A 109,485-nucleotide genomic window follows, 5' to 3' on the forward strand; every position below is an offset into this window, starting at 1 on the left:
AGCTGATCGGCGCCGCCTCGCTCGCCGCCGATGTGGAAACCGCCTTGCTGGCGGCGGAAGCGGTGGCGAAGCTCGGCGTGAAGAATCTCTCGCTCGATATCACCCAGCCCTTGCTGGCGCCGGCGATCACCGCCGCCCATGGCCTCGATGAGCGCAAGGCCAAGGCCGCGCGCCGGGCGCTGGACCGCAAGGACGCAGCGGAACTCAAGGCTGTTGGCGGTGCTGCGGCTCCCGATCTGCTGAAGCTGCTGCCGCTGGCCGGCCCCGCCGATGCGGCGATCAAGGGCCTGAAAGCCATGAAGCTGCCGGAAGCGGCGGCTGCCATTGTCGCCGATCTCGATAAACTGGTGGCGGAAGTCTCAGGCGCTGCGCCGGACCTGCTGCTGACGCTGGATCCCGGCGAATTCCGCGGTTTTGAGTATCACAGCGGCATCAGCTACACGCTGTTCGCGCGCAATGTGCGCGGCGAACTCGGCCGTGGCGGCCGCTATGTCACGCCGGGCGGCGAAACCGCCACCGGCTTCACGCTGTATCTCGACAGCGTGATGCGCGGCCTGCCGCCGATGCCGCCGAAGCAGATGGTGTATCTGCCGCATGGCACGGCGCATGCCGTCTCGGCGCGGCTCCGCGCTGAAGGCCACAGCACCTGGGCGGCGCTGGAACCGGAAGGCGACAACGGCGCCAAGGCGGCGAAGTCGGCCAATTGCAGTCATTGGTGGGACGGCAAGACCGTCCGCGCTGTTTAAAAAGTTTCAAGCCTAAGGAATCGCGCGATGAGCAACGTGGTGGTGGTCGGTGCCCAGTGGGGCGACGAGGGTAAGGGCAAGATCGTCGACTGGCTGTCGCTTCGCGCCGATGCGGTGGTGCGTTTCCAGGGCGGCCATAATGCCGGCCACACCCTGGTGATCGATGGCGTCACCTACAAGCTGTCGCTGCTGCCGTCCGGCATCGTGCGGCCGGGCAAGCTGTCGGTGATCGGCAGTGGCGTAGTGGTGGATCCCTGGGCCTTGCTCGCTGAAATCGAGAAGCTGCGCGGCCAGGGCGTCGCGGTCAGCCCGGCAACGCTGAAGCTCGCCGACAATGCCACGCTGATCCTGCCGCTGCACCGCGAACTCGACGGTCTGCGGGAAGATGCCGCCGAGGGCGTGAAGATCGGCACCACGCGGCGCGGCATCGGCCCGGCCTATGAAGACAAGATTGGTCGCCGCGCCATCCGCGTCTGCGACCTCGCCGATGGCGTCGCGCTGGAGCGCAAGGTGGATGGTCTGCTGGCGCACCACAATGCGCTGCGCAAGGGCATGGGTGCGCCGCTGGTGGACCGCGCCGAACTGATGCGCCAGCTTGCCGAGATCGCGCCTGCCGTGCTGGCCTATGCCGTGCCGGCCTGGGCGGAACTTGACGAGATGCGCCGCGCTGGCAAGCGCATCCTGTTCGAAGGCGCGCAAGGCTCGCTGCTCGATGTCGATCACGGCACCTATCCCTTCGTCACCTCGTCGAACACGCTGGCCGGCCAGGCCTCGGCGGGTTCCGGCCTCGGGCCGGGCGCGCTGAATTATGTGCTCGGCATCGTGAAGGCCTATACCACGCGCGTCGGCGAAGGCCCGTTCCCGAGCGAACTCACCGACGAGATCGGGCAATGGCTGGGCGAGAAGGGCCATGAATTTGGCGTCGTAACCGGACGCAAGCGCCGCTGCGGCTGGTTCGATGCCGTGCTGGTGCGCCAGACCGTGAAGCTGAACGGCATCCATGGCATCGCGCTGACCAAGCTCGATGTGCTCGACGGCCTGAAAGAAGTGAAGCTCTGCGTCGGCTATGAGCTGAACGGCAAGACGCTCGATTACTTCCCCTCCAGCATGGCCGATCAGGCGGCGGCGAAGCCGGTTTACGAGACCATGGAAGGCTGGCAGGATTCGACGCGCGGCGCGCGGTCGTGGACGCAGTTGCCCGGTGAAGCGGTGAAGTATGTGCGCCGCATCGAGGAACTGATCGGCGCGCCGGTGGCGCTGCTGTCCACCAGTCCGGAGCGCGACGACACCATCCTGATGAAGGATCCCTTCGAGAACTAAGTGCTGCGAGAATTAAGCCGCGGTTGGGCGGCTGGATTCGGGCGCAGGAACTACGCCATTCGGGCGCGGTAGAAATCCGAATACGGCGTTTCTCGCGCATATTCCGTCGCATTGCTATTCGATGCAGAACGCTGCGCGTGTCATACGCGCGGCAATTGCCGGCGTTAGCTGAAAATAACTCTCTATAATCAGAAGCTAATTTCTGTTTCCGACTAATGGGCTTAAATTGTGCCGCAACAACACCGCCTTTCGAAGGAAGTTGTAGCAATGCTCCGCACCCAGCAAGCCCAGTCCGATCAGACCCGTTTCGACGATATCGACGGCATCTGTGAAGCCATCTGTCTCGATGCCGTGGAAGTCGCCAAGGCGACCCGCGTCGGCATCTGGTTGTTCGACGAAGACGGCGCGATGATCTGCCAGCGCCAGCTTGATGGCCGCGATGGCAGTTTCAGCCAGGGCAAGGTGGTACCGCGCGACGAAGCCGAGGTCTATATCAAAGCGGCGTCCGGCGGTGTGAGTGCCGCGATCAATACCGAGGACGCGCCGCAGCTCAATCAGCCGGCACTCGATCCGGATGGGCAGCAGGCCGGCGGATTGCAGGACCGTCTCGATCTGCTGCTGGTCGATAGCCGCAACCAGCCGACTGCAATGTTCTGCTGCGAACGCCTGGATCAGTCGGGCAATTGGCGCGAACGCGATATCTATGTGCTGCGCAAGCTGGCGCAGGCACTCTCGGGTGCGATCCGCGATTTCGGCAGCGCACCGCCGCTGATGCCCAAGGCCGAGGAATTCGACGAGGTCGACCTTTTCCAGCGCCGCGAGGAAGAGCGCCAGTGGCTTCACTGATCCTTTCTGGCACCGCCTGAAACGACAATGGCCCGCCTGACGGCGGGCCATTTGCTTATGAGTGCTTTTGCGGGCGGCGGCTTACAGCGCGGTGATGCCATCGCGGATGGCGGCTTCGCGCACCGCTTTCTGCACCTTCTCGAAGGCGCGCACCTCGATCTGACGCACGCGCTCGCGGCTGATGTTGTAGCGCGCCGAAAGGTCTTCCAGCGTCGCCGGCTCGTCCACCAGGCGGCGCTGGACCAGGATGTCGCGCTCGCGCTCGTTCAGGCTGCCCATGGCGTCGATCAGCAGCTTGTGGCGCAGGCCGCTTTCCTGGCCCTCGGCCAGGCGGGTTTCCTGGCTCGGGGTTTCATCCACCAGCCAGTCCTGCCACTGGGCATCGCCCTCCTCATCGCCGCGCAGCGGCGCGTTGAGGCTGCTATCCGGGGCCGCCAGGCGGCGATCCATGGCGATCACATCCTCGCGCGCCACGTCGAGCTGCTTGGCGATGGTTTCCACCTGCTCAGGCGTGAGCTGGCCGCCATCAATGGCCTTGAGCTGGCCACGCATGCGGCGCAGGTTGAAGAACAGCTTCTTCTGGGCGGCGGTGGTGCCGATCTTCACCAGCGACCAGGAACGCAGGATGTATTCCTGCATCGAGGCGCGGATCCACCACATGGCATAGGTGGAGAGGCGGAAGCCGCGGTCGGGATCGTAGCGCTTCACCGCCTGCATCATGCCGATATTGCCCTCGGCGATCAGTTCGCCTAAGGGGAGGCCATAGCCGCGATAGCCCATGGCGATCTTCGCCACCAGGCGCAGATGGCTGGTCACCAGCTTATGGGCGGCTTCCACGTCGCCACGCTCTTTCCAGGACTTGGCGAGCATGAACTCCTCTTCCTGTTCCAGCATTGGGAAACGCCGGATTTCGGAAAGGTAACGGGACAGGCCGCCATCGGCGGAAATGGAAGGTACAGTCAGACTACGAGACATGGTGCTATCAACTCCCCCGGCCGGGTTCGCCCCGGACGTTAGCGAAGATGTGGTATCTGGATCGCTCATGTTCAATATCTGACGGGCCGATTGCGGCGGAAATGGGGCCGCAACTGGAAACATTGTAAATGGAGTATTTACCGGATTTCCGGCAAATACCTATCAATCTCCCAGGGGCCGAAGGCAATCGCGACCATGATCATGGTCACAATCCCGCCAGCCCCCAGCGGCAGCAGCAATCCCTCCATGTCGTAGAATCGGCCGTCATAGAATTCCCGCCGCTGCACCCGGCGCGGCACCGCTCCCTGAACCAGGGCGGCATAGCTCGCCTTGAGCTGCTCAGCGAATTCCTGGCCCGGGTAATCCTCCAGGTAACGCCCTGTCAGATCGCGCCCGGCATGTTCCACCACATGCACGCCAACCAGCCGGAAGCGGAAGCGATGGCCGTCGCCGCCAGGGTCGCTTTCCACATCCACCAGCACGATGGAGCCGAGCATATAGCGGAAATCCAGCGGGTCGAGATCGACGCGCTGCGGCATCGCCCGCTCGCCGCGCCGCTCGCACCAATAGGCCAGCAGGCGGCACAAGTCGGGGTTGACCAGGCCCAGGGCTTCGGCAGTCACGCTCATGCCGGAACCCTAGCCCAATGAGGGATGTGGCGTCGCATTATTTTACGCTAGGCTGGGTTGCATGTAATGCAGGGGAGGGGGCTAAGATGCTGCGGCTACTGGTTACAGGTTTCATATTTGTCATATTGCTCCCGCCTTTCGCGCAGGCCCAGCCGCAGCGCGAGGTGCTGAGCTTCCAGTCGCCCTCGCGCAACGGGCCGGTCACGGTCACGGCCGAGTTGTTCCTGCCGCCGGGGGCTGTTGATGCCAAGCTGCCGGCGATGCTGCTGCATCATGGCAGCGGCGGCGTCACCGATACGCGCGAATACGCCTATGCGCGGGAATTCACCGCCATGGGCGTGGCCTCGATCATCCCGGATTCCTTCACCCCGCGCGGCGTCAAATCCACCATGGCCGATCAGGGCACGGTCAGCACCAACGACATGCTGGCCGATGCCTTCGGCGCGCTGAAGGCGGCGGCAGCGCATCCGCGCATTGATCCGACGCGCATCGGCATCGCCGGTTTTTCCAAGGGCGGCGCCGTGGCCTTGCGTGCCGCCTTGCAGGCGATTGCCGACCGCTACGCGCCCAATGGCCCGCGCTTCGCGCTGCATGTGCCGTTCTATCCCGCCTGCGAAACCCATTACCGCGATACCCGCACCACCGGGGCGCCGATCCTGATGCTGCTCGGCGCCGCCGATACCTATGTCGGCACCGAAAGCTGCCGCATCGTCGCCGACAGCCTGAAAGCCGGCGGCGCCAGGCTCGACATGGTGATCTATCCCAATGCGCAGCATGGCTGGGATGGCACCGGCGCAGCCTGGTCGCAGCCCAACGGCGAGAACTGGAGCAAATGCTTTTTCGTGCAGCAGGCGGATTTGGGCTGGGTGGAACAGCTCAGCGGCATCCGCACCGCCGGGCCCGATGGCCGGCCCAATGCCGATGCGCCCAAGGCGCTGGCGGTGTGCCGCACGCGCGGCGTCAGCGGCGGCCCTGATGCGGCGACCAAGGCGGCATCGCTTGGCGCGCTGAAGCAGGCAATGCGCGAGACGTTTAAACTGAACTGAGGCCAGCTTAACTGAGGGCTGCCAGCAACGCGGCGAAATCCTCGGGCAGCGGCGCCTCGAAATGCAGTACCTCGCCGCCCACCGGATGGCGAAAGCCGAGTATGGTGGCATGCAATGCCTGGCGGCGGAAACCGCGCAAAGCCGCTTCCGCCTCGGCGCGCAGCTTCAGGGGCTTCAGCGACCGCATGCGGCCATAGACCGGATCGCCGATCAGTGCATGGCCCTTGGCAGTCAAGTGCACGCGGATCTGATGCGTGCGGCCGGTTTCAAGCTGGCAGCGCACCAGGGCGGCGAAGGCATGGCCCTGGCCGTCGAGCAATTGCCGCTCGACGGCATAATGCGTGATGGCCGATTTTCCCTTGTTGCTGTCATTGTCGCCGCGTACCGCCATGCGCTTGCGGTCGCGCGGGTCGCGGCCGATGGCGCCGGTGATGGTGCCGCGCAGTGGATTGGGCAGGCCCCAGACGATGGCCTGGTATTCGCGCTCGATATCGTGGCCCGCGAACAACTCGGCGAGGCCGTGATGCGCCACTTCGGTCTTGGCCGCCACCAGCAGGCCTGAGGTCTCCTTGTCGATGCGGTGCACGATGCCGGGCCGTTTCACGCCGCCGATGCCGGCCAGGCTGTCGCCGCAATGATGCAGCAACGCGTTCACCAGGGTGTGGTCCGGGTTGCCGGGGGCGGGATGCACCACCAGCCCGGCGGGCTTGTTCACCACGATGAGATGCGCGTCCTCATAAACCACATCCAGCGGCAATTCCTGCGCCTGCGGTTCCGCCGCTGCCGCTGCTGGCGGCGCGACGGCATAGATTTCGCCCGGTTTGATCTTGCGCGAGGGGTCGGTTATGGTCTCGCCGCCGAGCCGCACATGGCCTTCCTCGATCAGCGCCTTGAGCCGCGAGCGGGAGAAATCCAGCGCTTCGGCGAGATAGCGGTCGAGCCTGACGCCGGCGCGATCCTCAGGCACCGGCGGTGCGCCAGTTTCAGCAACGCCGGTTTCGGAATACTCAGGCATTGGGGTGCGGGCTTATCATCATGGCGGACCAGGACACGGACCCGAGACTACGCTGGCTGAAGCCGCTCGTCATCGGTTTGAGCGTGGTGTTCGTGGCGCTGATCATGGCGCTGATCGTCGGCCTGATCACCGGCGTGCCGCAGCGCCGTGCCGAGGCGGCGAAAGCCGCGTCTGCGTCCGCGCTGCCTTCCACAGCCCTGCCTTCCGCCGTCATGGCCGAGCAGGTGCTGAACCTGCCACGCAACAGCCGCGTGGCGGATGTATTCGCCAGCGGCGAGCGCATCATCGTCCGCGTGCGCCTGGCCGATGGCACTGAGCGTCTGTTCGCGCTGCATGGCCAGACCCTGGCCCCGATCGGCCAGCTCACCATCCAGGTGGAAAAGTGATCACCCTGCCGCGCGCGCTGGCGGATCAGTTGCTGGCGCTGGCGGAAGCCGCCTATCCTCATGAAGCCTGCGCGTTGCTGGTGGGCGAGGGCGAAGCGATCACCCGCATCGTGCCGGCGGAGAATGTGGCGCCGGATCCGCGGCGCCATTTCGAGATCGATCCGGCCACCCAGATCCGCCTGCGCCGCGCCTTGCGCGAAGCGGCGGGTCCGGAAGCGCTTCTCGGCCATTGGCACAGCCATCCCGATGGCCGCGCCGAACCTTCCGCCACCGATGCGGCCGCAGCCTATGAACCGGATCTGGTCTGGCTGATTTCCTCCGTCACGGCAGGCAAGGCATTGCCGCCGGCGGCTTTCGCCTTTCAATCCGGCGGCTTCGCGCCGCTCCCGCTGAAGATCACTTGAGGCCCACCGCGATGGATTTCCGTTCCGACAATATTGCCGGCGCCGCGCCGGAGATTTTTGCCGCACTCCAGAAGGCCAATGAAGGCAATGCGGCCAGCTATGGTGCCGATGAGATCAGCCGCGATCTTGATCGCCGCTTCTCCAGTCTGTTCGGTACCGACTGCCGCGTCTTTCCGGTCGCCACCGGCACGGCGGCGAATGCCCTGGCGCTGGCGGCGATCTGCCCGTCACATGGTGCGATCTACTGCCATGAGGAAAGCCATATCCAGGTGGATGAATGCAACGCGCCGGAAGCCTTCACCGGCGGCGCCAAGATGCTCGGCCTGGCAGGTAGCGATGGCAAGCTGACGCCGGAAGTGCTGGCGCGCGCGCTCAGCCTCGGCTGGCGCGGTTCGCAGCATAACCCGCAGCCGAGTGCGCTGAGCCTGACGCAAGCGACGGAAGCCGGCACGATCTATTCGCCGGCTGAAATCACTGCCCTGGCCATGATTGCCCATGACGGCGGCCTGCATGTGCATATGGATGGTGCGCGCTTCGCCAATGCGGTGGTGGCGGGTAATGCCTCCGCCGCCGATCTAACCTGGAAGGCCGGCGTCGATGTGCTGAGCTTCGGCGCCACTAAAAACGGTGCGCTGGCAGCAGAGGCGGTGGTGTTCTTCAAGCCGGAGCTGGCGGAAAGCTTCCTGTTCCGGCGCAAGCGCGCCGGCCACCTGTTTTCCAAGATGCGTTTCCTCTCGGCGCAGCTCGCGGCGATGCTGGAAAATGATCTGTGGCTGCGCCTGGCGCGCAATGCCAATGCCCGCGCACGCCAGCTTGCCGATGGCTTTGCCACGATTCCCGGTGTGCGCATAGCCTATCCGGTGCAGGCCAACGAAGTGTTTGCCTTGCTGCCTGAGAAGATTCGCGCCGGCATGGCCGCCGATGGTGCGCTGTTCCATCCCTGGAGCGATGATGGCAATGGCGCGGTCTATCGCTTCGTCTGTGCCTTCGACAAGACCGAGGCCGATATCGCTGCTTTGCTCAGGTCAGCTTCCAGGGCGGCGGGCTGAAACGCTCGGCGAGGAAATCGACGAAGGCCCGCACCTTCGCCGCCAGATGCTTGCGCGCCGGATAGACGGCATGGATCGGCCAGATCTGCGGCGCGGTATAATCCTGCAGCAGCGGCACCAGGTGGCCATCGCGGATCGCCTCATGGATCAGGAAGTCGGCGGTATAGGCTATGCCCATGCCGGCCAGAACCATGCGGAACAAGGCGTCGCCGCTATCGGATGATACCACGCCCGGCAGCGTCACCATCTGCACGCTGCCATCGGGCTGGCGCAACGGCCACGCATTGATCAGCGGCACGTTGGTGCTGAGCACGGCGCGATGGCCTTCGAGTTCGGCCGGCGTCATCGGCGTGCCGTGGCGTGCGAGATAGGCCGGCGCGGCGCAGATCATGCGCGTATGCTCGCCCAGGCGCCGTGCGATCAGGCCCTCGTCGCGCACGCGGCCCAGGCGGATACCGACATCATCGCCCTCCGCCATCAGGTCGACGATACGGTCGGCGAAATTCAACTGCACTTCGATCTGCGGATGCCGTTCGCAGAAGGCCGGGATCAGCGGCACGATCTGCGCCATGCCGAAGCCATGCGCCACATTGACCCGCAGCAACCCGCGCGCCACCCGCTCGGCGCCGCCCACATTGGCCTCCATGGTCTCGATATCGGCCAGGATTTCGCGCGCCTGTTCATAATAGGCGCGGCCCTCGGTGGTGAGGCTGACGCGCCGTGTCGTCCGCTGCAGCAGGCGTGCCCCCAGCCGGTCCTCCAGCCGGGCAATCTGCTTCGAGACACCGGACGGGGTCAGCCCCAGGCTGGCGGCAGCGGCGGCGAAGCCGGCATTGTCCACCACGCGCAGGAAACAGGTCATTTCCGCCAGCTTGTCCATGATTATGTCCTGTATGTCATCAATTGATGAAAATATGCGGTATTATTGAAATTGCTGCAATGCAGTAGATTTTCTCCTGCCAACCCCAGACAGGAGGCTCAAATGCCCCGGATGACGCTTGATACCTATGGTTTCTACCGTGCCCGCGCGCATCAGCTCCGCGCCGAGGCGATCCGCGATGTCCATGCGGCCATCGGCCAGTTCTTCACCGGTTTTGCGCGCCGGCTGTTCGCCCGTACCCAGGACGTGGCGAATCCGACTCTCGGCTTCCGCAGCGCCAAGATCCTGGTTGCCGAGTAAGTTTTAGGCCTCCCCGGGCCGTTTTCCCCGACCCAGCCTGACCGGTTCTAGAGCCCGTCAGGCTGGGCATGGCCCCTGTTTCATCTGAAACATAAAGCGAATATCGCTTTTTGAGACCGGTTACTCGCTGGTGGCCAGGTTACTCGGGCGGTGGCTTGCCGGTTTTTCGCCGTCGCGCTAGCTGAATGGCAGATTCCTTCTGCGCGAGCCCCCGCAATGTCCTCCCTGCCCACCCTGTTCATCAGCCACGGCGCCCCCACCACGGTGCTGAGCGGCACGCCGGCGCATCATTTCATGAAGACTTTGCATGATCTGGTGCCGGCGGCGGGCATCCGCGCCATTCTGGCGGTTTCGGCCCATTGGGAGACCGACCAGCCGATGCTGGGGGCCGCCGCGCGGCCCGAAACCATCCACGATTTCTACGGCTTCCCGCAGCCGCTTTATGAATTGCGCTATCCCGCTCCCGGCGATCCGACCCTGGCCGCTGACATCGCCGATCTGTTGAACGCCGCCGGCTTCAAGGCCTCCACCGATCCGCGCCAGGGCCTCGACCATGGCGCCTGGACACCGCTGCTGCTCGGTTTCCCCGAGGCCAATATCCCGGTGCTGCAATTATCCGTGCAGCCGCACCACGACCCGGCGCATCATTACGCGCTCGGCCAGGCGCTGCGGCCGCTGCGCGAGCAGGGCGTGCTGGTGCTGGCATCCGGCTCGCTGACCCATAACCTGCGGGAACTCGACCGCCGTGGCCCGCAGGCGCCGGTGTTGCCCTGGGCCAGCGCCTTCGCCGACTGGGTCAATGCGGCGCTGACCGAGCGGCGCGACGAGGACATGGTGGCCTATCGCGCCAAGGCGCCGGAAGCGCGCCGGAACCACCCGACCGACGAGCATTTCCTGCCGCTCTTCGTGGCGCTTGGCGCCGCCACCCCGGGCCTGCCGGCCGAGGCTTTGCACCGCTCGATGGAGTTCGGCTCGCTCTCGATGGACAGCTACCGCTTCGCTTAAGTGGACGGCCAGCGCGGCAGCTAGACTCTTTCGCCGTTTCGCCGCCTCTGCCATAAGCGTGGCATGAGCCTTTACCGCGCCATTGCCACGGTCGGCGGCCTCACCATGGTGAGCCGGGTCTTCGGCTTTGCCCGCGACCTGATGATCGCGCGCTATCTTGGCGCCGGCATCCAGGCCGATGCCTTCTTCGTCGCCCTGCGGCTGCCGAATTTCTTCCGCTCGCTGTTCGCCGAGGGCGCCTTCACCGCCGGTTTCCTGCCGCTCTACAGCGAGACGCTGAACAAGGGTGGCAAGGAGGCGGCGAAAGCCTTCGCTGAAAGCGCACTGGCCTGGCTGCTGGTGGCGTTGCTGCTGTTCACGCTTGCCGCGCAGATATTCATGCCGCTGGTGATGCTGGGCCTGGCGCCAGGCTTCCAGGACGAGCCGCAGCGTTTCGCGCTGGCGGTGGAATACACCCGGATCACCTTTCCCTACCTGCTGTTTATCAGCATCGCCGCGCTTTATGGCGCGGTGCTGAATGGCCTCGGCCGTTTCGCGGCTTTTGCGGCGACACCGATCCTGCTCAACCTCACCATGCTGCTGGCCTTGCCGCTGTTCACGCCGTTGCTCGGCTCGGCCGGCTCGGCGCTGGCCTGGGGCACGCTGGCCGCCGGTCTGGTGCAGTTCCTCTGGCTTGCCTTCTGGTCCGGCCGTGCCGGCTTTTCGCTCCGGCTGCGCTGGCCGCGCCGTTCAGGCTTGACCTTGCGGCTGTTCCGCCTGGTGCTGCCGGCGGCTATCGGCGCTGGCGCCACCCAAGTCAATCTGGTCATCGGCGTGATCCTAGCCTCGCTGCTGCCGGCTGGCGCGGTGTCGTACCTGTTCTATGCCGACCGCCTCAACCAGCTCACCGTCGGCGTCGTCGGCGTGGCGATCTCCACCGCCTTGCTGCCGCTGCTCTCGCGCCATATTGCGCGCGGCGAGCAGGCTGAGGCGATGTCGCAGCAGAACCGGGCGCAGGAATTCGCGCTGCTGCTGGCTTTGCCGGCGATGGTGGCGCTGCTGGTGGTGCCCTATCCGATCATCTCCGTGCTATTCGAACGCGGTGCCTTCGATGCCGTCACGGCCCGCGCCACGGCGGAAGCCTTGTTCGCCTACGCCATCGGCCTGCCGGCCTATATCCTCAGCCGCACGCTGACGCCGGGTTTCCATGCGCGGCAGGATACCGCCACACCGGTGCGCATCGCCGTTGCCATCATCATTTTCAACCTCGCCGTCTCGGTGGCGCTGATGCCCGTGCTCGGCCATGTCGGACTGGCGCTGGCCACCGCGCTGGCCGCCTGGCTCAACACCGGCTTGCTCGGCTGGCTGCTGCTGCGGCGCGGCCATTGGCACGCCGATGCGCGGCTTAAAAGCCGGGCCTGGCGCATCCTGGTAGCAGCGTTGGCCATGGGCCTGGCGCTCTGGGGGCTCAACCGTGGGCTCTCCCCTTGGTATGGCTGGGGCGAAGCCTGGCGCATCGCGGCGCTTGGCCTGCTGGTGACGGGCGGCTTCTGCGTTTACCTCGGCGCCGCCCTGGCGCTCGGCGCCACGCGGCCGGCCGAATGGCGCAGCCTGGCGCGGCGCAAGGTCATACAGAGCCAGGATTGACGCCGGCCATTTAAGCGGCGATAACCCGGCGTCTTTTCCCCCATCCAGGCGCTGTTCCACCGGCGCCGCATCACCAGGGATCACCATGGCCTTCCAACGGCGCATCTTTTCCGGCATCCAGCCCACCGGCAACCTGCATCTCGGCAACTATCTCGGCGCGGTACGCAACTGGGTGAAGCTGCAGAATGAATTCGAGTGCATCTTCTGCATGGTCGACATGCATGCCATCACCGTGTGGCAGGACCCGGCCGAGCTGGTCCGCTCCACCCGCGAACTGGCCTGCGCCATGATCGCGTCGGGCATCGACCCGGAAAAGAACGTGCTGTTCAATCAGAGCCAGAACCCGGACCACGCCACCCTGGCCTGGGTGTTCAACTGCGTCGCGCGCATGGGCTGGATGAGTCGCATGACCCAGTTCAAGGAGAAGGCGGGCAAGGACCGCGAGAATGTCTCGCTCGGCCTGTTTGCCTATCCGGCGCTGATGGCCGCCGACATCCTGGCCTACAAGGCGACGCATGTGCCGGTCGGCGAGGACCAGAAGCAGCATCTCGAACTGGCACGCGACATCGCGCAGAAGTTCAACCACGATTACAGCCGCGAAGTCTTCCCGCTCACCGAGCCGCAGATTTTCGGCACCGCCACCCGCGTCATGAGCCTGCGCGACGGCAGTAAGAAAATGTCGAAGTCGGATGCGTCCGATCAGTCGCGCATCAACCTCACCGATACGGCGGAAGCCATCGCCGACAAGATCAAGCGCGCCAAGACCGATCCGCTGCCGCTGCCGAGCAGCGCCGAGGAACTGAAGGACCGGCCCGAGGCCGATAACCTGCTCGGCATCTATGCAGCGCTGAAGGGCGTCGGCCTGGACGACGCCATCGCCGAATTCGCGGGCAAGGGTTTCGCCGATTTCAAGCGGGCGTTGACCGAGGTAGCGGTGGATCACCTGGGCCCGATCACGGCGGAGATGCGCCGCCTGATGGCCGATCTGGGCTATGTCGATGGCATCCTGCGCCAGGGTGGCGAGCGGGCGCGGGAAATGTCCGCCCCGGTGATCCAGGAAGTCTACGATGTGGTAGGGTTCTTGCGCCCGTAACTTCGGGTCCCCACATAAGGAGGCGGCCCCCCCACATAAGTGGACTCACCATCTGGCGCTAGGACGTTCCGACATGCAGATCACCCCCCGGCAATGGATCATCGGCGGCTTCATCGCCGCGGTGGCGGTGTTCGGCCTGTATTACCCGGTCGGCATGCTGCTGACGCACAAGATCGACGACCGGCTTGAATACGAGGCGCCGGAGTCTTTCCTGCCGCCAGGCGGCAGCCGTGCCGTGGCGATTGCCGCCGCCCTGGTCGAGCGCGAGGTGGAGCAGAATGGCTGGGTCGCCAACGACCCGTTCTTCCAGCCCGGCTCTATGCTCGACAACATGCCGAATTTCCAGCTTGGCATCATACACGCCCTCGGCCGCTTCGGCTTTGAACTGGTCGACCAGCTCGGCCGCGCGCGCGGCTCCAGCCAGACCGACAGCGACCTGCAGGAAGCCGCTGGCCTGCTGCAATATTCCGGCACCAAGTGGATTTTCGATTTCTCCACTTCGCTGCTGCCGACCGCGAAATCGGAAAGCCAGTACCTCAAGGCACGTGACGCCCTGCGCAGCTACAACAGCCGCCTCAGCCAGGGCAAGGCCATCTTCGAGCGCCGCGCCGACAACCTGCTCTCGACCATGGACCGTATCGCCACCGATCTCGGCTCGTCCTCGGCGGCGCTCGACCGCCGTATCATCGATGGCTCCAACATGTGGATCGATGGCGAGTCCGACGACCTGTTCTATTCGGTGAAGGGGCAGGCTTATGCCTATTACCTGATACTGCGCGAGCTGAAAAAGGATTATGCCAATATCGTGCGCGACAAGGAGCTGGGCGGCACCTGGGACCAGATGATGGAATCCTTCGCCGCCGCTGCCGTGTTGAAGCCGCTGGTGGTGATCAACGGCAGGACCGATGGCCTGCTGCTGCCCAACCATCTGGCCTCGATGGGTTTCCATATCCTGCGCGCCCGGGCGCAGATCCGCGAGATTTCCAATATTCTGTTGAAGTAAGCAGGGCTTGCTTAACGCCCGCCGGCAATGCCAAGCTTAAGCCTATGAGCGAAATACCCGCGAGCAATGCGCCGCAGACGCGGCGGCAGAAATTCCTTGTCGTGGTCGATGACACGCCGGAAGCCCGCGTGGCGTTGCGCTATGCCACGCGTCGCGCCCGCAATGTGCAGAGCGGCGTGGTGCTGCTGCGCGTGATCGAGCCGGTGGACTTCAATCAATGGGCCGGTGTCGCCGAGATCATGCGCCAGGAAGCCTACGAGGCGGCGGAAAGCCTGCTGCGCAAACTGGCCGAGCAGGTGAATCTGGAATCCGGCCTGTTGCCCGAAGTCTCGATCCGCGAGGGCAGCACCACGGATCAACTGCTCCGGCTGGTGGAGGAGGATCCTGCCATCCGGATGCTGGTGCTGGCCGCAGCTCCCGGCAACGAGCCTGGCCCGCTGGTGACGGCGCTCGCCGGCCAGATGGCCGGCAACTTGAGCTTCCCGATCACCATCGTGCCTGGCAACCTCACCGACGAACAGATCGACCGGATTACGTAGCTGTTCTTTGTCATCCCCGCGAAAGTCGGCATGACAAACATCAATCTCGTCATGCGCGCCCGGGCCCTTCGGGCCTGTGCGCCCACGAACGCTTTTAGCGTTCGCGCGTTTACAGTGACCCGGGCATCTCTTTCAGATCGGCCTGAGATCCTCGGGTCAAGCCCGAGGATGACGGCGTTTGTATAACTGCCCGGCCATGGGCGCATGACGTGGCTTATTATTTCTCTTCCGGCTTTTGCTCTGATGTCGCCGTCGTTTGACCGCAAATCAGCTTGTCCGCCGGCACGCCATGCAGTTCCTGCGGCCGCTTGACGCCGCGCAGCACATGGAAGCCGAGCGATTCCAGGCCGGCATTGGGCAGCGCCTGGGCGAAGGTGGCCGAGGTGACGATCGGGCGGCTGAGAATCTTGGTCGAGGTTTCGACGCGCGCCACTTCATTCACGGCGCGGCCGATCACGGTGAAGTCGAGCCGGTCGGTGGCGCCGATATTGCCGAACACCACCTTGCCGAGATGCAGCCCGATGCCGGCGCGCAGGGCCGACTGCCCGGCCTCGGCGCGCTTGAGGTTCAGCGCGTCGAGCTGGCCGAAGGCGCCGCAGGCGGCCTGCAATGCCCGGCGGCAGGCCGCTTCGCGCGGGTCTTCGCCGGGCTTGGCCAGTTCTGGATCGACGCGGAAGATGGCAAGCAGGCCGTCGCCGATGAATTTCAGCACCTCGCCCTCGTTTTCCTGCACCGGGCGGGCCATGGCCTCGAAATAATCGTCCAGCGTGGCGATCATTTCCTGGTTCCCGACCCGGTCTGAGAGCGCCGTGAAGCCGCGCAGGTCGGAGAGCCAGATCGCCGCTTCCACCTCAAAGCCCCGGCCACGGTGGAAATTGCCCTTCAGTACCCGCTTGGCCGGGGCGCGGCCGAGATAGGTGGTCAGCAGGTCGCGGGTCATGCGCCGGCCGGCCTCGATCTCGAGCCTGAGCGAGACCAGCGGCATCAGTTCCATGATGTAGCTGAGCTCGCCGGGCGTGAAGCCGCCGGGGCGGTCGGTGGTGAAGCTGCAGAAGCTGACATTGCGCTGGCGGGTGTCGTTCTGCATGGTGCCGAAGCCCGGCCCCTGGGTGAAGCGCATCGGCAGCGCCAGGTAATCGGTGGCGCCCTGCTCCTTCAGCTCCGGCAGGATGCCGAAATCCATCGGCGCGTTGGGCAGGTCGAGGCGGCGGCGGATGGCGGCGGCGCCCTGGTGGATCGCCCAGACCGGGGAATTGAGGTATTCGTCACTTTCCGTAACGTCATGGCCGACGCTGTAGACCTCCACCGGCTGGCCACGGCGCCAGAAGAAGGCGCGGGACAGCACCTGGGGGTGCATCGAGGGCAGGGCGGCGATGACGCGCAGCAGCGGGATGCCTTCCTCGGCCAGCCGCTCGCAGAAGCCGGCGAAGAGCTGCTCCATCGGCATGCTCTCGCCGCCATGATCGACCAGCCAGCGTGCCGCCGGGGTCAGTTCAATGCGCGAATCGGGCCAGGTCGGGAGCCGTTCGACAGGCAATGCTTCACCCATTCTGGCCTCCGGCGATGGCCCGGCTGCCGGGGGTTATCCCAAAAACTATCCACATGCGCTTTTAATCTTTCTTAAATTGGGGTCGTGAGAGAAAGAATGTTTCGCCTCGGCCCAACCTACGACGATTCTCTGCTTGATATTTGCGGACCTGCTGACCAATTTCCAGGGACGTTTCGGTCGCCGCTGGCAAAAGTGATCAAGTTTGATCGCCGCCAGCGACTCGACCGGAAGGTTGTTAGTTGGAGCAAGTATGTTCATCCAGACCGAGACCACGCCGAATCCGGCGACACTGAAATTCCTCCCCGGGCGCGACGTGCTGCCCGAGGGCACGGCTAATTTCCGTGACGCCGAGACGGCCAAGGCCTCGCCGCTGGCAACCCGGCTGTTCGCCGTCCCGGGGGTCGATGGGGTCTATTTGGGCCTCGACTTCGTCACCGTGACCAAGAGCGACTGGACCGACTGGTCGGAGCTTAAGGCCCCGATCCTCGGCGCCATCATGGAGCATTTCATCGCCGGCCTGCCGGTGATGGGTGACGATGCTGGTGCAGCGGAAGCTGAAGAAGTTTTTGATCCTGCCGACCGCGAGGTGGTGGGTCAGATCAAGGAATTGATCGAGACGCGGGTACGTCCCGCGGTGGCGCAGGATGGCGGCGATATCGTCTTCCGCGGCTTCCAGAGGGGAGTCGTTCTTCTGCATATGCAGGGTTCCTGTGCCGGCTGCCCGAGTTCCACCGCCACGCTGAAGCATGGCATTGAGAACATGCTTCGGCATTACGTGCCGGAAGTGACGGAAGTCCGGGCCGTTTAACTGAGTCGGCCGGCGGCATGGTGCCGCCCGGTCAAATTTGGTTCCTGTAGGGAATCGCACAAGGGCGACGCCAGGCGTCGAACCCGCGCGGCCATGTTTTTGCCGCCTTTGCGGCTCGGTTTCGCCGCGATGATCGGGGGAGATACCGTCGTTGAAACTGTGGAGGTGCCCATGACGGCGGAAAGCACCCGCTCGCGTACCAGTGACCGCAGCCTGCTCGGGCTCGGCTCCGATGTGCGTTTGATTCTGGCCGGTGTCGGCGTGCTGGTGGGCGTAGGCCTGGCCAGCGGCGTCGGCGTTGGCGTGATGTCTGCTCATATTCAGGAAGCGCGTGCGCCCGAAGTCGAGGCGCAGCCGGTCATGCTGCGCGAAACGGTGCAGGAAGCCTGGGAGCGCCTGACCCATCTGGCTCAGCTCGAATGGCGCCTGCCGGTCACGGTTGCCGTGCGCCAGCCGCAGCCCGAGCGCGTGCCGGCGCCTGAACGCAATACCGCCGAAGCACAGCCGCAGCAGGTCGCGGGCCTGCCGCTGGTGCCGCCGGAAATCGCCGCCAAGCGCCTGGCCGAAGCCAAGGCGTTGTCGCCGCACCGCACCGCCATCCGCGCCGATGCCGAGCGCACCGTGGATGCCATGCTGCGCCGTTTCGAGACCGAGGGCTTCGACCTCGCCGATCTGCGCAGCGGCGGCCCCAGCCTGGAAGTGCCGCGCATCTTCCTCGCCCGTCTGCCCATCGACATTGCTGATGTGAATCTCACCGAGAAGCGCAAACGCGCCTTCATCAAGGTGATGCTGCCGCATATCCTGCGCGAGAACGAACGCATCGCCGAGGACCGCGAGAAGCTGCTCAAACTGCAGGAGCGCCGCGATAGCGGCCTGCCGCTGCGCCCGCGCGACGAGGCCTGGCTTACCGACCTGTCGCAGCGCTATGGCCTCGATGAAGCCGATCTCGACGAGATGCTGCTGCGCGTCGACATGATTCCGCCGGCCCTGGCGCTGGCGCAGTCGATCGAGGAATCCGGCTGGGGTACCTCGCGCTTCGCCCTGCTCGGCAATGCCGTGTATGGCCAGTGGACCTGGAATCCGGGCAGCGGCATCGTGCCGGAGAATCGTCCGGATGGTGAGAAATACGAAATCCTGCGCTTCTCCAGCCTGGAGCATTCGGTTGCCGCCTATATGCGCAACCTGAATTCCAAGAGCAGCTACCGCGAATTCCGCGACCAGCGCTCGAAGCTGCGCCAGCGCGACATGAGCCTGGACGGCTACAGTCTGGCCGGCCATCTGCACCGCTATTCGGTGCGCGGCGCTGACTACGTGCGCACGTTGCGCTCGATAATGCGCACGAACGACCTGGAGATGTTCGACTCGTCCCGCCTGTCGGATGAGCCGGCGCCGGTATTCAGCGGCCTGGATTTCTTCTCCAAGGGTTAGGGCAGGGTTAACGCGCTGCCTGTCGTAAGGTTGCGGTTCCCAACAACATTTCATGCGCTGGCCGCCGGGGGCTCCCTTGCGGCTGATGGCGCACGGCCAATATAATAGGGCGGCACATTGTCGTGCCCGGCCGGTATGGATTACAGGCCGAGCCAGAGGATGAAAGCACCATGAGCATGATCCCGATTTCTGCCCAGCCTTCCACTTTCCTGCGCAGCGCCAGCCGTTTCGGCATGGTTGCGGCGATCGCTTTCTCGCTGGCCGCCTGCGCCAATAACGGCCAGGGCAGTGGCCCGAACAAGAGCGATGTCGGCACCATTCTCGGCGGCATCGGCGGTGCCGTGCTCGGCGCGCAATTCGGCAAGGGCACCGGCCAGCTGGTCGGCGTTGCCGCCGGTGCGCTCGCCGGCGCCTATCTCGGCAACCAGATCGGTTCCTCGCTCGACAAGGCCGACCGCGCCCATATGGAGCAGGCCAGCACCCGTGCCAGCACGGCACCGATCGGCCAGCAGATTTCCTGGCGCAATCCCGATAGCGGCCATTCCGGCACCATCACGCCGACCCGCGAGGGCACCTCGCAGGCCGGCGAGTATTGCCGCGAATACCAGCAGACCGTCACTGTTGGCGGCAAGACCGAACAAGCCTATGGCACCGCCTGCCGCCAGCCCGATGGTAGCTGGCGGGTCGTGCAGTAGCGCCTGCTGATTCCGGGGGGAAACAGCATGCCGCCAGCGCCGCGCCGCCCAGCTCAGGGGGCAAGGGCTCAGGTGGCGATGATCGCCGCTGCGCTGGCCTTCACGCTGGCCGATGCTGCCCCGGCACGCGCTGATTTTGCCGCTGGCCTTGCCGCTTACGAAGCCGGCGATTTCGCCAAGGCTGCCGCCGAATGGCAGCCGCTGGCGGAAGGCGGCGATCCGGCGGCGATGCGCAATCTCGGTCATCTCTACCGCTGGGGCCGCGGCGTGCCGCAGGACATGGCGCAGGCGTTGCGCTGGTATCGTGCCGCTGCTGAACGTGGCTTCGCCCGCGCCCAGGCCAATCTCGCCGCGTTGTATCTCAATGGCGATGGCGTGCCGGTGGATTATGCCGAGGCACGCAAATGGTTCGAGGCTGCCGCCAAGCAGGGCCATGCGGTGGCGCAGTATAATCTCGGCCTGATGCATGAAATGGGACTCGGCGTGCCGGTGGATACCGCCACGGCGCTCGGCTGGTACAACAACGCCGCCAAAGCCGGCCAGCCCGATGCGCTGGAGCGTTTGTCGCTGCTGGTGATGAAGTCGCCCCAGGCGGCGCAAGCCCAGGCTCAGGCAGCGCAGAATCAAGCCGTCGCCCGGACCCCAGCGCCGGCACCGAAACCGGCCGATGATGCGCCCCAGGCTGCCCCATCCCAGGCTGCCCCACCCAATGTTGCCCCCGTTGTGGCGGCAGCTCCTGTCCCGCCGCCCGCTCCGTCGCCTGCACCGGCACCGGCTGCCGTGGCGCCCCCGCCTGCACCTGTCCCGCCGGCTCCTGCCGCGACGGCCCCTGAGCCACTGACCGCGCCAGCGAGCCAGCTTCCGCGCCTGATCACCCCGGAACCCACCACCGGGCCGGTCCCGGCCGCGGCGCCCGCACAGGCCCCCTTTCAGGCACCTGTTCAGGCCCCAGTTCCGGCTCCTGTGGTCGCCGCTGCGCCCCCGCCGCCCCCTCCACCGCCGCCGCCCCCTCCACCGGCTCCGGTCGCTGCGGCCGTTGTCGCCCCGGCTGCCACCCAGGCTGCTGCCGCACCTGCCACTGCGGCCAAGCCCGAGTCCGGTGGTCTGTTCGGCTGGCTGCTCGGTAATTCCGAACCCAAGCCGCCCCCGGCCGTGGCCGCCGCGCCTGCCGCCCCGGCCCCGAGCCAGGCCCCAAGCCAGGCCCCGGCTTCTGCGGTTGTCCCCGACCCCTATCAGGCCGGTCAGCAGGCATTCGAGAATGGCGACTATATCGGCGCGCTGTCGCGCTGGTTGCCACTGGCCCAGGCCGGCAATCCTGCCGCCCAGACACGGCTTGGCCTGCTCTATCGCGATGGCCGTGGCCTGCCGCCCGACCGGGTGCGGGCGCTTGCCTGGCTTCGGCTGGCTGCCGATAACGGCAACGCGGACGCCGAGCAGGCGGCCTCGAATCTGGCCCAGGGCATGTCTGATCGTCAGCGCGATGACGCGGCGGATCTGGCGCGGCGGCTGCGCGATACTAAGTAAGAGGGATCAGCGGTGCGAAGTCGCACCGGCCAGTGCCATCAAACGGTGCGAAGTCGCACCGGTCAGTGTAATGTGATTCGTCATGCGTGACCCCTATAGCATCCTGGGCGTCGGCCGCAGCGCCAGCCCGGAAGAGATCAAGAAGGCCTACCGCAAGTTGGCCAAGGAGCTGCATCCCGACCGCAATCCGAACAATCCGCGGATCGAGGAGCGGTTCAAGGAAGTATCCGCCGCCTACGACATCGTCGGCGACCCCGAAAAGCGTGGAAAATTCGACCGTGGCGAAATCGACGCCACCGGCCAGGCACGCGCCTCCGGCTTTGGTGCCGGCGGTTTTGGCGGCGGTTTCCGCCGTGGGCCGGGTGGGTCTGGCGCGGGAGCAGGGGGCTTTGGCGGCCAGCGCGGTCCTTTTGGCGGGGCTGGCACCGGCGGCTTCGACCAGCAGAGCGGCGAGGATTTCCTCGACGAGATTTTCGGCACCATGCGCAGGGGGCCGCGCGGTCCTGGCGCCGGGGCCGGGGCGCGACGCGGGCCTGTCCCTGAACGTGGCGCCGATCGCCATTACACCATCGAAATCGGCTTCGTCGACTCGGCGCGCGGTTGCAAGCGGCGCGTCACCATGCCGGGCGGCAAGCAGCTCGATGTGGCGATACCCGCCGGCATCGGCGATGGCCAGCCGATCCGCCTGAAGGGCCAGGGCGAGGAGGGCAAGCTCGGCGGTGCCGCAGGCGATGCCATCATCGAGGTGAAGCTGCAGCCGCATGAATTCTTCACCCGCCAGGGCGACGACGTGCATGTGGAACTGCCGATCACCGTGGATGAAGCCGTGCTCGGCGCCAAGATCGCCGTGCCGACCGTGGATGGCATGGTGGCGGTGAGCGTGCCGAAGGGAACTTCGTCGGGGACGTCGCTCAGGCTCAAGGGCCGCGGCATGCCGCGCCGCGACGGCCAGCGCGGCGATCAGTATATCAAGCTCAAGATCGTGCTGCCGGAAAAGCCCAACGCGGCGCTGGAAAAGCTGATCGAGGGTTGGGTCAAGGGCAACCGCTACGACGTGCGGGCGCGCTTTACCTTGGATTAAGAACTTCCTCTTAAGCTTTGCTCTACTGCGCGGAATCCGCCCTTGTGACTGGGGGACGGGCTGTCTATCGTCGCTTACAGTCGTGGCCCGATTCGTTTTTGCGGAGCGCCACGCGAGGGGTCATTAGCGATTATGATCAACCGGCGTCTCGCCATCCGTTATCTCCTGGGCAGTGTCGGGGCCGTGATCGGCGCCGGGCTGACGCTCGAGGACGTGCTGGCGCAGCAGCAGACCGCCAAGAATGCCCCGAAGCCGGCCACGAAACCGGCACCCAAGCCGGCCCCGCGCCAGGCAGTGATCGTGCTCGATCCCGGCCATGGCGGCCGCGATCCCGGCGCCATCGGCGTGTCGGGCACGGAAGAGAAGGAAATCACCCTCTCGGTCTGCCGCCAGATCCGCGACATCCTGGCCAAGCGCCGCGACGTGAAGGTGATCCTCACCCGCGACAGCGACGAATATCTCGCGCTGCCCTCGCGTGTCGCGGTGGCGCACAAGCATAACGCCGATCTCTTCATCTCGGTGCATGCCGATGCGGCGCCGAACCGCAGTGCGCGCGGCCTCTCGGCCTATAGCCGTTCCGACAAGGCTTCCGACAAATTCGCCAGCGCGCTGGCCGAGCGCGAGAACCGCGTCGATGCGGTCTACGGTGTCGACCTGCGCGGCACGGACAAGGAAACCTCGGCGATCCTGCTCGATCTGGCGCGGCGCCACAGCCACAATGCCTCGCTCTCGGCCAAGCGGCGTATCGTCGTCGGCGTCGAAGGCAAGGTGCGGCTGCTCGATAATCCGATGCGCACCGCCAATTTCGCCGTGCTGCGCTCGCCGCGCATTCCCAGCGTGCTGATCGAAACCGGTTTTTTGAGCAACCCGGAAGACGAACGCATCCTGCGCAATGCCAAGACCCGCGCCCAGCTCGCCCGCCATCTCGCCGACCAGATCGCCCCGGTGGCGCTGGAACTGCACGAGGCGTAGGCGGGCGCATCGCAATACAGCGATCATCATCCTCGCCGGCCCTTCGGGCCTGTGCGCCCACGAACGCCTTTGGCGTTCGCGCGCTTACAGTGACCCGAGGATATCAGGCAAGCAAGAGCCGGACGCTGGTGTCGTACTTCATCGCCCACGTTGTTGCTGCGGCATCAGATGCGCGGATCAAGTCCGCGCATGACGAAAGGGAGTAGCGCCGCGCCGCGTCACTTCCAGCTCGTGAATTGCTCCAGTGGCTTCTTGATGCCGCCATGCACCGGCACTTCGGCGCCATCCGCCGGATAGCCCACCACCAGCAGGATATAGGGCTTCTCTGACTCAGGGCGCCCGCAGAGCTTGTTGAGGAAGTTCATCGGGCTCGGCGTGTGGGTCAGGGTGGCGAGGCCGGCATGATGCAGGGCGGCGATCAGGAAGCCGGTGGCGATGCCGACAGATTCCGGCACATAGTAATGTTTGCGCTTGCCGCCATCGGGCAGCTCGCCCCAGCGCTGGGCGAAAATCGCGATCAGCACCGGCGCGGTTTCCAGGAACGGCTTGTTGGCATCGGTGCCAAGCGGGGCCAGGGCTTCGAGCCATTCCGGCGACGCGCGGCCATTGTAGAATTCGCGCTCCTCGGCTTCCGCGCCTTCGCGCACGCTGCGTTTCAGTTCGCCATCAGTGATGACGCAGAAATGCCAGGGCTGCTGATTGGCGCCCGATGGTGCAGTGCCAGCGGCAAGCAGGGCGGCCGCGATGACTTCACGCGGCACTGGCTGATCGGAGAAATCGCGCAAAGTACGGCGGCGGCGGATTTCAGCATAAAAGCTTTCCGCCCGCGCGATCATTTCTGCCTCGGGATAACGCCGGTAATCGGGCAGCTTTTCCATCAAGGGCGATTGTGCGGTCATCTTCGCTTCCCGGCTCGGTTTTTACTCGACGATCTTCACCCGGTGGCCGGGCTGCACGGTTTCGCCATCGCGGTAGCCGTTCAGCACGCGGAAACGTTCGACCTGGAGATCGCCCGCCGGCATGCGGCGGCTGAGGCTTTCGATACTGTCGCCGCTTTGCGCGGTGATCACCTTAATGCGCATCGGCTGCACGGCATCGGCTTCTGCCTTGGAGAGATGCCGCAATGTGTTGACGGCGCGGATCACCTCAGGCTCGACGCGGGCGAGCTGGTTCACCGGCGTCAGCAGCACGAAGCGCAGGATGTCATCGGTCGGGAAGCCGACAGCAACGAAGCGGGCATCTCGGCTGGAGCCATCCTGCATCTGCACCCGGGCGCGTGCCGTCGCTGCCGGCATGCCGTTCACCTGGATTGCCTCGGCATTGCTCAGGCGCAGCTTGGGCAGCCAGGTGCGGGTGAGGTAATCGAGCGCGCTGCGCGAGGCCTGCACCTTGCGTTTGTCGCGCTCCATGTCGAATTGCAGCATCTCGTTCTGCGGTCCCCTGGCGATCACCGCATCGGATGAATTGATCAGGCGCCACTTGTCCGGCACCGTGAAGCTGAGGCGTAGGCCGGGATGGGTGAATGTGGTGCCGCGCACCAGGCCCTCTTTCGGGTCATCGCCGAACAGCAGGCCATTGATGCGGTCGAGATATTCGTCGCGGCGATAGATCGGCGTGGTGGGATATTCCTGGGCCGCCGCCATTGCCTCGCGCACGCGCTGCGGCCCGCCGGGATGGGTGGCGAACAGGTCGTTGACGCCGCTTTTCGATGATTGCCCAGCCAGCCTGCGCTGCAGCTCGGTGTCGTCGCTCAAGCTTTGCAGGAAGGCGGCCTGGGCATCGGGCGCATAGCCGACGCGGGCCAGCAGCCGCACGCCGATGGTGTCGGCTTCCAGTTCGTTCTCGCGGCTGAAGGCGGCGAGATAGGCACCGCCCGCCACCTGGCCGGCCTGACCGATCAGTTCGCCGGCACCCTGGCCTAAGAAGATCGAACTCAGGATCGAGGCGCCGGCCACGCCGAGATTGGTCATGATCGAGCGGTCATATCGCTGCTCGGAATGTTTCGCCACCACATGGCCGATTTCATGGCCGAGCACGCCGGCGACTTCCGCCTCGTTATTCGCCAGCGCCAGGATGCCGCGCGTGATGTAGACATAGCCGCCCGGCAGCGCGAAGGCATTGATTACCGGCGAATTCAGCACCGTGAAGGTGTAGCTGTTCGCGGGCAGGCCGGATTGCCCGGCGGCACGGGCGGCGATGCCGGCGACATAGGCGCCGATCTCGAAATTATCGTAGACGCCGCCAAACTCTTTCAGGATTTTCGGATGCTCCTGGGCGCCGAGCTTCTTCGCATCCTCCGGCGACATGAATATCTGTGCTGGCGCCGATGCAGGCGCCAGCGACAGAAACAGGAGGAGAAGCAGCCCGGCGCGTCGCATCAGCGGCCCTTGAACTTGGCGGCGCGGCGTTCGATGAAGCTCTGCACGCCTTCCTTCACATCCTCGCTTTTCATCAGCGCCTTCTGCGTCGGGTGGAAGGCGGCGACGGCGGCGGCCGGGCTCTGCTCGATGCTGATGCGCGAATTCAGCAAAGTGGCGGAAACCGCCAGCGGCGCCTGGGCCGCGATGCGTTCGGCGATGGCCTTGGCGGCGGCATATTGTTGGCCCGGTTCCACCACTTCCTGAATGAAGCCGAAGCGCAGGGCAGTGGCGCAATCGAATTCATCGCCGGTCAGCAGGTAGCGCATGGCATTGCCCCAGCCGGCGCGCTCCACCATGCGGATAGTGGCGCCGCCCGTTGCCATGATGCCGCGCTTGACTTCCAATTGGCTGAAACGGCAATCGCTGGCGGCCACCACGATATCGGCGGCCAGCATCAGTTCGATGCCGATGGTGTAGGTGATGCCCTGCACGGCGGCGACCACCGGCTTGCTGCGGTAGGGCGGTACATTGTTGCACGGGTCGATCTGGCCGGGTTCCACCAGCAGATTGTTGTCGCCCATCAGTGGCGCCACTTTGGGCAGGTCCAGCCCGGCAGTGAAATGCTTGCCTTCGGCATAGAGCAGGGCGACGCGCGCGCCTTCATCCGCCTCGAAGGCGGTATAGGCAGCGGCCATCTCGCGCAGCATCTTCGGTGTGAAGCCGTTGTATTTCGCCGGGCGGTTCAGGCCGATGACGAAAATCTCGCCTTCGCGCCGGGTGATGATCTCGCCGTCTTCATGCACGCTAGACACTGTCGCACTCCTCTTGATCCAGTCTGGTAGATTGGAGTCTTCCACAGGCCGGGCGCTACCGACAAGCGCGTGACTGGCTATAATCCACCCTTATGGCAAAGTCAGGGCAGGGACCGGATTTCAGCTACGAGCAGGGCAGGCCGGCGCCGCTTTGCGGCGTGGACGAGGCCGGGCGCGGCCCCTGGGCTGGGCCGGTGGTGGCGGCTGCCGTGATCCTCGATCCAGCGCGGCTGCCCGCCGGCATCGACGATTCCAAGAAACTCTCGGAAACCGCGCGGGAAAGGCTGGCGCTGAGCATCCGGGAAAGCGCCCTGGTCGGCATCGGCGCCGCCAGCGTGGCGGAAATCGCGCAGTTCAACATTCTCGGCGCCTCGCTGCTGGCGATGCGCCGTGCTGTGCTGGCGTTGCCGCAACGGCCGGCCTTCGCACTGATCGACGGCAAGCATTGCCCCAAGGACCTGCCCTGTCCGGCGGAGGCGCTGGTGGATGGCGATGCCTTGAGCCTCTCGATTGCCGCCGCCTCGATCATCGCCAAGGTGGTGCGCGACCGCGCCATGCAGCGTCTCAGCCTGCGCTATCCGGCCTATGCCTGGCAAAAAAACAAAGGCTACGGCACCAAAGCGCATCAGGAAGGCTTGGCGGCGGCCGGGGCCTGCCCGCACCACCGTCTAAGTTTTGCGCCCTTGGAACCCTGGCGCCCCAAGATGTAGGATTTGGTCCCGGTTCGGACTCGTTAATTTTGCCATTAACTATTAATTAGCCTAATGAATCTAAATACTTACGGGTCATTCATCAGAACGGACCCGACATGGCCCCGACCCGCCTGGAACCGCACAAGCCGTCCCGCAAGGGCCATCTCCGCCTGGTCTCCGTGCCCGGCCCTGATGCCGCCCGCAAGGTGGCCCGCGCCAAGCCTTTAGGGCCGGCCAAGGAACCGGAAGCGCCGCATCCCGCCCTGCCGCTCGATCGCATCCTGCGCGGCGACTGCATTGAATTGATGAACGCGCTGCCGGCGGAAAGCATCGACTGCATCTTCGCCGACCCGCCCTACAATTTGCAGCTTGCCGGCGAACTGCGTCGCCCGAATGACAGCGTTGTCGATGCCGTCGACGATGCCTGGGACAAGTTCGACTCGTTTGCCGATTACGACCGCTTCACCAAGGCCTGGCTGCAGGCGGCCCGCCGGCTGCTCAAGCCGAACGGCACGCTGTGGGTGATCGGCAGCTATCACAACATCTTCCGTGTCGGCGCCCAGCTCCAGGATCTCGGCTTCTGGATGCTCAACGATGTGATCTGGCGCAAGACCAACCCGATGCCGAATTTCAAGGGCCGGCGCTTCACCAACGCCCATGAGACCATGATCTGGTGCTCGAAGGGCAAGGACGCCAAATACACCTTCAACTACGATTCCATGAAGGCGCTGAACGACGATCTGCAGATGCGCTCCGACTGGACCATCCCGATCTGCGGCGGCGGCGAACGCCTGCGCGGCGAGGATGGCGTGAAGACGCATCCGACCCAGAAGCCGGAAGCCCTGCTGCACCGCGTGCTGCTGTCCTCCACCAAGGCCGGCGACGTGGTGCTCGATCCCTTCTTCGGTTCCGGCACCACCGGCGCGGTGGCCAAGCGTCTGGGCCGGCGCTGGATCGGCCTGGAACGCGAAGAGGCGTATGCCAAAGCGGCCGAGCGCCGCATCACCACGGTGCAGCCAGCCTCACCGGACGATCTGGAACTCACCCGCTCGAAGAAGGAAGAGCCGCGCGTGCCGTTCGGCGCCGTGGTCGAGCGCGGCCTGCTGCAGCCCGGCGCCGTGCTGCTCGATCCCTCGGGCCGCCATGCCGCCCGCGTGCGCGCCGATGGCAGCCTGGCTTGCGCCGATGCGGTCGGCTCGATTCACAAGATCGGCGCCCATGTGCAGGGCGCCACCGCCTGCAATGGCTGGATGTTCTGGCATTTCAAGGTCGAGGGGCAGCTGAAGCCGATCGACGTGCTGCGCCAGCAGATCCGCGCCGAGATGATCTGATTTACCAGCAGTCGTGTTGATTAGCAGCGAGTTGTTCACTTCACTGCACTGAGCCCTCCAGGCTCAAAAGCCCGACGGACCCCATGCCGCCGGGCTCTTTTTTGTCCGGAAGCTTTGTAGCGGACTTAAAGCCCGACGCTGCCGATTTCGAGGAATTTGCGGCGGCGCTGTTCGCGCAGATTGCCCGGCTCCTGGCCGACCAGGCCGCGGAGCTGCTGCTCCAGCGCGTCGCCGAGCGCGGCCATGGCGCCCTTGGGATCGCGATGGGCGCCGCCGATCGGCTCGCGCACCACTTCATCCACCACTTTGAGCTTCATCAGGTCGGCAGCGGTGAGCTTCAGCGCCTCGGCGGCGTCCTGGGCCTTTTCGCCGGTGTTCCAAAGAATCGCGGCGCAGCCTTCGGGGCTGATCACGGAATAGACCGCATGCTCGAACATCAGCACGCGGTTGGCGGCGGCGAGTGCTACGGCGCCGCCCGAGCCACCCTCGCCAACGATGGCCGAGATCATCGGCACGCGGATATCGAGGCAGCAATCAATGGCGCGCGCGATGGCTTCGGCCTGGCCGCGTTCTTCGGCTGCCACGCCGGGGAAGGCGCCCGAAGTATCCACCAGGGTGATCACCGGCAGGCGGAACCGCTCGGCCAACCGCATCAGCCGGATCGCCTTGCGGTAGCCTTCGGGCTTGGCCATGCCGAAATTATGCTTCACGCGGCCTTCGGTGCCGCGGCCCTTTTCATGGCCCATCACCACCACGGCGCGGCCACGGAAACGGCCCAGGCCGCCCTGGATCGCCGGATCGTCGGCGAAGGCGCGGTCGCCGGCCAGCGGCTCGTATTCGGTGATCAGCGCCGCCACGTAATCGGCGTAATGCGGGCGGTCCTGGTGGCGCGCCACCTGGGTTTTCTGCCACGGCGTCAGCTTGCCATAGGTGGTCTGCAACTGCTGCGCGGCCTTGGTTTCCAGCCGGGCCAGTTCGTCGGCGATGTCGGTATTCCCGGCATCGGCCAGCTGCTTCAACTCGGCGATCTTGGCCTCAAGCTCGGCGAGCGGCTTCTCGAATTCCAGGTAGGACTGCATGGCTGGATCGTCTAACACGGATCGGCGGCCCGCACAAACCTTTGCAAGGTGCTGTTTATGCTTGACAATTTAGCCGTCTTGGCCGCGCCGCCGCCGCATGCTATAGCCCCGGCGCCTTCTCTCCCACAGGCCCAGCCCTTCCTGCCCAAAAAGCCCATAGAGCCGCCATGACCGATACTGTCCGCATCCGCCGTGCCCTGCTTTCCGTTTCCGACAAGACCGGGTTGGTGGAATTCGGCCGCGCCCTTGCCGCTCATGGCATCGAACTGCTCTCCACCGGCGGCACCTACAAGGCCCTGAAGGACGCCGGCGTGGCGGTGAAGGAAGTGGCCGAGCATACCGGCTTCCCGGAAATGATGGATGGCCGCGTCAAGACCCTGCACCCCACCATCCACGGCGGCATCCTGGCCCTGCGCGATGCCGAAGAGCATGTGGCGGCGATGCAGCGGCATGAGATTCCGCCGATCGACCTGGTGGTGGTGAACCTCTATCCCTTCGCCGCCACCGTGGCCAAGGGCGCCGATTTCCCCACCTGCATCGAGAATATCGATATCGGCGGCCCGGCGATGATCCGCTCGGCGGCGAAGAACCATGGCTTCGTTGCCGTGGTGGTGGATGTGGCCGATTACTCGGCCGTGCTCGACAGCCTGAAAGCCAACGATGGCGCCACCGATCTCGCCCTGCGCCGCCGCCTGGCGGCCAAGGCCTATGCCCATACCGGCGCCTATGACAGCATGATAGCCACCTGGTTCGCGCGCCAGAATGGCGAGGATTTCCCGCCGACCCTGCTGCTCTCGGCCGAGCGCAAGCAGAGCCTGCGCTATGGCGAGAACCCGCACCAGCAGGCAGCTTTCTATGTCTCTGGCGACAAGCGCCCCGGCGTCGCTACCGCGCGCCAACTCCAGGGCAAGGAACTGAGCTACAACAACCTGAACGACACGGATGCGGCTTTCGAGCTGGTGTCGGAATTTTCCGCCAAGCCGACCATTGCCATCATCAAGCACGCCAATCCCTGCGGCGTCGCCACCGGCGATAGCCTCGGCGCCGCCTGGGATGCGGCGCTGCGCTGCGATCCGGTTTCGGCCTTCGGCGGCATCGTCGCCATGAACCGCACGCTGGATAAGGCCACCGCCGAGAAGATCGGCGCCATCTTCACCGAGGTGATCGTCGCCCCCGATGCCGAAGCCGAGGCCATTGAATTGCTGGCGAAGAAGAAGAATCTGCGCCTGCTGCTCACCGGCGGCATGGCCGATCCGGTGGCGCCGGGCTGGTTCGTGAAAAGCGTCGCTGGCGGCTACCTGGTGCAGACCCGCGATGCCGGCCGCATCGAGGCCGCCGATCTCAAGGTCGTGACCAAGCGCGCGCCGACCCAGCAGGAACTGGAAGACATGCTGTTCGCTTTCCGCGTCGGCAAGCATGTCAAGTCGAACACCATTGTCTACGCCAAGAACGGCGCCACCGTCGGTATCGGTGCCGGCCAGATGAGCCGCGTCGATTCCGCCCGCATCGCCTTCCGCAAGGCGCAGGACTCGGCCAAGGCGGCCGGTATTGCTGACTCGCTCACCAAGGGTTCGGTGGCGGCGTCGGATGCCTTCTTCCCCTTCGCCGATGGCCTGGAAGTGCTGGTGGAAGCCGGCGCCACCGCCGTGATCCAGCCGGGCGGCTCGATCCGCGACCAGGAAGTGATCGATGCTGCCGACAAGGCCGGGCTGGCCATGGTGTTCACCGGCATGCGTCATTTCCGGCACTGAAGGACGCTCTGATGTACACGTTGTTCTATTCGCCGGGTTCAGCGGCGATGGCGCCGCAGGCGATGCTGGAAGAGATCGGCGCGGCCTATGAACTGGTGAAGGTGGATACCGCCGCGCGCCAGCATGACAGTGCCGAATATCGCAAGCTCAATCCCAATGGCCGCATCCCGGTGCTGCTGGATGGCGATTTCCCGGTCTTCGAGACCGCCGCGATCTGCCAGTACCTGGCCGAGCAACACCCGGCAGCGAAGCTGATGCCGGAAGCCGGGCAGCCGCGCGCGTTGTTCCTGCAATGGCTCACCTTCATGACCAACACGGTGCAGGTGGCCTTCCTCGACTGGTATCACCCGGACTGGAAACTGCCCGATGCGGCCGGCCAGGCGCTGATCAAGGGGGCCGCCGGGCGGGAACTCGCCCGCGCCGCGCAGGTGCTGGAAGAGGGCCTGCCGGGCGGTCCCACGGTGCTGAAGGATGGATTTTCCGCCGCCGACATCTATCTTACCATGCTGGTACGCTGGAGCCGTTCCATGGAACGCCCGCTCTGGCTCTGGCCGAAAATCCGCGCCGTTGCCGCCGCCACCTACCCGCGCCCTGCCTTCCAGCGCATGATGCAGAAGCAGGGTATTGCCTGGGCCGAGAACTGGCCCGGCTGAAGCATTGCTGCGTTAAAAAAGAAAGTCCTCACCCATGGCGAAGAAGAAGTTCAATCCCAATGCCGCTTTCGCGGTGTTCAATGTCATCTATCAGGATGGCGCCCAGAGTTCGAACCGCAAGGTGCCGGTCGACCGCTTCGGCCAGTTCGACGACGAGCAGGATGTGGCGCAAGCCTTCATCGAGGCGCAGGACCGCGAGATCGCCGAGAAATCCGGCCGCCCGCGCGGCCCGATCAAGACGCTGGAGCGCGTCGGCTGAGGCTTTCCATATTCCTGCTTTCGCGAGGGTGACGAAAAGGGGTGTGGTCAGCGTTACCGCGTCCAGGGCACCAGGCGCCATTTATCGCCGCGTCCAGTAAGCACAGCTTCGCGCGGCCGCTCACAGGCGGCTTCCGGTTTGGCAACGCAGCCGCGCCAGGTGAGCCGCGCCGTGGCGGGATCGAACCAGTCGGCGAAATCGTAGCCGGCGCCGCCCTTTTCCTCGTGGAAGAATACCAGCACCAGGCCATCGCGGTCGCGGCGCCAGACCTCGATGCCGTTCACGGTGTCGCCTGCCGCGCTTTTGTTCACTGCCGCGACATGGCGGCCGTCGGGCGAGAAACGCGGCAGCCCGACCAGCAAGGTCTCGGTGCCGCTCTGCTCGTCCACCAGCGCATAGGCTTCGCCCTCGGCGAGTTTCAGGCCCAATAGCCAGTAGCCGCGTGCGGCAAACCGGTACAGCGCGTATTTGCGCACGCAGTCGCGGTGCACGTCGCGCGCCGGCTGGGCGCAGGCGCGATCCTCCACCACACGCAGCGCGCGGCCATTGCTCAGCAGCAAAGTCAGCCCGGTGGCATCGCGCCGTGCCCGGGCATCGGGTGTTTTCAGGAAGCGGGCTTCCTGTGCTTGCGCCGCGCTTTCCCAGTCTTTCGCCTGTTCCCACAGGGCGGGATCGAGCCGCGCCTCGCTTGGCGCCGGCAGGGTTTCGCAGGCGCCCAGAAACAGGGGCAGCAGCATGAAAAACACAGCCCCCATGCGGGAAAAGCCGCGCCCCTGGCGGTTTTCCATACAGCCCTGCGCTGCGCAATCCCTCATGCAATACCCCTCTTGCCGGAGGCCATCCGACACCCCACTATACTAAGTGTTGGATGGGGATTTTCTCTGATTTTTTGCACTGACCGGGCCTCGGTATTCACGAGGGGTGGTTCCGGGGTCTGGTGCATGAGGGAGAAGTTCGCATGCTTTTGCCGCTTATTTTTGCCCGTATCATCAAAACTGGCAGCCTCACCTATATCGATCCGAAGGGGCGCCACTACCATTTTGGTGACAATGCCGCCGAGCCCGGCGTCGTGGTCCGCGTGCATGACCGCGCCACGGAATGGCGCCTGGCGCTGAATGCCGAGGCCGAGGCTGGCGAGGCCTATATGGCAGGCCGGCTCACCATCGAGCGCGGCACGCTCTATGATTTCCTCGATCTGGTGATGCGCAATATCGGCACCGCGCCACTGCCCTTTCATAGCCTGGCGCATGGTTTCCGCCGGCTGCTGAAATGGTGGCACCAGTGGAACGACGCCGATGCCTCCAAGCGCCGCGTGCAGCATCACTACGATCTCGATGGCCGGCTCTACGATCTGTTCCTGGATACCGACAAGCAGTATTCCTGCGCCTATTTTCCGACGCCGGAAACCACGCTGGAGCAGGCGCAGATCGCCAAAAAGCGCCATATCGCCGCCAAGCTGCGGCTTAAAGCCGGCCAGCGCGTTCTGGATATCGGCTCCGGTTGGGGCGGCATGGCGATCTACCTGGCGCAGAATTACGGCGTCGAGGTGCTGGGCGTCACGCTCTCGGAGGAGCAGCATAAGATCGCCACCCAGCGGGCGCGTGACCTGGGGCTTGCCGACAAGGTGAAGTTCGAGATCCGCGACTACCGCTCGCTGGAAGGGCCGTTCGACCGCATCGTCTCGGTCGGCATGTTCGAGCATGTCGGCGTGCCGCATTTCCCGGCCTTCTTCCAGACTGTGAACCGGTTGCTGGCGCCGGATGGTGTGGCGCTGCTGCATGCCATCGGGCGCAGCGACGGGCCGGGCGCCACGGCAGGCTTCATCCGTAAATACATCTTCCCCGGCGGCTATTGCCCGGCTTTGTCGGAAGTGCTGCCGGTGATCGAGAAATCCGGCCTCTACCTGACGGATGCAGAAATCCTGCGGCTGCATTACGCCGAAACGCTCAAGCATTGGCGCCAGCGTTTCCTGGCGCAATGGGACAAGGCCAAGGCGCTCTATGACGAACGCTTCTGCCGCATGTGGGAATTCTATCTCGCCGGGTCGGAAGTCACTTTCCGTCATGGCGGCCACATGGTGTTCCAACTGCAGATGACGCGCAGCGTCGATACGCTGCCGATCACCCGCGACTACATGCTGGACGAGGAACGCGCCATGGCCGGCAATGGCAAGCCGGCGGTTTCCCCGCTGGCGGCCAGGAGTGCGTAAGTACTTACCAAGTTATCGTCACCCCCGGGCTTGACCCGGGGGTCTCATGCCGCTGCGTAAGATGCCCGGGCTCTAAGCGCGCGCCGCTAAAAGCGGCGTGGGCGCAGAGGCCCGAAGGGCTGGCCCGGGCATGACGACTATGGTTGTAGCTACCGCTTCGGCTCGGCCACTCGCCACAGCACGATGAAGCCGAGGCTGAGAAACACCAGCACGATCACCGCGGCGACGCGCTGGGAAGCCAGCAGCGCGGTGGCGATGCCGATCAGCATCGGCGCCAGGAAGCTGGTGGCGCGGCCCGAGAGCGAGAAGATGCCGTAGAACTCGGCCAGCATGTCGGGCGGCGCCAGGCGGGCCACCATGGTGCGGCTGGCGGCCTGCATCGGCCCCATGCCAAGGCCGACCAGGATGGCGCAGAGGAAGAAGAAGCGCTCGCCCGTCGAGCCGAACAGGCCCATTTCAGCGGTCTTGGCCGGCACCTCGACGCCAAACAGAATACTGCCGGCGGTGATCGAGACGATGCCGAGCGAGCCGAGCGTCACCAGGATGATCGCGGTCTGCACTGTGCGCTTGGAGCCGAAGCGGTCATCGAGCCAGCCGGCGGCGATCACGCTGGGTGCTGCCACCACGGTGAGCGCGATGCCGAACAGGCCAAGCTCGGTGGTGCCCCAGGCGAATACGCCGGCGGCATAGACGCCGCCGAAGGCGATCACCGCGTTGAGGCCGTCGTAATACAGCATATAGGCGATCAGGAAGCGCAGTGTGTTGGTATGCTGGCGCAGATGCGCCACCGTATGCACCACCCGGCGCAGGCCCTCGCGGACCACCTCGCCCAGCGGCTTGCCGCTGCCCGGCCGGTCCGGCGTGAACAGGAACATCGGCAGCGCGAACAGCACCAGCCACAGCATCGCCACCGGGCCGATGATGCGCTCGGCTTCGAAACTGTCGCGTTTCAGGCCAAGCAGGGCTTCGCCCGGCGGCGGTGTGATGCCGATCAGTTCAGGGCGCGAAACGATCAGCACCGCGAATAGCGCCACGATGCCGCCGAAATAGCCCATGCCCCAGCCAAAGCCGCTCAGGCGCCCCATGCGTTCGGGCGGCACCAGGCCGGGCAGCAGCGCATTGTTGAAGACGATGGAGTATTCCGCCGAGATATTGGCCAGCGCCAGCGCCACCAGCACCAGCCATAGCACTTCCGGTTTGCCTGGCTGTGCCAGCCATAACGCGAAGCAGGCGAGGCCAAGCAGGGTCTGGAACGCCAGCAGCCAGGGCTTGCGCCGGCCGCCGGCATCGGCAATGGCGCCGAGAAAGGGGGCGCCCAGCGCCACGATGGCGCCGGCGGCGGCCTGGGTGAAGGCCCACAGCGACTGGCCCTGCACCGAATTGCCCACCACCTGCGAGGTGAAATAGGGCACGAAGATGAAGGTGGTGATGACGGTGAAATAGGGCTGGTTGGCCCAGTCGAACATCGCCCAGGAGAATCGCGCCCGCCAGGGGGCGTAACCCGGGGCCACTGCCAGGGGGGGCGTGCCGTCCGAAACTGCTTGCATGAATTTCCTCCGCAATCCCGGCAGTCTACGAGTCCCGGCGGCTGAAACAAATGAAACATTTACAGACATGAGGCGGAAACAGCCCGCGTTCATAAACCCGGCCAACGTCCTTCCAGCCGGAGATTCCGCCATGACCCCCGAACAAGTGACCCTGGTGCAGCAGAGTTTCGCGCAGGTGCTGCCGATCCGCGAACAGGCGGCCAGGATCTTCTACGACCGCCTTTTCGCCCTCGATCCCGCCCTGCGGCCGCTGTTCAAGGGCGACATGCGCTCCCAGGGCGCCAAGCTGATGAGCGCGCTGACCTTCGTGGTCGGCTCGCTGCACAAGGTGGAGACCATCCTGGACGAGGTTGCCATGCTGGCCCGCCGCCATGTCGGCTATGGCGTCGAGGAGCGGCATTATGCCGTGGTTGGCTCGGCCCTGCTCGGCACTCTGGAAGAAGCCTTCGGGCCGGATTTCACCCCCGCCATGAGTGCCGCCTGGGGCGCCGCCTACCGGCTGCTGGCCGATGCCATGATCGCTGCCGCGCGCAAGGTTACCCCTGCACCGGAACAGGCGGCTTGATGCGGACCGCCCTCTGCCGCTATCGGTAGGGTATGGCCGAGGCGCGAATCATCGTGGTCGACGACGAGGCGGGCATCCGTGAGATGCTCGCCGAGTATCTGTCCGGCCATGGCTTCGCGGTACGCACTGCCGATGGCGCTGCCCAGTGCCGCCGCCTGCTGGCCGAGGAAGCCGCCGATCTGGTGGTGCTGGATATCAACATGCCTGGCGAGGATGGCTTGAGCCTGGCGCGCTGGCTGCGCGGCGAGGCGGCGTTTTCCAGCATCGGTATCGTCATGCTGACGGCGGAATCGGATGTGGTCGACCGCGTCGTCGGGCTCGAGGTCGGCGCCGATGATTACGTCACCAAACCCTTCGACCTGCGTGAATTGCGTGCCCGCATCCGCACCGTGCTGCGCCGGGTGCAGCCGGTGGCAGCGGCGCAGGCGGCGGAGAAGCCGGCGGCTGCCGACAATGGCGAGGATGTGGTGCGGTTCGGCCAGCGCCTGCTTAACCTCGCCAGCCGCAAGCTCTATGATGGCGCGGGTGGGGAAATCCCCCTCACCGCCATGGAGTTCGATCTGCTGCAGGCTTTTGCCCGCCATCCCGACCGCGTGCTGAGCCGCGACCAGTTGCTCGATCTGGCACATCACGGGCAATGGGAACCGTTCGATCGCTCCATTGATATCCGCATTGCCCGGCTGCGGCGCAAGATCGAGGCCGATCCGTCGCACCCCGCCGTGCTCAAGACGGTGCATGGCGCCGGCTACCTGTTCGACAGCCATGGTGGCCGCTGACATGACGGCTGCCGACCTGCCCCCCGATGAGCTGGAAGCCGAACTGGAGCGGCTGCGGCCGCTGCTGGCGGCCTCGCTGGATGCGGTGATCATCGCCGACAAGAACGGCCATGTGCTGGAATTCAGCCCCGCCGCCGAGCGCATCTTCGGCCGCGCCCGCAAGGATGCGCTGGGCAAGCCGATCGGCGAACTGATCATCCCGGCGCATCTGCGCTCGGCGCATGACAGCGGCATGGAGCGTTACAGCGCCGGCGAACCGCATCGCGTGCTGGGCCGCCGCATCGAGACCGAGGGCATGCGCGGCAATGGCGACCGCTTCCCGGTGGAACTGACGGTGACGGAGGTGAAGCGCGGCAAGCATCGTCTGCTCGCCGCCTTCCTGCGCGACATCACCGACCGCAAATCGACCGAGGCCGCCCTGCGCCGCAGCGAGACGCGCTACCGCCTTGCGGTGCGCGGCGCCGAGGCCGGCATCTTCGAATGGGACCTGACCAACAACACGGCCTATTACTCCGAGCGGCTGGAGGAGATCGTCGGCCGCCGCCAGCGTGATCTTCGCGGCGACATCGCCGGCTGGCAGGCTTTTGTGCATCCGCAAGACCTGCCGCTGCTGCGCGAGGAAACCCGCCGCCTGCTGCGGGGCGAGATCGACAACATGGTGCAGGAACACCGCATGCAACGCGGCGACGGCGTCGAGCGCTGGGTGCGCGTCACCGCTGCCGTCGACCGCGACAGTCAGGGCCGCGCCTTGCGCATCGCCGGCTCACTGGCCGATATCACCGAGCGCCGGCTTTCGGAATCCGAGATTTCGCGGCAACGTGAAGCTCTGCACCAGAGCGAGAAGATGTCGGCGCTTGGCTCGCTGCTGGCCGGCGTGGCGCATGAATTGAACAACCCGCTGTCCATCGTGGTCGGGCAGTCGCTGATGCTGCGCGAGGCGGCGGAGGAGGGGGCGGAAGCGAAGGCGCTGGCCGAGCGTGCCGGCAAGATCGAACAGGCGGCGGCGCGCTGCGCCCGTATCGTGCGCACCTTCCTGGCGATGGCGCGGCAGCGCCGGCCCCGGCGCGGCGCGGTGGATATCGAGGCGTTGCTGGACGAAGCGCTGGGGCTGCTGGATTACGGCCTGCGCAGCGCCGGCATCCAGGTGACGCGGCAGAATTTCGGGCCCCTGCCGCCGCTGCAGGCCGATGGCGACCAGCTCGCCCAGGTGCTGACCAATCTGCTCGTCAATGCGCAGCAGGCCTTGAGCAATCACGCCGGGCCGCGCCGCCTGATCATTCAGACCATGCCCAGCGTCGATGGCCGTTTTGCCGAGATCGTGGTGGCCGATAGCGGCCCCGGCGTGCCGCCGGAATTGCGCCGCCGTATCTTCGAGCCGTATTTCACCACCAAGCCGGCAGGCAGCGGCACCGGCATCGGCTTGTCGGTTTCCATCGGCATCGTCGAGGGCCATGGCGGCACATTGACCATGGAAGAAAATCCCGGCCTCGATGGCCTGCCGCGCGGCGGTGCGCTGTTCACCATGCGGCTGCCCATCGGCGCCGTGGCGGAAACCGAGGCCTTGCCGCCATTGCCGGCCGCGCATATGGCCGGCGGCCACGTGCTGGTGGCTGATGACGATGCGGAAGTGGCGGAATTGCTGCGCGACCTGCTGGTGCAGGCGGGCTTCACCGTCGACATGGCAGCCGATGGCGCTGCCGCCCTGGCGCTGGCCCAGGCGCGGGATTACGACGCCATCCTGAGCGACCTGCGCATGCCGGGCATGGACGGCCGCGCGTTGCTGCAGCGGCTGGAGGCGGAAACGCCACATCTGGTGCCGCGCTTCGCCTTTGTCACCGGCGACACGCTGGGGCTCGGCGGCCAGGAATTGCGCACGCTCGGCCGCCCGGTGCTGGACAAGCCCTTCACCCGCGACAGCGTACTGGCGATTCTGGCGCGGATTTTCGCCCCAGCCTGACTTAATACCCACCGTGTTTGATTTCAGGCAATGGCGCCTGCTTTTGCGGCAGCCTGGATTTTATGCTCGGCGCTTGCCAATCCCGTGTGCCCGGTGACAAACTGGTTACTTCCGGTGGCCCAGGGTGGACCAGGGCCGCCGCCATCACGGGGAGACCATAGAATGCTTCGTCGCTCGCTGTTCATCACCGCCGCCGCCTTCGCGGTTGCTGTGGCCGCTGGTGCCGCCCAGGCCCAGACCAAGTGGGATCTGCCGGGTGCCTATCCGGCCGGCAATTTCCACACCAAGAATCTGGTCCAGTTCGCCGAGGACGTGAAGAAGCTGTCGGGCGGCAAGCTGGAAATCACCGTGCATCCGGGCGCGTCGCTGTTCAAGGCGCCGGAAATCAAGCGCGCGGTGCAGACCGGCCAGGCGCAGATCGGCGAAGTGCTGATGGTGAACGTGGAGAATGAAATTCCGATCTTCGGCGCTGATGGCGTGCCGTTCCTGGCCACCAGCTTTGCCGACTCGGCCAAGCTGTGGAAAGCGCAGAAGCCGTTCATCGAGAAGAAGCTGACCGAGCAGGGCATGACCGCGCTTTACGCGGTGCCGTGGCCGCCGCAGGGCATCTACACCAAGCAGAAGGAACTCAACACGATTGAGGACCTCAAGGGCCTGAAGTATCGCGCCTACAGCCCGGCCACCTCGCGCATCGCCGAACTGGTCGGCGCCCAGCCGGTGACGGTGCAGCAGGCCGAACTGGCGCAGGCGATGGCCACCGGCGTGATCGTCACCATGATCACCTCAGGCTCCACGGGCCGTGACATCAAGGCCTGGGAAAGCATGACGCATTTCTACGACACCCAGGCCTGGCTGCCGAAGAATCTGGTGTTCGTGAACAATGATGCGTTCAAGAAGCTGGATGCCGCGACGCAGAAGGCGGTGATGGATGCCGCCGCCGCCGCCGAGACGCGTGGCTTCGCCGCCGCCCAGGTCGAGACCGAGGAATCCAAGGAAGCGCTGGTCAAGGGTGGCATGAAGGTGGTGCCGCCGCCGGCCGCCCTCAAGACCGGGTTCCAGAAGGTCGGTGCCACCATGACCGAGGAATGGGTCAAGAAGGCCGGTGCCGATGGTCAGGCCATCGTGGATGCTTTCAAGAAGATGTAACAGTCTTCAGTAAACGGGCGGGGGAAACCCCGCCCGAATTGTTTCCGGGGGACAATAACAAAGGTTGCTTGCGATGCGCTCGCCACTCGATCTGCTATACAGGGCCTGCGGCTGGCTGGCCGGCTTCTTCATGGTTGCGCTGCTGGTCACTATTCTGCTCAGCATTCTGGGCCGGCAGCTCAATTTCTATATCCGTGGCATTGATGCCTATGCCGGCTATTGCATGGGCGCAGCGACCTTCCTGGCTTTGGCGCATACCTTTGCCCATGGCGAGCATATCCGCGTGACGCTGATCCTGAAGCGCTTCACCGGCTCGACCCGGCGTGCCCTGGAATTGTGGTGCGTTGCGCTCGGCATCGCGGTTTCGGGCTTCTTCGCCTTCTACGCCTGCAAGATGGTGTGGTGGAGCTGGAAGTTCAACGACATCTCCACGTCCAACGATGCCACGCCGCTGTGGATCCCGCAGCTTGGCTTCGCCATCGGCAGCGTGGTGCTGTTCATCGCCATGGTCGAGGAATTCTTTCTCGTGCTGCGCGGCAAGCCGCTCGATGATACCCCCGCCGAACTGGCGCGCACGGAGTAATCCCCCATGGATCAGATCCTGATTTCGGTTTTCCTCATCATCGCGCTGTTCGCCATCCTGGCCACCGGCCTGTGGATCGGCTTGGGCCTGGTGGCCTGCGGCTGGCTGGCCATGATGCTGTTCACCAATCGCCCGGTGGGCGATGCGATGATGACCACCATCTTCGGCTCCAGCACAAGCTGGACGTTGACGGCGCTGCCAATGTTCATCTGGATGGGCGAAATCCTGTTCCGCACGCGATTGTCGGAAGACATGTTCCGTGGCCTGGCGCCATGGATGACGCGCCTGCCCGGTCGCCTAGTGCATACCAACGTGATCGGCTGCACCATCTTCGCCGCCGTGTCTGGTTCCTCGGCCGCCACCTGCGCCACCATCGGCAAGATGAGCATCCCGGAACTGCGCAGCCGTGGTTACCCTGAGAATATCGTGGTCGGCAGCCTGGCGGGTGCCGGCACGCTCGGCCTGCTAATTCCGCCCTCACTGATCATGATCGTCTATGGCGTGGCGGCGGAAGTCTCGATCGCCAAGCTGTTCATCGCCGGCGTGATTCCCGGCATTCTGCTGGCGGCTTTGTTCATGGGTTACATCGTGGTCTGGTCGCTGCTCAATCCGGACAAGATTCCGCAGCCGACCGAGAAGTTCAGCTTCGTGCAGAAGATCTGGGCCTCGCGCCACCTGCTGCCCACGGTCGGCCTGATTCTCGCCGTGCTCGGCTCGATCTATACCGGCATCGCCACCGCCACCGAGGCGGCGGCGCTCGGCGTGGTCGGCGCCCTGGTTGTCTCGGCAGCACAGGGCAGCCTCAACGTCAAAACCTTCATGGAAAGCCTGCTGGGCGCCACCCGGCTTTCCTGCATGATCGGCCTGATCCTGGCCGGTGCGGCTTTCCTCACCCTCGCGATGGGTTTCACCGGCCTGCCGCGCCATCTCGCCGATTGGATCAGCAGCATGGGCTTCAGCCCGGCCGCGCTGATCGTGGTGCTGATGGTGTTCTACATCGTGCTCGGCTGCTTCCTGGATGGCATCTCCATGGTGGTGCTGACCATGGCGGTGGTGCTGCCGATGATCGAGCGCGCCGGCATCGACCTGATCTGGTTCGGCATCTTCGTCGTGCTGGTGGTGGAGATGGCGCAGATCACCCCGCCGGTCGGCTTCAACCTGTTCGTGTTGCAGGGCATGACCGGGCATCAGATCACCTATATCGCCAAGGTCGCTTTTCCGTTCTTCCTGCTCATGGTGGCGGCGGTGGCGCTGATCTTCTTCGTGCCGGGCCTGGTCACCTGGCTGCCGAGCCAGATGCTCGGGCCGGGCGGCTGAGGCGGGGGAGAAGCAAGCATGCTGCCGATTACCCGCATTCCCAGTGAGGCGTCCGGCCGTTCGCGCACCACGGTGCATAACGGTTTCGTTTTCACCGTCGCCACCGCCGATACTTATGAGCTGGACATGACGCGCCAAGCCCGCGAGGCGCTGGCGAACCTCGACCGCCAGCTCGCCGAGGCCGGCACCGACAAGTCGCGGCTGCTCTCGGCCACGGTCTATATTACCGACATGGCACAGAAGCCGGCGATGAATGCGGTGTGGCTTGACTGGGTAGACCATGCCAACCCGCCGCAGCGCGCCTGCATCGGCGCCACGCTGGAAGAGGGCGATATGATCGAGATCGTCGCTATCGCCGCGACGAAGGGGTGACGTTCACCGCCCCACACCACATTGTCACCCTCGCGAAAGCGAGGGTCCCATTACATCCATCAAATGGGATGCCGGCTTTCGCCGGCATGACAAATGGTGGAGAATCTGTCCAAAAACCTCACCTAGAAACTCGGCGGCGTGCAGGCGCTGATCAATTCGCAGGGCTCGCTGCCGATGGTTTTGAAGCGATGCGGCTGCTGGCTTTCGAAATAATAGGCATCGCCCGGGCCGAGCACGCGGGTCTGGCCGGCGACCGTCACTTCCAGGCGGCCTTTCAGCACCACGCCGCCTTCCTCGCCTTCATGGCGCAGCATGACGCGGCCGGTATCGGCGCCGGGTGCGTAGCGTTCCACCAGGATCTGCAGCGCGCGGCCCGATAGGTCGGTGCCGACCTGGCGGTAGCTGATCTTGCCCTTGCCGACCTGCACCAGTTCTTCGGCGCGGTAGAAGGCCTTGCGCGGTGCCGGCGCTTCCAGCGCGAAGAATTCCGCCAGACTCATCGGCAGGCCATCCAGCACGCGCTTGAGCGCGCCGACCGAGGGGTTGACGCGGTTGGCCTCGATCAGCGACACAGTGGCATTGGTGACATTGGCGCGCCGCGCCAGTTCGCGCTGCGAAATTTTTCGCGCCAAACGCACCTGTTTCAGCCGCCCGCCGATATCGATTTCGCCGTCCATCCGCCGCGCTCCTGTTTCGTTGTTCAATATATTTAACAATGTTTGATTTATCGCATCAAGATCAAAGGCTTAAGCGGCAGAGAAAAGCATTGTTTCGCACAGCACTTAGACCGAGACTCACAGGATAGGTTTTCCTTAAATCCCAGCCGGAGCCGACCATGGGCCAGACCGCCCCCGTTCCCAACGACCTGCAATCCTGGTGGATGCCCTTCACCGCCAACCGCCAGTTCAAGGCCAATCCGCGCCTGCTGGTCGGCGCCAAGGGCATGTATTACACGACGCATGACGGCCGGCAGGTGATCGACGGCTCCGCCGGCCTGTGGTGCGTCAATGCCGGCCATTGCCGCGAACCGATCGTGGCCGCGATCCAGAAGCAGGCAGCGGAAATGGATTTCGCGCCGACCTTCCAGATGGGGCATCCCAAGGCGTTTGAATTCGCCGCGCGGCTGGCACATCTGGCGCCGGGCGATCTCAACCATGTGTTCTTCGCCAATTCCGGTTCGGAAGCGGTGGATACGGCGCTCAAGATCGCCATTGCCTATCATCGAGCGCGCGGCGAGGGCGCCCGCACCCGCCTGATCGGCCGCGAACGTGGCTATCACGGCGTCGGCTTCGGCGGCATCAGCGTGGGCGGCATCGTCGCCAACCGCAAGGTATTCGGGCCTTTGCTGGCCGGGGTCGATCATTTGCCGCACACCCATAGCCTCAAGGACATGGCCTTCTCCAAGGGTCAGCCGACCTGGGGCGCGCATCTCGCCGATGACCTGGAGCGCATCATCGCGCTGCATGATGCCAGCACCATCGCCGCCGTGATCGTCGAGCCGGTGGCCGGTTCCACCGGCGTGCTGATCCCGCCGGTCGGCTACCTGCAGAAGCTGCGTCAGATCTGCGACAAGCATGGCATCCTGCTGATTTTCGACGAAGTGATCACCGGCTTCGGTCGCACCGGCAAGGCCTTCGGCGCCGAGACGCTCGGCGTCATCCCCGACATGATGACCACCGCCAAGGGCCTGACCAATGCCGCCGTGCCGGCGGCCGCCGTGTTCACCCGCAAGCATGTGCATGAAGCCTTCATGCAGGGCCCGGAACACATGATCGAGCTGTTCCATGGCTATACCTACTCGGCCCATGCGTTGGCCTGTGCCGCCGGCCTCGCCACGCTGGACCTCTACCGCGATGAAGGCATCTTCGAGAATGCCGCTTCATTGAGCGGCTATTGGGAAGACGCGGTGCACAGCCTCAAGGGCCTGCCCAATGTCATCGACATCCGCAATATCGGCATCATGGCGGCGGTGGAACTCAGCCCGCGCGAGGGCGCGCCGACCAAGCGCGGCTATGATGTGTTCGTGAAATGCTACGAGCAGGGCCTGATGTGCCGCCTCACCGGCGACACCATCGCGCTGTCGCCGCCGCTGATCCTGACCAAGCAGCATATCGACGAAATCTTCGGCATCCTCGCCAAGGTGATCAAGGAAGTCGAATAACCCGGCTTGCGCCTGCGTCGCCTCACTGGCGGCGCAGGCGGTAGCCGATGCCGTGGTCGTTGATCAGGAAACTCGGGTGGCGCGGATCATCCTCGATCTTCGCCCGCAACTGGCGGATCAGCACCCGCAGCGACTGGCGGTGGCTGTCATTGTCCTTGCCCCATAACTCCCGCAGCAGGGCCTCGTTCGGCACCGTGCTTTCATCGGCCTGCACCAGCCGGCGCAGCAGCCGCATCTCCATGCGTGACAGGGCGACATAGCGGCTGCGGTGGCGGAAGCTCTGTTCCACCTGGTCGATCACGATGTCGCCGTAGCATAGCCGTCCGACCTTGAGGCAGGTGCGGCAGCGCTGCAGCAGGCTGTGCAGCCGCGCCAGCAATTCGGTGTCGTCCCAGGGCTCGCTCAGCACATCATGGGCGCCGGCCTTCAGCGCCCGCACCCGCAAGGCCGCGTCACTGCCGCGCACCACCGCCACGATCGGCATGTCGGAATGGCCGCGGATCGCTGCCAGCAGCGCCAGGCCCTCGCTGCTATGCGCATCCGTCGGCAGTTCGATCACCGCTGCGTTGCAGCCAGCATCCACCAGTAGGCCATGGTCGATGGCCTTTGGTTGCACCTGCAGCACAAGGTGATCCGCCCGGGTCAGGAGTGCCTGAAGCCGCTGGAGCTGGGAAGCATCGAAGCCGGCCAGGAGAATTTTCGTCGTCTGGAAAGCCATACCGCAACAAATTGACCGTTTCCGGATTATAGGAAAATCCACGTATGGATCGATAGAGTTTTTCTCGCTCTGATATTGTGAGTTCTATTTTATTATTTACAACATAGTGTAGAGGGCTGGCGATTTTCAGTATCTAAGATTGATTTTGTTAATAAAAAAGACCATTATTTTCAATAATAAGGACATTTTTACTTTAAAAACGAAACACTCCCTCGTTCAATAACTGTAATTAGTCGGGGGATCGGCGATAGATCGCAATCTATTCTTGCCCTCAGGCGGATATATCCAGCGCTTTGATGTTGTTCGGATCAATACCCACTGAGAGGCTGTCCATGAAGCGCCCGACACCCACTTCGCAAGAGCGGCATTTCCAGGAAGACGAACTCATTGTCAGCAAGACCGATCTCAAGGGTCGGCTCACCTATGTGAATGATGTGTTCTGCAGTGTCGGGCTCTATGCCGAGGCGGAGGTGCTGGGCCAGCCGCATTCCATCCTGCGCCACCCGGATATGCCGCGCGCCGTCTTCGCCCTGCTGTGGCAGCGCATCCAGGATGGCCGCGAGGTTTTCGCCTTTGTGAAGAACCTGGCGAAGAATGGCGATTTCTACTGGGTGCTGGCGCATGTAACGCCGAGCTTTACTCTGGCCGGTGAGGTGGATGGCTATCATTCCAACCGGCGCAAGCCGCACCGCGGCGCGCTAGCCGTGATCGAGCCGGTTTACCGCGAGCTGCTGCGCATCGAGGCGGCGAGCCAGGATCGCCGTGTCGGCCTGCGCGACAGTCTGGTCCGGCTTGATGCGCTGCTGGCTGAGAACCGACAGGGCTATGACGAGTTCGTGCTCGGCCTGGCTACCAGATAAACGCGGCTGCCAGATAAAGACAGGCCACCGGAAAAATACGGGCTGCCGGATAAATAAAAACGCCACAGCGGGGGGAGAAAGCATGCTGATCATCGGAAGGGCGGCGCGGCGGCATCGCCGGGCGCTGCAGGCAGTGAATGATGTGTGCGGCCGTGCTGCGCGTGGCGACCTTTCAGCGCGGGTACTGCATATCGCCAGCTATGGCGAACTGGCGCCGGCGCTGATAATGGTGAACCGGATGCTCGATCTCACCGATGCCTTCGTGCGCGAATCCGGTGCGTCGCTGACCCTTGCGTCCCAAGGCCAGTATTTCCGCCCGTTCCTGGAAACCGGTATGCCGGGCAATTTCCGCCGTGGCGCCGAGGTGATCAACCAGGCACGCGAAAGCATGCGCCTGCGTGCGGAAGAAACCGCGCGGCTGGAAAGCGAAATCGTCAGCCTGGTTTCGGCGGCGGCGGCTGGCGATCTAGCCAAGCGGCTGGAGGAGGCTGGCAAGCAGGGCTTCATGCTCAGCTTGGCGCAGGGCATCAACAGCGTGGTGGCGACGACGGCTGGCGCGGTACGCACGCTTGGCCGGGTGATGGGCCACCTGGCGCGCGGCGACCTGCAGGCTGCCGATGCCGGCCTGAATCAGGCTGGAGATAATTACCAGGGTGAATTCGCCACATTGATGCGGGATGCGGGCACCACCATCGGCGTGCTGCGCGATGTCAGCGAGAAACTGACCGGCAGCACCGAGGCGCTGGAAGCGGCGGCCGCCGAACTTTCTGCTGGCGGCCGCGATCTGGCGGCACGCACGGAAAGCCAGGCGGCGACCCTGGAGCAGACTGCCGCCGCGATGTCGGAACTGACCCAGACGGTGAAGCAGAATGCCGACAATGCCCAGATGCTGAACCAGTTGAGCGGTTCGGCACGCGATGCCGCGAATAACGGCACCCGCACCATGCAGGAGGCGGTGACAGCGATGGACCGTATCGAGCATAGCGCGCAGCGCATCGTCGCCATTATCGGTCTGATCGACGAGATCGCGTTCCAGACCAATCTGCTGGCGCTGAATGCTTCCGTGGAAGCCGCGCGGGCAGGCGAGGCGGGCAAGGGCTTTGCCGTTGTGGCGCAGGAAGTGCGGGCGTTAGCGCAGCGCGCCGCCAATGCCTCGAAGGAAATCAAGGGTGTGATCGGCGAGACCGACCAGCAGGTCAAGGCCGGGGTGCGCCATGTGCGCGAGAGCGGCGAGATACTGAGCCAGATCACTGTTGCCTCCGGCCGCGTTGCTTCCATCGTCGACGAGATCGCCCATGCTGGCCGCGAGCAGGCCCAGGGGCTGGAGGAAGTGAATATTGCCGTGAGCAACCTGGACCAGCTTACCCAACGCAACTCCTCCCTGGTGCAGGAAAACACTGCCGCAACCGCCACCCTCACTGAACAGGCCAGCGAACTCGCCCGCATCGCCGCTTTCTTCACCAAGCCGACACGCCGGAATGATGGGATCGCACCAGCATCACCACCATGAATAATCTGCAGGAAAGCCTGCTGGCCTTCATGCCCGAGGCTGTTGTCACCATCGGGCTGGATCAGCGCATCGTCGATTTCAACCGCATGGCGGAGACGGTTTTCGGCTACCGCCGTCAGGAGATCATCGGCCAGCCGCTCGATCTGCTGATTCCGCTATCCGCGCGCACGGCGCATCGCGAGCATGTGGCGCGTTTCGCCAAATCTCATATCACTGCCTACATGATGCATGGCCGTCGTGAAGTGACCGGTATGCGGCGAAATGGCAGCCTGTTTCCAGCCGAAGCCTCGCTGCTCAAGGCCGAGCGCGACGGTGTCGAGGTGATCCTGGCGGTGCTGCGCGATATCACCGAGCGGCGCGACGATCAGGCGCGCATGCTGGCCTCCGAGCGCAAGCACCGCGCCATCATGGAGGGTTGCCCCGATGCCATCCTGATGGTCGACATGGACAATGGCGGCATCCTCGATGCCAATACGGTGGCGGGCGAAATGCTCGGTTGCATGCCGGCGGCGCTGATCGGCAAGCGCGAGCGTGACCTGCATCCGGATGGCAGCAGCGGTCTGGTAGAGCGCTTTGCGGCGGCAGCAGTCAGCGACCGCCCGCTGGTCTACAGCACCAATCTTTGCCATGCCGATGGCAACCTGCTGCCGGTGGAAATCAGCGCGCGGCGGATCGAACTCGACGGCCATGGCGTGCTGGCGGCCTTCTACCGCGACATCCGGCATCACAAGTTGCGTGAGGCCAAGCTGCAGCAGGCGCTGGAAGAGGCTGCCGATTCCGCCCATGCCAAGAGCATGTTCCTGGCCAATATGAGCCACGAATTGCGTACGCCGCTGAACGGCATTATCGGCTTCGCGGAAATGATTGCGCTGGAGATCAATGGCCCGCTCGGCAATCCGAAATACCGCGAATATGGCCGCCTGATTGTCACCAGCGCCGAGCATCTGCTGAGCCTGGTGAACGATATCCTGGATCTATCGGCGCTGGAGGCCGGCAAGCTGCGGCTGCACCGCGAGGAAGTGAGGCTCAAGCCGCTGGTGGAGGAATGCCTGAAGCTGATGCAGCCATTGATTGATGATGATCGCATCGCGATGACGCTTTGCGTGGCGCCGGACTTGTCGTTTGCCGCAGACCGCCGCGCTTTGCGCCAGATGCTGCTCAACCTGCTGGCCAATGCGGTGAAATACACCCCTGAAGGCGGCAGCATCACCATCGAGGCCGCGCAGGTGGAGAGTGGCCTGCGCATCGATGTCAGCGATTCCGGTCCCGGTATCGCCGCCAATATGCTGCAGCAGGTGTTGCAGCCATTCGGCATTATCAACAATGCCTATACCCGCAGCCATGGTGGCGCCGGGCTCGGCCTCTCGATCACCAAGAAACTGGCCGAACTGCATGGCGGTCGCCTGGCTTTGGAACGTATCGATCCGGTGCGCGGCGGCACGCGGGCTTCGCTGTGGTTTCCCCAGCCGCAGGGTTTGCAGCCGCCCCCGGCTTGAACTGGGGCCTGGGCTGACGCCATACTCGCGGCAAAAGCGGGAGGCGACGGATGACCAGCGGCATGCATGAATTCCTGGCCCAGGATCGCGTGATCTGGGGCCAGGCGGCGGATCGGGCTGTGGTCGAGGAGGCGGATCGGCGCAATGCCCGGCGCGTCTTCATTGTCACCAGCAAGACGCTGAACCGCACCACCGATGCGGTGGAGAAAATCCGCCGCGCGCTCGGCGCGCGCCATGTCGGCACCTTCGATGAATGCCGCGAGCATACGCCGCGCCCCAGCGTGATCGCCTGTGCCGATGCCATGCGCGCCGCTGATCCGGATCTGGTGCTCACTTTCGGCGGCGGCACGGCGATTGATACCGTCAAGGTGGCGCTGATCGCCCTGGCGCATGGCCTCACGGCGCCGGAACAGCTCGACGATTACCATCTCCGCACCAATCCCGATGGCAGCCGCCATGTGCCGGTGGTGAAGCCGCCGCCGTTCCGCCAGATCGTGCTCTCCACCACGCTGTCGGCCGCCGAATTCTCCAATTTCGGCGGTTGCACTGATCCGGTGCGGCAGATCAAGCATGGCTATACCGGGCGCGAAATCGGCGCCGCCAGTGTCATCCTCGATCCGGCGGTGACGGTGCATACGCCGCAATGGCTGTGGCTCTCCACCGCGATCCGCGCCATCGATCATTCAGTCGAAGGCATCTGCTCAATTCAGCCGTCGCCACTGATCGAGGCAACCTCGCTGCAGGCTTTGCGGCTATTCGCCCGCGCCCTGCCGGCCAGCCTGCGCGATCCCGGCGACATGCAGGCTCGGCTGGAATGCTTGCAGGCGGCGTGGCTTTCCGGCATCGGCATCCTGCGCGTGCCCTATGGCGCCAGCCATGGCATCGGCCACAGCCTGGGCGCCGTCACCGGCATGAGCCATGGCCACACCTCCTGCATCATGCTGCCGCATGTGATGCGCCATAACCGCGACGTGACTGCGCCGCAGCAGGCGCGCATCGCCGAGGTGCTGGGACGCCGCGATGGCGATGCGGCGCAGGCCGTGGCGGACATGATCGCCACGCTGGGGCAGCCGACGCGGCTGCGCGACCTGAACGTGGAGAAAAGCCAGTTCGCCAAGATCGCCGAAGGCGCGATGGAGAATCTCTGGGTGCGCACCAACCCGAAGCCGATCAAGGGCCCGGAAGATCTCGTGGCTTTGCTCGAGGCGGCGTGGTGAGGGGCTACTTGATCAGTGCCGAGTAATACGCCCGCAGAGCTAGGAAACGCTGCCAGAAGCTGTCCACACGGCGGCCTTCGGCGGTCATCACCAGCGTATCGAGATGGGTGTGCCAGCCGGGGCCGACATTGCGCATCAGGTCGGTTGTCAGGCGGCGATGGGTCAGCACCAGCAGCACCTTGCCGCCGGGCTGTTCGCTCAGCTCGAAGGTCACTTCCGAAACCGGCTGGCCGCCCTCGCTGCCATCTTCACCCCAGGTGAAGGCCAAGAGGCGCGGCGGCTCAAGCGCCGTGATGCGGCCAAGCAGGGCGGCGCCGTCGCAGCCGCAATATTCCGTCGGTGTCGGATCGGCTTCGGCGCTCAACTGGTCATTCCAGAATTCCAGCGCCACCTTGCCGCCAAGCCGCAACTCCATCGGGCCGCCGGCCAGCCATTTGGCGCGCAGGTCCGGCTCTGTGATGTAGCGCCACACGCGTGCGACAGGGCCGGGCAGCAGGCGGGTGAAACGCACGGCGCCGGATTCCAGCACCTCGCCATAGTCATGGCTGTCGAGCAGCGGCGCGGTCTGGTTCATGGCGTATCGTCCTTCTCCAATTCAGCGGCCAGCGCATCGAGTTTCGGTCCCCAGAAGCGCCGCACCTGCGCCAGCCACTGATCCATGGCGGCGAAGCCGGCAGGATTGAGCGCATAGATGCGGCGCTGCGCATCCACCTGCTGCGTCACCAGTCCGGCCTGGCGCAGCACTTTCAGATGCTGCGACACGGCCGGCGCGGACAGCGCGAAACGCTCGGCTATCGACCCCGCCGGCAACGGGCCGGGGCCGAGCAATTCGATGATCTGCCGCCGTGTGGGATCGGATAAAGCCGCGAAAGTCTCCATGGCGGCTTTATTTCATATTTCACTTAATTAAGTCAAGTGTGAAATTATCCACGTCGTAAAGCGATCCAGGTGGCGAGGCCGGCGGTGCTGGCGGTCAGCAGGCTGCCCCATGCCATGTCCACCAGGGTCACCATCACGGGCCAGCCGACCAGCGTTGCCTGGTTGGTGAGATCGTAGGTGCCATAGGCAACCAGGCCGAAGCCGGCGCCATAAAATACCGCCTGCTGCGCGGAAGCGGCGGCAAGCGCCGGGCGCAGCACGAACCAGGCAACGCCGATGGCATAGAGCAGGTAGAAGCCGATGGCGGCCCATAGCACCGGCATGTCATTCAGCCGTTCGCCGAGCAGCGGGCGATAGAAGGCGGGGGCGGCGAGGCTGAGCCAGATGGCATCAGCCACCGCCATGAGCAGCAGCAGGATCAGGGTGGCGGTGAGGAGCAGGCGGCGGCTGGAGAATGCAGTCATGCCGGCATTTAGAAGCCGGCATGACGGTACCGCAAGGACTCAAATTCGCGTGACCTCAGTGATCCAACCGCATCATGCCGCCATGCTCACTTCGGCTGAGGGACAATGCGCAGATAGGGCTTCGGCGATTGCCAGCCGGCGGGATACTTCTCTTTCGCTTCCTCGTTGCTCACCGAGCCAGCGATGATCACATCCTCTCCCTGCTTCCAGTTCGCTGGTGTTGCCACCTTATGTTTGGCGGTGAGCTGCAGGCTGTCCACCAGGCGCAGGATCTCATCGAAATTGCGCCCTGAGGTCATCGGATAGGCAAGCTGCGCCTTGATCGCCTTGTCCGGGCCGACGATGTAGACCGTGCGCACGGTAAGATTATCCGCTGCCGTGCGGCCCTGCGATGATGAACCAGCTTCCTCGGGCAGCATGTCGTAGAGCTTGGCGATGGCGAGGTCGCTGTCGCCGATCAGCGGATACTCGGGCAGGTAACCGGTGACATCCTTAATATCGCCGATCCAGCGCTGGTGATCGCTCACCGGATCGACGCTCAGGCCCAGCACCTTCACATTGCGCTTGTCGAATTCCGGTTTGAGCTTCGCCACGGCGCCCAGTTCCGTAGTGCAGACCGGGGTGAAATCCTTTGGGTGCGAGAACAGAATCGCCCAGCCCTCGCCGACATAATCGTGAAACTTGATCGGGCCGACCGTGGTATCAGCCTCGAAATCTGGTGCCTTGCTGCCGATGCGCAAACCCATGACTGCCTCCTTCACTGCAATGGAAGCCGCCATGCTAGACCCGGAATCAGGGCCCGCTGACTGAAAAAGCTTGATTGTTGCGCAAAATTTATTTGTCGCTAGAAGCAAAGAGGCCCGGCTTGATGGGCCGGGCCTCTGCAACCGTTTTATACGGCTTACTTCTTCTTGGTGTTGGCGAAGTAGCTGGTCATCAGGTTCTTGTAGTCCGGGATATGGTCGGCCAGCAGCTTGGCCAGGCCTTCGATATCGTTGCGCCAGTCGCGGTGCAGTTCACAAGCAACGCCGAACCAGTTCATCAACTGCGCGCCGGCCTGGCTCATGCGGTCCCACGCCGCCTGCTGCGCGATCTCGTTGAAGGTGCCGGAGGCATCGGCAACCACGAAGACCTCGAAGTCTTCTTCGAGCGCCGAGAGCGCCGGGAAGGCAACGCAGACCTCGGTGACAACGCCGGCGATGATGAGCTGCTTCTTGCCGGTGGCTTTCACCGCCTTGACGAAATCCTCATTGTCCCAGGCGTTGATGTTGCCGGGGCGGGCGATATAGGGCGCATCCGGGAACATTTCCTTCAGTTCCGGCATCAGCGGGCCGTTCGGGCCATCCTCGAAGCTGGTGGTCAGGATGGTCGGCAGGTTGAAGAACTTGGCCAGGTCGGCCAGCGCCATCACGTTGTTGCGGAACTTGTCCGGGTCGATGTCGCGGACCAGGGAGAGCAGGCCGGCCTGGTGATCGACCAGCAGCACGGCGGCGTTGTTCTTGTCGAGGCGGTTATACTTCTTGCCCATGTCAGTCAGTCCTTTTCGTCTCAGATTGCGTTTCGTCTCAGGTTCGTCTTTGGCGGTGTTGTCCGCCGGTGAAAGAACCCTACGCAAAGACGGGCCGGAGCATTAGCCGGGTTGTCCCGGACTCATTGTACGGTCAAGCCGAACAATGAGAATCGGCAGAACAATCATTTTCTGGGCTTTTTCGCCGCCTTGGCCGCCGGCCGCGCCCAAGGCGGGGTGCCGGCGAAGCTTGTCGCCAGATGATCAATCATGGCGCGCAGCTTGCGCGGCATGTGGCGGCTGGGCGGATAGACCGCATAGATCGCATCCGGCAGCGGCTTGATCTGCGGCAGCAATTCGATCAGCGCGCCGCTCTCGATGGCACGCGCCAGGATGAAGCGCGGCAGTACGATGATGCCGAGACCGGCAATCGCCATGTCGCGCATCGCCTCGCCGTTATTCACCACCAGGCGGCTGCTGGTTTCCACCACGCGGGGCTCACCGCCGGGTTTCTCCGGCTCGAAGCGCCATAGCCGGCTGGCATGGGCATTGGCATAGTCGATGCTGGCATGGCCGGCGAGGTCGCTCAAACTTTTCGGCAGGCCGTTCTTCTTGGCATAGGCCGGGCTGCAGCAGACCACGCGGTCGCTGTCACACAGCTTGCGTGCCATCAGCGCGGAATCGCCCAGGCGCCCGATACGCAGGGCGAGGTCATAGCCGCCGCCGATGATGTCGATGGTGCGATCATCAAAATCCAGCGCGATCTCAAGCTGCGGATGCTGCAGCGCGAATTGCGTGATCACCGGGGTGAGGTATTCCATGCCGAAGCTGATCGGCGCAGTCATGCGCAGGCGGCCAAGCAGCGGGCCATCGGCATGGGCGGCATCATCCATGGCTTGGGCGATGCCATCGGCCAGCGGCGCCAGCGATTCATAGAGTTCGCGGCCGCGCTCGGTCGGTGCCACCTGGCGCGTGGTCCGGCGCAGCAATTCGACCTGCAGACTGTTCTCCAGGTTGCGCACGCGGTCGCTGACCACGGATTTCGCCACGCGCAAACGGGTCGCGGCGGCCGTGAAGCTGCCCGCCTTCACCACTTCAAGAAACGCCAGTATGTCGTCGTAGCGCTGCGTCATGATGGCATGGTCGCAGTGAAGCGCGCAAAAGAAAAGCCCTGGCTGGAACAGCCAGGGCTTCACCAGTCGGATGTTTCGCGTCAGATGCCGCCCGGCAAAGGCGCCGCCGGATTGACCAGACCGGCCTGGCGCAGCGCGCGCCAGAAATCCGCCGGGATGGTTTCGTTCAACGCGGCGCGGTCCTCGGCGATGCGGCCGGGCTGGCTGGCGCCGGGGATCACGGCGGCCACCGCTGGATTGGCCAGCGCGAATTGCAGCCCCGCCGCCTTCATGCTGATGCCATGGCGGTCGGCAATCGCCTTGATGCCGGCGACCTTGGCGAGGACGGCCGGCGTCGCCGGGGCGTATTCGAAATTCGGCCCGCCGACCAGGGCGCCGGAGCTATACGGCCCGCCGACGACAATGCCCAATCCCCGTGCCACCACCTGCGGCATCACCCGCTGCAAGGCGCGGTCATGGTCCAGCAGGGTGTAGCGGCCGGCGAGCAGGAAGCCATCGGGCCGGTTGCTCTCCAGGCCGAGCAGCAGCTCGATCGGTTCGACGCGGTTGACGCCAAGGCCCCAGGCCTTGATCACGCCTTCATCGCGCAGGCGGTCGAGGGTCTTGAACGCACCTTTGCGCGCGCCCTCGAACACCCCGAGCCATTCATCGCCGTAGAAATCCTGCGCCACGTCATGCACCCAGACGATCTCGATATGATCGGTCTTGAGGCGCTTCAGGCTGTCCTCGATGGAGCGGAGCGTGCCATCCGCCGAATAGTCGTTCACCACCTTGTTCGGGCGGCCATGCTTGAATACATCGCCCTTCTCGCCATTGTCGCGGGCGTTCACATCCTCCACTTCATCCAGGATGACGCGGCCGACCTTGGTGCTGATCACGTATTCGCTGCGCTTCTTGTCGGCCAGCGCATCGCCCATGCGGATTTCCGCCAGGCCGGCGCCGTAGAACGGCGCGTTGTCGAAGTAGCGGATGCCATCATTCCAGGCGGCTTCCACCGTGGCGCGCGCTTCCGCTTCGGGGATGGCGCGAAACATGTTGCCGAGCGGCGCGGTGCCGAAGCCCAGCTTGCCGGGGAGTATATCCTTGAGTGCCATTGTACTGATCCTTTCGGTGCGATTTGAGTTGGTTCAGGCCGCCACGGCGGGCGGCGCGAAGTTGGGCAGCGGGTTCGGCGTGATCAGGCCTTTCTGTACGGCGGGCCGTGCCAGGGTGCGGTCGAACCAGCGTTTCAGTTTCGGATAGCCGTCGATCGGGAAATGCATCTGCACCGCGGTCCAGATCCAGCCCATGAAGGCGATATCCACGATGGAGTACTCGTCGCCTAGGAACCACGGCTTGTCGTCCGGCAGCAGTGTCTCGATCACGCCGGTCAGGCGCTCGGCCTCGTTGCGGTAGCGCGTGATGGCATAAGGCACGTGTTCCGGCGCGAACAGGGTGAACCAGGCGCGCTGGCCGAACATCGGGCCGACGCCTGAGGCCTGGAAGAACAGCAGCTCCAGGGCGCGCTGGCGCAGTTTGCGATCACGTGGCAGCAGTTTGCCGGTCTTTTCGGCGAGATAGAGCAGGATGGCGTTGGACTCCGAGATGGTGAGGCCGGTTTCGTGATCCACGATCACCGGCACCTTGCCGTTGGGATTGAGGGCGAGAAATTCTGGCGACTGGCCGGCGCCCTTCCAGATTTCCACCACCTCGATCTGGTGCGGCAGGCCCAGTTCGAACAGGGCAATCGAAACTTTGTGCGGGTTGGGGGCGCCATAGGCGTAGAAGGTGATCATGGTTTTTCTCCTGGTGCGGGGCTGGGGGTTCAAGCGGCGAGGGTTTCAAAGACCTGGCGGCGCGACAGCAGGTGCAGCACTTGCTCAGCCACCGCGGCGGAAGATTGCGGGTTCTGCCCGGTGACCAGGCGGCCATCGCGGATCACGTTGGGCATCCAGTCGGCCTTGGCATGGTGGATGGCGCCAAGCTGCTTCAACCGTGTCTCGAGCAGGAAGGGCACCTTCTCCGTGCCATCCACCGCGCGCTCCTCGGCATCGGTGAAGGCGGCGACATGGCGGCCGGCGATGAACGGCGTGCCATCGGCACGGCGCATGCCGGCGAACACGGCCGGTGCATGGCAGACAGCGGCGATGACGCGGCCGCTGGCCTCGAAGCGGAACAGCAGGTCGTGCAGCTTCTTGTCGTAGGGCAGGTCGAACACGGTGCCGTGGCCGCCCGGCAGGTAGACGGCATCGAACGCGCTGTCATCCAGGGTGTCGAAGGCGGGGGTATCGGCCAAGCGGTCCAGCGCACGCTTCCACAGCAGCGCCTGCTCCGGCGCCGGCTTGCTCTTGGGATCCACCGGCACGCGGCCACCCGCCATGGAGGTGACCGTCACTTCATGGCCGGCCTGAGTGAGGGCCAGGTAGGGCACGGCATGCTCCTCGGCCCACAGGCCGGTCGCCTCGCCGTTCAGCATGCGGTCATGGCTGGTGAGGATGAACAGGATCTTGGACATGGCGGGCTCCTTGGGCTGGCCGTGCGGTACGGCGTTTCGGATGGCCAGAGGATGCTGCCAGAATTGAAATTCATCCAATTTATTGATTGAATTCCAGATATTCACATAACAATATAACTGGATGCGGTATGATCTGAACCTGCTGCCGGTTTTCCTAGCGCTGATGGAGGAGCGCAGCGTCACCCGCGCCGCCGAGCGGCTGGGCATCACGCAGCCGGCTTTGTCCAATGCACTGACCCGGCTGCGCACCATGCTGCGCGATCCGCTGTTCATCCGCGAACGCTATGGCATGCAGCCGACGCAGAAGGCCACTGAACTGGCGCCGGTACTTGCGGCGGCGCTGGCGACGCTTGATGAGGTGGTACTCGGCCAGCAGGATTTCGATCCGGCCAAAGCGAAGCTGCAATTCACCCTGGCGCCAAACAGCTATGTCGAATTCGTGCTGGTGCCGGCCATCGTGGCGCGCTTACGCGATGTTGCGCCGGGCATCAGCCTGCGCCTCACGCCCTATGGCACGGATCTGGCCGATACCGGCGTGATTTCAGGCGGCACGGCCCTGGTGCTGGGCCGCATTGTCGATCCGCCGGATAACCTGGTGGTGCAGCATCTGATGCAGGAAAGCCTGGCCTGCGTCGTGCGCGCCAATCACCCGCAGGTTGGCGACCGCATCACCAAGAAGCAGTTCGAGCAACTCAAGCATGTCAACATGCTGCCGCCGGGCCGGCTGCGCGTCGGCCTGTTCCAGGCGCTGGAACGCCAGGGCCTGCGCCGCGAGGTCGCGGTGTCGGTGACGCATTTCCTCGCCATCCCCGAGATGGTCGCGGTGACGGATTACTGCGCCACGCTGCCGCGCCTGATCTGCCGCCGCCTCAGCAACGATACGCGCCTCAAGGTGCTCGACGCCCCGGTCGATCTCGGCACCTTCCCGGTCGAGATGGCCTGGCATGTGCGCTACCGCCACGATCCCGCGCATCGCTGGCTGCGTGGCTTGATCGGTGACGTGGTGAAGGACGTAGCTGGCGCGGCGCATTGACGGCGCGCAAAAGAAAAGGCCCGGTGTTGCCACCGGGCCTTTCCGTATGCTCCTGAGCGGAGCGGCGGGACTTAGAAGTCCATGCCGCCCATGCCGCCCATGCCACCGCCCATGCCGCCCGGGGCGCCGCCGCCGGCCGACTTCGGCTCCGGCTTGTCGGCGACCATGGCTTCGGTGGTGATCAGCAGGCCGGCCACCGAGGCGGCGCCCTGCAGGGCGACGCGCACGACCTTGGCCGGGTCGATGACGCCGGCCTTCACCAGGTCGGTATACTCTTCAGTCTGGGCGTTGAAGCCCCAGTTGGTGTCCTTCGACTCGAGCAGCTTGCCCGCCACCACGGCGCCGTCGACGCCGGCATTCTCGGCGATCTGGCGAACCGGGGCCTGCAGGGCGCGGCGGATGATTTCCACGCCATGCTTCTGGTCGGAGTTCTCCACCTTCACCTTCTCGATGGCGCGGGTGGCATAGAGCAGGGCGGTACCGCCGCCCGGCACGATGCCTTCCTCGACCGCGGCGCGGGTGGCATGGAGCGCGTCGTCAACGCGGTCCTTGCGCTCCTTCACTTCGATCTCGGTGGCGCCGCCGACCTTGATGACGGCCACGCCGCCGGCCAGCTTGGCCAGACGCTCCTGCAGCTTCTCGCGGTCGTAGTCCGAGGAGGTCTCCTCGATCTGCGCCTTGATCTGGCTGCAACGCGCCTCGATGTCCTTCTTCTTGCCGGCGCCGCCGACAATGGTGGAGTTCTCCTTGTCGATGGTCACCTTCTTGGCGGTGCCCAGCATGGCAAGGGTCACGGTCTCCAGCTTGATGCCGAGGTCTTCCGAGATCAGCTGACCGCCGGTCAGGATCGCGATGTCTTCCAGCATGGCCTTGCGGCGGTCGCCGAAGCCCGGCGCCTTGACGGCGGAAACCTTGAGGCCGCCGCGCAGCTTGTTCACCACCAGGGTGGCCAGCGCTTCGCCTTCCACGTCTTCCGCGATGATCAGCAGCGGACGGCCGGTCTGCACCACGGCCTCGAGGACCGGGAGCATGGCCTGCAGGCCCGACAGCTTCTTCTCATGCAGCAGGATGTAGGGGTTTTCCAGCTCGCAGAGCATCTTCTCGGCGTTGGTGATGAAGTACGGCGACAGGTAGCCGCGATCGAACTGCATACCCTCGACGACGTCGAGCTCGGTCTCCAGGCTCTTGGCTTCCTCGACGGTGATGACACCCTCGTTGCCGACCTTCTCCATCGCCTTGGCGATCATGTTGCCGATTTCGGCATCGCCGTTGGCCGAGATGGTGCCGACCTGGGCGACTTCCTTGGCGCCGGCGATCTTCTTGGCGCGGGACTTCACGTCCTCGACCACCTTCTCGACCGCGAGGTCGATGCCGCGCTTCAGGTCCATCGGGTTCATGCCGGCGGCAACGGCCTTGGCGCCTTCGCGCACAATGGCCTGGGCCAGCACGGTGGCGGTGGTGGTGCCGTCGCCGGCCTGGTCATTGGCCTTGGAAGCGACTTCGCGCACCATCTGCGCGCCCATATTCTCGAACTTGTCGGACAGCTCGATTTCCTTGGCGACGGTGACACCGTCCTTGGTGATGCGCGGGGCGCCGAACGACTTGTCGAGCACCACGTTGCGGCCCTTCGGGCCCAGCGTCACCTTCACAGCGTTGGCGAGGATATCCACGCCGCGCAGCATCTTGTCGCGGGCGTCGGAGCCGAAGCGAACGTCTTTAGCAGCCATAATCGTATCTCCTACCTATTCAGGTGTTGAGCTTAAGCGGCCTTGGCCGACTTCTTGGCGGTGCCTTCGATGACACCCATGATGTCGGATTCCTTCATGATCAGGAGATCCTCACCATCGATCTTGACTTCGGTGCCCGACCACTTGCCGAACAGCACGCGGTCGCCGGCCTTCACGTCCAGGGCCTGGACTTTGCCGGACTCATCGCGGGCGCCCGGGCCGACGGCGACGACGTCGCCCTGCATCGGCTTTTCCTTGGCGGTGTCCGGGATGATGATGCCGCCAGCGGTACGCTCTTCCTCGGCGACGCGCTTCACCACCACACGGTCATGCAACGGACGAAACTTCATGCGATCCTCCTCTGTGATATCGCTTGGGCCAGCGGCCCAGGGTGAAAATTCTCTGGCTGACCTTCCGGGCCTCACCTTAAGTTATTGAAAAATAACATGATGGGCCGGATTGTTAGCACTCCCCCCAGGAGAGCGCCAACTACCTAGGGATTCCCTGCGGCGCTGTCAAGGCGGGTCGGTGAGATTCCGCTAATACGGCCCGGCCTTATCAAAAACTGACAGGACGCCGCAGGGGGCGCTGTATAGATAGTCAGGCTGTACGCAACTGCCTGCAGCCCATGATTTCGATCCGTTCCTATATGGTGATGATGGTCGGCGCCCTTGTGGCGCTGGTTGCATTGCTGCGGTTTTATGGTGCCTATTCCGAGTATAAGGTCGCCATTGCGGAGCGGGGCCAGACCCTGGCCTTTGCCGCCGAAAGTGCCGCCCTGCGCGTCGAGAGCTTCATTTCCGATACCGAGATCGCGCTGAGTGCGGTGGCCGACAACGAAGCCGTGGCGGCCCTCGATCCAACCCGCTGCCGCGACGTCTTCGACAATTCCCTGCGCTTCGCGACCCAGTTCAACAATATGGTGACCGTGGACCGCCGCGGCCGGGTAATTTGCAGCGCCGCCCCGATCCCGGTCGGCGAGTCCCGTCATGTCAATCCGCATTTCTATCTGTCGCGGCTGCTGGACCACTCGGCCTTCACGGTTGGTGGACTCAATCCGCAGGGCGCGGTGACGGGCGCCCCCCACATTTCGCTCGCCTATCCTATCGGGCCAGCCTATCCGGATGACCTTGCCGCCGCCCTGGGGCTTGTCGCGGGGGCCATATCCTTCAGCCTTGATCCGCATCGGCTGCCGTTGCTGCTGCCGGCGCTGCCGGAGGCAGTGGCCTATGCCGTGGGGCCGGATCGCATCGTGGTATTGGCCAGCCCCGACGCGCAGGAGGCGATTGGCACGGCGCTCTCGCCCGGCCTCGATTTTGAGCCCGCCGCGCGTGTCAGCTCCTGGCACGAGGATATCGACGACCCCGATCATCAGCCCTACATCATTGCCCAGTCCCATCAACTGATTAATGCGGGCTGGACCATCCTGGTGGTGCAGCGCCGCGACGCTGCCCTGGCGCAGGCCAGGACGGCGCTGCTACACCATGTGGTGATTGATGCTCTGGTCATGCTGGCGCTACTTGGGATCGTGGGCACGTTCAGCCGCAAACTATATGATCCAATGGCTGCCCTGGCCCGCATCATGGATCGTATTCGCGATGGCGCCACCGTCTCCCAGGTACAGGTCGAGGGGCCGCGCGAGGTTCAGCAGATTGCCACCGCCACCAATCGCATGCTTGCCGCCCTGGGCCAGCGGCAGGAGGAACTGCGCCAAAGCCAGGAGCGTCTGACCCTGGCCTTTGTTGGCAACCAGGATGGTATCTGGGATTGGCATATACCCAGCGGCTGCGTCATCTACAGCGACCGCCTTGTCGCCATGCTCGGTTATGCCATCGGGGAATTATCGCCACAGATTTCCGTGTGGCGGGAATTGGTGCACCCTGATGATCGCGATGCGGCACTGGCCAATCTGCGCCGGCATGTTTCGGGCGATGCGGCCACCTATGAAAGCGAATATCGCCGGCTAATGAAGGATGGGCGCTATAAGTGGGTGCTTGATCGCGGCGCCGTGGTTGAACGCGATGCCACAGGCTTTCCGATCCGTGCCGTTGGCACCTGTTCTGATATCGACGCGCGCAAGCTGGCGGAAGAGCGCCTGGTTCAGGCCGGCGTCGTGTTCGAGAAATCGCCGCAGGCGATCATGGTCACCGATGTCGATAACATCATCCGCCACGTCAACCCGGCTTTTGAGCGCCTCACCGGTTATCATGCCGAGGAGGTAATCGGGCATCGGCCAGCGCTGCTCTCATCCGGGCGCCAGAACCGTGAATTCTATGTTGATATGTGGGCAGCCATTGATCGCGATGGCGAATGGGGCGGCGAAGTCTGGAACCGGCGCAAGGATGGCAGCATCTACTGCGAATGGTTGTCCGTGTCGCAGATGCGGCAAGGCGAGGCACTCACCGGCTATATCGGCATGTTTGTCGATATCACGGATCGCAAGAATGCCGAGGCGCAGATCCGCTGGCAGGCGGATTACGACCCGCTGACGCGATTGCCCAATCGCCGCCTTGTGCTGGATCGTATCGATCGCGCTGCCCGGCAAGCTCTGCGCGATGACAGCGATGGCGGTGCCGTGCTGCTGCTCGACCTTGATCACTTCAAGGAGGTGAACGATACGCTCGGCCACCTGGCCGGCGATGCGTTGCTGCTGGAAGTGGCCCACCGGCTGCAGGTCGCGCTGCGTGATACCGATACGGTCGCCCGGCTGGGCGGCGATGAATTCGTCATCCTGCTGCCGAATCTGACGCCCGAAGCGGTGCCGGAGGTGATCGACAAGCTGAACCGGCAACTGGCGGCGCCGTTTGTGCTGGAAGGCCGGGAGCTTCAGATTTCGTCCAGTATCGGCGTTACCTTCTTTCCCGCTGACGCGGCGGATCCAACTGACTTGCTGCGTATGGCCGATACCGCGATGTATGCTGCGAAGAAAGCCGAACGAGGCACTTGGCGCTTCTTCGACACCTCGATGCAGACCAATGCCGAGCATCGCCTCGCACTGCTGGCGGATTTGCGCCGCGCCATGGCGCAAAATGAATTTGAACTCTTCTACCAGCCGATCATGAAATTGCAGGATACCGGCGTCGGCAAGGCGGAGGCGCTGCTGCGTTGGCGCCATCCGCAACGCGGCCTGGTTGTGCCAGGTGATTTCATTTCGCTGCTGGAAGAAAGCGGCCTGATCCATGAGGTTGGCTTCTGGGTGATCCAGAAGGCCTTGCAGCATCGCGCCGAGTTGCTGCGGGCCGGCATTGATATCGAAATCGCCGTGAATGTTTCCACCAAGCAGTTCGAGCGAGATGACTTCGTGCCGCGGGTGGTGCGTTTGCTTGCACAGTACGAGATGGCGTTGCCAATCACGCTGGAAGTTACCGAAAGCATGGCGTTGAGTGATGCTCGGGAGGCCTGCGCCAAGCTCGAGCAACTGGTCCGTGCCGGCGCCAGCATCGCGCTCGATGATTTTGGCACCGGCTATTCCTCATTGAGTTATCTGACGGCACTGCCGGTGGCGACCCTGAAGATCGACCGCAGCTTTCTGGTGGGGGCGGAAACCGATCCGGCGGTGGCTCGTCTGGTGCGGGCGATCATCGATCTGGGCCATGACCTGGGTTTGAGCGTAGTGGCCGAGGGTATCGAAACCCAGGCCCAGGCCGATGCCCTGCGCGCCATGCACTGCGACCTGGGCCAGGGGTTCATGTTCGGCAAGCCGCTGGCCTTCTCCGACTTTATCCAGCGCTATGCTTCCTGCCCGGAACCGGCGTAAATTGCCGGCATGACCACGCTCGACGACCTGCCGACTCCCAGCCTGATCCTCGACCTCGCCCGCCTGGAACGGAATGTCCGGCGGATGCGCCAGCGCGCCGCCCAGCTCGGGGTGGGGTTGCGGCCACATCTCAAGACCGCCAAGTCGGCCCGCGTCGCCAGATTGGCGCATGACGGCCAAGCCGGGCCGGTCACGGTTTCGACGCTGGCCGAGGCGGCCTATTTCGCCCGCGCCGGCTTCACCGACATCCTGTATGCCGTCGGCATCGTGCCGGCCAAGCTGGAACAGGCGGCAGGCATCATCAAGGCCGGCTGCGACCTCAAGCTGATCACCGATGACGTGGACGCGGCAGCCGCCGTGGCGGAACGCGGCCGGGCGCTTGGTGTTACTTTTCGCGTGCTGATCAAGATCGATACCGGATTGGGCCGCGCCGGCATCGCGCCGGACTCGGACCTGCTGCGGCCGCTGGCCGAGGCGCTGAGTCAGCCGGGCGCGGAACTTGCCGGCGTGCTGACCCATGCCGGGCATTCCTACCATGCCAAGGGCGAGGTCGAGATCGCGGCGATTGCCGAGGCCGAGCGCGCCGGCGTGGTGCGTGCCGCCGAGCGGCTGCGCGGCTTCGGTTATGCCTGCCCGATTGTATCGGTCGGCTCGACGCCCACCGCCCTGTTCGCCGAGAAACTCGATGGCGTCACCGAGATGCGGCCAGGCAATTACGTGTTCTTCGATCTGTTTCAGGCGGGACTTGGCACCTGCGCCATGACCGATATCGCGGTGTCGGTGCTGGCTTCCGTCACCGGGCGGCATCGGGTCCGCAACCACCTGCTGATCGATGCCGGTGGCCTGGCGCTGTCGAAGGATGTCGGCGCCAACGAGCATCGCCCGCATACTGGCTATGGCCTGGTCTGCCTGCCCGGCGGCGCAATGCCGCTGCCCGGCCTGGCGGTGACGGATGTGCATCAGGAACATGGCCTGATCGGTCCCGCCGATCCGGGGTTGAATCAGGCCAATCTGCCGTTTGAGCGTTTCCCGGTTGGCAGCCGGCTGCGGGTGCTGCCGAATCATTCCTGCATGACCGCGGCGATGTATGATCGCTATTACGTCGTTTCCGGCCAGCCGGGCGACAATGGCGCCATCATCGCCGAATGGGATCGCGTTAACGGCTGGTGAGGCAGCAGTGGAAGACGCTTTCCGCGCCAGCATCGGTCATCAGGGCCTGCACCGGCTCTATGATTACTGGTACGAATTGAAGGCCCGCAAGCTTGAGCCGCCGCAGCGCTCGAGCTTCGATCCGCTGCGCATCGGGCCGTTCCTGTCTTCGCTGATCATCAACGAGGTGCTGCATGGCGAGGCCGCCGATGGCGGCGCGCGGTTCCGCATCCGGCTTGAAGGCGATGATGTGGTGCGGGCGCGCGGCTATTCCGCCAAGGGGCATTATCTCGACGAGCCGGGCGTGCTGCTGCTCAATCCAGATGCCACGATCAGCGAATACCGCCAGGTGGTTTCAAGCGGCGAGCCGTCCTACAGCGCCGGGCGGTTCCAGCATGCGCAGCAGCGTTATGGCCGCATGTACCGCCTGGTGCTGCCTTTTGCCGGCAAGGAGCATCCCGGCCGGGTGGATTTCCTGTTCGTCGATTTCCGCTTCGAAATTTAATTCAGGCTTTTCAGATTTAAGTTTTTCTGGGCGTGCCCAACGCATAGGTCATGGTCGCCTGCGCCACCGGTGCGTCATTGCCTAAGCTGTGGAACAGCACATCGCCGAAGGCCAGGCTGCGGCCCAGCCGCACCACGCGGGCATCGCAGAGCAGGTCGGTATCGATGGCGGCACGGAAGAAGCTGGTATTCTGGCTCACCGCCGCCATGTCGGAAAAGCCGTTCTGGGCGGTCGAGACGGCAAAGGCCATGGCGGTATCGGCCACCGCCATGATCGCCTGGCTGCATAGCGCGCCGCCGATGCGCTGCAGGCGCGGGTTATTCGGCAGCCGCAGCCGCACATGGCCTTTTTCCAGGCTCTCGAAGCGCAGGCCCAGCTCATTGATCCAGGCCGGGAAATTCTGCGTCAGGATGGCGTCGGCCTCGGCCTTGGTCAGCATGCTCATGTCGCACCTCTTCGTGCATCGACTATAGCGGATATCGGCGCTAAAAGGGGGCCATGACAGAAACCAATTCCCGCCGCGTCGCCGCTGCCCTGCTGCAGGCGGTGCTGGAACGCCGCCGCGCCCTTGATGAGGCCATGGCCGATCCGTCGCTCGGCTTTGCCAAACTGCCCGACCGCGACCGCGGTTTCGTGCGCCGCCTGGTGGCCGGCACCCTGCGCCGCCTGGGCCAGGTGGATGCTTTGCTCAAAGGCTTCGTCGATCGGACGCCGAAGGGCCTGCCGCTGCATGCCATGCGGCTGGGCCTCTGCGACCTGCTGTTCCTGGGCACTCCGCCGCATGCGGCGGTCTCGGCGACGGTGGAGATATTGCCGCAGGGGGCGAAGTCGCGCGGCCTGGTCAATGCCGTGCTGCGCCGCGCCGGCCGCGAGGGTGCCGCGCTGATTGCATTGCAGGACGAAGCGATGCTCAACACGCCGGGTTGGCTGCGGCGGCGCTGGGAAGCGGCTTACGGCAAGGATGTGGCGCGCGACATCATGCGGGCGCATCTGGCCGAAGCAGCGCTCGATATCACCGTGAAAAGTGATGCCGCCGCCTGGGCGGCGCCGCTCAACGCCGTGGTGTTGCCGAACGGCAGCCTGCGGCGGCTGGAAGGCGGCGCCGTAGATGGCCTGCCGGGCTTCAATGATGAGGCTGGCGCGCAATGGTGGGTGCAGGATGCCGCCGCCGCCCTGCCGGCGAAGCTGTTTGGCGACCTGAATGGCAAACTGGTGGCTGATCTCTGCGCCGCGCCCGGCGGCAAGACGGCGCAGTTGCTGAGCCAAGGCGCCGAGGTCTATGCCATCGACCGCTCCGAGCCGCGTCTGCAGCGGCTGAAGCGCAACCTGACGCGGCTTGGCCTCAAGGCCCGCGTGCGCACCGCCGATGCCGCCGAGTGGCGGCCGGAGGAAGGCTTGCTCGATGGCGTGCTGCTGGATGCGCCCTGCTCGGCCACCGGCACTATCCGCCGCCATCCCGAGCTGCCCTATATCAAGCAGGAAAGCGATATTGCCAAGCTCGCCGAGTTGCAGCGCCGCCTGCTCGAGCATGCGGTGAGCCTGCTCAAGCCCGGCGGCCTGCTGGTCTATGGCACCTGCTCGCTCGAGCCGGAGGAAGGCGAGGCGCAGCGCGACTGGCTGCTGGCCCATGCCGAACTCGAGCCGCTGCCGATCACGCCCGGCGAACTCGGCGTGCCGGCGGCGATGATCGATGCCAAGGGCGGCTTGCGCAGCCTGCCCTGCCATTGGCCGGAGCATGGTGGCATCGACGGCTTCTTCGCCGCGCGGTTCAGGAAGAAAAGCTAAACCGCGAAGCTTTCCTCGACGCCGCCATTCAGCGCGAAGCAGGCGACGTTGAGCGGCCCGCCGAAACCGGCGCCACCATCGAGGCAGGCAGTGAAGGCGCCGAGATGTGGCCCTTCGCCCTGCGGATTGGCGCCAGCGATGACGCGGCGGAATCCAGCATAGGGTTCGCTCATGCCCTTGAAGGCCGGTGAGCCCCACCAGAGATGATCGCCCTGGGATTCCAGCGGCTGCTGCGGATCGATGCCGGCATGCACGAACAGCAATTCGCCGCCTTGCGTGAAGGCGGCGCGACGCTGTGCGGCAAACAATTCGTCATGGCCGGGATATTTGCGGATCGTGGCGCGCAGCGCGTTGGTCCAGCGGCTGACGCTACGCGCGCCCTCGCGCAGGATGCCGGGCACCTTGTCGGGATCCTCGCCATAGGCGCGCAAGGTGGCTTCCAGGCCGTGCCGGCGCATCCAGTCGAACACCGCACCGGGGCCGGCGGCGAACTGGATCTGCAGCAGCTTGCGCCACATCTCCTCCTGCGCGCCTTTCAGGTAGACGATATCTTCCGGCATGGCGCCGGGCAGGCAGAGGAAGTCGCGGCGAAACAGCACCAGCTCGTCCAGCGTCGCAATCGCCGCCTCGCCATAGCCGATCATGTTGCCAAGATAGACCAGGCGGTCGCCGGGCAGCAGGCGCATCGCCAGTTCCTGATGTGCTTCGCGCAGGCGCTGCACATCGGCGCGCAAGGCCGCGATGGCCCAGACGCGCCGGGCACCACGCAGAACGGCGAAGGCCTCCGCGCCGGCCGGAGTGACTGGGCCAGGGCTGCGGGGCCTCGGATCGTTCACGGCGCCGTCACGCCGCCTTGAGGTATTTGTCCAGCTTCTTCGCCGCGCTGTCCTCGTCGATACGCTCGACGGCGGCCAGTTCGCGCACCAGGCGGTCCAGCGCGCTCTCGTAGATCTGGCGCTCGGAATAGCTCTGGTCCGGCTGGCCGGCATTGCGGTGCAGGTCGCGCACCACTTCCGCAATCGACACCGGATCGCCGGAATTGATCTTGGCTTCGTATTCCTGGGCGCGGCGGCTCCACATCGCGCGCTTGATGCGGGCGCGGCCCTTCAGCGTGTCCAGCGCGGTGCGCATCTTCTGCGGCGAGCTGAGCTTGCGGATACCCACCGAAGTCACCTTGGTGAGCGGGATGCGCACGGTCATCTTGTCGCGCTCGAACTCCACGACCATCAGGTCGAGTTCGAAGCCGGCAATCGACTGCTTTTCGATACGCAGAACCTTGCCCACGCCATGGGTGGGGTAAACAACATGATCACCGGCACTAAAATCCACTTTGACCTTCGCTGGGGGAGTTTTGGGTTGCACGATCTTGCTGGGCGCGGCGGGTTTGGGTTCCGGCGGCTTCACCGGCTGCGGGAGCGGCCGGGTGGGAGCTGCGGAAACCGCCATCGGCTTCACCGGGCCTTTCGGTGCCGGTTTAGCCGCCTCGACCTTGCCCGGCTTGGCCGGGGCCTTGGCGGCTTCCGGCTTGGCAGCGGCTTTCGCCGCCTCAGGCTTGGCCGCCTTGGGCGCGGCGGTGGCTGGTGCCTTCGGTGTTTCCGGTTTCGCTGCCTTGGCCGGGGCGACCGCCTTGGGGGCGGGCTTGGCCGGGCTGGCAGACTTTTTAGCAGCCGGCGCGGACGCCGGCTTCTTGGCCCCTGAGGTGGCGGCAGGCGGGGCGGCGGATTTCTTAGCTGCCGGGGCGGCCTTGACCGGGGCGGCGGGCGCCGGCTTCTTGGCGGCGGGGGCCGCAGCGGGCTTCTTCGCAGCCGGCTTGGCGGCGGCCTTCGCGGGGGCGGCCTTCACCGATGCAGGCTTCTTTGCCACGGCTGCCTTGGTTGGCGCTGCCTTGGTTGCCGCTGGTTTGACTGCCGGGGCGGCTGCAGCCTTCTTGTCCTTGGCTTTCTTCAAAGCTCCACCTCTTAAAACGGCCAGGCGCCCCGTCTGCCCCGGCTGGTCCGGGCGGAAACGCCGGCAGCCGGCGCCGGAAACATCGGCAACCAGTACACAGCGCGAACAGGGGCGGAAAACCCGGCACTTTTCAGTAGAATCCCTGAAAAGCGTTGTTATTCGGTTACAAATATACCACAGCCGGGCCCTATTTGACAGGACCCTTCACCAGGCAAGGGCGGAATCCCCGGATTTTACGGGTTGGCTGGGGGGAAGCAGGTATTCAGGGCCGGGCAGAGATTCGGGACCAGGGCGGGATCAGCCCGGATTGGGGTCCAGCATGGCCAGCTTGCCGGGCTTGCCCTTCCATTCGTCGGCATCGGCAGGCGCTTCACCCTTGCGGGTGATATTCGGCCATTTGGCGGCATAGTCGCGGTTGAGTTCCACCCATTCGGCGGCGCGGCCGTCGGAATCCGGGATAATCGCCTCGGCCGGGCATTCCGGCTCGCAGACACCGCAATCGATGCATTCGTCGGGATTGATCACCAGCATGTTGGCGCCGACATAGAAGCAGTCCACCGGACAGACTTCGACGCAGTCCATATACTTGCACTTGATGCAATTCTCGGTGACGACGTAGGTCATGCTGACGACATCCTCGGGGGCTGATACGCGGCCTGCCATATAGGGCTGGGGCCGGCGCGGGCAACCGGGTAGCACGACGGACCCGAGGGGTCAATCGCCGATCACCTGATATCTATTTGCGTCAGATTTCCTCATAGCTGGCCTGGGCCTCCGGCGCCGGGCCGCGGCGCAGGGGCAGGCTCAGCAGGCGCACCACCTTCACCCCGCCAGGCAATGGCAGGGTTAGCACGTCGCCGGCCCGCACCAGGTTGTGGGGTTTCTCGGCAACGCGGCCGTTGATACGGATGCGGCTCTTGCCGATCAGCGCCTGTGCCAGCGCGCGGGTCTTGCAGAACCGCGCGTGGTGCAACCACTTGTCCAGCCGCAAACTGTCCAATGCCTCGGGCATGGCGGCATCATACCGCCCGCCCCTTCTATCGTCATGCCCTGCCTCCGCAGGGCATGACGGGTTTTGTTGTGTGTTCAAGCCCGCGTGGTTTCCGCCAGCCAGCCGACCACGTCGCGCAGGGCCTCGATGCGGCTGAGGCCCTCCTGTCGCTTCTTCCGGTAGAGCGCCATCTGCTGCGCCGCGCTGGTGCCGCGCTGCAAGATTGTGCGGGCATGCTGCACTTCGGCCACGCAGTCGAGCGCCTCGGCATCTTCGGCGATCAGGCCGAGCAGGGCCTCGACCACATCGGCAAACGGCACGATCTGGCGGTTGTCAAAATCGATCTGGCCTTCCGCCGTGCCATAGCGTTGCGCCCGCCAGCGGTTCTCCTCGATCAGCAGCCTTGTGTGGTTCCGCCAGGTGCCGTTGATATCGGGGCGGCGGCGCAGCAGCCGCACCATGCAGCGATACAGAGCCGCGATGCACAGCGTGTCTTCGAGATGGGTGCAGGAATCCGCCACGCGCAATTCCAGCGTCGGGAAACGCAAGGATGGCCGGATCGCCCACCACACGTGGCTGGCATCCTCGATCACGCCGGCGGAGACCAGCGTGTCAATATAGCCCTGGTAGTCGGCCAGGTTGACGAAGAAATCCGGAATGCCGGTGCGCGGCAGTTCGTCATAGGCGGCGAGGCGATAGCCCATCAGCCCGGTGGGATACTTGGCCCAGAATGGCGACGAGGTACTGAGGCCCAGTAGCAGCGGCAGGAACGGCAGCATGCGGTTCATCACGTCAATGCGCACATGCGGGTCCTTGACCTCCACATGCACATGCAGGCCGCACAGCATGTTGCGCCGCGCCAGGAATTTCAGGTCATTGGCCAGCTTGTGATAGCGCGGCTTGTCGGTCGGCAACTGCTCCGACCACACCGCCAGCGGATGCGTGCCGGCGGCAAAAACTTGCATGTCGAATTCCGCCGCCGCCTCGGCCAGCGCGCGGCGATAGCGGCGCAAGGCCTGGCGGGCTTCTTCCAGCGAGGAACAGACCGGCGTGCCGACTTCGATCTGCGACTGCAGCAATTCCGGCGTCACCTGTTCGCCAAGCGCGCCGCGAAAGCGCCGGATCAGGGCGCGGGGCATGCGGGCGATGGTGTTTTTGCTGTCGGCCTCGGCGAGGAAATACTCTTCTTCGATGCCTAGCGTATAGGGCTCGTTCATGGCGGGCTCCTTCTAGTTCCATTGGTTGATGCGCAGCACTGAACGGCAATTGGGGCGGGAATGTGGCGAATCTGCTGGCAATTCGGGGCAATCAAACTGTAGAAATTGGAGAACAACTGGGGGGAGTAAGCATGCCGCAAGCAGTTTCGGCGGATAAATCGCGTGCGTTCGCGTTCCTGTGTCTGTGCGTCGCGTTCTTTCTGTCAGGCTTTGCTGCCCTGATCGATCAGATCGTGTGGCAGCGCATGCTCGGCCTGTTCGCCGGCTCCGACTCGGTCACGGCCGCGCTTGTTGTCGGTGCCTTCCTGCTCGGCCTCGGGCTTGGCAGCCTCGCCGCGGGTTTCGTCACCGACCGCTTCTCGATGCGCGCGGCATTGATCGGTTTCGTGCTGTGCGAAATCGGCATCGGCGTGTTTGCTTTGCTCAGCCGCGCCTTCCTCTATGATTTCGTGGTGCAGGTGATCGGCCCGTTGGTGCCGAACCGCTGGGGCATCTTCGCCGTCTGCTTCGGCGGCATTCTGATTCCCACCGTGCTGATGGGCGCCTCGCTGCCGCTGCTGGCGAAGGCGGCGATCACCAGCCTGGCCGATGCCGCGCCGCGCATCGGCTGGCTCTATGGCCTCAACACGCTGGGCGCCGGCCTCGGCGCGCTGCTCGGCGGCTGGTGGCTGATCGGCACGCTGGGCTACGAGAACAGCTTGCGTGTTGCTGCCGCCTTCAACATTGCCGCCGCCCTGATCGGCCTGATCCTGTGGCGCGGTGAGGGTGTGGCGGCACAGCCGAAGGCGGAAGCGCAGCCCAGCACCCCGCAGGCGACCACCGGCTTCAGCTTTATCACCTGGGCGGTGCTGGTATTCGTTTCCGGCTTCGCCATCGTGGCGCTGGAAATCCTCTGGGTGCGGGTTGCCGGCGTCATTGCGCAATACACCGCCTACAGCTTCGCCACCATTCTCGGCTCCTTCCTGCTCGCCGATGGCCTCGGCATGGTGATCGGCGCGCAATGGGTGCGGCGCCTGCGCGATACCCGCGCCGCCTTCTTCGCGGTGCAGGCGCTGGCCACGCTCTACGCGCTGGCCTCGATCTATGTCGTCTACTGGCTGGCCGGCGCCGATTGGTGGGAAAGCCTGCTGGCGGCGGAAACCACGCGGCATTACGGCCAGCCGCTGGCCGCCGCGCTGTTGGTCACCGTGCTGCTGGTGGCGCCGCCCTCGCTGCTGCTCGGCATTTCCTTCCCGCTGGCGCAGCAGGCAGTGCAGACCGACCTGAGCCAGCTTGGCTGGCGCGTCGCTGCCGTGCAGGTGGCGAATATCCTCGGCAATGCGGCCGGCTCGCTCGTCACCGGGCTTGCGGCCCTGCATTGGCTTGGCACTGCCGGCACGCTGAAGCTGATCGCGCTGCTGGCTGTTATCCTGCTGCTATTCTGGTGCCTCACGGCCTGGCGTGAACGCCAGCCGGAAGCCTGGCGCGGTGCCGGTGCCCTGGCCGCCGTGCTGATGGCCGTGGTGGTGCTGTTTCCGGCCAATGGCACGTTCTGGGCGCGGCTGCATCAGGCGGCAGAGGAGCATGAAATCCTGGTGGCGGAGGATCGCTCCGGCCTGGCGCTGTTCCGCCTGAACGACGATGGCGCCGCCTCGCCTTTCTTCATCCAGGGCTTCACCCAGTCGAAATGGCCCTTCATGGTCGAGCATGCCTTCCTCGGCGCGGTCGGGCCGCTGCTGCATCCCGATCCCAAGGATGTGCTGGTGATCGGCTCGGGCAGTGGCGGCACGCCGTTTGCCGCCGGGGTCAATCCCGCCACCGAGCGCGTGCGCGTGGTCGAACTGGTCGGCCCGGTCTTTCAGGTGCTGCGCGACTTCGCCGCCCGCGAACCGGATTCGGCGATTGCCAGCCTGCTCAAGGACCCGCGCTATGAATTCGTGGTCGGCGATGGCCGCCGCGCCATCTTCGCCACCGAGCGGCGCTACGATGTGATCCAGGCCGATGCGATCCTGCCGGAATCCTCCCATAGCGGCCTGCTCTATTCGCGCGAATTCATGGCCCTGGTGCTCGACGCGCTGGATGAGGACGGCATCTATGTGCAATGGGGACCGACGGCGCGCAGCGTCGCGACGTTTGCCGCCGTTTTTCCGCAGGTGGCGATGCTGCAGCCCTTCCCGGTGCTGATCGGCTCGCGTGTGCCGCTCACCCTGGATCATGACAGGCTCAGGGCGGTGTTCGGTTCGGAGGTGGCACGGCGTTATTTCGCCGCCGCCGGCATCGATACCGCCACCGCCGAGCGGCTGTTCCACGAAGCCGTGCTGCATGGCCCGGCCGTGCCAGCCGGCGCCACGCTGAATGCCGATCTGTTCCCGCGCGATGAGTATTACATCAACAACCGCCTCGGCGCCGCGACGGTGAAGCGCGGCTCGTAGCTGTAACTGCCTCGCACTAGCCGGAAGCGGAAGGCTGCGCTAGCTTATACGCATGCCTGACCGTCAACGTACCCTGCTGCTCACCGGCGCCAGCCGCGGCATCGGCCATGCCACCGTCAAGCGCTTCAGCGCTGCCGGCTGGAAGGTCCTTACCGTGTCGCGCCAGCCGTTTTCCGAACATTGCCCCTGGGAGGGCGGTGCCGAAAGCCATGTGCAGATGGATCTGGCGGATATTGCCAAGCTGCCCGCCGCCATCGAGGAACTGCGTGCCCGCTTGCCCGGCGGCAAGCTCGATGCCCTGGTGAACAACGCGGCGATCTCGCCGAAAGGTCCGGGCGGCGCGCGGCTGGGGGTGCTCGATACCGACCTCACCACCCTGCAGCATGTCTATAATGTGAACCTGTTCTCGGTGATGCTGCTGGCGCGCGGCTTTTTCGAGGAACTCAAGGCAGCGCAGGGTTCCATCGTCAATGTCACCTCCATCGCCGGCAGCCGCGTGCATCCCTTCGCCGGCATGGCCTATGCCACCTCGAAGGCGGCGCTGGCGGCGCTGACCCGCGAGATGGCCTCCGATTTCGGCCCCCATGGCGTGCGCGTCAACGCCATCGCCCCGGGTGAGATCGATACCTCGATCCTGTCGCCGGGCACCGACGAAATCGTGCGTCGCGAAATCCCGATGCACCGCCTCGGCAAGCCGGAAGAGGTTGCGTCCACGATCTACTTCCTGTGCACGCCGACCTCGTCCTATGTGAATGGTGCTGAAATTCACATCAACGGTGGGCAGCACGTTTAATTTTACATTCGGCCCTTGTTATCGCCGCCACCCTCCGCTAGCTTTTTGCACAGCGGACTCGCGTAATATAACGCGTAAGCCCGCTGCTGTGCGGAAATCCCCCCACCGAGCGGAAAATGGCGCTGACCGGTAAACGTATCCTGCTGATCATTTCGGGTGGCATCGCCGCCTACAAGGCGCTGGACCTGATCCGCCGCCTGCGCGAGCGCGGCGCTGCCGTGCGCTGCGTGCTCAGCCGTTCGGCGCCGCAATTCGTCACCCCGCTTTCGGTTTCAGCCCTTTCCGGCGACAAGGTCTATGGCGAGATTTTCTCGCTCACCGACGAAGCCGAAATGGGCCATATCCAGCTTTCCCGCGATGCCGACCTGCTGGTGGTGGCGCCGGCCAGCGCCGACATCCTGGCGCGCATGGCCAATGGCCTGGCCGATGACCTTGCCGCCACCGTGCTGCTGGCCACCGACAAGCCGGTGCTGGTGGCGCCAGCGATGAATGTGCGGATGTGGCTGCATCCGGCCACCCAGCGCAATGTCGCCCGCCTCAAGGCCGATGGCGTCGGCTTCATTGGGCCGAATGACGGCGAGATGGCCTGCAACGAATACGGCCCCGGCCGCATGAGCGAGCCGACCGAGATCGCCGATGCGGTGGAGGCCCATTTCAATCAGGCCAAGCCGCTCTCGGGCCGCAAGATCATTGTCACCTCGGGCCCGACCCACGAACCCATCGACCCGGTGCGCTATATCGCCAACCGCTCGTCGGGCAAGCAGGGCCATGCCATCGCTGCATCGCTGGCGAAAGCCGGCGCCGAGGTGGTGCTGGTGACGGGGCCGGTGAACCTGCCCGATCCGCCGGGCGTTAAGACAATCCATGTGGAAGCAGCGCGCGACATGTTCTCCGCCTGCTTCCTCAACCTGCCCGCCGATGCCGCGATCTTCGCCGCCGCCGTGGCCGATTGGCGCGTCGCGGTGGAAGCCGACCAGAAGATGAAGAAGCAGGGCGAATTGGCCCCGACCCTGCAGCTTGCCGAGAACCCGGACATCCTGCGCGCCATCGCCACCACCGATGCCAAGCGCCGGCCCAACCTGGTGATCGGCTTCGCCGCCGAAACCGAGAAGGTGGTGGAGTATGCCCGCGCCAAGCTGAAGAAGAAGGGCTGCGACTGGATCCTCGCCAACGATGCCAGCCCGGCGCAAGGCGTGTTCGGCGGCGATGAAAACACCATTCACCTGGTGACGCCGGATGCGGTGGAGGATTGGCCGCGCATGAGCAAGCAGGCTGTGGCCGATCAGCTTACCCAGCGCATTGCCGCGCATTTCAATGGAAAAGCCCAATGAGTGAAGTAACCGTCGCCGTCCGTCATCTGCCGCATGGCGCCGATCTGCCGCTGCCGGCCTATGCCACGCCGGATTCCGCCGGCCTCGACCTGCTGGCCGCGATTCCCGAGCCGATCGTGCTGCAGCCCGGCGAGCGTCGCCTAGTGCCGACCGGGCTGGCCATCGCACTGCCGCCGGGTTTTGAAGCACAGGTGCGGCCGCGTTCCGGCCTGGCGCTGAAGCATGGCGTCACCGTACTGAATTCGCCCGGCACCATCGATGCCGATTACCGCGGCGAGATCGGCGTGGTGCTGATCAATCACGGCCAGGCGCCGTTCACCATCAACCGGGGCGAACGCATCGCCCAGATGATCGTTGCCGCCTATGCCCGCGTCGCGTGGCAGGCGGTGGAGGATCTGGATGCCACGCAGCGCGGCGCCGGCGGCTTCGGCTCGACCGGCGTGAAGGCGGCTGGCGTGAAAGTCGCAGGAGGCTAAAGCGATGTTGAAGTGTACGCGGCGCACCATGCATGCGCTGGAAGCAGTAGTTGATATTGCCTTTCATGCGCGGCCCGAGCCGGTGCAGTCAAAGGATATCGCCGCGCGCCAGGGCGTGCCGCAGCGCTATCTGGAGCAGGTGATGCAGCATCTGGTGCGCAATGGCGTGCTGAAAGGCGTGCGCGGCCCGCGCGGCGGCTACACCCTGGCGCGCGAACGCCGCCGCATCACGGTCGGTGAGGTTGTGCGCATCGTTTCCGAACTGGATGCCGAGGGCGAGGAGGATGCCGTGGCCGGCTCCGAGCTTGGCCGCCGCACCGTGCAGCCGATCTGGGAGGAATGCCAGGCGGTGATCATGGAGCGCATCGACCGCATCACGCTCGAGGATCTGTGCAACCGCGCCCAGACCCAGGGCATTGACGCCCCGCTCGAGGGCGCAGACAATTTCGCCATCTGACCCAGCACAACAATAAGGCCGGGAAGCCCCATGTCAGCACCTTCCGTTTCCAATCCGCCGCGCGGCCGTATTTACAACTCGATTGTCGAGACCATCGGCGCAACGCCGCTGGTGCGGATCAATCGTCTGGCGGAGGAAGCTGGCGCCAAGGCGACGATCCTGGCCAAGCTGGAATTCTTCAACCCGCTGGCTTCCGTGAAGGACCGCATCGGCATCGCCATGATCGAGGCGCTGGAGGCCCAGGGCAAGCTGAAGCCCGGCACCACCATCGTCGAGCCGACCTCGGGCAATACCGGCATTGCGCTGGCCTTCGTCGCCGCCGCCAAGGGCTATCGCCTGATCCTGGTGATGCCGGAAAGCATGTCGCTGGAGCGGCGCAAGATGCTCAAGTATCTCGGCGCCGAGATCGAACTGACGCCGCCGGGCCAGGGCATGCGTGGCGCCGTGGCGCGCGCTGAGGAATTGCTCAAGGAAATTCCCAATGCGGTGATGCCGCAGCAATTCGACAACCCGGCGAACCCGGCGATCCACCGCGCCACCACGGCGGAAGAAATCTGGACCGACACGGCCGGCGCCGTGGATGCGGTGATTTCCGGCGTCGGCACCGGCGGCACGATCAGTGGTATCGGTTCGGTGCTGAAACAGCGCAAGCCCGGTCTGCGCATGGTGGCGGTGGAGCCCGAGGACAGCCCGGTGATTTCCGGCGGTCGGCCGGGGCCGCACAAGATCCAGGGCATCGGCGCTGGTTTCATCCCGGGCAACCTGGATACCAAGCTGATCGATGAAATCATCACCATCGGCAATGAGACTGCCTTCGAGACCGCGCGCCGCATGGCCAAGCTGGAAGGCATTCCGGGCGGCATCTCCTCGGGTGCGGCGATGGCTGCCGCGCTGGAAGTGGCAACACGGCCCGACATGGCAGGCAAGACCGTGGTGGCGATCATCCCGTCCTTTGCCGAACGCTATCTCTCCACAGCCTTGTTCGACGGCTTGTAACATGGCGGGGTTCTCGCGGGACGAACTGGAGCGCTATGCGCGCCACATCATCCTGCCGGAACTGGGCGGTGCCGGGCAGCAGGCGCTGAAACGCGCGCGCGTGCTGATCGTCGGCGCCGGTGGGCTCGGTTCGCCGCTGGCGCTGTATCTCGCCGCCGCTGGCATCGGCACGCTCGGCATCGTCGACGACGATCATGTCAGTTTAAGCAACCTGCAACGCCAGGTGATGCATGTCACCAGCCGTATCGGCCAGCTCAAGACTGAAAGTGCTGCTGTGGCGATTGCCGATCTCAACCCGCATGTGCGGGTGATCGAGCATAACCTGCGGCTGGATGAGTCGAATGCGGCGGATGTGCTGCGCGGCTATGATGTCGTTGCCGATGGCAGCGACAATTTCTCGACGCGCTTTCTGATCAGCGATCTCTGCCATCAACTCGGCAAGACCCTGGTGACGGCGGCGATCCTGCGTTTCGATGGCCAGCTCAGCGTGTTCAAGTCGCATCTGGGCGCGCCGCATCCCTGTTACCGCTGCGTTTTTCCCGCGCCGCCGCCGCCGGGCAGCGTGCCGGCCTGCGCCGAGGCCGGGGTGCTCGGCGCGCTCGGCGGCGTGATGGGCAGCCTGCAGGCGCTGGAAGTGATCAAGGAAATCGCCGGCATCGGCGACAGCCTGTCCGGCAGGTTACTGTTATATGACGCACTGCGCGGCGACATGCGCACGGTGAAGCTGAAGCGTGATCCGGCCTGTCCGACCTGCGGCCAGGCTCACGCTACTCAGTCTCATGGGGCGGCCCCCTGAGTCAGGATATCGGCGCCGCAGGCACCTGGCCCGCGCTCTCCGATTCGCGGCTACGGCTGCTGCTGCGCTGCTGGGCCGGCTGGCGTATCGGCCTGGCGCCGCCGCCGCGCGCCGCCGTCAATCCCGCCGAGATCAAGCCTTGCCTGCCGGATTTGTGGATCTTCCGTATTACAGATAGTGGCGACGATATGGTTTGCACCTTGGCGGGCGAGGGTCTGCGCGAAGCCTGGGGTTTTTCCATCATCGGCAGCCGGCCGGTCGATCTCTGGGGGCAGCAGAGCGGCGGCATCGCGCGCGACCGCCTGCTGCTGGCGGCGCGCATGCCGGCGGTGATTCATGGCCGCACCGACATCACGCCCCGCAGCGGTCCGGCCAAACTGGCGCAGCGCCTGATGTTGCCGCTGGCGGATGATGCCGGCGCACCTTATGGTGTTATGGGCATGACGTTATTCGCATATGATCGCCATCTCGACCAGGATCTGCCGGTGGCCCTGCCGCTGCATACCTCGGCCTATCCTTGCGCATCGTTGCCAGCCGGATTGCCGCCGGCATGAATGCCATCAATTCCATACCAGTGCCGCCGCATCCGCCGCTGATGCCGGCAGATGTCTGGCCGGCTCTGGCCGATCCGCGCCATCGTCGCCTGCTGCGCCATTGGGCCGAGGGGCGTGGATCAAGCCTGATGGCGCCGCGTACAGCAATCGATCCGGCGGCTTTGCGCGACTGCTTGCATTTCATGTGGATAAACCGCTGGGATGTGACGCGGCAGGACTTCATCTGCACGCTGGCGGGTGAAGGCGTGATCGATGCGTGGGGCGTGAATATCATCGGCCGCACTGCCACCGAGGTGATGGGGCCGGAACTTGGCCTGCGGCTGAATCTGCGCTATCGCGCGGCACTCGGTATCCCGGCAGTGCAGTTCGGCCACCGTATCATCGTGCCGCCGGATGTGACGCAGAAGCAGTCGACGCGGCTGGTGCTGCCCTTGAGCGATGATACCGGCGCACCCTATGGCGTGCTTGGCCTCACGCTCTATGACTATGCCCTGCCCGAGCATGGCGGCCCGGAAGTGGCGCCAGGGCAGGAGATGGAACTCTATGCCTGCGCCGGCTTGCCGCGCACATTGCCGCCGGGATAGCCGATGCCATCGGATGTCTCCCTGCTGCCGAGCGTGCCGCCACATTCGCCCCTTATGCCGGAAGGCGTCTGGCCCAGCCTCACCGATCCGCGCCACCGCCGCTTCGTGCAGCATTGGGCCGAGCAGCGCGCTGCCAATCAGGACGGCTGGGGCTTGATGGCGCCGCGCAGTGCTATTGATCCGATGGTGTTGCGTGCCTGCCTGCCGCATCTCTGGATCTACCGCTGGGATCCTGCCCGGCAGGATTTCATCTGCACCCTGGCCGGCGAAGCGGTGAACCAGGCCTGGGGTTTCAGCATTATCGGCCGCACCACCTATGAAGTGATGGGCGCCGAGAACGGCCCGCTGGTGCGGGCGCGCTACCTCGCCGTGCTGGGTATTCCGGCGATCCAGTGCAGCCGCAAGCCGATCGAACCGCATGATGGCATTCACAAGCGCTCGACGCGCATCATTCTGCCGCTCTGCGATGGCGAGGGCGCGCCCTATGGCGTGCTCGGCATGACGCTTTATGATTACGATCCCTACCGCGAAGCCGACAAGCCGGTGCAGACCATGCCGGAAGTGGAATTGTATGGCTGTGCCGGTTTGCCGCGCACGCCGCCCGAATAACACAGCAGAGCCGATAGCATGAGCGATGCCATCCAGATTGCCCGCGAGCGTTTCCGCGTGCTGCATGACAGCGGCTGCTTCGTGATTCCCAATCCCTGGGATATCGGCTCGGCGATGATGTTGCAGGGCCTGGGCTATGAAGCATTGGCCACCACCTCGGCGGGCTTCGCTTTTTCACGCGGCCTGCCCGATACCGATTGGGCGGTGCCGCGCGATGCCATGCTCGGCCATATAGCCGAACTGGTGCGCGCCACGAAACTGCCGGTGAATGCCGATTACGAATCCGGCTATGCCCATGAGCCGGCCGGCGTGGCGGAAAGCGTGCAGCTTTGCGCCGCCACCGGCGTTGCCGGCCTTTCCATCGAGGACAATACCGGCGATCCGGCAGCGCCGCTTTATGATTTCGATCTCGCCGTGGCGCGCATCCGTGCTGCCGTTGCGGCGCTGAAAGGCAGCGGCGTGCTGCTCACCGCGCGCTGCGAGGCGGCTTTGGTGAAGCATCCGGAAGCCGACCGCGAGATCGACCGCCGGCTGGTGGCTTTCGCCGAGGCCGGTGCCGATGTGCTCTATGCGCCAGGTCTGCGCGATCCGGCGCGCATCCGCCAGCTGGTGCAGATGGTGGCGCCGAAACCGGTCAACCTGCTGGTTTCCTCGTCTATCGGTCTGAGCGTTGCGGAAATCGCCGCCCTCGGCGTGCGCCGCATCTCGGTCGGCTCGGCCTTCGCGCGTGCCGCCTGGGGTGGCTTTCTCAAAGCCGCGCGCCAGGTGGCGAATGACGGCAGTTTCGCGGCCCTCGCCGAAGCCGAACCCTTCGATGCCCTGAACCGGTTTTTCCGCGATGCTGATCGGTGAGGACTGGGTATTGCAGCCGGCGGAAAGCGCCGGCATGGACGGGGCTGTCCTCGCCGGCTTGAAGCCGCACTTCACCGCCTGGCGCGAGGCCAACCTGCATGCGGCGCTGATCCTGCGCCACGGCAAGCTGGTGCTGGAGGAATATTTCACCGGTGACGACACCCATTGGTCGCAGCCTTTGCCGCAGACAGTGTTCAACCCTGCCACGCGGCATGACATGCGCTCGGTGTCGAAAAGCGTCACTTCGCTGCTGTTCGGCATCGCCGTTGATCGCGGCTGGATCAAGAGCCTGGATCAGCCGGTCTTCGCCCTGTTCCCCGAACATGCCGCGCTCGCCGATGCCGCCAAGGACCGCATAACGTTGCGCCATGTCCTCACCATGTCGGCGGGCTTCGCCTGGGATGAAAACATCCCCTACAGCGATCCGGCGAACAGTGAGCGCAAGCTGATCGTGGCGCCGGACCGGGTGCGCCATGTGCTGGAGCAGCCGATGGCCCGGCCCGCTGGCGCTACCTACAACTATAATGGTGGCCTCACCTTGCTGCTGGCCGCCATCGTCGAGCGCCTTTCCGGCCAGGGCATTGATGGCTTCGCCCAGCAGGCCCTGTTCGATCCGCTCGGCATCCGGGCGGCGGGTGTGGAGTGGAACCGCTATCCCGATGGCGCCGCCAACCCGGTTTCCGGCCTCAGGCTGCGGCCGCGCGACATGGCCCGGATCGGCCAGATGGTGCTGGACCGGGGTGTCTGGCAGGGCAGGGCGGTGGTCTCGCCGGGCTGGATCTCGGAATCCCTCGAGCCCCAGGTGAACGGCGCCGGTCTCTTCTTCTATGGCTTCCAATGGTGGCTCGGCCGCTCGCTGGTGAACCGGCGCGAGATCCGCTGGGCGGCAGCCTTCGGCCATGGCGGCCAGCGCATCTTTATTGCCCCCGAACTCGGTATCGTGGTGGTGGTCACCGCCGGCCTCTATGGCGACCCGGTCTTGATGAATGTGGTCGGCGAGGTGGTGTTGCGCCGCTACGCGCTGGCGGCGGCGCGGGGCTAGTGCCCCATTATCTCGTCATGCCCGGGCCTGACCCGGGCATCTTCTCCAAAATGGTATGAGATGCCCGAGTCAGGCCCGGGCATGACGACCTGCCAATATGTTCGCTCTCTGTTTCTCACGAAGCACCCCTATCATAGCCTCAGTGTGGGGCTGTGGCAGATTGTCGCAGTTTCTGCGCAGCGGAGGCCCCTTTTAAGGCCCGGATTCGTGACACGGGAATCCGCACCAGCCGGCATTCGCATCATAAAACCATAATCTTATGAGCCCTTTGTTTTGACACTTAAGAATAATTCTTAATATGGCGCTGCGATGAGGCCGGCTTGACGGGGAGGGGGGCGGTTTCTATGGTGCGCGCGCTTTCCACGGCCCTGTCGCCGGGAATCGCGCCCGAGGATGCTGTGCCGATGGCCGAGACCGACCGACCAGAGCGTAAGAAAGACGAGCATGCCGACCTGGCCCGGCTCAGCTCCGCCTTGAGCGAAGCCGAGCAGCGGAAGGAAGGCGAGGCTCGCCGGCTGGCCGAACGCGAGGCGGCAGCCACCGGGTCGCGCCGCTCTCTGGGGCGGGCCTGGTCGCTGGCGATCGAGATGGTGGCGGCGGTCGGGGTATCGGTATTCATCGGCTGGTGGGTTGACCGCTGGCTGCAGTCAACGCCTTTCGGCGTCGTCGGCTTTGCCCTGCTGGGCGTCGCCACCGCGATGTGGACCGCGATCCGCACCGGCATGGCGATGAACCGGGAAGCCGAATCCGAAGGCGGTAAAGAGAAGGGGAAGTGAACGTGGCCACCAGCCCGCTCGACCAGTTCAAGGTGAAGTGCATCGCGCTGTGCGGCGATGCCGGACAGCTCCAGGCGGTGTCGTTCACCAATGCCTCGCTGTTCATGGTGCTGGCGGTTGCCGCCGCCACCCTGCTGATGGTCTATGGCATGCGCCAGCGCAGCCTGGTGCCGGGCCGGCTGCAAAGCGTCGCCGAACTTTCCTATGAATTCGTCGCCAACATGGTGCGCGACAATGTCGGCTCCAACGGCCGCCAGTATTTCCCGTTCATCTTCACGCTCTTCATGTTCGTGCTGATGTGCAACATGCTTGGCATGGTGCCCTACAGCTTCACCGTCACCAGCCACATCATTGTCACCTTCATCATGGCGATGGTGGTGTTCCTTGGCGTGACCGTGATCGCCATTGCCCGCAACGGCATCCACTTCTTCACCCACTTCATGCCGGCCGGCGTGCCGATGTGGCTGGCGCCGATCATCGTGCCGATCGAGATCATCTCGTATCTCTCGCGCCCGATCTCGCTCAGCCTGCGTCTCTGCGCCAACATGCTGGCGGGCCACACCACGCTGAAGGTGTTCGCCGGCTTCATCGTCTCCATGGTCGGCATGGGTGGCGTCGCCTCGGTCTCCGGCCTGCTGCCGCTGATCATGGTGATCGCGCTCACCGCGCTGGAATTCCTGATCGCCTTCCTGCAGGCCTATGTCTTCGCGATCCTGACCTGCCTGTACCTGAGCGAAGCCGTCAACATGGAACACCACTAAGTCCGGTATTCCTTCTCTTCACGAAACCAACAGTAAAACACCAACCTTGAAAGGATGAGTAACATGGATCTCGCTGCTGCTAAGATGATCGGCGCCGGCATTGCTGCTATCGGCATGGGCGGTGCGGCGATCGGCGTGGGTCTGATCTTCGCGAACTTCCTCAACGGCGCGCTGCGCAATCCGGGCGCTGCCCCGAAGCTGTTCGGCAACCTGATGCTGGGCTTCGCCGTGACCGAAGCGCTCGGCATCTTCGCGCTGCTGATCGCCCTGCTGATCCTGTTCGTCTGAGCCGGTAAATGCCTCAGCTCGACGTCAGCACCTTCCTGCCGCAGATCGTATGGCTGGCGATTAGCTTCGTCCTGCTCTACGTGCTGATGGCCAAGGTGGCGCTGCCGCGTGTCGCCGAAGTCATGGACGAGCGCAAGCGTCGCCTCGACCATGACCTCGAGGAAGCGGCGCGGTTGAAGCGCGAGACCGAGTCGGCGATCGCGGAATACGAGGCGGCGCTGTCGGCTGCCCGCGCCAAGGCGCAGGCCATCGGCGGCGAGGTGCGCGCCAGGCTGTCGGCTGATGCCGCGGCCGAACGCGCCCGCGTCGAAGCTGATATCGCTGAGCGCACCAAGGCGGCGGAAGCCAGCATCACGGCCAAGAAGGACGCGGCGCTGGCCTCGATCTCGACTGTGGCCGGCGAGGCTGCGCGCGATATCGTCGCCAAGCTTACCGGCGCCGCGCGGTAACGGAGGGAACCATGTTGCAAGATTCCAGTTTCTGGGTCCTGGTTGCCTTCGTCATCTTCTTCGGCTTCCTGTTCTATCTGAAAGTGCCTGCCCAGTTGGGCAAGACGCTGGATGAGCGGGCCGAGAAGATCAAGCGCGAGCTGGAAGAGGCGGAGAAGCTGCACCGCGAGGCGCAGCATCTGTTCGCCGAATACCAGCGCAAGCAGCGCAACGCGCTGAAGGAAGCCGAGGAGATCGTGGCGGCGGCGGAAGCCGAAGCCAAGCGCATCGCCGAGGCCGCCAAGGCCGATCTGGCCGCCAGCCTGGAGCGCCGTCGCGTCCAGGCCGAGCAGAAGATCGCCCAGGCCGAGGCGCTGGCATTGCGCGAAGTGCGCGATGCTGCTGTCGATCAGGCGATCGCGGCTGCCACCGGCCTGCTGCGTGAGCAGCTTCAGGGCCCGGCCGCCACGGCTCAGACCGAGCGCGCCATCGCCGAGGTCAAGGCCAAGCTGCACTAAATCGGTTCTCAACCGGATACGGAAAGGCCGCCTGAGAAGGCGGCCTTTTTCGTTGTGGAAGTCTCAATGCAGACTTTGTCACCCTCGCGGAAGCGAGGGTCCCATTTTTGTGTGAGTGAAATGGGATGCCGGCTTTCGCCGGCATAACAATACAAACCGGCGTGACGACGTGTTGGGCTGGCCGCCCGCCCTCAATCATTCACGCGGCAGAAGCAACGGTAGAGGCGGATGATGCGGGCATCCATGGCACTGATGCGGATGGCCCAGTGTTCGCCCTCGGCGATCACCCAGTCGCGCTCGCTTTCCTCCACGTTGGAGCCGCGCAGCTTGATATCGGCGGCATAGCGCGCGAAGGCATCGAGCACGGCGGATTTGTATTCGTCGGTCACATCCTCGAGATACATCACCGTGAAGCCCAGCGTCTCGAGTTCGGATTGCAGGTCGTCGGGCGACAGCAGCACCGGCTTCACCGGCTCGCGCTCCATCCACACTTCGTAGACACGGCTGCCCTCCGGCCCGGTGAGCAGGAAATCGGTGAACATCAGTTGTCCGCCGGGCTTCATGGCGGTGCGCAGCTTGGCCAGCAGCAGGCGCTTGTCCTGCACACCCATCAGGCCTTCCTTGGACAGCACCGCATCCAGGCTGCGACGCTTGAATTGCACATCGTCGAGCAGAGCATGCTTGATATTGGTGCGCTGCTTGATGCCTTCCTTGCGCGCCAGTGCCAGGGCAGCTTCGCTCAAGGCCTCGTCGGGTTCATAGGCATCAACCCAGATGCCTTCGCGCGCCAGCAGCCGGGTCATGCCGCCCATGCCGCAGCCAAGTTCGGTGACCGACATATTGGGATTAAGCGCGAGCGGCGCGGTCAGGGCCCGGATCAGGGCTTCGCCGCCGGGCTGATGCAGGCCTTCGCCAAAGAGAAGCTGCACGATCTGCTGCCGGCGCGGCGACCAGGTGGCGATATCGGGTTCATTGCTGGGCTTCGGCGGTTCAGGCTCTGCCGGTGCCTCGGCGGCGCTGTGGAAATCCTCGACCTTGGGGCCGAACTCTTGCTCGCCATGCCACCAGGCACGCAGGCGGTCGCGCCACCCCGGCTTTCCCTGTTCATCGTCGTGCATGGCTTAAGCCAATCCGATTGCCCCCGGCCTTAACGGCTTAAGCCACTGTGGCTGGGCGTTCAGCCTAGCGCAAGCGTGATTTAGCTGCGTGCAAGCAGGATGTGGGCTCAGCCCTTAAGCAGGGTCTCGACGATGCGCTGCACCGCGAAAGCCTCGTCGGCAGTGGCGAGCGGGAAGTCGCTTTCCGTCTCATTCCGTGCCAGGCGGCCGAGCTTCTCAAGCTGGCGCCGCAGCACCAGCGGTCGCGCCTTCTCGTTCGGCATCGCGCCTGGTGCCGGCTGCCAATTGCCGGCGGCATCAAGGCGCTCGGCCTCGGCCCAGTCGCGGATGCGAATGCTGCCATGCGCAGCGGTAACCGTGAAGAGGTTGTGGTCCGGCTTCGGAGTCTCGCCAACCTTACCGTGCAGGCTGAGCGGCAACGCGCCGGCGGTGAGGGCGGCGGCAACACCGCGTTCGGAACGATCTGCTTCCGGATAGGCGATGCTGTGGCCGGGATGCAGCAGCAACGGGCCGCCAAGCCTGGAGGCCAGGAACAGGAAATGCGACACCACTTCGCGCACGAAGCCGCCCTGCGCGCGGCGGTCGAGCCAGTTCACGGCGTCCATCTGCCAGGGGCGCGGCCAATGGGCGAAGCCAACTTCGATGTCGAGCTTCTGCACCACGCCGAGATCGCCTTCGTTGAGCCAGGCGCGGAGCTGTTCGACACCGAGCGAGGAAGCGAAGGGGAAATTCACCGCGATGCGTTTTGCCTTGGCGCCGTTGCGCGCCAGGAAGCTTTCGGCTTCGGCGACATCGACGGCGAAGGGCTTTTCGCAGAAAACACTGAGGCCGGCATCAAGGGCGGCCTGGGCATAGCCGAGATGGCTGGCCGGCGGCGAGGCGATGTAGAGTACATCGGCATTGCCGAGCAAGGCGTCGGCGGAAGCCGCACGCGGCACGTGCGGCAGGTCGCGCGCCAGACGTGCCATGGCATCGGCCGAGGGATCCCACAAGCCGGTGACGGTGACGAAATCGGATGCGTGATCAAGGGCGGCGCGCAGCAGGCGCTCGCCCATGATGCCGTAGCCGACGATGGCGAGCCGGTAGGGAACGCTCATCGCCGGGTCTTCGGCTTTAGCGGCGGGAAGCGATGCGCTCGGGCAGCAAGTCGCGCACGCGGCGGCGCGCTTCCAGCTCGCGGATACGCGCGGATTGCGCCGTGGTGATCAGGCGCGGTGCCGGCGGATTGGCCCACACCGTCACCGGATCTGTCAGCAGGCTGTCGGCCAACTGCTTCATCTCGGCGGGCATGGTGGTGGCGAACACGATGGTCTGGCGCTCGCTCGGCGCCGCCTCGAAGATCGCCTTCAGCTCGGCGGTGAGGCCGAGATCGAGCATGCGGTCGGCTTCGTCCAGCACCAGGATCTCAAGCTTGTTGAGTTCGAGCTGGCCGGCATTGATCAGTTCCACCACGCGGCCCGGCGTGCCGATCACGATGTCGATGCCGCGCGCCAGCGCCTGCGCCTGCGCAGCCTTGCCCGGGCCTTCATACACGGTGGCCTGGCTGAGACGCACGAAGCGACCATAGGCGCGGAAGCTCTCATGGATATGGGTAACGCGCTCGCGCGCCGGCGTCAGCACCAGGGCACGCGCCTTGCGCGCGCCGGCCGGGTGACGGTCGATGGACAAGTGCTGCAGGATCGGCAGGGTGAACGCCACAGTCTTGCCGGCGCCGGCCTCCGCCTGGCCAAGCAGATCACGGCCCTGCAGCAGGTGCGGGATGGCCTTGGCCTGGATCGCCGTCGGCGCAAGGTGCTTTTCAGCCGCCAGGGCGCGCTGGATGGGTTCTACCAGATCGAGTTGCGAGAAAGAGGCGTTCAACATCGTCAACAATTCTGTAGTTACAGGATCATCCATCTTGCCGGGCGAAAAACCCACCCCCACCGCGAAACCGAAGAGTCGCGGGATGGAAAGCGGAGTTTGGTGCGGAAACTTCCCGGCGGGACGTCACGAACTCGGGGATAGTAGCCACCACTCCGGCTTTTGCAAGTGCGAAAACTTGGGTGTGACATTTTGGCTACACGCCCTAGGTATCGCCCCTCTTAGATAAGGATAAAATATTGAAATGCAAGAGATTATTTTTCTGCGCGAATCTTAGGCAGCCGCTTTTCCAGGCGGAACCAGGGGTGATTATCCACAGTGGAGGCAGTTAACAATGCCCCTCTCGCGGGGGTTATGGCGGGACTCGGCAAGTATTTGATTTTATTGAACGGGGACTCGGAGGCTGGAAATCCCTGGCACCGTGGCGAAAACCCGGCCCGTGGCCCTATCGGCCCTTGCAAATGCGCACCAGGGCCGTTACAACGCGCCCCTCTATCGGGCGTTCCGGCTAATAGGGCTGCCGTGTCCGCCTAGAATGTCATTCTTCCTTATCGGAGGTTATCGCAAAATGCCCAAGATGAAGACCAAGAGCGGGGCGAAGAAGCGTTTCAAGCTTACCGCCACCGGCAAGGTGAAGCGTGCCCAGGCGGGCAAGCGTCACGGCATGATCAAGCGCACCAACAAGCAGATTCGCGACCACCGCGGCACCGAACTGGTGTTCGAGGGTGATGCGCGCAAGATCCGCAAATACTGGCTAGCCGGTTAAGGAGGCGCTGAAATGTCCCGTGTAAAGCGCGGCGTTGCCGCTCATGCCAAGCATAAGAAGATCATCAAGGCCGCCAAGGGCTATCGTGGCCGTGGCAGCACCGCATTCCGCGTGGCGATCGAGAAGGTCGAACATGCGATGCGCTATGCCTATCGCGACCGTCGCGCCCGCAAGCGCGATTTCCGCGCGCTGTGGATCCAGCGCATCAACGCGGCGGTGCGTGAGCATGGTTTGACCTATGGCCGATTTATCAACGGCCTCAAGCTCGCCGGCATCGAAGTGGACCGCAAGGTTCTCGCCGATCTCGCCGTGACGCAGCCTGAGGCTTTCACCGCCCTGGTGGAGCAGGCCAAGGCCGCTCTGCCGAAGGCGGCCTGAGCCGGCCACCCGTCCTTAAGCACCAACGCTTAGCGTCAAGGGGCCGTTTCCCAACGGCCCCTTTTTTGCGTTTTCATCCGAGGTGATGGCATGACCGATATTGCAAGCCTGGCAAGCGCCGCCGAGCGCGCCGTGGCCGAGGCGACGGCGCTGGATGCGCTGGAGCAAGCGCGCATCGATGCGCTGGGCAAGAAGGGCTGGCTCTCTGCCGCGCTCAAGGAACTGGGCGGCCTGGCCCCGGACGAGCGCAAGGCGCGCGCAGCGCAGCTCAACACCGTGAAGGACAGCCTCACCAATGCGATCGAGGCGCGGCGCGGCGTGCTGCAGGATGCCGCGATCAACGCGCGCCTTGCGGCGGAAAAGCTCGACATGACCTTGCCGCTCAACGAGGGCGCCGAGTCTCAGGGCCGCATCCATCCGATCAGTCAGGTGATCGACGAGATCACCGAGATCTTCGCCGGCATGGGCTTCACCATTGCCGAAGGCCCGGATATCGAGGATGGCTTCCACAATTTCACCGCGCTGAACATGCCGCCGGCGCATCCGGCGCGGCAGATGCAGGATACCTTCTACCTGCCGAACGCGGCCCATGCCGACGAGATCGTGCTGCGTACCCATACCTCGCCGGTGCAGATCCGCACCATGCGCGGCGGGCCGCCGCCTTACCGCATCGCCGTGCCGGGCCGCACCTACCGCAGCGACTACGACATGACGCATACCCCGATGTTCCATCAGATCGAGGGGCTGGTGATCGACCGCACCACCCATATGGGCCATCTCAAGGGCGTGCTGGTGGAATTCTGCAAGGCCTTCTTCGAGACCGACAATGTGAAGATGCGCTTCCGCCCGAGCTATTTCCCGTTCGTGGAACCGGGCGCGGAAGTGGACATCAATTGCAGCCGCAAGGGCGGCGAGCTGCGCGTCGGCGAGGGCGATGACTGGCTGGAAATCCTCGGCTGCGGCATGGTGCATCGCAAGGTGCTGGAGCATTGCGGCCTCGATCCCAATGAATGGCAGGGCTTCGCCTGGGGCATGGGCATCGACCGCATCGCGATGCTGAAATACGGCATCCCCGACCTGCGCGCCTTCTTTGATTCCGATTTGCGCTGGCTGAAGCATTACGGCTTCGTGCCGCTGGATGTGCCGACGCTCGGCCAGGGGATTGCCCGATGAAGTTCACCCTTTCCTGGCTCAAGGATCATCTCGACACCACGGCCAGCCTCGATCAGATCGCCACCACGCTCACCGCGCTCGGCCTCGAGGTCGAGGGCATCACTGATCCGGCGGCCGTGTATAAGCCGTTCGTAATCGCCCGCGTGGTGAAGGCGGAACAGCATCCCAATGCCGACAAGCTGCGCGTCTGCACCGTCGATTACGGCGGCCCCGAGACCATGCAGGTAGTCTGCGGCGCGCCGAACGCGCGCGCCGGCCTGATCGGCGTGTTTGCCCCCGTCGGTTCCACGGTGCCGGGTATCGACCTGCTGCTGAAAGCCGCCACCATCCGGGGCGTGGCCTCGAACGGCATGCTCTGCTCGGAACGTGAGATGGGCCTTTCGGATGATCATGAAGGCATCATCGACCTGCCGGCCGACACGCCGGTCGGCACGCCCTTCGCGGCGGTTGCCGGCCTTGATGATCCGGTGATCGAAATCAAGCTGACGCCCAATCGCGGCGACTGCCTCGGCGTGCGTGGTATTGCCCGTGATCTTGCCGCAGCCGGTCTCGGCAGCCTGAAGCCGCTGAACACCGCCAAGGTGCCCGGCGGCTTCGAGAGCCCGATAAAGGTGACGCGCGACCTGCCGGCGGATGCCCAGGATGCCTGCGCCATGTTTGTCGGCCGCCTGATCCGCAAGGTGAAGAACGGCCCGTCGCCGGCCTGGCTGCAACGCCGCCTCAAGGCCATCGGCCTGCGGCCGATCTCGGCCCTGGTCGATGTCACCAACTACATCACCTACGATCTTGGCCGACCGCTGCATGTATTCGATGCCGACAAGGTTCAAGGAAATATCGTGGCTCGTCTCGCACGGCCCGGCGAGAAGATCCTGGCGCTGGATGGCAAGGAATACACGCTGGACGAAACGATGACGGTGATCGCCGATGGCGCCGGTGCCGAAGGCATAGGCGGCGTGATGGGCGGCGAGCATTCTGGCTGCACGCCCGAAACCGTGAACGTGTTCCTCGAATGCGCCTGGTTCGACCAGGAGCGCACCGCCAAGACCGGCCGCAAACTCGGCATTCATTCCGATGCGCGCCACCGCTTCGAGCGCGGCGTCGATCCGGCCTTCCTGCATGATGGCGCCGAAATCGCCACCCGCATGATCCTCGATCTCTGCGGCGGCGAGCCGTCGGAGATCGTCGTCGCAGGCAGCGAACCGGCCTGGCAGAAGCGCGTTGCCTTGCGTCCCTCGCGTCTGCTCGGCCTGGTCGGCTTCGACCTGCCGAAGCCGCGTCAGATCGAATTGCTGACCAAGCTCGGCTTCACCGCCAAGGATGAAGGCGAACTGATCCAGGTGGATGTACCGTCCTGGCGCCCGGATGTGGATGGCGAGGCCGACTTGGTGGAGGAAATCGCCCGGCTGGAGGGTTTCGACCACATCCCGTCAACGCCATTGCCGCCGCTGCGCGCCGTGCCACTGCCGGCGGTGAACGCGTCGCAGCGCCGCTCGCGCCAAGTGAAGCGGGCGCTGGCCGCGCGCGGCCTGATCGAGGCCGTCACCTATTCCTTCATCAAGCGCGAGGAAGCCCGCCTGTTCGGCGGCGGCAGCGATGCCCTGGCGCTGATCAACCCGATCAGTGCCGATATGGATGCGATGCGTCCCTCGGTGCTGCCGGGCCTGATCAACGCCGCCAAGCGCAACATGGATCGCGGCTTCAATGATCTGGCGCTGTTCGAGGTCGGGCCGCAATTCAACGACCCGACACCCACGGGCCAGGATTGGGTCGCCACCGGCATCCGCCGTGGCCAGACCGGCGCGCGCCATTGGCGCGAGGCACCGCGTGCCGTCGATGCCTATGACGCCAAGGCCGATGCCATCGCCGCGCTGGCCGGTGCCGGCCTGCCGGTGGAAAGTCTGCAGATCATGGATGGTGCGCCGGACTGGTATCATCCTGGCCGCTCCGGCACGCTGCGGCTCGGGCCGAAGGTGATCCTGGCGGCATTCGGCGAACTGCATCCGCGCGTGCTCAAGGCACTGGATGCGCGCGGGCCGCTGGTTGGCTTCGAGGTTTATCTCGACCGCCTGCCGGCCAGCCGCTCGAAGGGTGGCCGTTCGAAGCCGGCGCTGAAGCTTTCGGAATTCCCGGCGGTGGAACGCGATTTCGCCTTCATCGTCGGCGCCGGTGTGGCGGCTGAAACGCTGATCAAGGCGGTGAAGGGTGCCGAGAAGGCGCTGATCGCGCGCGTCTCGGTGTTCGACGTGTTCGCCGGCAGCGGTATCGAGCCGGGCAAGAAATCGGTGGCGCTTTCGGTGCGGCTGGAGCCGCGCGAACGCACCCTCACCGATGCCGAGATCGAAGCCGTGGGCCAGAAGATTGTCGCCGCCGCTGCCAAGGCCTGCAACGCCGTGCTGCGGGGGTAACAGACGGTAAATCGTCATGCCCGCCGAGGCCCTTCGGGCCTGTGCGCCCACGAACGCCGTATGGCGTTCGCGCGCTTACAGTGACCCGGGCATCTTCCGCAACTGGCATGAGATGCCCGCATCAAGTGCGGGCATGACGATTAGATGGTACTGTTCCTACACACCAGGAAGATCGAGCGGCAGCCATCGGTGAAGTCGCGCCGTTCCGGCTGCCAGCCATGGGCGCAGAGATGCGCCTCCAGCGCCTCGACGCTGTAGCCCTTGTAGCCGATCTCCCATTTATGGGTATGCCAGTCATGCGGATCGGTTGCCGGGAAGGGCTTCAGGCCGCGCAGCTTGCGGAAGAAGCTGCGCCGCCGCGCGGTGTAGCGGTTCCAGTAGAATTGCAGGCCGATCTGGGTGCCTTCATAGGGCACGGAGAGCACCAGCCACGGAATCTTCGTCGCCGCGAGATTGTTCAGCACCGCGCCGGTATCGGCCCAGGGAATATGCTCCAGGGTTTCGCAGCAGAGCAGGACATCGGCATCGGCTGGCAGGTCGCCGGCGCCGACCTGGCGAATATCGGCGGTGATGTGGCGCTCAACCCCGATGCCGGCACCGCGCGCCTCGATATCCACGGTGGTGACGCGATAGCCGGCGGTGGCGAGTAGGGCGCTTACGACGCCGAGATGCGGCCCGATCTCGACCACATGGCGGACGGCCAAGTCGCGCATCAGATGCACCTGCAGCCACTGATGCGTGATGCGCTTCTCGGTGTAGTAGTTGTGCCAGCCCTCCGGGAGCTTGGCTTCCTCGCTCTGCTCGCCCAACGACTTTCCCCTAACCGGTAACGAAAAACGGCGGCCAGTTCCCTGGCCGCCGTCATTCAACACGTCTCTGGCGCCTGCCTCAATAGGGCTTCACGCCCGGGATCAGCTTGCGCACAAAATTCGGCAGGGCAAAGGCGCCCGTGGCGATATCCGGGTTGTAGTAGCGCAGGCCCTTGAGGCCGGCCTTCTTGAAGCGCGCCGCCACGGTCTTGGCCGGGGTCTTGGTGATGTCCTGGTCGGAGGCCCAGGTCAGCGACATGAAGCCGCAGACATAGGTCGGCACCACGGCGAGATACGAGCCGGACTGCTTCCAGATCTTCTGGAACAGCTTCACGGCGTCGGTCAGTTCCGGGCCCTGCATGTGCGGCACGCCGTTCTGGGCGACGAGGATCGCACCCGGCTTCATCACGCGCTTGCAGTTCTTGTAGAACTCGCCGCTGAACAGCACCGTCGCCGGGCCCACCGGGTCCGGACGGTCGACGATGATCAGGTCGTAGCGTTCCTCGGTCTCGCGCACCCAAGCGGCGCCGTCGCCGACGATCAGGTTGGTGCGTTTGTCCTGGAAGGCCTTGCCGCAGATCGACGACAGGTACTTCTTCGACACGTCGATCACCACATCGTCGATCTCGACCATGGTGGCGCGGCGCACGGACTTGTGCTTCAGCACTTCTTCCAGAATGCCGCCGTCGCCGCCGCCGATGATCAGCACGTCGCGCACCTTGCCATGCGCCAGCATCGGCAGGTGGGTCAGCATCTCGTGGTAGACGAACTCATCACCCTCGGTGCACTGCACCACGCCGTCGAGGCCGAGGATGCGGCCATAACGGGCGGATTCGAACACCGTCACCTTCTGGTACTTCGACTTGCCCTCGAAGAGGACCTTCTTGATCTCGTGGCTCTGCCGGAAGCCGGTGTAGAGCGTTTCGTTAAACCACTTGGTCACAGAATCAGACCCCGCTTCATTTCGGTGCACTGGATGGTGTCGGGCAGGAAGGCGCGGCGCAGCACCGGGATCGCCTTCGCCGGCTGGCAATCGCCGCAGACGAACACGTCGAGCGCGGCATAGCCCTTTTCCGGCCAGGAATGGATCGACATGTGGCTCTCGGCCAGCACGGCCACGCCGGAGATGCCGCCATTCGGCTCGAAGTGATGCAGGTCGATGTTCAGCAGCGTCGCGCCGATGGCTTCGACAGCCTCGGTCAGGGTCTGCTTCACCAGCGCCAGGTTGTCGAGATGCTTGCCGCCCCAGAGGTCGATGATCAGGTGCTGACCGGCATAGCGCATGCCGTCCTTGTTGATGAAGTGCTCTTCCTCTTGCGCGGCCTCGGGCTGCGCGGGCACTTCGTACAGGGCCGGCTTGGCGGCAGTGGTCTTGCTCATTCAGGTCTCTCCACCATCAAATGAATCGGAACGCTCCGACGGCAGAAAGACTGTTGGGAAAGCCCCGTGGTACCGCTAAAGATCCGCAACCGGACCGGCGGCCATTCGCCACTTTCCAAACAGTCTTCAGGAGGGGGTATGGGGCCAATCGCCCCCTGATGCAAGTGAAAATTCGCCCACCGGGCACATTTTTTCGGCACCGCGGCACGGGGGTCACAAAACCCGGCATGGGGGTCACATTCTGACGGCTTACGCCAAGCTGGCGCAATGAATCGAAGGTCAGGCGAAGCTGCCGGCCAGGGTAAAGACCTCGCCGTTCAACCCGAGCTTGAACCGTGCCACGCCGGCTCCTTCCTCGGTATTGGCGCCGCCGAGATCGAAATGCTCGACGCCGAGATTTTTCAGTGCCAGCAGGCCATGCCACAGCAGGCGGTGATGCGCGCGCACCAGGCGGCCCGGCTCGCTGCTCCAGCCCGCCGCGTAGGTGGCGCCACGGCCATGGCGCAGCAGCAGCATGCCAGCCACCGGGCGGGTGCCGATCTTGGCCGTGAAAAGATGCGCGCTGTCGCCGAGTGCCGGGTCGGCCGCTGCCGCGAAGGCGCGGTAGAAGGCGCCATCGGGGCCGAGGAAGCGTTTCTCGATGCGCTGCACGTCATGGGCGCGCATCACGGTGGCGAAGGTTGTGTCGTCCCAGCTTTCATCGAGCAGCAGCGGGCTGCGCTCGGCGGCCTTCAGCGCATTGCGCCATTTGCCGTCCAGTTGGCCGCGCAGCACGGCAGGCGCCGGCGTCAGGTCCAGCCGCACGGAACTCCAGCCGGTCACCATCTGCTCCAGGCCGAGCGCGCGCATCAGGGTTTCCGACTCGGCGCCGCCCGGCAGCTCGGGCAGCCACCACAGCACGACCCGGCCCTGGCGCCAGGAGTATTGCTGGCGCAGTGCTGACAGTGCCGCCAGCCGCGCCGCGCGCTCAATGCCGGGCAGGAACAGCGGGCCGCGCACGATCCGCACCAAGCTGCCGAAAGCCGCGAAGCGGCGGCGGAAGGCCTGCGCCAGGCCGATGGTCTCGCCGTTGCCATCCAGCAGCAGCCAGCGTTCCGGCCGCGTGCGCGACACCGCCGCCACCGCCTCGCCATAGGCCCAGCTCTGCTCCAGGGTGTCGCGGCGCACCCGTGCCAGCAGGGCCGACCAGGCAGCGCGGTCGCCAATAGGCTGCAAAAGCGGATTTGAGTCGGTCATCACGGCAGCATGGGGATAGGGGCGCGGCATCGCAAGGGGGGGTGAAAGGGGGGCGCTTTCCGGCCCACTTCCCGCAAGGGGGCGATTGGGTTATTCCAGGGCATGGCCTGGTTGAAACTGCCGGCGCGCTGGCGCGGCCCCGAACGCATTCATGGCGAGGTGATTCCGGCGCCGCGGCTGACACGCCATGCGCTGCGCCGCTTCCTGCTCTGGATCCTGGCGCCGTTCCTGCTGCTCTGTCTGGCTGGCGACCTGTTGCTCTATTGGGTGTTCGCCCACTGGCTCGGCCGCTGCTATGGCCTGCTCTGCTTTTTCCAGTAACGGCTCAGCGGCATGAAAAAAACCGCCGGCCAATTTTTGCCGGAAGCGGCCCGGCGGGTATGAAAAAACCCGCCGGGCTGGTGCCTGCGGCGGGTCTTTCATAGGTATTGGCATCACGAGAAGGTTGGTGGAGCCAAGCGGGATCGAACCGCTGACCTCCTGCATGCCATGCAGGCGCTCTCCCAGCTGAGCTATGGCCCCGTAACCGTGCCGTCAGAATTCTAGTCTCCCTGGCCGGCGGGCGCGGACCTTAAGGCCAAGGCCAGGGCTTTGCAAGGGTTTCGGCGGGCGGAAATTTTCGCTTCTCCAGAGAGGCGAATCCGCCCGGCCGGGCAATCACTTAAACCCCCTTGCGGGTCAGCGTTCCTCCTCGCCGTCGGTGGCGGCATCAACATCGATCTCCTCGGCCACATCGCCGCCTTCGAGATCGTCGTCTTCAGCCAGGAAATCGTCCTGGATATCGCCATCCTCGACTTCGGGATCGGCGGCATCATCCGCCACCGGTACCGCTTTCTGCGCCGCCTTGGCGGCTTTTTCCTCGGCCTTGGCCGGGCGGCGCGATTTCACCAGCGCGTCCGGATTCAACTCGGTGCCGCATTTCGGGCACAGGATCGGGCTCTTCATCATGTCGTAGAAGGCGGCGCTGCAGCTCAGGCAGCGGCGCTTGGTGCCCCATTCCGGTTTCGCCATTATTCACACTCTCCTAAAGCCGCAACGGCATCGCTGCAGGCATTGTTCAGGCCCGGACCGTCGCCGTGGTCAGGGCGGCGCGATTGTGTTAAAGAAGCGCGCCCTGTCAACCCTTGTTTTGGCCGTCGCGGCGCGATTTTACCGCGCCCCCGGCCCCCGGACCCCCGCATAACTGCTATGACCGCTGCCGCTGCTCCCCGCCCGCATGCCAGTCGCCCCGGTAAGCCGCTCGCCGGCCACCTCTCGGTTCCCGGCGACAAGTCGATTTCGCACCGGGCGCTGATCTTCGGCGCGCTCGCGGTGGGAGAAACAGAAGTGACCGGCCTGCTGGAGGGCGAGGATGTACTGCGCACCGCCGCCGCCATGCGCGCCATGGGCGCCGAGGTGGAGCGGCTGGGCGAGGGCCATTGGCGGGTCCGCGGCGTCGGCGTCGGCGGCTTTTCCGAACCCGCCGACGTGCTCGACATGGGCAATGCCGGCACTGGTGCCCGTCTGGTCATGGGCCTGGTGGCGAGCCAGCCCTTCACCGCCATCTTCACCGGCGATGCCTCGCTGCGCCGCCGCCCGATGGGCCGGGTGGTGGAGCCGTTAAGCCGCATCGGCGCGCAATTCATCGGCCGCAGCGGCGGCCGCCTGCCGCTGGCGGTGGTCGGCGCCACGCATCCGCTGCCGATCGAATACGAATTGCCGGTGGCGTCCGCGCAGGTGAAATCCGCCGTGCTGCTGGCCGGCCTCAACGCGCCGGGCATCACCCGCGTGATCGAGCGCGAGGCGACCCGCGACCATACCGAAAACCTGCTGCGCCATTTCGGCGCCGAGGTGATGGTGGAAACCACCAAGGAAGGCGGCCGCATCATTTCGCTGGTCGGCCAGCCGGAATTGAAACCGAGCCGCATCCAGGTGCCGGGCGATCCGTCTTCCGCCGCCTTCCCGCTGGTGGCGGCGCTGATCACGCCAGGCGCCGAAGTCACCGTCGAGGGCGTCGGCATCAACCCGCTGCGTACCGGCCTGTTCGATACTTTGCGCGACATGGGCGGCGAATTGACGCTCTCGAACCAGCGCGACCAGGGCGGCGAGCCGGTAGCCGATATCACCGCACGACATTCCGCACTCAAGGGCATCACCGTGCCGCCGGAGCGCGCGCCGAGCATGATCGATGAATACCCGATCCTGTTCGTGGCCGCTGCCTGCGCTGTCGGCGAGACCGTGGTACGCGGCGCCAAGGAACTGCGCGTGAAGGAAAGCGACCGCCTGGCGGCGATGGCGCGCGCGCTGTCGGCCAATGGCGTGGCGCTGGAAGAACTGGAAGACGGCCTGATCCTGCGCGGCAACGGCACGGCGCCGAAGGGCGGCGCCAAGGTCGCCACCGAACTCGATCACCGCATCGCCATGTCGGCCCTGGTGCTCGGCCTGGCCGCGAAAGATGGCGTCAGCGTCGACGATGTCGGCATGATCGACACCAGCTTCCCGGGCTTCGTCTCGCTGATGCGGGGCCTCGGCGCGGATATCGCGCCAAGCTGAACATGCGCGGATATCGCGCCTAACTAAAGCGTGCTCTTAGCACGCGGGCGCCATCCAGCCGCACCAGCACGGTATTGCCGTCGCGCGCCGCGTCGCCGACATCCGCCGGCATCTCTGGCGGCGCTGCCACCACGGCCACATCCACATCACAATGGCCGCGCCGGGCGATGACATTGACCACGGTGGCCGGGCCGGCGGCGAGCTTGCAATCGGCTTCCAGGTCGCCATCGAACTGCATCGGCATGGCCGGGCGGCGCAGGATCAGGGCCTCGCCATTGTGGAAGCGCAGCGAAAACCCCTCGCCCTGGATCAGGGTGATCCAGCGCTCGCAGCCGGGGAAGGCGGAGAAGGGCGCGTCGCGCACGATGGCGGCGCGGCTCACCCGCCAGTCGAAACTGTCGAGATCGGCACTGTCGGGAAAGGCGGCGATGTGCCAGCTTACACCCTTGCCGTTCTTCCATGGCATGGCGCGCTGTTTCGGCACGGGGATGATCAGCATGGCGCGATCTGCATGGCGGTCAGCCCGGTATCTTCGCCAGGGCCCATTTCAGCAGCACCGGCAGGCCGGCGGCGGAACCGCCCATGACGATCTGCTGCGTGCGGCGCAATTCGCCGCCCTGGCCGAAATAGACGCTGTCTTCCAGCCGCACCAGGCCACCCTGGCCGCGCCAGCGCCAGCCAGTGCCGGATTGGGTCTTGAGCAGCACGGTATCGCCGGTGCCGATCAGTGAGGCATGCACGCTGGGATGCAGGTGGAAGCGCAGTGTGAAGGCGCGCGGGCGATCCGGTGCGCCGCCTTCCAGCACATCCTCGCCGCGCAGGTCATCGCCATTGCCGCCAAGATAGAGCCGGCGCCGGTGCAGCAGGCCGAAAGCCTGCTGCCAGCCATCATGCTCGGCGTCGATCCAGGCATGGCCGTCCTGTTCATGGCGCTGCAGCCGCACGGTGAAATGCGGTGCCGGGCGGGCATGCTCGATGCCCAAAGTGGCGTGCGCCGCCGGGCCGGCCAGGGCCTCGGCCCAGTCGCCGCCCAGCCGCCGCGCCGCGCCGCAATTGACGATCAGCCGGTCCTTGCCGTGGCTGAACTCGAAGGCCAGCGGCGCCGCATGCGGCCGGCCCATGGCCGAAGCTGATGGTGCGCCGGTATCGAGCAGCAGCAGCGCCCGCTTTGCGGTGACCCGCTCAAAACCTGAAGCAGCGGACGAGGCCGGTGGCTTGCCATGCTTGCCCTGGATCAGCGCTTCCGAAAGCAGCAAGGCATGTTCCAGCGCGCCGCCGGGTTCCTCCTCGCCGCCATGGAACAGCGCCAGGCCGCCATCGCCATGGCGGAAGAAGCGCAGCATCGGCGCCATGCGATCCATCAGCGGCAGCAGGCTCATGCGCTCAGGGTGCCCGGCGCTCAGGTAATGCTGCAACGCCACCACATCGCGGAACTGCGCGAATAGCCGGCTGGGGCAGCGCGTGACATGGCCGCCATCGCCGAGCAGGCAGGCTTCCCAGGCGAGGATCAGGTTGGGCAAAGCCTGCGGCCATTTGTCATGCCCGCCGGGCAGGCTCTCAGCGGCATAGACCAGGCCGAGCAATGCCTCGGCGCGGGCCGCCGGATCGCTTTCGCGCAATGCTGTGCGGCCGAGATGTGCCGCCTGGCGCGCGACGCTCAGCAGCAGGTCATGGCCGAAAGCCGCATCGGCATCTTTCAGCAGGAAATGCGCCGCACCGAGCCAGCTCGTCAGCCGCCGCCCGATGACGGGGGCGGCCCAGGCACGCGGCGACCAGGCGTGATGCCGCTCGATCCAATGCTGCACCAGGCTGCGGCTCATGCGCTGCGCCATCTCGCCGCCTTGCGCCGCGAAGTCGCGCAGCCAGACGAAGCCATGCAGTTCCGCCGCCCAGGCCGCGATGCTCTGCGGATCGGCATTCAGGCTGTCGATGCCGGCATCCCAGGGCGCGGCATGAGGCGACACGACTTCGAGGCCGGCGAAGGCGAAGCGGCCCTGGAACAGCCGGTCGGCGCGGGCGGCCAGGCCGGGCCAAGGATCGGTGGGCAATGAAAGGAATTCCAGCGGCGCCTGGCGCGGCAGGGTGAGGCCATAGAGCGGCGAGCCATGCCAGAGCGCGGCTAGGCGTGTGGCGAAGCTCACGGGGGGGAGGGATGTGGGGGCTTCTGGCAAGATTCTGGCCGCCGCGTTCCGGGCCGCCGGCTCAGGCGCCGCGCAGCCGGCGGATATTCTCAGCGTAATGCTCAGGACCGCCCTTGAAGCCTGCCGTGCCGGCCACCAGCACATCGGCGCCGGCGGCAATCGCCTGGCGCGCGGTTTCCTCGTTGATGCCACCATCGATCTCGAGGTCGATGGCGCGGCCCGAGGCGTCGATGGCCTGGCGCAGGCGTTTCACCTTTTCGAGCTGGCCCGGAATGAAGGCCTGGCCGCCGAAACCGGGATTGACGCTCATCACCAGCACCAAGTCCAGCAGGTCCAGCACCTGCAGCGCTGCTTCCACCGGCGTGCCGGGATTGAGCGACAGGCCGGCCTTCTTGCCCAGCGACTTGATCAGTTGCAGCGTGCGATGCACATGCGGGCCGGCTTCCGGATGCACGGTGATGATATCGGCGCCGGCCTCGGCGAAGAGCGGCACATAGGCATCCACCGGCGACACCATCAGATGTGCGTCGAACACCTTCTTGCTGTGCGGACGCAAAGCCTTAACCACGGCCGGGCCGATGGTGATATTGGGCACGAAATGCCCGTCCATCACGTCGATATGGATGTAGTCGGCACCAGCGGCATCGATCGCCGCCACTTCGGCGCCGAGCTTGGCGAAATCGGCGGAAAGGATCGACGGGGCGATTCGGGTGGCTTGCTGCGGCATAGGCCCGGCATAGCAGCTTTGGCTCGGCTCGCCAAGTAGACGCCCCCGGTGCAGCGGCCAAGTATACGAAAAGCCTCGACTTTGCCATAATCGGGACATGGAGGAACTGCCCATCAACCCGCTGCTGCCGCTCTGCGGCATCGCCCTGATCCTGGTGCTGGTCTGGCTCACCGGCGGGCGCCGCCGGGCATTGCTGGCGGATGCGGCAACCGCGCGCGGCCTGCTGGCGCAGCCGGAAACCGGGTTCCAGGCCAGCGAAATTGCCTTGAGCCGGGATGGCTCGGGCGCCATTGCCATGGATGCCGCAGGCCGGCTCGCCCTGGTGCTGCCGGTTGGCGCCAGGCTTGCCGCCCGCCTGCTCAAGCCCGCCGATATCGCGTCGCATCACCTTAAGGCGGGGAGCGACGGTACTGCCCGGCTGGAACTCGTCACCAAGGGGCCGGCTTCCCTGCGCCTCGCCTTGCTGCTGCCGCAAGCGGAAGCGCAGGCCTGGTCGGAGCGCCTGCCATGATGGGCACTCTTCCCGATCCAGTGGTGTTCGCGATTCCCGCCTTCATTGCGCTGGCGGCGATGGAAGTGCTGGTCGCCAGGCTGCGGCGGCAGGATGCCTATGAGCTGCGCGATACCGCCACCTCGCTCACCATGGGGCTGATCAACCTGGTGCAGGGCATCGCCTTCGGTGGCCTGATCTGGGCCAGCCTGGAATCAGTGCATGCTTTCCGGTTGTTCGATCTGCCGCTGAACCCTTGGACCTGGCTGGCTTTGCTGTTCGCGGAGGATTTCGTCTACTACTGGTTCCATCGCCTGAGCCACGAACATCGCGTCTGGTGGGCGGCGCATGTGAACCACCATTCCTCGCAGCATTACAATCTCTCCACGGCGCTGCGGCAGACCTGGACCGGCAACCTGGCGCTGACCTGGGTATTGTGGCTGCCGCTGGCGCTGATCGGTTTTCCGCCGGCGCTCATCATTTTCCAGAAGGGTATCAGCCTGGTCTATCAATTCTGGATTCACACCGAACAGATCAGGCGCCTGCCGGCCTGGTTCGAGGCCGTGTTCAACACGCCATCGCATCACCGCGTGCACCATGCGACCAATCCTGAATATCTCGACCGCAACTACGCCGGCATATTTATCATCTGGGACAAGCTGTTCGGCACCTTCGCGCCGGAGCGCGACGAGGAACCTTGCCGCTATGGCATCGTGAAGAATCTCGGCCGCTTCAATCCGCTGATCGTCGCCTTCCATGAATGGATCGAGATCGGTCGTGATGTCATGCAGGCAAAAAGCTGGCGCGCACGGTTCGGCTATGTCTTCGGCCCGCCAGGCTGGAGTCCGGAGGGTGGTCGCACGGCGGATGTCATCCGTGCCGAGGCCCTGGCTCAGAGACCGACCAGCACGGTGTAATGCTCGACCTCTTCCTGGTAGCGCAACAATACCGCTTGCGCCGCCGGTTCCACCACGGCACGCGATATGTCACTGCCGGCGAAGGCATGGATGTTTGACAGCGACTCCCAGTAGGTGGTGGTGACCAGTTCCACCTCGCCGCTGGGCAGCAGGCGGCGCAGCAATTGGCAGCCCTGGAAGCCAGCCAGCGCCTTGAGATGGGCGCGCACGCTGGCATTGAAGTGATGTTCGTAAAGCGGCGCGTTGCCGGGCGTGGCCCAGCCGCGCCAGATGCGGGCAATCGGCATGATGCACTCCTTAGTCCTGGGTATGGAAAGGCAAAACGGGCGCCTTGTATTGGCAAATAGACCGGTGGCAAATCGCCATGGGGAATTTTGAGACGGGCGATTTTCCAATACAGCCGTGCCTGCGGGGCTATGCTGTGGCCCAAAAGATCAGGAGGAAGCCATGTTCTTCGTCGTCATCGCCAAGGATCATCCCGGCAGCGCCATGCGGCAGAAATTCCGCGCCGAGCATCTCGAATTCATCGCCGACAAGCAGCATCTGTTCCGCTTCGGCGGGCCGCTGCTGGATGAAACCGGCAAACCGGCCGGCAGCCTGATGATCCTGGATTTCCCCGACCGCGCCGCGCTGGACAAGCATCTGGCGCAGGACCCGTATTTCCGCGAGCCGGTGTTCGAGTCCGTGCAGATTCACGAAACCCGCTGGATCGTGCCGGAAATGCAGCCCGGTGCATTGGCCGCCGAGATCGCGAAACAGAAGGCGGCGACAGCGGCTTGAGGTTTTGGCGTCTAAGCCAGCGGGCCTAATCCGACGAGGCCGAGCCGCACGCGACGGTTATGGCGGCCCTTGTTGTCGATCTTGAGGATCTTCACCGCGCGGGTGTCGCCGGTATTGTCGAGATGGGTGCCGCCGCAGGCCTGGCGGTCCAGCCCGGTGATATCGACGATGCGCACGCGGCCATCTTCCGTCGGCGGCGGTGCCACCGAGCGGCTGCGGATCAGCCCCGGCACGGCCCGCGCTTCCTCGAACGGAATGTAGGTGCAGTTGACGCGGATCTGCTGCGCGATCACGTCATTGATCGGCGCTTCCAGCGCGCGCAGGCGGTCATTGTCGGCTTCCGGCAGATCGAAATCCATCCGCGCCGTGCCGTCATCGTTCATCTGCACACCCGTCACCAGCGCGCCGTCGAAACTCTGGAACACCAGCGCGTTGAGGATATGGGTGGCGGTGTGCATCTCGCGCATCATCTGGCGGAAATTCGGATTCACAGCGGCTTCCACCTGGCCGGATAATTCCACCGGGTCCGCCAGCAGATGCCAGAGCTGGCCATCCACCACCTCGAAGCCAAGGACGCCGATATCGCCAGCACCGGCGCGCAGCGCGCCACGATCCGGCAATTGTCCGCCGCCGCCGGGATAGAACGGCGTCTCGCGCAGCCGCACGCGACCGGGCGCGGCTTCCACCACTTCGGTGGTGAGCGTCAGGGTATGGGGGTGATCATGGCAATAGAGATGCATGCCGTCCTCGTCAGCTTGAGCGCCGAGACTAGGCGGGCGGAGGCCGGGCGTATTGGTAAAAAGTTCAGGCCAGCTTATGCCGCCAGCTTATGCAGCTTGGGCGTATTGCAGCGGGGTGATGCCGTAGGCGCGCTTGAAGTTGCGGTTCAGCGCGCTCTGATCGTAGAAGCCGCAGGCCGCCGCCACGTCAGCCAGCGGTGCGCCGGCCTTGAGATGCTGGCAGGCGGCGCGCAGCCGCACCTGGTTGAGATAGGCATGCGGCCCCATGCCGGTGCAGCGGTTGAACAGCGCGATAAGCTGCGCCTTGCGCAGGCCGGCGGCCTGGCCGAGTTCATCCAGCTTCAGTGCCTCGCCATAGCGTTCCTGCATCAGATCGGTGACGCGCTGGAGCAGGCGGCGGTCGCGGCCCGGCAGGTCGGGCCGCCGGGCGCCGCTGCCATGGCGCAGGAACAGGCGGCCGAAACTCGCCTGCAGCAATTCCTCTTCCTGCAAGGCATCGGTGGAGGCTGCCAGGGCGCGGTGCAGGTTGAGGAAGCCGTCGATCAATTGCGGATCATCGACGCGGTTCTCGGTGAAATAGGGCAGCCGTTCCAGGCCCAGCCCCTCAGCCACCACGTCGAGCGCCGATTGCGTGAGATAGAGCGAGCGGTAGCGCCACAGCGAACTCCAGCCCATCCAGCCGGCATGCGGCTCGGCCGGATTGAACACGAACAGGCTGTTGGGCTGGGCCTGCTGCACCTGGCCGCGGCTTTTCACTTCCGAGCCGCCAGCCTCGGTCACCGCCACCACCAGCGCGTCATGGGCATGCGGCGCGTATTCCTGGGTCGTGAAAGCGGCCTGCATCAGGGTAAGGCCCGGCACGCGCTGGTCGCGCCAGTATTCCGCACGGTTATGGGGGTCCTGCCTCGGCATGGCTTCCACTATCCCCGCCGGGGCGGCGCCGTCAACGAAGTTTACGCTTAACGCCGGTATTGGGCTGCCGGGTGGCTGGCGGGCAGGCGGGCCAGGCGGTCGTCCCGCAGCTTGGCGCGATAGGAACCCGGCCGGTATTCGCGCTTATAGACACCGCGTGCCTGCAATTCCGGCACCACCAAGTCGACAAAATCCTCGATGCATTCCGGCATCACGGTGCGCGACAGGTTGAAGCCGTCGATATCGGTTTCGGTCATCCAGGCAATCATCGCATCGGCCACCTGGCCAGGATCGCCGATGATCGGCTGGGTGCGGCCGCCGATGCCGTATTGCTCCGCCAGGTGTCGCTTGGTGAAGGCAGCCGTACCCTTCTTGGTCAGGGAGTCGAGCGAGGATTGCATCGCGTTGGTCTGGCTGGTGCTGATCGGTTCATCCCAGCCGATGCCCGCATAGTCGATGCCGGTGCCGCCGGCCATATGCACCAGACCGCCTTCCAGGCTCCGGTGCCGTGCATACTCCGCTGCCTTCTCGCGGGCCTCGGCCTCCGTCGGTGCCACCACCACGCAGGCACTGATGAAGGCCAGGATGTCAGCGGGATCGCGGCCCCGGGCTGCGGCACGGGCACGCACATCGCGCACCGTCTCGGCCACCGTGGCCTTGGCATTGCCGGCAACGAAGATGCATTCCGCGTGCTGGGCGGCGAATGCGCGGCCGCGCGCCGACGAGCCGGCCTGATACAGCACCGGCGTGCGCTGGGGCGAGGGTTCGGCGAGGTGCACGCCCTGGGATTTGAAATGCGGCCCGTCATGGTGGATTTCATGCACGCGCGCCGGATCGGCGTAGATGCCGCTGGCGCGGTCTCGGCGCACGGCATCTTCCTGCCAACTGCCTTCCCACAGCTTGTAGACCACCTCCATGAAATCATCGGCCATGTCGTAGCGCGAGTCATGCGCCGGCAGGGCTGGCTGGCCCATGGCGCGGGCGGCGGAATCGAGATAGCCGGTGACGATGTTCCAGGCGATGCGGCCCCGGCTCAGATGATCCAGCGTCGACATCCGCCGCGCGAACAGATAGGGCTGTTCGTAGCTGACATTGCAGGTGACGCCGAAACTTAGGTGCTGTGTCGCCTGCGCCATCGCTGGCACCAGCAGCAGGGGATCGTTCACCGGCACCTGGGCGGCGTTGCGCAAGGCGGCTTCCGGGCTTGAGCCATAGACATCGTAGACGCCGACCACATCGGCCAGGAACAGGCCGTCGAACAGGCCGCGCTCCAGCGTGCGGGCGAGGCCGGTCCAGTAATCCAGGTCGGTATAGCGCCAGGACTGGTCACGCGGATGGGTCCATAAGCCATGGCCGATATGGCCGACGCAGCTCATGTCGAAAGCATTGAGGCGGATTTGCTTCATGGCGCGGCCCAGTCTCGGATAACTTCGAAAAAGTCTAGCTGGTTCGGGCAGATAGGAGATAGGATGGAATTTATAACAAAATAAAAATGTCCAATTTTATATTTAACAGTCATATTGTAATTTACATGTAGAATTATACTTTCATATGTGAAATTATCCTTTTCAGACCGCCTCCCGCGAGGCCGCCCAAGGTATTGGCCGAGAGACTCCGATGAACCAGATCACCAGCCGCTCCGCCCTGGCTTCGCGGCCAGCCCAGAATTTGACGGGGCATAATTTGAAATCGCTTCGCGTGCCGGTGCCCTCGGCGGCGGCGCGTGCGGCGCCGAAGCGCCGCCTGCCGCCGTTGGGCGCGCTGCGTACCTTCGAAGTCGTGGCCCGCCATCTCAGTCTGGCCCGCGCCGCCGACGAACTCTGCGTCACGCCGGCTGCCGTCAGCCACCAGATCCGCACCCTGGAAGAACATCTCGGTGTGCCGCTGTTCCGCCGCTCGGGCCGCAACATCTTCCTCACCGATGCCGGCCAGGCCTGCTTGCCTGGCATCCGCGATGGTTTCGAGCGCCTGACCAGCGCGGTGAACCAGATCGACAGCTTCGGCCAGGCCGGCATCCTGACGGTCAGCGTCGCGCCATCCTTCGCGGTGAAATGGCTGGTGCCGCGGCTTGATCGTTTCCAGGATCAGCAGCCGGGCATCGATATCCGCGTCTCGGCCTCGAACCAGCTTGCCGATTTCGCCACCGACGATGTCGACCTGGCGATCCGCTACGGCTCGGGCCGCTATCCCGGCCTGGTGGTCGAGCGCCTGCTGCCGGAGGCCATCTTCCCGGTTTGCAGCCCTGACCTGCTGGACCGCATCAAGACGCCGGCCGACCTGCAGAATCAGGTGCTGCTGCATGACGACAGCCCGGATGACGACCAGTCCTGCCCGACCTGGCAGATGTGGTTCCGCGCCGCCGGCCTTGGCGATGCCGCGTCGAAAAGCGGCCTGCGTTTCACGCAATCGAGCCTGGTGCTGGAAGCGGCGATCCATGGCAAGGGCATTGCGCTCGCCAAGGCAACGCTGGCCGAAAGCGATCTCGCCAGCGGCCGCCTGGTGCGGCTGTTCGGCGATGCCACGCCGCTGGATTTCGCCTATTACATCGTCGGGCCGGAGCGCAAGGTGGCTTTGCCGAAGGTGACGGCCTTCATCGACTGGCTGCGCGCCGAAGTGACGCCGCCGGTCGCTGCCGAAGCGGTTCAGGCATAAGCCGCGAGGCGTTCCCAGGCAGAGTAAATCCGTCGCAGGCCCAGCTCACCGCTGGCCGAAAAGCTGCGGCTCTGCACGTCATCACTCAGCAGCACCAGATCGCCGCTGCGCCAGACATGGTGCAGCGTGACGCCGCGATGCACGAATTCGATAGCATTGCCGGGATGCGCGGCATGCAGCAGGTGGGCGACCGGCACGTTGCTGTCAGCCTGCCCGGTCTCGCCAAGCTGGGCGGCGAAGGCGAGGCGCTCGCGCTCGCTCAAAGCCTGGTCGGGCAGCAGCAGCAGACGGTGGCGCTGCCATTCATCCAGCAGGCTCGCCAGCGTGATGTCGTCGAGGCGGCGGCGCAGGCTGGGGCCGCGCAGTTCGGCGCCGAAACCGGCAAGTGGATGAATGCTGAACGCCATGGCATATCCTCAGATCAAATTAATTAACTAAAATATAGTGGGTATTTAATTTAAATATACCAAACTTTTGTAAATAATAAGCCAAATCTAATTCATTATGTAAAATTACCCCGATGCCCTAGCTTGGATGTCAGACCCAACGTCTAGGAGATCGTCCCCCATGTTCCATACGTCATTGAAATCCCTTGCTTTCGGCCTGGGGGCGCTGGGCCTCGGACTGGCCGTTGCCGGCGCACCGCAGGCGGCAACCGCGCAGACTACCCTGCTCAATGTCTCCTACGATCCCACCCGCGAGATCTACCAGGACATCAACGCTGCCTTCATCAAGGCGAACCCGAACCTGAAGCTGACAATCAACCAGAGCCATGGCGGCTCCGGCAAGCAGGCGCGTTCGGTGATCGACGGCCTGGATGCCGACGTGCTCACCCTGGCTTTGGCCTATGACATCGACGCCGTGGCGCAGCATGGCCTGGTGGCGAAGGACTGGGCGAAGAAATTCCCCGACAATGCCTCGCCCTACACCTCCACCATCGTGTTCCTGGTGCGCAAGGGCAATCCCAAGGCGATCAAGGACTGGGACGACCTGATCCGTTCCGACGTGAAGGTGATCACGCCGAACCCGAAGACTTCGGGCGGCGCGCGCTGGAACTACCTCGCCGCCTGGGGCTATGCCGAGAAGAAGACCGGCAGCAAGGAAGAGGCCCGCAAGTTCGTGCAGGCGCTCTACAAGAATGTGCCGGTGCTGGATACTGGTGCGCGCGGCGCCACCATCACCTTCGTGCAGCGCGGCCTCGGCGATGTGTTCCTGAGCTGGGAGAACGAGGCCCATCTCGCCATCAACGAACTCGGCAAGGACAAGTTCGAGATCGTGACGCCGAGCGTTTCGATCCTGGCCGAACCGCCGGTGGCCGTGGTCGACAAGGTAGTGGACAAGCGTGGCACCCGCGCCCTGGCCGAAAGCTACCTGAACTTCCTCTATAGCAAGGAAGGCCAGGAAATCGCGGCCAAGCATTACTACCGTCCGCGCCTGAAGGAAGTTGCCGACAAGCATGCCGCGACCTTTGCCAAGGTCAGTCTGTTCACCATCGACGACGTGTTCGGCGGCTGGAGCAAGGCGCAGCCGGAGCATTTCGGCGATGGCGGCGTGTTCGACCAGATCTACAAGCCCGGTTCGTAGTCCCAGGCTTTTCAGTTAACTCGCGCCGGCTGCTGCTTGCCGCTGCGGGAAAAGAGGGGATCGGCCGGGGCGGGTCGGTCCCCTCGCTTTTTGGCCCCTCGCTTTTTTTAAGATTACTTTTGCAGCTTGCGGTCCCAATAGGGTTCGGGGCCGTAGAGTGCGCGCAGATGGGCGATGAACTGCGCCACGCCGGCCGGCACGAAATTGCCCGCTGGATGCACCGCGAAGATATTCACGTCCGTCGCACCGGGATAATCCGGCAGCACCACGTGCAGCCGCCCGGCGCGCAGGTCCGGCCCGATATCCCAGGTCGAGCGCAGCGCGATGCCCAAGCC

Annotated in this window: 117 protein-coding genes and 1 tRNA gene (2 of these 118 only partly in view); 70 read left to right on the forward strand and 48 right to left on the reverse strand. The window is 64.9% G+C overall.

The features are described 5' to 3' along the window. From V6B08_RS04865 to V6B08_RS04875, 3 genes are all read left to right on the forward strand, one after another. Positions 1-746, forward strand: partial view of an ATP phosphoribosyltransferase regulatory subunit gene (locus V6B08_RS04865; protein WP_341978600.1) — the 3' portion only. Its footprint begins 427 nt before the window's first position; 746 of the gene's 1,173 nt are visible here — the last part of the coding sequence; its start codon lies beyond the left edge, outside the window; its stop codon occupies positions 744-746. 27 nt (positions 747-773) lie between these two features. Next, the gene (locus tag V6B08_RS04870; RefSeq protein ID WP_341978601.1) at positions 774-2,066 is read left to right on the forward strand and encodes an adenylosuccinate synthase; all 1,293 of its coding nucleotides are present in this window, start codon (positions 774-776) and stop codon (positions 2,064-2,066) included. Positions 2,067-2,333: 267 nt separating this feature from the next. Further along, positions 2,334-2,912, forward strand: a complete 579-nt coding sequence (locus tag V6B08_RS04875; RefSeq protein WP_341978602.1) for a GAF domain-containing protein — start codon at positions 2,334-2,336, stop codon at positions 2,910-2,912. Between the two features lie 81 nt (positions 2,913-2,993). Here the strand turns inward: V6B08_RS04875 and rpoH are convergent, their stop codons facing one another. Beyond that, positions 2,994-3,887 (reverse strand): RNA polymerase sigma factor RpoH, encoded by an 894-nt coding sequence (rpoH, locus tag V6B08_RS04880; protein WP_341978603.1) that lies wholly within the window; start codon positions 3,885-3,887, stop codon positions 2,994-2,996. Between the two features lie 137 nt (positions 3,888-4,024). Further along, positions 4,025-4,516, reverse strand: a complete 492-nt coding sequence (locus tag V6B08_RS04885; RefSeq protein ID WP_341978604.1) for a PAS domain-containing protein — start codon at positions 4,514-4,516, stop codon at positions 4,025-4,027. An 86-nt stretch (positions 4,517-4,602) separates the two neighbouring features. Between V6B08_RS04885 and V6B08_RS04890 the strand changes: the two genes are divergently transcribed. Then, a complete protein-coding gene (locus V6B08_RS04890; protein ID WP_341978605.1) occupies positions 4,603-5,562 on the forward strand; it encodes a dienelactone hydrolase family protein in 960 nt (319 codons plus the stop codon). A 7-nt stretch (positions 5,563-5,569) separates the two neighbouring features. Here the strand turns inward: V6B08_RS04890 and V6B08_RS04895 are convergent, their stop codons facing one another. Then, the gene (locus V6B08_RS04895; RefSeq protein ID WP_341978606.1) at positions 5,570-6,577 is read right to left on the reverse strand and encodes an RluA family pseudouridine synthase; all 1,008 of its coding nucleotides are present in this window, start codon (positions 6,575-6,577) and stop codon (positions 5,570-5,572) included. Positions 6,578-6,597: 20 nt separating this feature from the next. Here V6B08_RS04895 and V6B08_RS04900 point away from each other — a divergent pair, with 20 nt between their 5' ends. The 3 genes from V6B08_RS04900 to V6B08_RS04910 are packed head-to-tail and all read left to right on the forward strand — an operon-like array spanning position 6,598 to position 8,416. Continuing rightward, positions 6,598-6,963 carry a hypothetical protein gene (locus V6B08_RS04900; protein ID WP_341978607.1) on the forward strand — a complete coding sequence of 122 codons (366 nt, stop codon included), beginning with the start codon at positions 6,598-6,600 and terminating at the stop codon, positions 6,961-6,963. Continuing rightward, positions 6,960-7,367 carry a M67 family metallopeptidase gene (locus V6B08_RS04905; RefSeq protein WP_341978608.1) on the forward strand — a complete coding sequence of 136 codons (408 nt, stop codon included), beginning with the start codon at positions 6,960-6,962 and terminating at the stop codon, positions 7,365-7,367. Before V6B08_RS04900 ends, V6B08_RS04905 begins: the two co-directional genes overlap by 4 nt. 11 nt (positions 7,368-7,378) lie before the next feature. Beyond that, entirely contained in the window at positions 7,379-8,416 is a 1,038-nt protein-coding gene (locus V6B08_RS04910; RefSeq protein ID WP_341978609.1) for a threonine aldolase family protein, read from the forward strand. On the opposite strand, the gene V6B08_RS04915 is transcribed toward V6B08_RS04910, so the two are convergent. Continuing rightward, the gene (locus V6B08_RS04915) at positions 8,388-9,296 is read right to left on the reverse strand and encodes a LysR family transcriptional regulator (protein ID WP_341978610.1); all 909 of its coding nucleotides are present in this window, start codon (positions 9,294-9,296) and stop codon (positions 8,388-8,390) included. The two genes, V6B08_RS04910 and V6B08_RS04915, sit on opposite strands and share 29 nt — an antisense overlap. Before the next feature lie 102 nt (positions 9,297-9,398). On the opposite strand from V6B08_RS04915, the gene V6B08_RS04920 reads away from it, so the two are divergent. The 6 genes from V6B08_RS04920 (at position 9,399) to V6B08_RS04945 (ending at position 14,862) form a co-directional block, all read left to right on the forward strand. Then, on the forward strand, positions 9,399-9,596 hold the full coding sequence (locus V6B08_RS04920; protein ID WP_341978611.1) for an RSP_7527 family protein: 198 nt from the start codon (positions 9,399-9,401) through the stop codon (positions 9,594-9,596). 216 nt (positions 9,597-9,812) lie between these two features. After that, positions 9,813-10,601 carry a DODA-type extradiol aromatic ring-opening family dioxygenase gene (locus V6B08_RS04925; protein ID WP_341978612.1) on the forward strand — a complete coding sequence of 263 codons (789 nt, stop codon included), beginning with the start codon at positions 9,813-9,815 and terminating at the stop codon, positions 10,599-10,601. 63 nt (positions 10,602-10,664) lie between these two features. After that, positions 10,665-12,227, forward strand: a complete 1,563-nt coding sequence (gene murJ, locus V6B08_RS04930) for a murein biosynthesis integral membrane protein MurJ (RefSeq protein ID WP_341978613.1) — start codon at positions 10,665-10,667, stop codon at positions 12,225-12,227. A gap of 85 nt (positions 12,228-12,312) precedes the next feature. Further along, a complete protein-coding gene (gene trpS, locus V6B08_RS04935; protein WP_341978614.1) occupies positions 12,313-13,320 on the forward strand; it encodes a tryptophan--tRNA ligase in 1,008 nt (335 codons plus the stop codon). 73 nt (positions 13,321-13,393) lie between these two features. Continuing rightward, on the forward strand, positions 13,394-14,323 hold the full coding sequence (locus V6B08_RS04940) for a DUF2333 family protein (RefSeq protein ID WP_341978615.1): 930 nt from the start codon (positions 13,394-13,396) through the stop codon (positions 14,321-14,323). Between the two features lie 44 nt (positions 14,324-14,367). Further along, on the forward strand, positions 14,368-14,862 hold the full coding sequence (locus tag V6B08_RS04945) for a universal stress protein (RefSeq protein WP_341978616.1): 495 nt from the start codon (positions 14,368-14,370) through the stop codon (positions 14,860-14,862). Positions 14,863-15,079: 217 nt separating this feature from the next. Here V6B08_RS04945 and V6B08_RS04950 read toward each other — a convergent pair whose 3' ends face one another. Continuing rightward, positions 15,080-16,411, reverse strand: a complete 1,332-nt coding sequence (locus V6B08_RS04950) for an adenylate/guanylate cyclase domain-containing protein (protein WP_341978617.1) — start codon at positions 16,409-16,411, stop codon at positions 15,080-15,082. A gap of 250 nt (positions 16,412-16,661) precedes the next feature. Between V6B08_RS04950 and V6B08_RS04955 the strand changes: the two genes are divergently transcribed. The 6 genes from V6B08_RS04955 (at position 16,662) to V6B08_RS04980 (ending at position 22,919) form a co-directional block, all read left to right on the forward strand. Further along, positions 16,662-17,219 carry a NifU family protein gene (locus tag V6B08_RS04955; protein ID WP_341978618.1) on the forward strand — a complete coding sequence of 186 codons (558 nt, stop codon included), beginning with the start codon at positions 16,662-16,664 and terminating at the stop codon, positions 17,217-17,219. 171 nt (positions 17,220-17,390) lie between these two features. After that, a complete protein-coding gene (locus V6B08_RS04960; RefSeq protein WP_341978619.1) occupies positions 17,391-18,647 on the forward strand; it encodes a glucosaminidase domain-containing protein in 1,257 nt (418 codons plus the stop codon). Positions 18,648-18,817: 170 nt separating this feature from the next. Beyond that, a complete protein-coding gene (locus V6B08_RS04965) occupies positions 18,818-19,342 on the forward strand; it encodes an RT0821/Lpp0805 family surface protein (RefSeq protein ID WP_341978620.1) in 525 nt (174 codons plus the stop codon). A gap of 78 nt (positions 19,343-19,420) precedes the next feature. Next, positions 19,421-20,866 carry a tetratricopeptide repeat protein gene (locus tag V6B08_RS04970; RefSeq protein ID WP_341981586.1) on the forward strand — a complete coding sequence of 482 codons (1,446 nt, stop codon included), beginning with the start codon at positions 19,421-19,423 and terminating at the stop codon, positions 20,864-20,866. A gap of 82 nt (positions 20,867-20,948) precedes the next feature. Next, positions 20,949-21,947 carry a DnaJ C-terminal domain-containing protein gene (locus V6B08_RS04975; protein ID WP_341978621.1) on the forward strand — a complete coding sequence of 333 codons (999 nt, stop codon included), beginning with the start codon at positions 20,949-20,951 and terminating at the stop codon, positions 21,945-21,947. A 132-nt stretch (positions 21,948-22,079) separates the two neighbouring features. After that, positions 22,080-22,919 carry an N-acetylmuramoyl-L-alanine amidase family protein gene (locus tag V6B08_RS04980; protein ID WP_341978622.1) on the forward strand — a complete coding sequence of 280 codons (840 nt, stop codon included), beginning with the start codon at positions 22,080-22,082 and terminating at the stop codon, positions 22,917-22,919. A 218-nt stretch (positions 22,920-23,137) separates the two neighbouring features. Here V6B08_RS04980 and V6B08_RS04985 read toward each other — a convergent pair whose 3' ends face one another. The 3 genes from V6B08_RS04985 to V6B08_RS04995 form a co-directional block, all read right to left on the reverse strand. Then, positions 23,138-23,818, reverse strand: a complete 681-nt coding sequence (locus tag V6B08_RS04985) for a nitroreductase family protein (RefSeq protein WP_341978623.1) — start codon at positions 23,816-23,818, stop codon at positions 23,138-23,140. 21 nt (positions 23,819-23,839) lie between these two features. Then, positions 23,840-25,225: a M48 family metalloprotease gene (locus V6B08_RS04990; RefSeq protein ID WP_341978624.1), complete on the reverse strand. Its 1,386-nt coding sequence runs from the start codon at positions 25,223-25,225 to the stop codon at positions 23,840-23,842. 71 nt (positions 25,226-25,296) lie between these two features. Beyond that, complete coding sequence (locus tag V6B08_RS04995; protein ID WP_341978625.1) at positions 25,297-26,091, reverse strand: crotonase/enoyl-CoA hydratase family protein; 795 nt, start codon at positions 26,089-26,091, stop codon at positions 25,297-25,299. A gap of 92 nt (positions 26,092-26,183) precedes the next feature. Between V6B08_RS04995 and rnhB the strand changes: the two genes are divergently transcribed. Together rnhB and V6B08_RS05005 are read left to right on the forward strand one after the other, a co-directional pair. Continuing rightward, positions 26,184-26,801 (forward strand): ribonuclease HII, encoded by a 618-nt coding sequence (gene rnhB, locus V6B08_RS05000; protein ID WP_341978626.1) that lies wholly within the window; start codon positions 26,184-26,186, stop codon positions 26,799-26,801. Between the two features lie 287 nt (positions 26,802-27,088). Further along, a complete protein-coding gene (locus V6B08_RS05005) occupies positions 27,089-28,114 on the forward strand; it encodes a site-specific DNA-methyltransferase (protein ID WP_341981588.1) in 1,026 nt (341 codons plus the stop codon). 125 nt (positions 28,115-28,239) lie between these two features. Here V6B08_RS05005 and V6B08_RS05010 read toward each other — a convergent pair whose 3' ends face one another. Next, on the reverse strand, positions 28,240-29,193 hold the full coding sequence (locus tag V6B08_RS05010) for an acetyl-CoA carboxylase carboxyltransferase subunit alpha (RefSeq protein ID WP_341978627.1): 954 nt from the start codon (positions 29,191-29,193) through the stop codon (positions 28,240-28,242). Positions 29,194-29,360: 167 nt separating this feature from the next. Here V6B08_RS05010 and purH point away from each other — a divergent pair, with 167 nt between their 5' ends. From purH to V6B08_RS05025, 3 genes are read left to right on the forward strand one after another with little or no spacing between them, the layout of a single operon-like run. Beyond that, positions 29,361-30,944 (forward strand): bifunctional phosphoribosylaminoimidazolecarboxamide formyltransferase/IMP cyclohydrolase, encoded by a 1,584-nt coding sequence (gene purH / locus V6B08_RS05015; RefSeq protein ID WP_341978628.1) that lies wholly within the window; start codon positions 29,361-29,363, stop codon positions 30,942-30,944. 11 nt (positions 30,945-30,955) lie between these two features. Next, complete coding sequence (locus V6B08_RS05020; RefSeq protein WP_341978629.1) at positions 30,956-31,597, forward strand: glutathione S-transferase family protein; 642 nt, start codon at positions 30,956-30,958, stop codon at positions 31,595-31,597. Positions 31,598-31,631: 34 nt separating this feature from the next. Then, the gene (locus V6B08_RS05025; RefSeq protein ID WP_341978630.1) at positions 31,632-31,856 is read left to right on the forward strand and encodes a hypothetical protein; all 225 of its coding nucleotides are present in this window, start codon (positions 31,632-31,634) and stop codon (positions 31,854-31,856) included. A 53-nt stretch (positions 31,857-31,909) separates the two neighbouring features. Here the strand turns inward: V6B08_RS05025 and V6B08_RS05030 are convergent, their stop codons facing one another. Further along, positions 31,910-32,593: a hypothetical protein gene (locus V6B08_RS05030; protein ID WP_341978631.1), complete on the reverse strand. Its 684-nt coding sequence runs from the start codon at positions 32,591-32,593 to the stop codon at positions 31,910-31,912. Between the two features lie 221 nt (positions 32,594-32,814). Between V6B08_RS05030 and V6B08_RS05035 the strand changes: the two genes are divergently transcribed. Beyond that, positions 32,815-34,065, forward strand: a complete 1,251-nt coding sequence (locus tag V6B08_RS05035; RefSeq protein WP_341978632.1) for a class I SAM-dependent methyltransferase — start codon at positions 32,815-32,817, stop codon at positions 34,063-34,065. A 149-nt stretch (positions 34,066-34,214) separates the two neighbouring features. Here the strand turns inward: V6B08_RS05035 and V6B08_RS05040 are convergent, their stop codons facing one another. Further along, positions 34,215-35,612, reverse strand: coding sequence for an MFS transporter (locus tag V6B08_RS05040; protein ID WP_341978633.1), 1,398 nt, complete (start codon positions 35,610-35,612; stop codon positions 34,215-34,217). A gap of 130 nt (positions 35,613-35,742) precedes the next feature. Between V6B08_RS05040 and V6B08_RS05045 the strand changes: the two genes are divergently transcribed. The 7 genes from V6B08_RS05045 (at position 35,743) to V6B08_RS05075 (ending at position 42,328) form a co-directional block, all read left to right on the forward strand. Next, on the forward strand, positions 35,743-36,177 hold the full coding sequence (locus V6B08_RS05045) for a globin family protein (protein WP_341978634.1): 435 nt from the start codon (positions 35,743-35,745) through the stop codon (positions 36,175-36,177). 32 nt (positions 36,178-36,209) lie between these two features. Beyond that, on the forward strand, positions 36,210-36,953 hold the full coding sequence (locus V6B08_RS05050; protein WP_341978635.1) for a response regulator: 744 nt from the start codon (positions 36,210-36,212) through the stop codon (positions 36,951-36,953). A gap of 1 nt (position 36,954) precedes the next feature. Beyond that, positions 36,955-38,910, forward strand: a complete 1,956-nt coding sequence (locus V6B08_RS05055) for a hybrid sensor histidine kinase/response regulator (protein ID WP_341978636.1) — start codon at positions 36,955-36,957, stop codon at positions 38,908-38,910. A 162-nt stretch (positions 38,911-39,072) separates the two neighbouring features. Continuing rightward, complete coding sequence (locus V6B08_RS05060) at positions 39,073-40,056, forward strand: TRAP transporter substrate-binding protein (RefSeq protein WP_341978637.1); 984 nt, start codon at positions 39,073-39,075, stop codon at positions 40,054-40,056. Positions 40,057-40,129: 73 nt separating this feature from the next. Next, a complete protein-coding gene (locus tag V6B08_RS05065) occupies positions 40,130-40,639 on the forward strand; it encodes a TRAP transporter small permease (protein ID WP_341978638.1) in 510 nt (169 codons plus the stop codon). 6 nt (positions 40,640-40,645) lie between these two features. After that, positions 40,646-41,956, forward strand: a complete 1,311-nt coding sequence (locus tag V6B08_RS05070) for a TRAP transporter large permease (protein ID WP_341978639.1) — start codon at positions 40,646-40,648, stop codon at positions 41,954-41,956. An 18-nt stretch (positions 41,957-41,974) separates the two neighbouring features. Then, entirely contained in the window at positions 41,975-42,328 is a 354-nt protein-coding gene (locus tag V6B08_RS05075) for a RidA family protein (protein ID WP_341978640.1), read from the forward strand. A 122-nt stretch (positions 42,329-42,450) separates the two neighbouring features. On the opposite strand, the gene V6B08_RS05080 is transcribed toward V6B08_RS05075, so the two are convergent. Continuing rightward, positions 42,451-43,005 (reverse strand): cupin domain-containing protein, encoded by a 555-nt coding sequence (locus V6B08_RS05080; RefSeq protein WP_341978641.1) that lies wholly within the window; start codon positions 43,003-43,005, stop codon positions 42,451-42,453. A gap of 158 nt (positions 43,006-43,163) precedes the next feature. Between V6B08_RS05080 and aptA the strand changes: the two genes are divergently transcribed. Next, on the forward strand, positions 43,164-44,489 hold the full coding sequence (gene aptA / locus V6B08_RS05085) for an omega-aminotransferase AptA (protein ID WP_341978642.1): 1,326 nt from the start codon (positions 43,164-43,166) through the stop codon (positions 44,487-44,489). A 22-nt stretch (positions 44,490-44,511) separates the two neighbouring features. Here the strand turns inward: aptA and V6B08_RS05090 are convergent, their stop codons facing one another. Next, a complete protein-coding gene (locus tag V6B08_RS05090) occupies positions 44,512-45,114 on the reverse strand; it encodes a response regulator transcription factor (RefSeq protein WP_341978643.1) in 603 nt (200 codons plus the stop codon). 425 nt (positions 45,115-45,539) lie between these two features. Here V6B08_RS05090 and V6B08_RS05095 point away from each other — a divergent pair, with 425 nt between their 5' ends. From V6B08_RS05095 to V6B08_RS05110, 4 genes are all read left to right on the forward strand, one after another. Further along, positions 45,540-46,067: a PAS domain-containing protein gene (locus V6B08_RS05095; protein ID WP_341978644.1), complete on the forward strand. Its 528-nt coding sequence runs from the start codon at positions 45,540-45,542 to the stop codon at positions 46,065-46,067. 82 nt (positions 46,068-46,149) lie between these two features. Beyond that, on the forward strand, positions 46,150-47,577 hold the full coding sequence (locus V6B08_RS05100; RefSeq protein WP_341978645.1) for a methyl-accepting chemotaxis protein: 1,428 nt from the start codon (positions 46,150-46,152) through the stop codon (positions 47,575-47,577). Then, complete coding sequence (locus tag V6B08_RS05105) at positions 47,574-49,073, forward strand: sensor histidine kinase (protein WP_341978646.1); 1,500 nt, start codon at positions 47,574-47,576, stop codon at positions 49,071-49,073. The genes V6B08_RS05100 and V6B08_RS05105 overlap by 4 nt, the downstream gene beginning before the upstream one ends. A gap of 50 nt (positions 49,074-49,123) precedes the next feature. Further along, the gene (locus V6B08_RS05110; RefSeq protein ID WP_341978647.1) at positions 49,124-50,290 is read left to right on the forward strand and encodes an iron-containing alcohol dehydrogenase; all 1,167 of its coding nucleotides are present in this window, start codon (positions 49,124-49,126) and stop codon (positions 50,288-50,290) included. Between the two features lie 4 nt (positions 50,291-50,294). Here V6B08_RS05110 and V6B08_RS05115 read toward each other — a convergent pair whose 3' ends face one another. From V6B08_RS05115 to V6B08_RS05155, 9 genes are all read right to left on the reverse strand, one after another. Beyond that, complete coding sequence (locus V6B08_RS05115; protein ID WP_341978648.1) at positions 50,295-50,864, reverse strand: SRPBCC family protein; 570 nt, start codon at positions 50,862-50,864, stop codon at positions 50,295-50,297. Beyond that, a complete protein-coding gene (locus tag V6B08_RS05120; protein ID WP_341978649.1) occupies positions 50,861-51,169 on the reverse strand; it encodes a metalloregulator ArsR/SmtB family transcription factor in 309 nt (102 codons plus the stop codon). Before V6B08_RS05120 ends, V6B08_RS05115 begins: the two co-directional genes overlap by 4 nt. Positions 51,170-51,213: 44 nt before the next feature. Then, positions 51,214-51,633: a DUF2177 family protein gene (locus V6B08_RS05125; protein ID WP_341978650.1), complete on the reverse strand. Its 420-nt coding sequence runs from the start codon at positions 51,631-51,633 to the stop codon at positions 51,214-51,216. Between the two features lie 86 nt (positions 51,634-51,719). Beyond that, positions 51,720-52,379 carry a peroxiredoxin gene (locus tag V6B08_RS05130; protein WP_341978651.1) on the reverse strand — a complete coding sequence of 220 codons (660 nt, stop codon included), beginning with the start codon at positions 52,377-52,379 and terminating at the stop codon, positions 51,720-51,722. 155 nt (positions 52,380-52,534) lie between these two features. Beyond that, entirely contained in the window at positions 52,535-53,161 is a 627-nt protein-coding gene (gene ycaC / locus V6B08_RS05135) for an isochorismate family cysteine hydrolase YcaC (protein ID WP_341978652.1), read from the reverse strand. A 164-nt stretch (positions 53,162-53,325) separates the two neighbouring features. Continuing rightward, positions 53,326-54,273, reverse strand: coding sequence for a LysR family transcriptional regulator (locus V6B08_RS05140; protein ID WP_341978653.1), 948 nt, complete (start codon positions 54,271-54,273; stop codon positions 53,326-53,328). Positions 54,274-54,353: 80 nt separating this feature from the next. After that, positions 54,354-55,367 carry an aldo/keto reductase gene (locus V6B08_RS05145; protein WP_341978654.1) on the reverse strand — a complete coding sequence of 338 codons (1,014 nt, stop codon included), beginning with the start codon at positions 55,365-55,367 and terminating at the stop codon, positions 54,354-54,356. Between the two features lie 33 nt (positions 55,368-55,400). Further along, entirely contained in the window at positions 55,401-56,048 is a 648-nt protein-coding gene (locus V6B08_RS05150) for a glutathione S-transferase family protein (RefSeq protein WP_341978655.1), read from the reverse strand. Between the two features lie 29 nt (positions 56,049-56,077). Then, a complete protein-coding gene (locus V6B08_RS05155; RefSeq protein WP_341978656.1) occupies positions 56,078-56,767 on the reverse strand; it encodes a type 1 glutamine amidotransferase domain-containing protein in 690 nt (229 codons plus the stop codon). A gap of 121 nt (positions 56,768-56,888) precedes the next feature. Here V6B08_RS05155 and V6B08_RS05160 point away from each other — a divergent pair, with 121 nt between their 5' ends. Continuing rightward, positions 56,889-57,800 (forward strand): LysR family transcriptional regulator, encoded by a 912-nt coding sequence (locus tag V6B08_RS05160; protein WP_341978657.1) that lies wholly within the window; start codon positions 56,889-56,891, stop codon positions 57,798-57,800. A gap of 71 nt (positions 57,801-57,871) precedes the next feature. Here V6B08_RS05160 and groL read toward each other — a convergent pair whose 3' ends face one another. Continuing rightward, positions 57,872-59,527, reverse strand: coding sequence for a chaperonin GroEL (groL, locus tag V6B08_RS05165; protein ID WP_341978658.1), 1,656 nt, complete (start codon positions 59,525-59,527; stop codon positions 57,872-57,874). Positions 59,528-59,559: 32 nt separating this feature from the next. Then, on the reverse strand, positions 59,560-59,877 hold the full coding sequence (gene groES / locus V6B08_RS05170; RefSeq protein ID WP_341978659.1) for a co-chaperone GroES: 318 nt from the start codon (positions 59,875-59,877) through the stop codon (positions 59,560-59,562). A 278-nt stretch (positions 59,878-60,155) separates the two neighbouring features. On the opposite strand from groES, the gene V6B08_RS05175 reads away from it, so the two are divergent. The 3 genes from V6B08_RS05175 to V6B08_RS05185 are packed head-to-tail and all read left to right on the forward strand — an operon-like array spanning position 60,156 to position 64,938. Beyond that, complete coding sequence (locus V6B08_RS05175) at positions 60,156-63,284, forward strand: EAL domain-containing protein (RefSeq protein ID WP_341978660.1); 3,129 nt, start codon at positions 60,156-60,158, stop codon at positions 63,282-63,284. 9 nt (positions 63,285-63,293) lie between these two features. Beyond that, positions 63,294-64,454, forward strand: a complete 1,161-nt coding sequence (locus tag V6B08_RS05180) for an alanine racemase (RefSeq protein ID WP_341978661.1) — start codon at positions 63,294-63,296, stop codon at positions 64,452-64,454. Positions 64,455-64,461: 7 nt separating this feature from the next. Next, the gene (locus tag V6B08_RS05185) at positions 64,462-64,938 is read left to right on the forward strand and encodes a PAS domain-containing protein (protein ID WP_341978662.1); all 477 of its coding nucleotides are present in this window, start codon (positions 64,462-64,464) and stop codon (positions 64,936-64,938) included. A 16-nt stretch (positions 64,939-64,954) separates the two neighbouring features. Here the strand turns inward: V6B08_RS05185 and V6B08_RS05190 are convergent, their stop codons facing one another. Next, positions 64,955-65,383: a PaaI family thioesterase gene (locus V6B08_RS05190; RefSeq protein ID WP_341978663.1), complete on the reverse strand. Its 429-nt coding sequence runs from the start codon at positions 65,381-65,383 to the stop codon at positions 64,955-64,957. Between the two features lie 53 nt (positions 65,384-65,436). On the opposite strand from V6B08_RS05190, the gene V6B08_RS05195 reads away from it, so the two are divergent. Continuing rightward, positions 65,437-66,723, forward strand: a complete 1,287-nt coding sequence (locus V6B08_RS05195; protein WP_341978664.1) for an RsmB/NOP family class I SAM-dependent RNA methyltransferase — start codon at positions 65,437-65,439, stop codon at positions 66,721-66,723. On the opposite strand, the gene V6B08_RS05200 is transcribed toward V6B08_RS05195, so the two are convergent. From V6B08_RS05200 to V6B08_RS05220, 5 genes are all read right to left on the reverse strand, one after another. Beyond that, entirely contained in the window at positions 66,720-67,559 is an 840-nt protein-coding gene (locus tag V6B08_RS05200) for a hypothetical protein (protein WP_341978665.1), read from the reverse strand. The genes V6B08_RS05195 and V6B08_RS05200 overlap by 4 nt on opposite strands. 7 nt (positions 67,560-67,566) lie before the next feature. Then, entirely contained in the window at positions 67,567-68,052 is a 486-nt protein-coding gene (locus V6B08_RS21930; protein WP_430399033.1) for a CarD family transcriptional regulator, read from the reverse strand. Between the two features lie 915 nt (positions 68,053-68,967). Continuing rightward, positions 68,968-69,294, reverse strand: a complete 327-nt coding sequence (gene fdxA / locus V6B08_RS05210) for a ferredoxin FdxA (protein WP_341978667.1) — start codon at positions 69,292-69,294, stop codon at positions 68,968-68,970. 121 nt (positions 69,295-69,415) lie between these two features. Then, positions 69,416-69,682 carry an RNA-binding S4 domain-containing protein gene (locus V6B08_RS05215; RefSeq protein WP_341978668.1) on the reverse strand — a complete coding sequence of 89 codons (267 nt, stop codon included), beginning with the start codon at positions 69,680-69,682 and terminating at the stop codon, positions 69,416-69,418. A 74-nt stretch (positions 69,683-69,756) separates the two neighbouring features. Next, a complete protein-coding gene (locus tag V6B08_RS05220; protein ID WP_341978669.1) occupies positions 69,757-70,878 on the reverse strand; it encodes a carboxylate-amine ligase in 1,122 nt (373 codons plus the stop codon). A gap of 131 nt (positions 70,879-71,009) precedes the next feature. Between V6B08_RS05220 and V6B08_RS05225 the strand changes: the two genes are divergently transcribed. From V6B08_RS05225 to V6B08_RS05305, 17 genes are all read left to right on the forward strand, one after another. Then, positions 71,010-73,289, forward strand: a complete 2,280-nt coding sequence (locus V6B08_RS05225; RefSeq protein ID WP_341978670.1) for a spermidine synthase — start codon at positions 71,010-71,012, stop codon at positions 73,287-73,289. Positions 73,290-73,341: 52 nt separating this feature from the next. Then, positions 73,342-74,082 carry an SDR family NAD(P)-dependent oxidoreductase gene (locus tag V6B08_RS05230; protein ID WP_341978671.1) on the forward strand — a complete coding sequence of 247 codons (741 nt, stop codon included), beginning with the start codon at positions 73,342-73,344 and terminating at the stop codon, positions 74,080-74,082. Positions 74,083-74,198: 116 nt separating this feature from the next. Then, complete coding sequence (gene coaBC / locus V6B08_RS05235; protein ID WP_341978672.1) at positions 74,199-75,413, forward strand: bifunctional phosphopantothenoylcysteine decarboxylase/phosphopantothenate--cysteine ligase CoaBC; 1,215 nt, start codon at positions 74,199-74,201, stop codon at positions 75,411-75,413. Beyond that, on the forward strand, positions 75,410-75,889 hold the full coding sequence (gene dut / locus V6B08_RS05240) for a dUTP diphosphatase (RefSeq protein WP_341978673.1): 480 nt from the start codon (positions 75,410-75,412) through the stop codon (positions 75,887-75,889). Before coaBC ends, dut begins: the two co-directional genes overlap by 4 nt. A gap of 4 nt (positions 75,890-75,893) precedes the next feature. Continuing rightward, positions 75,894-76,346, forward strand: coding sequence for an RrF2 family transcriptional regulator (locus V6B08_RS05245; protein WP_341978674.1), 453 nt, complete (start codon positions 75,894-75,896; stop codon positions 76,344-76,346). Positions 76,347-76,376: 30 nt separating this feature from the next. Further along, positions 76,377-77,342 (forward strand): cysteine synthase A, encoded by a 966-nt coding sequence (gene cysK / locus V6B08_RS05250; protein WP_341978675.1) that lies wholly within the window; start codon positions 76,377-76,379, stop codon positions 77,340-77,342. Position 77,343: 1 nt separating this feature from the next. Next, a complete protein-coding gene (locus tag V6B08_RS05255; RefSeq protein ID WP_341978676.1) occupies positions 77,344-78,138 on the forward strand; it encodes a HesA/MoeB/ThiF family protein in 795 nt (264 codons plus the stop codon). Between the two features lie 62 nt (positions 78,139-78,200). Beyond that, positions 78,201-78,692 carry a PAS domain-containing protein gene (locus tag V6B08_RS05260; protein ID WP_341981590.1) on the forward strand — a complete coding sequence of 164 codons (492 nt, stop codon included), beginning with the start codon at positions 78,201-78,203 and terminating at the stop codon, positions 78,690-78,692. After that, positions 78,689-79,276, forward strand: coding sequence for a PAS domain-containing protein (locus tag V6B08_RS05265; RefSeq protein WP_341978677.1), 588 nt, complete (start codon positions 78,689-78,691; stop codon positions 79,274-79,276). The genes V6B08_RS05260 and V6B08_RS05265 overlap by 4 nt, the downstream gene beginning before the upstream one ends. A gap of 3 nt (positions 79,277-79,279) precedes the next feature. Continuing rightward, complete coding sequence (locus V6B08_RS05270; RefSeq protein ID WP_341978678.1) at positions 79,280-79,885, forward strand: PAS domain-containing protein; 606 nt, start codon at positions 79,280-79,282, stop codon at positions 79,883-79,885. Positions 79,886-79,903: 18 nt separating this feature from the next. After that, positions 79,904-80,737: an isocitrate lyase/PEP mutase family protein gene (locus V6B08_RS05275; protein WP_341978679.1), complete on the forward strand. Its 834-nt coding sequence runs from the start codon at positions 79,904-79,906 to the stop codon at positions 80,735-80,737. Continuing rightward, positions 80,724-81,779: a serine hydrolase domain-containing protein gene (locus V6B08_RS05280; RefSeq protein WP_341978680.1), complete on the forward strand. Its 1,056-nt coding sequence runs from the start codon at positions 80,724-80,726 to the stop codon at positions 81,777-81,779. The genes V6B08_RS05275 and V6B08_RS05280 overlap by 14 nt, the downstream gene beginning before the upstream one ends. A 320-nt stretch (positions 81,780-82,099) precedes the next feature. After that, positions 82,100-82,555: an AtpZ/AtpI family protein gene (locus V6B08_RS05285; protein WP_341978681.1), complete on the forward strand. Its 456-nt coding sequence runs from the start codon at positions 82,100-82,102 to the stop codon at positions 82,553-82,555. 2 nt (positions 82,556-82,557) lie between these two features. After that, positions 82,558-83,316, forward strand: coding sequence for a F0F1 ATP synthase subunit A (locus V6B08_RS05290; protein WP_341981592.1), 759 nt, complete (start codon positions 82,558-82,560; stop codon positions 83,314-83,316). Positions 83,317-83,379: 63 nt separating this feature from the next. Then, entirely contained in the window at positions 83,380-83,604 is a 225-nt protein-coding gene (locus V6B08_RS05295) for a F0F1 ATP synthase subunit C (RefSeq protein WP_341978682.1), read from the forward strand. An 8-nt stretch (positions 83,605-83,612) separates the two neighbouring features. Beyond that, positions 83,613-84,053: a F0F1 ATP synthase subunit B family protein gene (locus V6B08_RS05300; RefSeq protein WP_341978683.1), complete on the forward strand. Its 441-nt coding sequence runs from the start codon at positions 83,613-83,615 to the stop codon at positions 84,051-84,053. Between the two features lie 11 nt (positions 84,054-84,064). Continuing rightward, positions 84,065-84,550 (forward strand): F0F1 ATP synthase subunit B family protein, encoded by a 486-nt coding sequence (locus V6B08_RS05305; protein WP_341978684.1) that lies wholly within the window; start codon positions 84,065-84,067, stop codon positions 84,548-84,550. A 191-nt stretch (positions 84,551-84,741) separates the two neighbouring features. On the opposite strand, the gene V6B08_RS05310 is transcribed toward V6B08_RS05305, so the two are convergent. From V6B08_RS05310 to V6B08_RS05320, 3 genes are all read right to left on the reverse strand, one after another. After that, on the reverse strand, positions 84,742-85,668 hold the full coding sequence (locus V6B08_RS05310; protein WP_341978685.1) for a class I SAM-dependent methyltransferase: 927 nt from the start codon (positions 85,666-85,668) through the stop codon (positions 84,742-84,744). A 107-nt stretch (positions 85,669-85,775) separates the two neighbouring features. Continuing rightward, entirely contained in the window at positions 85,776-86,765 is a 990-nt protein-coding gene (locus tag V6B08_RS05315) for a Gfo/Idh/MocA family protein (protein WP_341978686.1), read from the reverse strand. 16 nt (positions 86,766-86,781) lie between these two features. Beyond that, positions 86,782-87,531 (reverse strand): DEAD/DEAH box helicase, encoded by a 750-nt coding sequence (locus V6B08_RS05320; protein ID WP_341978687.1) that lies wholly within the window; start codon positions 87,529-87,531, stop codon positions 86,782-86,784. Positions 87,532-88,096: 565 nt separating this feature from the next. Here V6B08_RS05320 and rpmI point away from each other — a divergent pair. The 4 genes from rpmI (at position 88,097) to pheT (ending at position 92,250) form a co-directional block, all read left to right on the forward strand. Next, complete coding sequence (rpmI, locus tag V6B08_RS05325) at positions 88,097-88,294, forward strand: 50S ribosomal protein L35 (protein WP_341978688.1); 198 nt, start codon at positions 88,097-88,099, stop codon at positions 88,292-88,294. Between the two features lie 12 nt (positions 88,295-88,306). Continuing rightward, positions 88,307-88,672, forward strand: coding sequence for a 50S ribosomal protein L20 (rplT, locus tag V6B08_RS05330; protein ID WP_341978689.1), 366 nt, complete (start codon positions 88,307-88,309; stop codon positions 88,670-88,672). 90 nt (positions 88,673-88,762) lie between these two features. Beyond that, positions 88,763-89,845 (forward strand): phenylalanine--tRNA ligase subunit alpha, encoded by a 1,083-nt coding sequence (gene pheS / locus V6B08_RS05335; protein WP_341978690.1) that lies wholly within the window; start codon positions 88,763-88,765, stop codon positions 89,843-89,845. Next, entirely contained in the window at positions 89,842-92,250 is a 2,409-nt protein-coding gene (gene pheT, locus V6B08_RS05340) for a phenylalanine--tRNA ligase subunit beta (RefSeq protein WP_341978691.1), read from the forward strand. Before pheS ends, pheT begins: the two co-directional genes overlap by 4 nt. 140 nt (positions 92,251-92,390) lie before the next feature. On the opposite strand, the gene V6B08_RS05345 is transcribed toward pheT, so the two are convergent. The 4 genes from V6B08_RS05345 to V6B08_RS05360 form a co-directional block, all read right to left on the reverse strand. Beyond that, positions 92,391-93,059 carry a class I SAM-dependent methyltransferase gene (locus tag V6B08_RS05345; protein WP_341978692.1) on the reverse strand — a complete coding sequence of 223 codons (669 nt, stop codon included), beginning with the start codon at positions 93,057-93,059 and terminating at the stop codon, positions 92,391-92,393. Positions 93,060-93,138: 79 nt separating this feature from the next. Continuing rightward, on the reverse strand, positions 93,139-94,002 hold the full coding sequence (speE, locus tag V6B08_RS05350) for a polyamine aminopropyltransferase (protein ID WP_341978693.1): 864 nt from the start codon (positions 94,000-94,002) through the stop codon (positions 93,139-93,141). Next, positions 93,999-94,439, reverse strand: coding sequence for an adenosylmethionine decarboxylase (speD, locus tag V6B08_RS05355; protein WP_341978694.1), 441 nt, complete (start codon positions 94,437-94,439; stop codon positions 93,999-94,001). The genes speE and speD overlap by 4 nt, the downstream gene beginning before the upstream one ends. Before the next feature lie 279 nt (positions 94,440-94,718). After that, positions 94,719-95,675, reverse strand: a complete 957-nt coding sequence (locus tag V6B08_RS05360) for a GNAT family N-acetyltransferase (protein WP_341978695.1) — start codon at positions 95,673-95,675, stop codon at positions 94,719-94,721. 102 nt (positions 95,676-95,777) lie between these two features. Between V6B08_RS05360 and V6B08_RS05365 the strand changes: the two genes are divergently transcribed. Further along, on the forward strand, positions 95,778-95,996 hold the full coding sequence (locus V6B08_RS05365) for a hypothetical protein (RefSeq protein WP_341978696.1): 219 nt from the start codon (positions 95,778-95,780) through the stop codon (positions 95,994-95,996). 125 nt (positions 95,997-96,121) lie between these two features. Here V6B08_RS05365 and V6B08_RS05370 read toward each other — a convergent pair. Together V6B08_RS05370 and V6B08_RS05375 are read right to left on the reverse strand one after the other, a co-directional pair. After that, positions 96,122-96,197 (reverse strand) — tRNA-Ala (locus V6B08_RS05370). 156 nt (positions 96,198-96,353) lie between these two features. After that, a complete protein-coding gene (locus V6B08_RS05375) occupies positions 96,354-96,686 on the reverse strand; it encodes a TIGR02300 family protein (protein ID WP_341978697.1) in 333 nt (110 codons plus the stop codon). A 177-nt stretch (positions 96,687-96,863) separates the two neighbouring features. Between V6B08_RS05375 and aroA the strand changes: the two genes are divergently transcribed. Continuing rightward, positions 96,864-98,207, forward strand: coding sequence for a 3-phosphoshikimate 1-carboxyvinyltransferase (gene aroA, locus V6B08_RS05380; RefSeq protein WP_341978698.1), 1,344 nt, complete (start codon positions 96,864-96,866; stop codon positions 98,205-98,207). Between the two features lie 19 nt (positions 98,208-98,226). Here aroA and V6B08_RS05385 read toward each other — a convergent pair whose 3' ends face one another. From V6B08_RS05385 to rpe, 3 genes are all read right to left on the reverse strand, one after another. Further along, a complete protein-coding gene (locus V6B08_RS05385) occupies positions 98,227-98,706 on the reverse strand; it encodes a HutD/Ves family protein (RefSeq protein ID WP_341978699.1) in 480 nt (159 codons plus the stop codon). Positions 98,707-98,725: 19 nt separating this feature from the next. After that, positions 98,726-100,348 (reverse strand): heparinase II/III family protein, encoded by a 1,623-nt coding sequence (locus V6B08_RS05390; RefSeq protein WP_341978700.1) that lies wholly within the window; start codon positions 100,346-100,348, stop codon positions 98,726-98,728. Positions 100,349-100,409: 61 nt separating this feature from the next. After that, the gene (gene rpe, locus V6B08_RS05395) at positions 100,410-101,075 is read right to left on the reverse strand and encodes a ribulose-phosphate 3-epimerase (RefSeq protein WP_341978701.1); all 666 of its coding nucleotides are present in this window, start codon (positions 101,073-101,075) and stop codon (positions 100,410-100,412) included. A gap of 97 nt (positions 101,076-101,172) precedes the next feature. On the opposite strand from rpe, the gene V6B08_RS05400 reads away from it, so the two are divergent. Both V6B08_RS05400 and V6B08_RS05405 read left to right on the forward strand, forming a co-directional pair. Then, positions 101,173-101,586, forward strand: coding sequence for a hypothetical protein (locus V6B08_RS05400; RefSeq protein WP_341978702.1), 414 nt, complete (start codon positions 101,173-101,175; stop codon positions 101,584-101,586). Then, positions 101,583-102,482, forward strand: coding sequence for a sterol desaturase family protein (locus V6B08_RS05405; protein ID WP_341978703.1), 900 nt, complete (start codon positions 101,583-101,585; stop codon positions 102,480-102,482). Before V6B08_RS05400 ends, V6B08_RS05405 begins: the two co-directional genes overlap by 4 nt. On the opposite strand, the gene V6B08_RS05410 is transcribed toward V6B08_RS05405, so the two are convergent. Next, on the reverse strand, positions 102,458-102,769 hold the full coding sequence (locus V6B08_RS05410; RefSeq protein ID WP_341978704.1) for an antibiotic biosynthesis monooxygenase family protein: 312 nt from the start codon (positions 102,767-102,769) through the stop codon (positions 102,458-102,460). The two genes, V6B08_RS05405 and V6B08_RS05410, sit on opposite strands and share 25 nt — an antisense overlap. Before the next feature lie 160 nt (positions 102,770-102,929). Here V6B08_RS05410 and V6B08_RS05415 point away from each other — a divergent pair, with 160 nt between their 5' ends. Further along, positions 102,930-103,262: a YciI family protein gene (locus tag V6B08_RS05415; protein ID WP_341978705.1), complete on the forward strand. Its 333-nt coding sequence runs from the start codon at positions 102,930-102,932 to the stop codon at positions 103,260-103,262. Between the two features lie 11 nt (positions 103,263-103,273). Here the strand turns inward: V6B08_RS05415 and V6B08_RS05420 are convergent, their stop codons facing one another. The 3 genes from V6B08_RS05420 to V6B08_RS05430 all read right to left on the reverse strand — a co-directional run bounded on the left by V6B08_RS05420 (position 103,274) and on the right by V6B08_RS05430 (position 106,320). Then, the gene (locus V6B08_RS05420) at positions 103,274-104,002 is read right to left on the reverse strand and encodes an alanyl-tRNA editing protein (protein WP_341978706.1); all 729 of its coding nucleotides are present in this window, start codon (positions 104,000-104,002) and stop codon (positions 103,274-103,276) included. Between the two features lie 87 nt (positions 104,003-104,089). Next, positions 104,090-104,914, reverse strand: coding sequence for an AraC family transcriptional regulator (locus V6B08_RS05425; RefSeq protein ID WP_341978707.1), 825 nt, complete (start codon positions 104,912-104,914; stop codon positions 104,090-104,092). Positions 104,915-104,961: 47 nt separating this feature from the next. Next, on the reverse strand, positions 104,962-106,320 hold the full coding sequence (locus tag V6B08_RS05430) for an LLM class flavin-dependent oxidoreductase (protein WP_341978708.1): 1,359 nt from the start codon (positions 106,318-106,320) through the stop codon (positions 104,962-104,964). Positions 106,321-106,531: 211 nt separating this feature from the next. Between V6B08_RS05430 and V6B08_RS05435 the strand changes: the two genes are divergently transcribed. Further along, the gene (locus tag V6B08_RS05435) at positions 106,532-107,566 is read left to right on the forward strand and encodes a transcriptional regulator GcvA (RefSeq protein ID WP_341978709.1); all 1,035 of its coding nucleotides are present in this window, start codon (positions 106,532-106,534) and stop codon (positions 107,564-107,566) included. On the opposite strand, the gene V6B08_RS05440 is transcribed toward V6B08_RS05435, so the two are convergent. Beyond that, positions 107,557-107,973 carry a hypothetical protein gene (locus V6B08_RS05440; RefSeq protein WP_341978710.1) on the reverse strand — a complete coding sequence of 139 codons (417 nt, stop codon included), beginning with the start codon at positions 107,971-107,973 and terminating at the stop codon, positions 107,557-107,559. The two genes, V6B08_RS05435 and V6B08_RS05440, sit on opposite strands and share 10 nt — an antisense overlap. Before the next feature lie 160 nt (positions 107,974-108,133). On the opposite strand from V6B08_RS05440, the gene V6B08_RS05445 reads away from it, so the two are divergent. Further along, complete coding sequence (locus V6B08_RS05445; protein ID WP_341978711.1) at positions 108,134-109,150, forward strand: sulfate ABC transporter substrate-binding protein; 1,017 nt, start codon at positions 108,134-108,136, stop codon at positions 109,148-109,150. A gap of 113 nt (positions 109,151-109,263) precedes the next feature. On the opposite strand, the gene V6B08_RS05450 is transcribed toward V6B08_RS05445, so the two are convergent. Further along, positions 109,264-109,485: the 3' portion of a LysR family transcriptional regulator gene (locus V6B08_RS05450; protein WP_341978712.1), read on the reverse strand. 681 nt of this gene lie beyond the right edge of the window; the window shows 222 of its 903 coding nt (coding positions 682-903); its start codon lies off the right edge, out of view; the stop codon is at positions 109,264-109,266.

This window comes from Ferrovibrio sp. MS7 (genome assembly GCF_038404985.1).
Lineage (GTDB): Bacteria > Pseudomonadota > Alphaproteobacteria > Ferrovibrionales > Ferrovibrionaceae > Ferrovibrio > Ferrovibrio plantarum.

What these genes read in the sequence shown, in the direction of transcription:
- ycaC (WP_341978652.1), bottom strand. Translation starts at nt 53,161, where the DNA reads ATGGGCAAGAAGTATAACCGCCTCGACAAGAACAACGCCGCCGTGCTG.
- cysK (WP_341978675.1), top strand. Translation starts at nt 76,377, where the DNA reads ATGTCAGCACCTTCCGTTTCCAATCCGCCGCGCGGCCGTATTTACAAC.
- V6B08_RS05150 (WP_341978655.1), bottom strand. Translation starts at nt 56,048, where the DNA reads ATGATCACCTTCTACGCCTATGGCGCCCCCAACCCGCACAAAGTTTCG.
- pheS (WP_341978690.1), top strand. Translation starts at nt 88,763, where the DNA reads ATGACCGATATTGCAAGCCTGGCAAGCGCCGCCGAGCGCGCCGTGGCC.
- V6B08_RS05010 (WP_341978627.1), bottom strand. Translation starts at nt 29,193, where the DNA reads ATGCAGTCCTACCTGGAATTCGAGAAGCCGCTCGCCGAGCTTGAGGCC.
- V6B08_RS05100 (WP_341978645.1), top strand. Translation starts at nt 46,150, where the DNA reads ATGCTGATCATCGGAAGGGCGGCGCGGCGGCATCGCCGGGCGCTGCAG.
- V6B08_RS05125 (WP_341978650.1), bottom strand. Translation starts at nt 51,633, where the DNA reads ATGACTGCATTCTCCAGCCGCCGCCTGCTCCTCACCGCCACCCTGATC.
- V6B08_RS05140 (WP_341978653.1), bottom strand. Translation starts at nt 54,273, where the DNA reads ATGACGCAGCGCTACGACGACATACTGGCGTTTCTTGAAGTGGTGAAG.
- V6B08_RS05040 (WP_341978633.1), bottom strand. Translation starts at nt 35,612, where the DNA reads ATGCAAGCAGTTTCGGACGGCACGCCCCCCCTGGCAGTGGCCCCGGGT.
- V6B08_RS05315 (WP_341978686.1), bottom strand. Translation starts at nt 86,765, where the DNA reads ATGAGCGTTCCCTACCGGCTCGCCATCGTCGGCTACGGCATCATGGGC.
- V6B08_RS05385 (WP_341978699.1), bottom strand. Translation starts at nt 98,706, where the DNA reads ATGCTGATCATCCCCGTGCCGAAACAGCGCGCCATGCCATGGAAGAAC.
- V6B08_RS05190 (WP_341978663.1), bottom strand. Translation starts at nt 65,383, where the DNA reads ATGAGCATGCTGACCAAGGCCGAGGCCGACGCCATCCTGACGCAGAAT.
- V6B08_RS05435 (WP_341978709.1), top strand. Translation starts at nt 106,532, where the DNA reads ATGAACCAGATCACCAGCCGCTCCGCCCTGGCTTCGCGGCCAGCCCAG.
- V6B08_RS05095 (WP_341978644.1), top strand. Translation starts at nt 45,540, where the DNA reads ATGAAGCGCCCGACACCCACTTCGCAAGAGCGGCATTTCCAGGAAGAC.
- V6B08_RS05275 (WP_341978679.1), top strand. Translation starts at nt 79,904, where the DNA reads ATGAGCGATGCCATCCAGATTGCCCGCGAGCGTTTCCGCGTGCTGCAT.
- V6B08_RS04925 (WP_341978612.1), top strand. Translation starts at nt 9,813, where the DNA reads ATGTCCTCCCTGCCCACCCTGTTCATCAGCCACGGCGCCCCCACCACG.
- V6B08_RS05420 (WP_341978706.1), bottom strand. Translation starts at nt 104,002, where the DNA reads ATGCATCTCTATTGCCATGATCACCCCCATACCCTGACGCTCACCACC.
- V6B08_RS05305 (WP_341978684.1), top strand. Translation starts at nt 84,065, where the DNA reads ATGTTGCAAGATTCCAGTTTCTGGGTCCTGGTTGCCTTCGTCATCTTC.
- V6B08_RS05230 (WP_341978671.1), top strand. Translation starts at nt 73,342, where the DNA reads ATGCCTGACCGTCAACGTACCCTGCTGCTCACCGGCGCCAGCCGCGGC.
- murJ (WP_341978613.1), top strand. Translation starts at nt 10,665, where the DNA reads ATGAGCCTTTACCGCGCCATTGCCACGGTCGGCGGCCTCACCATGGTG.
- V6B08_RS04965 (WP_341978620.1), top strand. Translation starts at nt 18,818, where the DNA reads ATGAGCATGATCCCGATTTCTGCCCAGCCTTCCACTTTCCTGCGCAGC.
- rpoH (WP_341978603.1), bottom strand. Translation starts at nt 3,887, where the DNA reads ATGTCTCGTAGTCTGACTGTACCTTCCATTTCCGCCGATGGCGGCCTG.
- V6B08_RS05180 (WP_341978661.1), top strand. Translation starts at nt 63,294, where the DNA reads ATGACCACGCTCGACGACCTGCCGACTCCCAGCCTGATCCTCGACCTC.
- V6B08_RS04890 (WP_341978605.1), top strand. Translation starts at nt 4,603, where the DNA reads ATGCTGCGGCTACTGGTTACAGGTTTCATATTTGTCATATTGCTCCCG.
- V6B08_RS04945 (WP_341978616.1), top strand. Translation starts at nt 14,368, where the DNA reads ATGAGCGAAATACCCGCGAGCAATGCGCCGCAGACGCGGCGGCAGAAA.
- V6B08_RS04910 (WP_341978609.1), top strand. Translation starts at nt 7,379, where the DNA reads ATGGATTTCCGTTCCGACAATATTGCCGGCGCCGCGCCGGAGATTTTT.
- V6B08_RS05045 (WP_341978634.1), top strand. Translation starts at nt 35,743, where the DNA reads ATGACCCCCGAACAAGTGACCCTGGTGCAGCAGAGTTTCGCGCAGGTG.
- V6B08_RS05105 (WP_341978646.1), top strand. Translation starts at nt 47,574, where the DNA reads ATGAATAATCTGCAGGAAAGCCTGCTGGCCTTCATGCCCGAGGCTGTT.
- V6B08_RS05075 (WP_341978640.1), top strand. Translation starts at nt 41,975, where the DNA reads ATGCTGCCGATTACCCGCATTCCCAGTGAGGCGTCCGGCCGTTCGCGC.
- pheT (WP_341978691.1), top strand. Translation starts at nt 89,842, where the DNA reads ATGAAGTTCACCCTTTCCTGGCTCAAGGATCATCTCGACACCACGGCC.
- V6B08_RS05405 (WP_341978703.1), top strand. Translation starts at nt 101,583, where the DNA reads ATGATGGGCACTCTTCCCGATCCAGTGGTGTTCGCGATTCCCGCCTTC.
- V6B08_RS05220 (WP_341978669.1), bottom strand. Translation starts at nt 70,878, where the DNA reads ATGAACGAGCCCTATACGCTAGGCATCGAAGAAGAGTATTTCCTCGCC.
- V6B08_RS04900 (WP_341978607.1), top strand. Translation starts at nt 6,598, where the DNA reads ATGGCGGACCAGGACACGGACCCGAGACTACGCTGGCTGAAGCCGCTC.
- V6B08_RS05255 (WP_341978676.1), top strand. Translation starts at nt 77,344, where the DNA reads ATGGCGGGGTTCTCGCGGGACGAACTGGAGCGCTATGCGCGCCACATC.
- V6B08_RS05155 (WP_341978656.1), bottom strand. Translation starts at nt 56,767, where the DNA reads ATGTCCAAGATCCTGTTCATCCTCACCAGCCATGACCGCATGCTGAAC.
- V6B08_RS05265 (WP_341978677.1), top strand. Translation starts at nt 78,689, where the DNA reads ATGAATGCCATCAATTCCATACCAGTGCCGCCGCATCCGCCGCTGATG.
- coaBC (WP_341978672.1), top strand. Translation starts at nt 74,199, where the DNA reads ATGGCGCTGACCGGTAAACGTATCCTGCTGATCATTTCGGGTGGCATC.
- fdxA (WP_341978667.1), bottom strand. Translation starts at nt 69,294, where the DNA reads ATGACCTACGTCGTCACCGAGAATTGCATCAAGTGCAAGTATATGGAC.
- V6B08_RS05365 (WP_341978696.1), top strand. Translation starts at nt 95,778, where the DNA reads ATGGCCTGGTTGAAACTGCCGGCGCGCTGGCGCGGCCCCGAACGCATT.
- V6B08_RS05035 (WP_341978632.1), top strand. Translation starts at nt 32,815, where the DNA reads ATGCTTTTGCCGCTTATTTTTGCCCGTATCATCAAAACTGGCAGCCTC.
- V6B08_RS05440 (WP_341978710.1), bottom strand. Translation starts at nt 107,973, where the DNA reads ATGGCGTTCAGCATTCATCCACTTGCCGGTTTCGGCGCCGAACTGCGC.
- V6B08_RS04895 (WP_341978606.1), bottom strand. Translation starts at nt 6,577, where the DNA reads ATGCCTGAGTATTCCGAAACCGGCGTTGCTGAAACTGGCGCACCGCCG.
- rnhB (WP_341978626.1), top strand. Translation starts at nt 26,184, where the DNA reads ATGGCAAAGTCAGGGCAGGGACCGGATTTCAGCTACGAGCAGGGCAGG.
- V6B08_RS05020 (WP_341978629.1), top strand. Translation starts at nt 30,956, where the DNA reads ATGTACACGTTGTTCTATTCGCCGGGTTCAGCGGCGATGGCGCCGCAG.
- V6B08_RS05145 (WP_341978654.1), bottom strand. Translation starts at nt 55,367, where the DNA reads ATGGCACTCAAGGATATACTCCCCGGCAAGCTGGGCTTCGGCACCGCG.
- rplT (WP_341978689.1), top strand. Translation starts at nt 88,307, where the DNA reads ATGTCCCGTGTAAAGCGCGGCGTTGCCGCTCATGCCAAGCATAAGAAG.
- aroA (WP_341978698.1), top strand. Translation starts at nt 96,864, where the DNA reads ATGACCGCTGCCGCTGCTCCCCGCCCGCATGCCAGTCGCCCCGGTAAG.
- V6B08_RS05065 (WP_341978638.1), top strand. Translation starts at nt 40,130, where the DNA reads ATGCGCTCGCCACTCGATCTGCTATACAGGGCCTGCGGCTGGCTGGCC.
- V6B08_RS05070 (WP_341978639.1), top strand. Translation starts at nt 40,646, where the DNA reads ATGGATCAGATCCTGATTTCGGTTTTCCTCATCATCGCGCTGTTCGCC.
- V6B08_RS05005 (WP_341981588.1), top strand. Translation starts at nt 27,089, where the DNA reads ATGAACGCGCTGCCGGCGGAAAGCATCGACTGCATCTTCGCCGACCCG.
- rpe (WP_341978701.1), bottom strand. Translation starts at nt 101,075, where the DNA reads ATGCCGCAGCAAGCCACCCGAATCGCCCCGTCGATCCTTTCCGCCGAT.
- rpmI (WP_341978688.1), top strand. Translation starts at nt 88,097, where the DNA reads ATGCCCAAGATGAAGACCAAGAGCGGGGCGAAGAAGCGTTTCAAGCTT.
- V6B08_RS05295 (WP_341978682.1), top strand. Translation starts at nt 83,380, where the DNA reads ATGGATCTCGCTGCTGCTAAGATGATCGGCGCCGGCATTGCTGCTATC.
- V6B08_RS05215 (WP_341978668.1), bottom strand. Translation starts at nt 69,682, where the DNA reads ATGCCCGAGGCATTGGACAGTTTGCGGCTGGACAAGTGGTTGCACCAC.
- V6B08_RS05080 (WP_341978641.1), bottom strand. Translation starts at nt 43,005, where the DNA reads ATGGACGGCGAAATCGATATCGGCGGGCGGCTGAAACAGGTGCGTTTG.
- V6B08_RS05030 (WP_341978631.1), bottom strand. Translation starts at nt 32,593, where the DNA reads ATGCTGCTGCCCCTGTTTCTGGGCGCCTGCGAAACCCTGCCGGCGCCA.
- V6B08_RS05060 (WP_341978637.1), top strand. Translation starts at nt 39,073, where the DNA reads ATGCTTCGTCGCTCGCTGTTCATCACCGCCGCCGCCTTCGCGGTTGCT.
- V6B08_RS05270 (WP_341978678.1), top strand. Translation starts at nt 79,280, where the DNA reads ATGCCATCGGATGTCTCCCTGCTGCCGAGCGTGCCGCCACATTCGCCC.
- V6B08_RS04920 (WP_341978611.1), top strand. Translation starts at nt 9,399, where the DNA reads ATGCCCCGGATGACGCTTGATACCTATGGTTTCTACCGTGCCCGCGCG.
- V6B08_RS05025 (WP_341978630.1), top strand. Translation starts at nt 31,632, where the DNA reads ATGGCGAAGAAGAAGTTCAATCCCAATGCCGCTTTCGCGGTGTTCAAT.
- V6B08_RS05115 (WP_341978648.1), bottom strand. Translation starts at nt 50,864, where the DNA reads ATGAACCAGACCGCGCCGCTGCTCGACAGCCATGACTATGGCGAGGTG.
- groES (WP_341978659.1), bottom strand. Translation starts at nt 59,877, where the DNA reads ATGAAGTTTCGTCCGTTGCATGACCGTGTGGTGGTGAAGCGCGTCGCC.
- V6B08_RS05175 (WP_341978660.1), top strand. Translation starts at nt 60,156, where the DNA reads ATGATTTCGATCCGTTCCTATATGGTGATGATGGTCGGCGCCCTTGTG.
- V6B08_RS05400 (WP_341978702.1), top strand. Translation starts at nt 101,173, where the DNA reads ATGGAGGAACTGCCCATCAACCCGCTGCTGCCGCTCTGCGGCATCGCC.
- V6B08_RS05410 (WP_341978704.1), bottom strand. Translation starts at nt 102,769, where the DNA reads ATGCCGATTGCCCGCATCTGGCGCGGCTGGGCCACGCCCGGCAACGCG.
- speD (WP_341978694.1), bottom strand. Translation starts at nt 94,439, where the DNA reads ATGAGCAAGACCACTGCCGCCAAGCCGGCCCTGTACGAAGTGCCCGCG.
- V6B08_RS05310 (WP_341978685.1), bottom strand. Translation starts at nt 85,668, where the DNA reads ATGCACGACGATGAACAGGGAAAGCCGGGGTGGCGCGACCGCCTGCGT.
- V6B08_RS05300 (WP_341978683.1), top strand. Translation starts at nt 83,613, where the DNA reads ATGCCTCAGCTCGACGTCAGCACCTTCCTGCCGCAGATCGTATGGCTG.
- V6B08_RS04985 (WP_341978623.1), bottom strand. Translation starts at nt 23,818, where the DNA reads ATGACCGCACAATCGCCCTTGATGGAAAAGCTGCCCGATTACCGGCGT.
- V6B08_RS05425 (WP_341978707.1), bottom strand. Translation starts at nt 104,914, where the DNA reads ATGCCGAGGCAGGACCCCCATAACCGTGCGGAATACTGGCGCGACCAG.
- V6B08_RS05225 (WP_341978670.1), top strand. Translation starts at nt 71,010, where the DNA reads ATGCCGCAAGCAGTTTCGGCGGATAAATCGCGTGCGTTCGCGTTCCTG.
- V6B08_RS05280 (WP_341978680.1), top strand. Translation starts at nt 80,724, where the DNA reads ATGCTGATCGGTGAGGACTGGGTATTGCAGCCGGCGGAAAGCGCCGGC.
- V6B08_RS05195 (WP_341978664.1), top strand. Translation starts at nt 65,437, where the DNA reads ATGACAGAAACCAATTCCCGCCGCGTCGCCGCTGCCCTGCTGCAGGCG.
- V6B08_RS04885 (WP_341978604.1), bottom strand. Translation starts at nt 4,516, where the DNA reads ATGAGCGTGACTGCCGAAGCCCTGGGCCTGGTCAACCCCGACTTGTGC.
- V6B08_RS05320 (WP_341978687.1), bottom strand. Translation starts at nt 87,531, where the DNA reads ATGTTGAACGCCTCTTTCTCGCAACTCGATCTGGTAGAACCCATCCAG.
- V6B08_RS04970 (WP_341981586.1), top strand. Translation starts at nt 19,421, where the DNA reads ATGATCGCCGCTGCGCTGGCCTTCACGCTGGCCGATGCTGCCCCGGCA.
- V6B08_RS05245 (WP_341978674.1), top strand. Translation starts at nt 75,894, where the DNA reads ATGTTGAAGTGTACGCGGCGCACCATGCATGCGCTGGAAGCAGTAGTT.
- V6B08_RS05120 (WP_341978649.1), bottom strand. Translation starts at nt 51,169, where the DNA reads ATGGAGACTTTCGCGGCTTTATCCGATCCCACACGGCGGCAGATCATC.
- purH (WP_341978628.1), top strand. Translation starts at nt 29,361, where the DNA reads ATGACCGATACTGTCCGCATCCGCCGTGCCCTGCTTTCCGTTTCCGAC.
- V6B08_RS05430 (WP_341978708.1), bottom strand. Translation starts at nt 106,320, where the DNA reads ATGAAGCAAATCCGCCTCAATGCTTTCGACATGAGCTGCGTCGGCCAT.
- V6B08_RS05160 (WP_341978657.1), top strand. Translation starts at nt 56,889, where the DNA reads ATGCGGTATGATCTGAACCTGCTGCCGGTTTTCCTAGCGCTGATGGAG.
- V6B08_RS05110 (WP_341978647.1), top strand. Translation starts at nt 49,124, where the DNA reads ATGACCAGCGGCATGCATGAATTCCTGGCCCAGGATCGCGTGATCTGG.
- V6B08_RS04870 (WP_341978601.1), top strand. Translation starts at nt 774, where the DNA reads ATGAGCAACGTGGTGGTGGTCGGTGCCCAGTGGGGCGACGAGGGTAAG.
- groL (WP_341978658.1), bottom strand. Translation starts at nt 59,527, where the DNA reads ATGGCTGCTAAAGACGTTCGCTTCGGCTCCGACGCCCGCGACAAGATG.
- V6B08_RS05055 (WP_341978636.1), top strand. Translation starts at nt 36,955, where the DNA reads ATGACGGCTGCCGACCTGCCCCCCGATGAGCTGGAAGCCGAACTGGAG.
- aptA (WP_341978642.1), top strand. Translation starts at nt 43,164, where the DNA reads ATGGGCCAGACCGCCCCCGTTCCCAACGACCTGCAATCCTGGTGGATG.
- V6B08_RS05375 (WP_341978697.1), bottom strand. Translation starts at nt 96,686, where the DNA reads ATGGCGAAACCGGAATGGGGCACCAAGCGCCGCTGCCTGAGCTGCAGC.
- V6B08_RS04955 (WP_341978618.1), top strand. Translation starts at nt 16,662, where the DNA reads ATGTTCATCCAGACCGAGACCACGCCGAATCCGGCGACACTGAAATTC.
- V6B08_RS04975 (WP_341978621.1), top strand. Translation starts at nt 20,949, where the DNA reads ATGCGTGACCCCTATAGCATCCTGGGCGTCGGCCGCAGCGCCAGCCCG.
- dut (WP_341978673.1), top strand. Translation starts at nt 75,410, where the DNA reads ATGAGTGAAGTAACCGTCGCCGTCCGTCATCTGCCGCATGGCGCCGAT.
- V6B08_RS04875 (WP_341978602.1), top strand. Translation starts at nt 2,334, where the DNA reads ATGCTCCGCACCCAGCAAGCCCAGTCCGATCAGACCCGTTTCGACGAT.
- V6B08_RS04960 (WP_341978619.1), top strand. Translation starts at nt 17,391, where the DNA reads ATGACGGCGGAAAGCACCCGCTCGCGTACCAGTGACCGCAGCCTGCTC.
- V6B08_RS05415 (WP_341978705.1), top strand. Translation starts at nt 102,930, where the DNA reads ATGTTCTTCGTCGTCATCGCCAAGGATCATCCCGGCAGCGCCATGCGG.
- V6B08_RS05360 (WP_341978695.1), bottom strand. Translation starts at nt 95,675, where the DNA reads ATGACCGACTCAAATCCGCTTTTGCAGCCTATTGGCGACCGCGCTGCC.
- V6B08_RS05445 (WP_341978711.1), top strand. Translation starts at nt 108,134, where the DNA reads ATGTTCCATACGTCATTGAAATCCCTTGCTTTCGGCCTGGGGGCGCTG.
- V6B08_RS04950 (WP_341978617.1), bottom strand. Translation starts at nt 16,411, where the DNA reads ATGGGTGAAGCATTGCCTGTCGAACGGCTCCCGACCTGGCCCGATTCG.
- V6B08_RS04915 (WP_341978610.1), bottom strand. Translation starts at nt 9,296, where the DNA reads ATGGACAAGCTGGCGGAAATGACCTGTTTCCTGCGCGTGGTGGACAAT.
- trpS (WP_341978614.1), top strand. Translation starts at nt 12,313, where the DNA reads ATGGCCTTCCAACGGCGCATCTTTTCCGGCATCCAGCCCACCGGCAAC.
- V6B08_RS05130 (WP_341978651.1), bottom strand. Translation starts at nt 52,379, where the DNA reads ATGGGTTTGCGCATCGGCAGCAAGGCACCAGATTTCGAGGCTGATACC.
- V6B08_RS04990 (WP_341978624.1), bottom strand. Translation starts at nt 25,225, where the DNA reads ATGTCGCCGGAGGATGCGAAGAAGCTCGGCGCCCAGGAGCATCCGAAA.
- V6B08_RS04940 (WP_341978615.1), top strand. Translation starts at nt 13,394, where the DNA reads ATGCAGATCACCCCCCGGCAATGGATCATCGGCGGCTTCATCGCCGCG.
- V6B08_RS05050 (WP_341978635.1), top strand. Translation starts at nt 36,210, where the DNA reads ATGGCCGAGGCGCGAATCATCGTGGTCGACGACGAGGCGGGCATCCGT.
- V6B08_RS04980 (WP_341978622.1), top strand. Translation starts at nt 22,080, where the DNA reads ATGATCAACCGGCGTCTCGCCATCCGTTATCTCCTGGGCAGTGTCGGG.